This is a genomic window from Bifidobacterium sp. N4G05 (genome assembly GCF_002742445.1).
Taxonomy (GTDB): Bacteria; Actinomycetota; Actinomycetes; order Actinomycetales; family Bifidobacteriaceae; genus Bifidobacterium; species Bifidobacterium hominis.
Genome location: NZ_NJNQ01000006.1, coordinates 1 through 115,343, shown reverse-complemented (window position 1 = coordinate 115,343; position 115,343 = coordinate 1). Strand labels below are relative to the sequence as shown.

General features: G+C 57.5%; 81 protein-coding genes, 5 tRNA genes and 1 pseudogene (1 of these 87 running past the window's edge). 51 read left to right on the top strand and 36 right to left on the bottom strand.

The genetic code is table 11. The features are described from left to right. The 4 genes in view from yidC to rpmH are tightly spaced (at most 26 nt apart) and all read right to left on the bottom strand, a layout consistent with a single transcriptional unit that may run on beyond the window. A protein-coding gene (gene yidC / locus CE153_RS07405) for a membrane protein insertase YidC (protein WP_099595730.1) crosses the window boundary here: on the bottom strand, nucleotides 1-104 show its 5' portion. Its footprint begins 916 nt before the window's first position; only the first 104 of its 1,020 coding nucleotides appear in the window; its start codon is at nucleotides 102-104; its stop codon lies off the left edge, out of view. Continuing rightward, complete coding sequence (gene yidD / locus CE153_RS07400; RefSeq protein WP_099595747.1) at nucleotides 104-397, bottom strand: membrane protein insertion efficiency factor YidD; 294 nt, start codon at nucleotides 395-397, stop codon at nucleotides 104-106. The genes yidC and yidD overlap by 1 nt, the downstream gene beginning before the upstream one ends. Nucleotides 398-423: 26 nt before the next feature. Then, the gene (gene rnpA / locus CE153_RS07395; RefSeq protein ID WP_099595729.1) at nucleotides 424-786 is read right to left on the bottom strand and encodes a ribonuclease P protein component; all 363 of its coding nucleotides are present in this window, start codon (nucleotides 784-786) and stop codon (nucleotides 424-426) included. A gap of 17 nt (nucleotides 787-803) precedes the next feature. After that, entirely contained in the window at nucleotides 804-938 is a 135-nt protein-coding gene (rpmH, locus tag CE153_RS07390; protein WP_003807168.1) for a 50S ribosomal protein L34, read from the bottom strand. Nucleotides 939-1,256: 318 nt separating this feature from the next. Here rpmH and dnaA point away from each other — a divergent pair, with 318 nt between their 5' ends. From dnaA to CE153_RS07355, 7 genes are all read left to right on the top strand, one after another. Next, the gene (dnaA, locus tag CE153_RS07385) at nucleotides 1,257-2,732 is read left to right on the top strand and encodes a chromosomal replication initiator protein DnaA (protein WP_099571583.1); all 1,476 of its coding nucleotides are present in this window, start codon (nucleotides 1,257-1,259) and stop codon (nucleotides 2,730-2,732) included. 556 nt (nucleotides 2,733-3,288) lie between these two features. Next, complete coding sequence (gene dnaN, locus CE153_RS07380) at nucleotides 3,289-4,413, top strand: DNA polymerase III subunit beta (protein ID WP_099595728.1); 1,125 nt, start codon at nucleotides 3,289-3,291, stop codon at nucleotides 4,411-4,413. A 165-nt stretch (nucleotides 4,414-4,578) separates the two neighbouring features. Continuing rightward, nucleotides 4,579-5,781 carry a DNA replication/repair protein RecF gene (gene recF / locus CE153_RS07375; protein WP_099595727.1) on the top strand — a complete coding sequence of 401 codons (1,203 nt, stop codon included), beginning with the start codon at nucleotides 4,579-4,581 and terminating at the stop codon, nucleotides 5,779-5,781. Continuing rightward, nucleotides 5,781-6,266 carry a DUF721 domain-containing protein gene (locus CE153_RS07370; protein WP_099595726.1) on the top strand — a complete coding sequence of 162 codons (486 nt, stop codon included), beginning with the start codon at nucleotides 5,781-5,783 and terminating at the stop codon, nucleotides 6,264-6,266. Before recF ends, CE153_RS07370 begins: the two co-directional genes overlap by 1 nt. Before the next feature lie 270 nt (nucleotides 6,267-6,536). Further along, the gene (gene gyrB / locus CE153_RS07365) at nucleotides 6,537-8,654 is read left to right on the top strand and encodes a DNA topoisomerase (ATP-hydrolyzing) subunit B (RefSeq protein ID WP_236824500.1); all 2,118 of its coding nucleotides are present in this window, start codon (nucleotides 6,537-6,539) and stop codon (nucleotides 8,652-8,654) included. Nucleotides 8,655-8,707: 53 nt separating this feature from the next. Beyond that, complete coding sequence (gene gyrA / locus CE153_RS07360) at nucleotides 8,708-11,413, top strand: DNA gyrase subunit A (protein WP_099595725.1); 2,706 nt, start codon at nucleotides 8,708-8,710, stop codon at nucleotides 11,411-11,413. Between the two features lie 75 nt (nucleotides 11,414-11,488). Further along, nucleotides 11,489-12,028: a DUF3566 domain-containing protein gene (locus CE153_RS07355; protein ID WP_099595724.1), complete on the top strand. Its 540-nt coding sequence runs from the start codon at nucleotides 11,489-11,491 to the stop codon at nucleotides 12,026-12,028. A gap of 500 nt (nucleotides 12,029-12,528) precedes the next feature. On the opposite strand, the gene gdhA is transcribed toward CE153_RS07355, so the two are convergent. Next, a complete protein-coding gene (gdhA, locus tag CE153_RS07350) occupies nucleotides 12,529-13,875 on the bottom strand; it encodes an NADP-specific glutamate dehydrogenase (RefSeq protein ID WP_099595723.1) in 1,347 nt (448 codons plus the stop codon). Nucleotides 13,876-14,115: 240 nt separating this feature from the next. Here gdhA and CE153_RS07345 point away from each other — a divergent pair, with 240 nt between their 5' ends. Next, entirely contained in the window at nucleotides 14,116-14,619 is a 504-nt protein-coding gene (locus tag CE153_RS07345) for an MscL family protein (RefSeq protein WP_099595722.1), read from the top strand. A gap of 420 nt (nucleotides 14,620-15,039) precedes the next feature. Here the strand turns inward: CE153_RS07345 and CE153_RS07340 are convergent. The 3 genes from CE153_RS07340 to CE153_RS07330 form a co-directional block, all read right to left on the bottom strand. Next, nucleotides 15,040-15,112: transfer RNA gene (locus tag CE153_RS07340), tRNA-Ala, on the bottom strand. 1 nt (nucleotide 15,113) lies between these two features. Next, a tRNA-Ala gene (locus CE153_RS07335) sits at nucleotides 15,114-15,186 on the bottom strand. A gap of 39 nt (nucleotides 15,187-15,225) precedes the next feature. Beyond that, nucleotides 15,226-15,299 (bottom strand) — tRNA-Ile (locus CE153_RS07330). Nucleotides 15,300-15,401: 102 nt separating this feature from the next. Here CE153_RS07330 and CE153_RS07325 point away from each other — a divergent pair. Then, on the top strand, nucleotides 15,402-16,151 hold the full coding sequence (locus CE153_RS07325; protein ID WP_411436377.1) for a M48 family metallopeptidase: 750 nt from the start codon (nucleotides 15,402-15,404) through the stop codon (nucleotides 16,149-16,151). A 319-nt stretch (nucleotides 16,152-16,470) separates the two neighbouring features. Then, entirely contained in the window at nucleotides 16,471-17,454 is a 984-nt protein-coding gene (locus CE153_RS07320) for an L-lactate dehydrogenase (protein WP_099595720.1), read from the top strand. Nucleotides 17,455-17,635: 181 nt separating this feature from the next. Here CE153_RS07320 and CE153_RS07315 read toward each other — a convergent pair whose 3' ends face one another. Then, nucleotides 17,636-18,967, bottom strand: a complete 1,332-nt coding sequence (locus tag CE153_RS07315; RefSeq protein ID WP_099595719.1) for a hemolysin family protein — start codon at nucleotides 18,965-18,967, stop codon at nucleotides 17,636-17,638. Between the two features lie 385 nt (nucleotides 18,968-19,352). Here CE153_RS07315 and CE153_RS07310 point away from each other — a divergent pair, with 385 nt between their 5' ends. Then, nucleotides 19,353-20,675, top strand: a complete 1,323-nt coding sequence (locus CE153_RS07310) for an ATP-binding protein (RefSeq protein ID WP_180753443.1) — start codon at nucleotides 19,353-19,355, stop codon at nucleotides 20,673-20,675. A gap of 13 nt (nucleotides 20,676-20,688) precedes the next feature. Here the strand turns inward: CE153_RS07310 and CE153_RS07305 are convergent, their stop codons facing one another. Together CE153_RS07305 and CE153_RS07300 are read right to left on the bottom strand one after the other, a co-directional pair. Next, nucleotides 20,689-21,384 (bottom strand): carbonic anhydrase, encoded by a 696-nt coding sequence (locus CE153_RS07305; RefSeq protein WP_099595717.1) that lies wholly within the window; start codon nucleotides 21,382-21,384, stop codon nucleotides 20,689-20,691. Nucleotides 21,385-21,736: 352 nt separating this feature from the next. Then, nucleotides 21,737-24,493, bottom strand: a complete 2,757-nt coding sequence (locus CE153_RS07300; RefSeq protein WP_099595716.1) for a phosphoenolpyruvate carboxylase — start codon at nucleotides 24,491-24,493, stop codon at nucleotides 21,737-21,739. A gap of 361 nt (nucleotides 24,494-24,854) precedes the next feature. On the opposite strand from CE153_RS07300, the gene CE153_RS07295 reads away from it, so the two are divergent. Then, a complete protein-coding gene (locus tag CE153_RS07295; protein WP_236824354.1) occupies nucleotides 24,855-26,591 on the top strand; it encodes a threonine/serine ThrE exporter family protein in 1,737 nt (578 codons plus the stop codon). Between the two features lie 309 nt (nucleotides 26,592-26,900). Beyond that, nucleotides 26,901-28,529, top strand: a complete 1,629-nt coding sequence (locus CE153_RS07290; protein ID WP_099595715.1) for a sodium/proline symporter — start codon at nucleotides 26,901-26,903, stop codon at nucleotides 28,527-28,529. Nucleotides 28,530-28,649: 120 nt separating this feature from the next. Here CE153_RS07290 and trpS read toward each other — a convergent pair whose 3' ends face one another. Then, entirely contained in the window at nucleotides 28,650-29,750 is a 1,101-nt protein-coding gene (gene trpS, locus CE153_RS07285) for a tryptophan--tRNA ligase (protein ID WP_065446534.1), read from the bottom strand. Nucleotides 29,751-29,877: 127 nt separating this feature from the next. Between trpS and CE153_RS07280 the strand changes: the two genes are divergently transcribed. Next, nucleotides 29,878-30,258: a DUF3073 domain-containing protein gene (locus CE153_RS07280; RefSeq protein WP_099595714.1), complete on the top strand. Its 381-nt coding sequence runs from the start codon at nucleotides 29,878-29,880 to the stop codon at nucleotides 30,256-30,258. A gap of 111 nt (nucleotides 30,259-30,369) precedes the next feature. Here CE153_RS07280 and CE153_RS07275 read toward each other — a convergent pair whose 3' ends face one another. Then, nucleotides 30,370-30,807, bottom strand: coding sequence for a sterol carrier family protein (locus tag CE153_RS07275; RefSeq protein ID WP_099595713.1), 438 nt, complete (start codon nucleotides 30,805-30,807; stop codon nucleotides 30,370-30,372). 355 nt (nucleotides 30,808-31,162) lie between these two features. Between CE153_RS07275 and CE153_RS07270 the strand changes: the two genes are divergently transcribed. Further along, entirely contained in the window at nucleotides 31,163-33,607 is a 2,445-nt protein-coding gene (locus tag CE153_RS07270; protein WP_099595712.1) for a glycogen/starch/alpha-glucan phosphorylase, read from the top strand. A gap of 117 nt (nucleotides 33,608-33,724) precedes the next feature. Here CE153_RS07270 and CE153_RS07265 read toward each other — a convergent pair whose 3' ends face one another. Then, nucleotides 33,725-33,952, bottom strand: a complete 228-nt coding sequence (locus tag CE153_RS07265; RefSeq protein ID WP_080788031.1) for a hypothetical protein — start codon at nucleotides 33,950-33,952, stop codon at nucleotides 33,725-33,727. A 186-nt stretch (nucleotides 33,953-34,138) separates the two neighbouring features. On the opposite strand from CE153_RS07265, the gene CE153_RS07260 reads away from it, so the two are divergent. Both CE153_RS07260 and CE153_RS07255 read left to right on the top strand, forming a co-directional pair. Continuing rightward, nucleotides 34,139-34,933, top strand: coding sequence for a rhomboid family intramembrane serine protease (locus tag CE153_RS07260; RefSeq protein ID WP_099595711.1), 795 nt, complete (start codon nucleotides 34,139-34,141; stop codon nucleotides 34,931-34,933). A 377-nt stretch (nucleotides 34,934-35,310) separates the two neighbouring features. Continuing rightward, entirely contained in the window at nucleotides 35,311-36,711 is a 1,401-nt protein-coding gene (locus tag CE153_RS07255) for a class I SAM-dependent methyltransferase (RefSeq protein ID WP_099595710.1), read from the top strand. A gap of 265 nt (nucleotides 36,712-36,976) precedes the next feature. Here the strand turns inward: CE153_RS07255 and crgA are convergent, their stop codons facing one another. Continuing rightward, on the bottom strand, nucleotides 36,977-37,489 hold the full coding sequence (gene crgA, locus CE153_RS07250; RefSeq protein WP_180753442.1) for a cell division protein CrgA: 513 nt from the start codon (nucleotides 37,487-37,489) through the stop codon (nucleotides 36,977-36,979). A gap of 90 nt (nucleotides 37,490-37,579) precedes the next feature. Between crgA and CE153_RS07245 the strand changes: the two genes are divergently transcribed. The 3 genes from CE153_RS07245 (at nucleotide 37,580) to CE153_RS07235 (ending at nucleotide 40,311) form a co-directional block, all read left to right on the top strand. Then, nucleotides 37,580-38,347: a DUF881 domain-containing protein gene (locus CE153_RS07245; protein ID WP_099595708.1), complete on the top strand. Its 768-nt coding sequence runs from the start codon at nucleotides 37,580-37,582 to the stop codon at nucleotides 38,345-38,347. Between the two features lie 39 nt (nucleotides 38,348-38,386). Continuing rightward, nucleotides 38,387-39,478 carry a class E sortase gene (locus CE153_RS07240; RefSeq protein ID WP_099595707.1) on the top strand — a complete coding sequence of 364 codons (1,092 nt, stop codon included), beginning with the start codon at nucleotides 38,387-38,389 and terminating at the stop codon, nucleotides 39,476-39,478. 188 nt (nucleotides 39,479-39,666) lie between these two features. Continuing rightward, the gene (locus CE153_RS07235) at nucleotides 39,667-40,311 is read left to right on the top strand and encodes an anthranilate synthase component II (RefSeq protein WP_039196538.1); all 645 of its coding nucleotides are present in this window, start codon (nucleotides 39,667-39,669) and stop codon (nucleotides 40,309-40,311) included. Nucleotides 40,312-40,522: 211 nt separating this feature from the next. On the opposite strand, the gene pknB is transcribed toward CE153_RS07235, so the two are convergent. From pknB to CE153_RS07200, 7 genes are read right to left on the bottom strand one after another with little or no spacing between them, the layout of a single operon-like run. Continuing rightward, nucleotides 40,523-42,619 carry a Stk1 family PASTA domain-containing Ser/Thr kinase gene (pknB, locus tag CE153_RS07230; protein WP_039196540.1) on the bottom strand — a complete coding sequence of 699 codons (2,097 nt, stop codon included), beginning with the start codon at nucleotides 42,617-42,619 and terminating at the stop codon, nucleotides 40,523-40,525. Then, nucleotides 42,616-43,560, bottom strand: a complete 945-nt coding sequence (locus CE153_RS07225; protein WP_039196543.1) for a serine/threonine-protein kinase — start codon at nucleotides 43,558-43,560, stop codon at nucleotides 42,616-42,618. Before CE153_RS07225 ends, pknB begins: the two co-directional genes overlap by 4 nt. Beyond that, a complete protein-coding gene (locus tag CE153_RS07220) occupies nucleotides 43,557-45,023 on the bottom strand; it encodes a peptidoglycan D,D-transpeptidase FtsI family protein (RefSeq protein ID WP_039196544.1) in 1,467 nt (488 codons plus the stop codon). The genes CE153_RS07225 and CE153_RS07220 overlap by 4 nt, the downstream gene beginning before the upstream one ends. Continuing rightward, a complete protein-coding gene (locus tag CE153_RS07215; protein ID WP_099595706.1) occupies nucleotides 45,020-46,657 on the bottom strand; it encodes an FtsW/RodA/SpoVE family cell cycle protein in 1,638 nt (545 codons plus the stop codon). Before CE153_RS07215 ends, CE153_RS07220 begins: the two co-directional genes overlap by 4 nt. Continuing rightward, the gene (locus CE153_RS07210; protein WP_099595745.1) at nucleotides 46,654-48,270 is read right to left on the bottom strand and encodes a PP2C family protein-serine/threonine phosphatase; all 1,617 of its coding nucleotides are present in this window, start codon (nucleotides 48,268-48,270) and stop codon (nucleotides 46,654-46,656) included. Before CE153_RS07210 ends, CE153_RS07215 begins: the two co-directional genes overlap by 4 nt. A gap of 5 nt (nucleotides 48,271-48,275) precedes the next feature. Next, nucleotides 48,276-48,791, bottom strand: a complete 516-nt coding sequence (locus tag CE153_RS07205; protein ID WP_099595705.1) for an FHA domain-containing protein FhaB/FipA — start codon at nucleotides 48,789-48,791, stop codon at nucleotides 48,276-48,278. 27 nt (nucleotides 48,792-48,818) lie between these two features. After that, nucleotides 48,819-49,526 carry an FhaA domain-containing protein gene (locus CE153_RS07200; protein ID WP_099595704.1) on the bottom strand — a complete coding sequence of 236 codons (708 nt, stop codon included), beginning with the start codon at nucleotides 49,524-49,526 and terminating at the stop codon, nucleotides 48,819-48,821. A 213-nt stretch (nucleotides 49,527-49,739) separates the two neighbouring features. On the opposite strand from CE153_RS07200, the gene CE153_RS07195 reads away from it, so the two are divergent. Next, on the top strand, nucleotides 49,740-52,157 hold the full coding sequence (locus tag CE153_RS07195; protein WP_099595703.1) for a prolyl oligopeptidase family serine peptidase: 2,418 nt from the start codon (nucleotides 49,740-49,742) through the stop codon (nucleotides 52,155-52,157). A 296-nt stretch (nucleotides 52,158-52,453) separates the two neighbouring features. On the opposite strand, the gene CE153_RS07190 is transcribed toward CE153_RS07195, so the two are convergent. Continuing rightward, nucleotides 52,454-53,686, bottom strand: coding sequence for an ATP-binding protein (locus CE153_RS07190; RefSeq protein ID WP_236824499.1), 1,233 nt, complete (start codon nucleotides 53,684-53,686; stop codon nucleotides 52,454-52,456). 34 nt (nucleotides 53,687-53,720) lie between these two features. Beyond that, nucleotides 53,721-54,377: a response regulator transcription factor gene (locus tag CE153_RS07185; RefSeq protein WP_099595701.1), complete on the bottom strand. Its 657-nt coding sequence runs from the start codon at nucleotides 54,375-54,377 to the stop codon at nucleotides 53,721-53,723. A 313-nt stretch (nucleotides 54,378-54,690) separates the two neighbouring features. Here CE153_RS07185 and CE153_RS07180 point away from each other — a divergent pair, with 313 nt between their 5' ends. Further along, nucleotides 54,691-55,761 carry an alpha/beta fold hydrolase gene (locus CE153_RS07180; protein ID WP_180753441.1) on the top strand — a complete coding sequence of 357 codons (1,071 nt, stop codon included), beginning with the start codon at nucleotides 54,691-54,693 and terminating at the stop codon, nucleotides 55,759-55,761. Between the two features lie 98 nt (nucleotides 55,762-55,859). Further along, nucleotides 55,860-56,843, top strand: coding sequence for a DMT family transporter (locus tag CE153_RS07175; protein ID WP_099595699.1), 984 nt, complete (start codon nucleotides 55,860-55,862; stop codon nucleotides 56,841-56,843). Between the two features lie 267 nt (nucleotides 56,844-57,110). On the opposite strand, the pseudogene CE153_RS07170 reads toward CE153_RS07175, so the two are convergent. The 3 genes and pseudogenes from CE153_RS07170 to tgt all read right to left on the bottom strand — a co-directional run. After that, a pseudogene (locus CE153_RS07170) lies at nucleotides 57,111-57,254 on the bottom strand (NAD(P)-dependent oxidoreductase); the annotation flags it as partial. A gap of 145 nt (nucleotides 57,255-57,399) precedes the next feature. Beyond that, nucleotides 57,400-57,485: transfer RNA gene (locus tag CE153_RS07165), tRNA-Leu, on the bottom strand. A 465-nt stretch (nucleotides 57,486-57,950) separates the two neighbouring features. Next, nucleotides 57,951-59,318 (bottom strand): tRNA guanosine(34) transglycosylase Tgt, encoded by a 1,368-nt coding sequence (gene tgt, locus CE153_RS07160; RefSeq protein ID WP_180753440.1) that lies wholly within the window; start codon nucleotides 59,316-59,318, stop codon nucleotides 57,951-57,953. Between the two features lie 274 nt (nucleotides 59,319-59,592). Between tgt and CE153_RS07155 the strand changes: the two genes are divergently transcribed. Together CE153_RS07155 and CE153_RS07150 are read left to right on the top strand one after the other, a co-directional pair. Then, nucleotides 59,593-61,596 carry a S1C family serine protease gene (locus tag CE153_RS07155; RefSeq protein ID WP_099595698.1) on the top strand — a complete coding sequence of 668 codons (2,004 nt, stop codon included), beginning with the start codon at nucleotides 59,593-59,595 and terminating at the stop codon, nucleotides 61,594-61,596. A gap of 378 nt (nucleotides 61,597-61,974) precedes the next feature. Further along, nucleotides 61,975-64,560: an HAD-IC family P-type ATPase gene (locus CE153_RS07150; protein ID WP_099595697.1), complete on the top strand. Its 2,586-nt coding sequence runs from the start codon at nucleotides 61,975-61,977 to the stop codon at nucleotides 64,558-64,560. Between the two features lie 41 nt (nucleotides 64,561-64,601). Here the strand turns inward: CE153_RS07150 and CE153_RS07145 are convergent, their stop codons facing one another. Continuing rightward, entirely contained in the window at nucleotides 64,602-65,612 is a 1,011-nt protein-coding gene (locus CE153_RS07145) for an asparaginase (RefSeq protein WP_099595696.1), read from the bottom strand. Between the two features lie 220 nt (nucleotides 65,613-65,832). Then, nucleotides 65,833-67,332, bottom strand: a complete 1,500-nt coding sequence (locus CE153_RS07140) for an amino acid permease (RefSeq protein ID WP_099595695.1) — start codon at nucleotides 67,330-67,332, stop codon at nucleotides 65,833-65,835. 484 nt (nucleotides 67,333-67,816) lie between these two features. On the opposite strand from CE153_RS07140, the gene CE153_RS07130 reads away from it, so the two are divergent. The 5 genes from CE153_RS07130 (at nucleotide 67,817) to CE153_RS07110 (ending at nucleotide 73,802) form a co-directional block, all read left to right on the top strand. Then, nucleotides 67,817-69,286, top strand: a complete 1,470-nt coding sequence (locus CE153_RS07130) for an FAD-dependent oxidoreductase (protein WP_099595693.1) — start codon at nucleotides 67,817-67,819, stop codon at nucleotides 69,284-69,286. 243 nt (nucleotides 69,287-69,529) lie between these two features. Continuing rightward, complete coding sequence (gene htpX, locus CE153_RS07125) at nucleotides 69,530-70,612, top strand: zinc metalloprotease HtpX (protein ID WP_099595692.1); 1,083 nt, start codon at nucleotides 69,530-69,532, stop codon at nucleotides 70,610-70,612. Between the two features lie 308 nt (nucleotides 70,613-70,920). Then, nucleotides 70,921-70,994, top strand: a tRNA-Gly gene (locus CE153_RS07120). Between the two features lie 437 nt (nucleotides 70,995-71,431). After that, the gene (gene yddG, locus CE153_RS07115) at nucleotides 71,432-72,313 is read left to right on the top strand and encodes an aromatic amino acid DMT transporter YddG (protein ID WP_236824503.1); all 882 of its coding nucleotides are present in this window, start codon (nucleotides 71,432-71,434) and stop codon (nucleotides 72,311-72,313) included. Nucleotides 72,314-72,683: 370 nt separating this feature from the next. Then, the gene (locus tag CE153_RS07110; protein WP_236824497.1) at nucleotides 72,684-73,802 is read left to right on the top strand and encodes a hypothetical protein; all 1,119 of its coding nucleotides are present in this window, start codon (nucleotides 72,684-72,686) and stop codon (nucleotides 73,800-73,802) included. A gap of 306 nt (nucleotides 73,803-74,108) precedes the next feature. Here the strand turns inward: CE153_RS07110 and fbaA are convergent, their stop codons facing one another. Next, the gene (gene fbaA / locus CE153_RS07105; RefSeq protein WP_099595690.1) at nucleotides 74,109-75,197 is read right to left on the bottom strand and encodes a class II fructose-bisphosphate aldolase; all 1,089 of its coding nucleotides are present in this window, start codon (nucleotides 75,195-75,197) and stop codon (nucleotides 74,109-74,111) included. A 242-nt stretch (nucleotides 75,198-75,439) separates the two neighbouring features. Here fbaA and CE153_RS07100 point away from each other — a divergent pair, with 242 nt between their 5' ends. The 10 genes from CE153_RS07100 to ilvC (CE153_RS07060) all read left to right on the top strand — a co-directional run bounded on the left by CE153_RS07100 (nucleotide 75,440) and on the right by ilvC (CE153_RS07060) (nucleotide 89,253). Then, a complete protein-coding gene (locus CE153_RS07100; protein ID WP_099595689.1) occupies nucleotides 75,440-76,726 on the top strand; it encodes an adenylosuccinate synthase in 1,287 nt (428 codons plus the stop codon). 210 nt (nucleotides 76,727-76,936) lie between these two features. Beyond that, entirely contained in the window at nucleotides 76,937-78,511 is a 1,575-nt protein-coding gene (locus CE153_RS07095) for a ClC family H(+)/Cl(-) exchange transporter (RefSeq protein ID WP_099595688.1), read from the top strand. Nucleotides 78,512-78,895: 384 nt separating this feature from the next. Further along, nucleotides 78,896-80,038, top strand: coding sequence for a fluoride efflux transporter FluC (locus CE153_RS07090; protein WP_099595687.1), 1,143 nt, complete (start codon nucleotides 78,896-78,898; stop codon nucleotides 80,036-80,038). Further along, the gene (locus CE153_RS07085) at nucleotides 80,038-80,430 is read left to right on the top strand and encodes a fluoride efflux transporter FluC (RefSeq protein ID WP_099595686.1); all 393 of its coding nucleotides are present in this window, start codon (nucleotides 80,038-80,040) and stop codon (nucleotides 80,428-80,430) included. The genes CE153_RS07090 and CE153_RS07085 overlap by 1 nt, the downstream gene beginning before the upstream one ends. Before the next feature lie 538 nt (nucleotides 80,431-80,968). Further along, complete coding sequence (locus tag CE153_RS07080) at nucleotides 80,969-82,054, top strand: LacI family DNA-binding transcriptional regulator (protein ID WP_099595685.1); 1,086 nt, start codon at nucleotides 80,969-80,971, stop codon at nucleotides 82,052-82,054. 389 nt (nucleotides 82,055-82,443) lie between these two features. Next, the gene (gene gtfA, locus CE153_RS07075) at nucleotides 82,444-83,958 is read left to right on the top strand and encodes a sucrose phosphorylase (protein ID WP_099595684.1); all 1,515 of its coding nucleotides are present in this window, start codon (nucleotides 82,444-82,446) and stop codon (nucleotides 83,956-83,958) included. A 157-nt stretch (nucleotides 83,959-84,115) separates the two neighbouring features. Next, nucleotides 84,116-84,253, top strand: a complete 138-nt coding sequence (locus CE153_RS08880; RefSeq protein ID WP_180753450.1) for a hypothetical protein — start codon at nucleotides 84,116-84,118, stop codon at nucleotides 84,251-84,253. Between the two features lie 256 nt (nucleotides 84,254-84,509). Next, nucleotides 84,510-86,111 carry an MFS transporter gene (locus CE153_RS07070; protein ID WP_099595683.1) on the top strand — a complete coding sequence of 534 codons (1,602 nt, stop codon included), beginning with the start codon at nucleotides 84,510-84,512 and terminating at the stop codon, nucleotides 86,109-86,111. 450 nt (nucleotides 86,112-86,561) lie between these two features. After that, complete coding sequence (locus CE153_RS07065) at nucleotides 86,562-87,911, top strand: MFS transporter (RefSeq protein WP_099595682.1); 1,350 nt, start codon at nucleotides 86,562-86,564, stop codon at nucleotides 87,909-87,911. Nucleotides 87,912-88,200: 289 nt separating this feature from the next. Next, entirely contained in the window at nucleotides 88,201-89,253 is a 1,053-nt protein-coding gene (ilvC, locus tag CE153_RS07060; protein ID WP_099595681.1) for a ketol-acid reductoisomerase, read from the top strand. A 459-nt stretch (nucleotides 89,254-89,712) separates the two neighbouring features. Here ilvC (CE153_RS07060) and ilvC (CE153_RS07055) read toward each other — a convergent pair whose 3' ends face one another. Further along, nucleotides 89,713-90,753 carry a ketol-acid reductoisomerase gene (ilvC, locus tag CE153_RS07055; RefSeq protein ID WP_099595680.1) on the bottom strand — a complete coding sequence of 347 codons (1,041 nt, stop codon included), beginning with the start codon at nucleotides 90,751-90,753 and terminating at the stop codon, nucleotides 89,713-89,715. A gap of 275 nt (nucleotides 90,754-91,028) precedes the next feature. Here ilvC (CE153_RS07055) and CE153_RS07050 point away from each other — a divergent pair, with 275 nt between their 5' ends. After that, the gene (locus CE153_RS07050; protein ID WP_099595679.1) at nucleotides 91,029-92,849 is read left to right on the top strand and encodes a sialate O-acetylesterase; all 1,821 of its coding nucleotides are present in this window, start codon (nucleotides 91,029-91,031) and stop codon (nucleotides 92,847-92,849) included. A 149-nt stretch (nucleotides 92,850-92,998) separates the two neighbouring features. On the opposite strand, the gene CE153_RS07045 is transcribed toward CE153_RS07050, so the two are convergent. Next, entirely contained in the window at nucleotides 92,999-94,165 is a 1,167-nt protein-coding gene (locus tag CE153_RS07045; protein ID WP_099595678.1) for a GDSL-type esterase/lipase family protein, read from the bottom strand. 124 nt (nucleotides 94,166-94,289) lie between these two features. Here CE153_RS07045 and CE153_RS07040 point away from each other — a divergent pair, with 124 nt between their 5' ends. From CE153_RS07040 to CE153_RS07015, 6 genes are all read left to right on the top strand, one after another. Then, a complete protein-coding gene (locus tag CE153_RS07040; RefSeq protein ID WP_099595677.1) occupies nucleotides 94,290-95,660 on the top strand; it encodes a GH1 family beta-glucosidase in 1,371 nt (456 codons plus the stop codon). A gap of 473 nt (nucleotides 95,661-96,133) precedes the next feature. Beyond that, the gene (locus tag CE153_RS07035; protein ID WP_099595676.1) at nucleotides 96,134-97,510 is read left to right on the top strand and encodes an ABC transporter substrate-binding protein; all 1,377 of its coding nucleotides are present in this window, start codon (nucleotides 96,134-96,136) and stop codon (nucleotides 97,508-97,510) included. A gap of 141 nt (nucleotides 97,511-97,651) precedes the next feature. Next, the gene (locus tag CE153_RS07030) at nucleotides 97,652-98,701 is read left to right on the top strand and encodes a carbohydrate ABC transporter permease (RefSeq protein WP_051871986.1); all 1,050 of its coding nucleotides are present in this window, start codon (nucleotides 97,652-97,654) and stop codon (nucleotides 98,699-98,701) included. Continuing rightward, nucleotides 98,701-99,594: a carbohydrate ABC transporter permease gene (locus CE153_RS07025; RefSeq protein WP_099595742.1), complete on the top strand. Its 894-nt coding sequence runs from the start codon at nucleotides 98,701-98,703 to the stop codon at nucleotides 99,592-99,594. Before CE153_RS07030 ends, CE153_RS07025 begins: the two co-directional genes overlap by 1 nt. Nucleotides 99,595-99,699: 105 nt before the next feature. After that, nucleotides 99,700-102,414, top strand: a complete 2,715-nt coding sequence (locus CE153_RS07020) for a glycoside hydrolase family 2 protein (protein ID WP_099595675.1) — start codon at nucleotides 99,700-99,702, stop codon at nucleotides 102,412-102,414. Between the two features lie 231 nt (nucleotides 102,415-102,645). Beyond that, nucleotides 102,646-103,680, top strand: coding sequence for a LacI family DNA-binding transcriptional regulator (locus CE153_RS07015; RefSeq protein WP_099595674.1), 1,035 nt, complete (start codon nucleotides 102,646-102,648; stop codon nucleotides 103,678-103,680). Nucleotides 103,681-103,824: 144 nt separating this feature from the next. Here CE153_RS07015 and CE153_RS07010 read toward each other — a convergent pair whose 3' ends face one another. Both CE153_RS07010 and CE153_RS07005 read right to left on the bottom strand, forming a co-directional pair. Next, nucleotides 103,825-104,445 (bottom strand): YesL family protein, encoded by a 621-nt coding sequence (locus CE153_RS07010; protein ID WP_038443826.1) that lies wholly within the window; start codon nucleotides 104,443-104,445, stop codon nucleotides 103,825-103,827. A 53-nt stretch (nucleotides 104,446-104,498) separates the two neighbouring features. Next, entirely contained in the window at nucleotides 104,499-105,320 is an 822-nt protein-coding gene (locus CE153_RS07005) for a hypothetical protein (RefSeq protein WP_099595673.1), read from the bottom strand. A gap of 111 nt (nucleotides 105,321-105,431) precedes the next feature. Between CE153_RS07005 and CE153_RS07000 the strand changes: the two genes are divergently transcribed. The 3 genes from CE153_RS07000 to CE153_RS06990 all read left to right on the top strand — a co-directional run bounded on the left by CE153_RS07000 (nucleotide 105,432) and on the right by CE153_RS06990 (nucleotide 108,493). Then, nucleotides 105,432-105,650 (top strand): hypothetical protein, encoded by a 219-nt coding sequence (locus CE153_RS07000; RefSeq protein ID WP_042989714.1) that lies wholly within the window; start codon nucleotides 105,432-105,434, stop codon nucleotides 105,648-105,650. Beyond that, on the top strand, nucleotides 105,650-106,954 hold the full coding sequence (locus CE153_RS06995) for a glycoside hydrolase family 26 protein (RefSeq protein ID WP_236824496.1): 1,305 nt from the start codon (nucleotides 105,650-105,652) through the stop codon (nucleotides 106,952-106,954). The genes CE153_RS07000 and CE153_RS06995 overlap by 1 nt, the downstream gene beginning before the upstream one ends. Before the next feature lie 297 nt (nucleotides 106,955-107,251). After that, the gene (locus CE153_RS06990; protein WP_099595671.1) at nucleotides 107,252-108,493 is read left to right on the top strand and encodes an AGE family epimerase/isomerase; all 1,242 of its coding nucleotides are present in this window, start codon (nucleotides 107,252-107,254) and stop codon (nucleotides 108,491-108,493) included. Between the two features lie 191 nt (nucleotides 108,494-108,684). On the opposite strand, the gene CE153_RS06985 is transcribed toward CE153_RS06990, so the two are convergent. Beyond that, the gene (locus CE153_RS06985) at nucleotides 108,685-110,187 is read right to left on the bottom strand and encodes an amino acid permease (RefSeq protein WP_099595670.1); all 1,503 of its coding nucleotides are present in this window, start codon (nucleotides 110,185-110,187) and stop codon (nucleotides 108,685-108,687) included. A 263-nt stretch (nucleotides 110,188-110,450) separates the two neighbouring features. Here CE153_RS06985 and CE153_RS06980 point away from each other — a divergent pair, with 263 nt between their 5' ends. Further along, nucleotides 110,451-113,618 carry an FtsX-like permease family protein gene (locus CE153_RS06980; protein WP_099595669.1) on the top strand — a complete coding sequence of 1,056 codons (3,168 nt, stop codon included), beginning with the start codon at nucleotides 110,451-110,453 and terminating at the stop codon, nucleotides 113,616-113,618. A gap of 120 nt (nucleotides 113,619-113,738) precedes the next feature. Here the strand turns inward: CE153_RS06980 and CE153_RS06975 are convergent, their stop codons facing one another. Then, nucleotides 113,739-115,235, bottom strand: coding sequence for a cation:proton antiporter (locus tag CE153_RS06975; protein ID WP_099595668.1), 1,497 nt, complete (start codon nucleotides 115,233-115,235; stop codon nucleotides 113,739-113,741). Between the last annotated feature and the right edge of the window lie 108 nt (nucleotides 115,236-115,343).

Here is a 115,343-nt window from a genome sequence, read left to right as displayed (position 1 = left end):
AACAGGGACATGATCTGAGTCATGAGCCACTCAACAGGGTACAGGAGCTTGTAAAGCCAGCCCCAGAAACCGCTATCGAGGAGGAATTGAGTTTGATTACCCATTACAGGCCATTCTCCTTATCGTTTACGGCCAGAGGTGTGAGTCGAGGCTCCTCATGTGCCTTCGACCACGAAAATCTATAAAAAATGGAATAGAGCTGCGGAACATCATCAATTCCGCCTCGGCTCCACGGCCTGCAACGCAGAATGCGCAATAATGCAAGAAGACCGCCCTTCAGGCAGCCAAATCTATCAATCGCCTGAATCGCATAATTGGAACAACTTGGATAATATCTGCAGCAGGGTGCGGTATTTGCGGAAATATGACGTTGGTACCAGCGAATGGCGCGAATCATCCAATTTCCGTCACGACCGGCGTTCATTACTGACGCACGGCCTTACGATTCACCGCTTCAAAACATGCTACGATCTGCTGTTCCAACGATAGAAAATCAGCATGTGCAGCACTTGGCTTTGCACGCAACACGATATCGCAGGATTCAGGTAAGGCAGATTCGTACTTTCGTGCAAGCACGCGGAAACGACGTTTAACGGCATTACGCGTTACTGCGTTGCCGACAGCCTTGGAAACGGCCAAACCGACACGTCGGCCCCGCTTCGTCGCAGAATCGTCAATAATGGCATCGTCGTGCATCAAATAATGCACGACGATGTCTTCTCGCGATACCCTACGACGGCGTTTGAGCACCGCGACAAAATCGCGATGGCTTTTCAGCCGTTCCACCGCTCTATGCCGTTAAATCAGGCAGCGAGGGACTTGCGGCCCTTGGCGCGGCGACGGTTAATCAGAGCGCGGCCTGCGCGGGTGCGCATGCGCTGACGGAAACCGTGCTTCATGTGGCGACGGCGGTTGTTCGGCTGGAATGTCCTCTTCATAATTAATGCTCCCGGTGTTTTTAGCCATGCCAAGGCACGGCTCCTCATGAGTCAAGCTCTACCAAATTACTCTGACCCCTGAACAGAGTAACTGCCTCCGCTAATTCCTTCACATTTTCATGGGGACTCTCCCCACAAAACAATCCACAAAAAACGTTGGTATATCGCCAAACTCCCCACAAAAGTTATCCACAAACTACATCACTGTTATTCACAATTCAATTATTTCAACACGCTTACCGGTGGATAACTCGGGGAAAAGAGAGTACAAATAAACAGTTGCACTACTGGTAGAAGTCTGTCGAGAAAGGGGAATCCGTGGCCGATACGACAACCGATCCTCTCGATCAGGCTCGCGGAGTATGGTCCGACGCGCTGGCGTTGCTGCACCAGAATCCCGCGCTTTCCGTACGTGACAAAAGCTGGCTGGAAAATGTTTTTCCGGAAGGCATGTGGGGTCCCACCATCGTGTTGTGCGTGCCCAGCGCGGCCGCGCAGCAGACGTTGCAGAACGAATTGAGCCAACCCTTGCTGAAGGCGTTGCGCGAGGCCGCCGAACAGGATATTTTCCCCGCATTCAAGATCGTAGAAAAGAAGGAACCCGCCCAGCCGGCCGTAGAGGAATACCCCCATTTTACCCCCGCGCCTCATGTTGAGGAAACCACGCAGGGCCAGCTTCCCATTCCGGTCGTCATGCCTCCGGAACGCCCCAACACCTTCCAACGAGGCCAGAACAGGCCTTTGCTGGATCCTAAGACCCACCTGAACAAAAACGCCACCTTCGACACCTTCGTTCCTGGCGATTCCAACCGTTTCGCGCGCACCGTCGCATTGGCCGTCGCGGAAGGTTCCGGCCATGATTTCAACCCGCTGTGTATCTATGGCGGCTCCGGCCTGGGCAAAACCCACTTGCTGAACGCCATCGGCAACTACGCGCTGGTCAAGGATCCCTCACTGAAGGTCCGTTATGTGACCAGCGAGGAATTCACCAACGAATTCATCGAAGCATTGGGCGACACCAACCAGAATTCCGGCCAAATCAAGGAATTCAACCGTCGCTACCGTGAAGTCGACGTGCTGCTGATCGACGATATTCAATTCCTCAGCGGCAAGGACGCGACACTTGAACAGTTCTTCCATACGTTCAATACCCTGCACCAGGCGAACAAGCGCATTGTGATCGCATCCGATGTGCCTCCGAAGGATCTGCAGGGCTTCAACGAACGCCTGATCTCCCGCTTCGAATCCGGCCTGACCGTTGACGTCAAGCCGCCGGATCTGGAGACGCGAATCGCCATTCTGCGCATGATCGCCCATGGGTCCAACGTTCAGGACGACGTGCTCAACCTTATTGCGGAACGTTTCACCGAGAACATCCGCGAGCTGGAAGGCGCACTGAACCGCGTGACTGCCATGGCTTCCCTGAGCGGACAGCCGGTGACTCGCGCGCTGGCGGAGCATACTCTGCAGGACTTCTTCGCGACCGATGTGGAAATCAAGCCCACCGACATCATCACCCAGGTGGCGAAATACTTCTACATCACGTTCGATGACATCGTCGGCCGTTCTCGCACGAAGAAAATCGCGCTGGCCCGCCAGATCGCCATGTATTTGGTGCGTGAACTCACCAGCATGAGTCTGAACGACATCGGCCAGGTGTTTGGAGGCAAGGACCACACCACGGTGATGCACGCCTACACCCGTATCAGCGATGAAATGCAGGAAAAGCAGGAAATCTACAACTATGTGACGGAGTTGACGCTGCAGCTCAAGCAGCGTTCCGGCGAGAAATAGCGTTTTTCCGCGACCTCGCGCGTTTACGTGTGTTTTTGGACGCCTCAAAAACGATTTTGGCGTTTTCCGCCTTTTTAGGCGCATTTCAGGCTCTAAGTATGAATATTAGTAAAACCTTTACCAGCTACTTTACCGACCGGGCTGACACGCCGGGCTGTGGAAGATTTTTATTGAAGTTATCCACATAGTTATACACAAATTAGGGATTTCTCGGTGGAAAAGCCGTTGGAAACGCAAAAATTGGCGGTGGATGAGTTGTGGACTATACACAGGCTTTTGTGGATAACTTTTTCGAATCTCCGACCCTGTGGATAACCCATTGATTTGTCCACACTCCATTCAAAAGTTATCCACAGGGAGTGAGGTGCATTGAGCCCTTGCAAAATGTGGGATCCGTGCACTTACCCACATTATCCACAGGCCTTATTATGACGAATATAGATTGTTATAAGAAAATCATCATCGTCACCATAAGTGGGGAATTCCCCACGCTTCGTCAAAACTCTGACAGCTCGCTAAAATGACTTATGGACCGAATGAAACGAGGAAATTAGCCATGAAAGTTGAAGTCAATTCCCAAGCGCTGGCCGACGCAGTAGCCTGGACCACCCGCGTGATCGACGCTCGTCCTGCATCCCCCATTTTGGCAGGCGTCCGTTTGGAGGCCATCGACGGCACTCTCCAGCTTTCCGCCTTCAATTACGCCATTTCCGCCCGCCACCACATTGAAGCAGGCATCGATGAAGCCGGATCCGTTTTGGTGCTCGGCAAGCTGCTGGCGGATATCACCAAGTCGCTTCCTGCTGCGAAAACCTATCTTTCCACCGATGGATCGACCATGACCATCACCTCCGGCAAGTCCACTTTCACCATGCAGCTCATGCCAGATGCCGAATATCCGGATCTTCCGGTAATTCCGGCCAAACTGGGCCAAGTGGACGCGCAAACCTTTACCCAGGCCGTCACCCAGGCGTCCGTTGCCGTTTCCCGCGAGGAGAATCGCCCCGTACTCACCGGCATCCGCGTGCAGTTCCAAGGCGACAAGGTGATCATGAGCTCCACCGACCGTTTCCGTCTGTCTCGTTCGAGCTTTACGTGGACGCCGGAAAACCCGGACACAAACACCACCGCACTCGTTCGCGGCGCACTGCTGCGCGACGTGGCACGCTCTCTGGATGAGCACCAGAACATCGTTGTGGACTTCGACACGGAGAATCCGTCGCTGCTGGGCTTCGAGAACGCCGGACGCTTGTCTACCTCGCAGCTGATCGACGGCGAATTCCCCGCGGTCGACCGCCTGTATGCCGACGAATACCCGATTCATGCGGTCATCAACAAGCAGGATCTCATTAGTGCCATCAAGCGCGTCTCTCTCGTCGCCGAGCGCAACGCACCGATCCGCATGGCCTTCACCAGCCAGGAACTCACGTTGACCGCAGGAACCGCGGACGAAGCCCAAGCCAAGGAAATCCTCGACATCGACATGGATGGAGAAGACATCACCGTGGCCTTCAACCCGACCTACCTGATCGAAGGCCTGAGCGCCATTGCGGAACCGTTCGTGCGCATGAAGATGACCACCGCTGTCAAGCCTGTGGAATTCAACGGCCAGCAGGAGTCGGATTCCGAGGAATCCATGGACTACCGTTACCTGCTTGTGCCCATGCGTTTCAACAGCTAAACATAAACCGCTCCGCACAAAACGTGGGTGCATCGCAAAAATAGGGCTGAACATGGCTATTACTGCCGGTTCAGCCCGTTTATATGAATATTGCATAAGCAATCATATTCGTAAATAATTGCGATTGTCCACGTAAGAAATTTGCTTTATTCTCAAGGATTGTGAATGTATATTTCCCGCCTAGCGCTCGACCACTACCGTTCTTGGGAACATTGCGTGCTCGACTTCGAACCGGGAATCAACATTCTGCAAGGAGCCAACGGACTCGGCAAAACCAATATTGTGGAAGCCGTCGAAGTGCTTTCCACAGGATCAAGCCATCGCACGTCATCATCATTGCCGCTAATCGAAAAAGGGTGCGCTTCGGCCACCATCCGAGCCAATGTGGAAGATGACGAAACGCAACACACCTACGAAGCGACCATCGTGGCGCGAGGTGCGAATCGGGCGCGAATCGATGGCGGAAAATCGCAATACATGCGCGATCTCATCGGGCGCACGCCCTCCGTTTCCTTTACCCCCGAAGATCAGCGTTTGGTAGCAGGCGACCCAGCAACCCGACGCAACTTCATCAACCAGGCCGCTTCCCTGCTACTCCCCCACTACGCGCAGCTGCTGCAACAATTCACACACGTGGCGAAACAACGCACGGCACTGCTCAAACAACTCGGCGACGGCACGAATACCGATCTGCAATACAGCCAGCAGACGGTTTTAAGCGGGTTGGAAATCTGGACAGGACAATTCATCGATCTCGGCATGAGATTGACACGGGAACGCAACGATGTAATCACACGCTTAGGGGAGCCTTTCGCGCGAATCTACGCATCTTTGGCAGGCGACGGTGAGCGGGCGGCGCTCGCATACGAGCCATCCTTCGACGAAGTGATGCTGTTCGACGATCCGGGCGCGGAAATCAGCCGTCATTTCCAACGCATCTACCCGGGAGAAGTGGCACGCGGGCAGAATCTGATCGGCCCGCATCGCGATGATCTGACCTTGCTGCTTAACGACATGCCCGCCCGTGAATTCGCGTCCAACGGCGAGATGTGGACCATGGCTTTGGCGTTGAAAATGGCGCTATATGAAGCGGTTTCCGCACAATTCGAAAGCAAGCCGATCGTGATTCTCGACGATGTGTTCGCACAGCTTGACGAATCCCGCCGTGGGCAGATCCTCGATTTTGCGATGCGGCAGGATCAAGTGCTGATCACCGTCGCCGCGGCAAGCGACATTCCGCAAACGGACGCCGTGCACGCGCATGTGATTGACGTGGCCGCGTTGCGTCGGCAATTGCAAGATGGCGGCGATAACGATTTGGTGGCGATGATGGCGCAGCTTGCGGCAGGAAGGGAGGGTGACCGCTGATGCCTAACCCTCCAATCTGCGAAACATTGCATCTCGACCAACGCAAGTTGCCCGCCGAAGTGTTCGAACGCATCAGCAAACGCGCCGGACGTTACAAGGAACGTGAGGAACGTGCGCGGCAGGCATGGGAGAATTTCGGCAAACCCGGACGCGACCCGCAGACGGTCGGCAATATCTTCAACGTGATCGCAACGCAAGGTTCGTGGACGCCGCATTTGAAAATCGCGCAGATGCAGAATCATTGGGATCAGGTGGTCGGTGAAGAAAACGCGCGCCACTCCTACCCCGTCGACCTGCGCGACGGCATTCTGACGATCCGATGCGACAGCCCCGCATGGACCACCACCATGACGTACATGATTCCGCTGCTGACCGACACCATTCGCAGGAGACTCGAGGGGCTGACCATCAACGAAGTGCGCGTCACTGGCCCCCAGCAACAGGGATTCAGCCGAGGGCGAATGACCAGAAGGACCCGATATTAGCGAAATATCACGTGATATTGGTGTGATAGTTGGTTTGCGATCAGCCATTCGTCGAATATGTCCCGGAGATGACCTTTGCGAGGGTTGGAAGATACTTTTCCGAACGTAAAAGACAGGGGTAAACGGCTGAATTTCAAGGATAAATGCCTCTGGCGTGCTGTCCCCCTGCATGAGTAGAATATCAAGCAGTGTATGTAAACGCCTAGAAGGGGCCTTTATTTGCGTTCTAGGTGGTATCACCTGCGTGAATGACCCTCATTGGCGGGAAAAATGCAGGAAGGAATCTCTGTGGTAGACCTTGATGCGGATTCGCTGAACGAATCAGCTGAAAACACGCAGGAAGATCGGAACCAAAACGATCAGCTCGAAGATGCGCAGCTCGACGACACTTTGGCTCCGGAGCATTACGACGCGTCCGATCTGAGAGTGTTGGAAGGCCTTGAGGCGGTGCGAATCCGCCCGGGTATGTACATCGGCTCCACCGGCCCCCGTGGCCTGCACCACCTAGTGTATGAAATCGTCGACAACTCCGTCGACGAGGCGCTGGCGGGCTATGCCTCGCATATCGAAGTGACGATTCTGCCGGACGGCGGCGTGCGCGTGGTCGATGACGGACGAGGCATTCCGGTCGACGAAGTGCCGGGCGAAGGTGTTTCCGGTGTGGAAACCGTGATGACCAAGCTGCACGCAGGCGGCAAGTTCGGTGGCGGCGGCTACGCGGTCTCCGGCGGTCTGCACGGCGTGGGTATTTCCGTGGTGAACGCGTTGTCGACCCGCGTCGACATCGAAGTGCGCCGCCAGGGCTTCCACTGGACCCAGACCTACATCGACCAGAAGCCGACCTCACGTTTGGTTAAGGGTGAACCGATGGGTGAAGACGAGTCCACCGGCACTTCCGTGACCTTCTGGGCCGACGGCGCGATCTTCGAAACCACCACCTACGATTTCGAAACCCTGCGCAACCGCTTCCAGCAGATGGCGTTCCTCAACAAGGGTCTGAAGCTGTCCCTAACCGATCTGCGCGAGCCTGACCAGGCAGGAGACGAAGTCGCAGGTGACGGTGACGACAATGCCGAACCGAAGCATCAGGCAGTCACCTACCAGTACAACGACGGCATCAAGGATTACGTCGATTACTTGGTGAAATCCCGCAAGGCAACCCCGGTCGAACCGGATGTCATCGATTTCGAAGCGGAAGATCTGAAAATCGGCATTTCCGCGGAAATCGCCATGCAGTGGACCACCGCATACTCCGAAGCGGTGCACACCTTCGCCAACACCATCTCAACCACCGAAGGCGGCACCCACGAAGAAGGCTTCCGTGCGGCTCTGACTTCGCTCGTCAATCGTTACGCACGTGAAAAGAACATCCTCAAAGACAAGGACGAGAACCTTTCCGGCGACGACGTGCGCGAAGGCCTGACCGCAGTGGTGTCGGTGAAGCTCACCACCCCGCAATTCGAAGGCCAGACCAAGACCAAGCTCGGCAATTCCGAAGCGAAAACCTTCGTACAGCGCGTGATGACCGACAAGCTCGGCGACTGGTTCGATGCGCATCCCAGCGAAGCCAAGAACATCATCCAGAAGGCCATTGAAGCCTCCCGTGCGCGTCTTGCAGCCAAGAAGGCACGTGAGAATACCCGCCGTAAGTCAATCTTCGAATCCGCGGGCATGCCAGACAAACTGAAGGATTGCCAGTCCAACAATCCTGAAGAGTGCGAACTGTTCATCGTGGAGGGTGACTCCGCAGGCGGCTCCGCAATTCAGGGACGCAACCCGATCACGCAGGCCATTCTGCCGCTGCGAGGCAAAATCCTCAACACTGAGCGTGCAAGTCTTGACCGCATGATGAAGTCCGAAACCATCGAATCGCTGATCACTGCGGTCGGCGGCGGTTACGGCGAGGATTTCGACCTGAACAAAGTCCGCTACCACAAGGTCATCATCATGGCCGATGCCGATGTGGACGGCGCGCATATCGCAACCCTGAATCTGACGCTGTTCTTCCGTTACATGCGCCCGATGATCACCGCCGGTTACGTGTATGTGGCCATGCCGCCGCTGTACCGACTCAAGTGGACCAAGGGTGCGCACGACTTCGTTTATACCGACGCCGAACGCGACCGCGTGCTCGCCGAAGGCAAGGCTTCCGGCCGTCAGCTGCCGAAGGGAGAGGGCATCCAGCGTTACAAGGGTCTGGGTGAAATGAGCTACCAGGAACTGTGGGAAACCACCATGGATCCTGACCACCGCATTCTGAAGCAGGTGCAGATCGAAGACGCGGCCGCAGCCGACGAAACCTTCTCCATGCTCATGGGCGACGAAGTCGAACCTCGCCGCCTATTCATCCAGCGCAACGCACGCAACGTCAGCTGGATCGACGCGTAGGAATTTCAAGGACTTCAGGCAAGGTTTCATAAGGATTTAGAAGGACTTAGAAGTTGGCAGACGAAAACAACAGCAACGAAGACGGCCAGTTCGTGCCTGACGGCTCCATGGAGCCGTTGAGCCCGCAGGAGGCCGACAACACCGATTACGGCCTGATGGTGGGCGAACGTATCCAGAAGAAGGATCTGCAGCAGGAAATGCGCGATTCCTACCTGGCATACGCCATGTCCGTGATCGTGGACCGTGCGCTCCCGGACGTGCGCGACGGCATGAAGCCTGTGCATCGCCGTGTGATCTACGCGATGTACGACGGCGGCTACCGTCCCGACCGCGGTTACTCCAAGTGCGCCCGCGTGGTCGGCGAGGTCATGGGTAAGTACCATCCGCACGGCGATTCCGCGATCTACGACACGTTGGTGCGTATGGCACAGTCGTGGTCGATGCGTTACACGCTGGTCGACGGCCAAGGCAACTTCGGCTCCCCCGGCGACGATCCAGCCGCAGCAATGCGTTACACCGAATGCCGTATGGCTCCGCTCGCCATGGAAATGGTGCGCGACATCGACAAAGACACCGTCGATTTCCTGCCGAACTACGATGGCAAGACACAGGAGCCGACCGTGCTTCCGGCACGATTCCCGAACCTGTTGTGCAATGGTTCGTCTGGCATTGCCGTGGGTATGGCCACCAACATTCCTCCGCACAACATGCGCGAAGTGGCCGAAGGTGTGCATTGGGCGCTTGACCACCCGGACGCAAGCCGCGAAGAGCTGCTCGAAAACCTGATCCGCATCATCAAAGGGCCGGACTTCCCTACTGGCGCAACGATTCTCGGACACAAGGGCATCGAACAGGCCTACCGTACCGGCCGTGGTTTGATCACCATGCGCGCGGTGGTGAACACCGAAGAGATCAAGGGCCGTATGTGCCTCGTGATCACCGAACTGCCGTATCAGGTGAACCCGGACCGACTGGTCGTTTCCATCCGCGAAGCGGTGCGTGACGGCAAGATCCAAGGCATCGCAGACATGCGTGACGAAACCTCCGGCCGTACCGGACAGCGTCTCGTGCTCGTGCTCAAGCGCGATGCCGTGCCGAAGGTTGTGCTCAACAACCTGTACAAGCATTCCCAGCTGCAACAGACCTTCGGCGCCAACATGCTGGCATTGGTCGATGGCGTGCCACGCACGCTGTCTCTGGACGCGTTCATCCGCCATTGGGTGGGCCACCAGCTGGAAGTCATCGCACGCCGTACCGCCTACCTCAAGCGTGAGGCAGAAGAGCGCGACCATATTCTGCAGGGCTATCTGAAGGCCCTCGATATGATCGACGAGGTCATCGCGCTTATTCGTGCGTCCGAATCCGCGGAAGTCGCACGTACGGGCCTTATGGACCTGCTGGACGTGGACGAAGTGCAGGCCGACGCCATTCTGGCCATGCAGCTGCGCCGACTGGCCGCATTGGAACGCCAGAAGATTCTTGACGAACACAACGAGCTGATGCGTCGTATCGCCGACTACAACGACATTCTTGCCAAGCCGGAGCGTCAACGCAAAATCGTGGGCGACGAGCTTGACGAAATCGTGTCCAAGTATGGCGACGAACGTCGAACCAAGATCCTGCCATACTCCGGTGAAATGAACGTCGAAGATCTGATTGCGGAAGAAAACGTGGTCGTGACCGTCACCCACTCCGGTTTCATCAAGCGCACCAAGGCCGACGAATACCGTGCGCAGCACCGTGGTGGCAAGGGCATCAAGGGAGCCAAGCTGCGTGAGGACGACGTGGTCGACCACTTCTTCCTGACAAGCACTCACAACTGGCTGCTGTTCTTCACCAACAAGGGACGCGTGTACCGTTTGAAGGCTTACGAGCTGCCGGAGGGATCGCGCGATTCCAAGGGACAGCATGTGGCCAACCTGCTGCAGTTCGGCCCTGACGAGACGATCCAGACCGTGCTGTCGATTCCGAACTACGAAGTGGCCAAGTACTTGGTGCTCGCCACTCGTTCCGGCAAGGTCAAGAAGACCGCGCTCGCCGAATACGATTCCCCGCGTCAGGGCGGCCTGATCGCAGTGCGTCTCATGGCCGACGAAAACGGCGAGAACGCCGACGAGCTGATCGGTGCCGCACTGTGCAATGCTGAGGATGACATCATTCTCGTGTCGAAGCTGGGCATGAGCCTGAAGTTCCAGGCCAACGACGAGCAACTACGCCCGATGGGACGCCAGACTGCCGGCGTGCAGGGTATGAAGTTCCGCGAAGGCGACGAACTGCTGGCCATGGACGTGGTCTGGGGCGATTCCGACAAGGATCTGTTCGTGGTCACCAACGAAGGCTTCGCCAAGCGTACCGCCATCAGCGAATACCGCCTGCAGGGCCGTAATGGCTTTGGTGTCAAGGCCGTGCAGCTCGCCGAAGGCCGTGGTTCCCTCGTGGGCGCGGTGATCGTTGAGGAAGATGACCAGATCATGGCCATCATGAAGTCCGGCAAGGTCATCCGTTCCAACGTCGACGAGGTCAAGCGCACTGGACGTACCACTCAGGGCGTGACGTTCGCTAAGCCTGACAAGAACGACGAGATCATCTCCATCGCGCGTAACGAGGAAAAGGACGATGATGAATCCGCGGAAAACGCTAAAAATGCAACCGTGGACGCAACTGTGAACGAGGGTACTGCACAATCGTCTGAATCTGCAGTTGAAGCCCCTGCTGAAACCAACGCCGAATCCGGCGATGGCGAGAATGTAGAGGCCTGATCGAAGCACGGACAATCGTCTGTGAAAACTGGTAGCCTCAGCTAAGAACTGGGCACAATCTTGCAAGGAGCAACGATGAGCGAGAACAACGAAGGACAGCAAATGCCGGAGGATGGGCATGCACCGCGCGTGGCACGTTCCGCTTCCAGTCAGCCGCTGATTGGTGAGGATCAGGTTCAGGCACATGAGGGTGCCTCCTCCCCCGCTTCCGGCGGCGTGAAGGTTCGTGAGAAGCGTCGTGGCGGTACTCCGCGCGCACGCCGTATGAGCCTGTCTCTGACGCGTATCGACGCATGGTCGGCCGCTAAGGTGGCGTTCATGCTTTCCATCGCGGGAGGAATTATTCAGATCGTTGCGGCAGCTATTCTGTGGGGCATGCTGAACGTGGTTGGCGTGTTCGACCAGGTTACGCAGATCGTGTCTTCCACGGGCTTGGATGCCGGCGGATTTGACTTGACGGACGTGTTCTCGTTGAGCACCGTTCTGAGTGCCGTCACCATCTTCTCCATTGTGGAAGTGGTGCTGATCACCGTGCTCGTGGTGATTCTCACGCTGCTGTACAACGTGGTGAGCACCCTCGTCGGCGGTATTCACGTCACGCTTGGAGATGATTAATAGCTCTGCGGGCTGTTAACAGCAGCGAGCGGCGATAGTGAGTTCAAGCGCAACAAGGCGGTCTGTATCGTGATTCCAATCACGGCACAGACCGCCTTCGTATTTGCCAAATCAACCCATATCTGCCCTATCTATGGCAGATTTCGTCCTCTGACCGGTGACATCTCGCTTATATATGGCAGGTCAACTTGCGAAAAAGCCAGTTCGGGGGTATGTTTTGGGTCGTTTTGCCTACCAAGGCTGCCATATATAGGCGAAATATCACCGTACGAACTCTCAAATCTGCCATATATAAGCGAGATAGCGGAGCTGTATGAGAGGAAGTTGCGGTGATAGCTGAAACTATCATGTTTTTTGAGTGGTTGTTTCAGATATGATTGAAACTAGATTGGGTGCGCTGAAATACGTGTTGAAATACGAAAAGAGGGTCTGCCTGGAATAAACCAGACAGACCCTCAATTTCTTCCCGATAATCAGCCGTATTGGCTAAATCGACTAGATCACAGCACGCCCTGGGCGACCATCGCGTTGGCGACCTTGACGAAGCCGGCCGCGTTGGCGCCGAGCATCAGATCACCCTCGTGGCCGTATTCCTTGGCGGCTTCCAAGGAGTTGGCAACAATGTTCTCCATGATGGACTTGAGCTTGCTGTCAACCTCTTCGAAGGTCCAGGAAAGGCGGTAGGAGTTCTGGCTCATCTCAAGGCCGGAAACTGCCACGCCGCCCGCGTTCGCGGCCTTAGCGGGGCCGTAGAGCACGTTGTTGGACTGGTAGACGGCGATTGCCTCCGGAGTGGACGGCATGTTGGCGCCTTCGCACACCACGGTGCAGCCGTTGGAGATAAGGGCCTTGGCGGACTCCTCGTCGATCTCGTTCTGGGTGGCGCACGGCAGGGCGATGTCGCACGGAACGGTCCACACGCCCTTGCAGCCCTCGTGGTACTCGGAGCCCGGCACGCGCTCTGCATATTCCTTGATGCGGCCGCGATGGCCCAGCTTGATGTCCTTGACCACGTCAAGCTGAATGCCGTTCGGATCGTAGACGTAGCCGTTGGAATCGGAGGCGGTCACAACCTTCGCGCCGAGGGCCTGAGCCTTCTCGGTGGCGAAGATGGCCACGTTGCCGGAGCCGGAAATGACCACGGTTTTGCCTTCAAAAGAGTCATTGCGCAGCACGCGCATTGCCTCGGCGGTGTAGTAGCACAGGCCGTAACCGGTGGCCTCAGTGCGAGCCAGGGAGCCGCCGAATTCGAGGCCCTTGCCGGTGAGCACGCCGGAATACTCGTCGCGGATGCGCTTGTACTGGCCGAACAGGTAGCCGATCTCGCGGCCGCCCACGTTGATGTCGCCGGCCGGAACGTCGGTGAACTGGCCGATATGACGGCACAGTTCCGTCATGAAGGCCTGGCAGAAACGCATGACTTCGGCATCGGACTTGCCCTTCGGGTCGAAGTCGGAGCCGCCCTTTCCGCCGCCCATCGGCAGGCTGGTCAGGGAGTTCTTCAGAATCTGCTCAAAGCCGAGGAACTTGATGACGCCCTCGTTTACGCTCGGATGGAAACGCAGGCCGCCCTTGTACGGGCCGATAGCGGAGTTGAACTGGACGCGGTAACCACGGTTGACCTGCACCTTGCCCTCATCGTCGGTCCATGCGACGCGGAACTTCACCACGCGCTCCGGTTCGACAATGCGCTCGAGCACACCCGCCTTCTCATATTCCGGATGCTTCGCGACCACCGGTTCGAGGCTTTCGAAAACCTCGCGAACGGCCTGCAGGAATTCCGGCTGGTCGCCGTCGCGCTTCTCTACCTGCGCGTACACGCGCTTGACGTACTCATCAGTGAGCATATTCTTCCCCTTCGGGATAGTTAGGTTATCAATAGACGGCCTCATTCTATGTGCACGAATAAGGGCAGCACAAGACCTTGTTCAGGATTTGGAGACGCTTTTGGCGAGCGTTGGTTCCGGACTTGCTTCTTTTTACGGATTGCCATGCCTTGTGTTGACTATAGGATGGAAATGCGGAAAACGTGGGAGAGAGTACGTCCGTAACAGCATCTCGTAATCTCACATACTGGGAGAATCATCATGATTGAAGGATTCAAGAAATTCATTGCACGCGGCAACATGATCGACATGGCGGTCGGTGTCGTCATGGGCGGTGCCGTCACCACGGTGGTTAATTCGATCGTCAACAACGTGATTAATCCGTTCATCGCCATGATTTTCGGCAAACCGAATATGGATGGTCTGCTGGCAATTACATTCAATAATGCGACGGTTTCGTTTGGCGCAGTACTTGGCGCGATATTGAATTTCCTGATTATCGCGGCGGCCGTGTATTTCTGCATTCTCGTGCCGATCAACAAATTCCGTGATGTGACCGAGGCGTTGCTCGCCAAAACCAAGCTTTCGGAAGAACGGAGCAAAGCCGAGGAGGAAGCCGCCAAAGAGCCGGAAATCTCCACCGAAGAGCAAACGATCCTGCTGTTGCAGCAAATCCGCGACGAACTTGCCAAGCAGAATGCACAGGATGCACAGAACGTGCCGAACGATTCTGGCACGGTTGCCGGCGCGGACGTAGTGCGGTAGTCATCGTAAGCAATCGGAAGTATTGTCAGCAATCGTAATAATCAATAATCCGAGGCCGTTTCAAGCGGTGACGCAAGTCCCGTCTGAGACGGCCTTTTGCAATGGTCTTTCAGCGGGGTAATTCTTCCATGCGCTGGAATAATACGGACTCTGGAAGGTGCCTCAGCGGGTCATTTGTTCCAGTGACTGGGGGAATCTGGACTGTGGGATGTCTGATTGCGTCTAGTTTTCTCCAGTGACTGGAGGTTTTGGGATGCTGGGAGGCTTGTTGGCGGGAGGATTCTTCCACTCGGTGGAGGTTTTTGGACTGTGAGGTGCTTGGCTGCGTCCGGTTTTCTCCAGCGGGTGGAGGAATTGGGATGCGGGTTTGGATTTTGGTATGAAAAAAGGGCTTCCGGAAATCACCGGAAACCCTGTCTGTGGAGCTAAGGGGATTCGAACCCCTGACCCTCTCCATGCCATGGAGATGCGCTACCAGCTGCGCCATAGCCCCGTGGAGCTAGCCGGGTTCGAACCGGCGACCCTCTGCTTGCAAAGCAGATGCGCTACCAGCTGCGCTATAGCCCCATAGTTGAAAAAAAGCGGCCGCGCCGCTCTTAATCACTGTGGGCCCGGGAGGACTTGAACCTCCGACCTCATCCTTATCAGGGATGCGCTCTAACCACCTGAGCTACGGGCCCGTTCCTGCTGCACTGTTAAGCACAACGAATTGAAATAATACGCGAGTTTCAAAGAAAGTCAACACAAGGTGCGTCTTCGGCGTGTCGTGACATAATGTAGGTATGACGTACAACCGGCGTAACAACAGCGGGGGAGCGCGCAGCCGCACGCTATCCGAAGAAACCACGCAAATCGCTGGAATGACGGTGACCATCGTGCGTAAAGCCATCAAAAACATGTACCTGCGCATCAAACCGCCGAACGCGCAAATCGTCATCTCCGCACCTTCTCGCATGTCGCAAGCGGCAATCGCACGATTCGTGACGGAATGCAAACCATGGATCGAACGCGCGCGACGTACCATGCTGCAAGCCAAGGATGAACAGATCCGTCAAAGCAATTTCAATGGTTTGGACGGTGTGAATGGTTCGAATGGTCCGGAAAATCTGAATGGTCTGAAAAATTCAGGCGGCGTGGGCGATCGAAACAATCCAGACGATCCCAATAGCTTGAATAATCCGCGCGCTTTCGTGTGGAACGACGCAGCGAAGGAACGGGCCGTACGGGCCATCAATGCGCAACTGCCGGCGCTGCTTGCGAAATGGTCGCCGATTATCGGTCGCGAGCCAACGCATGTCACACTGCGCATCATGACGTCGAGGTGGGGATCGTGCACGCCGAAAACTGGCCGCATCCGACTCAACCTGCAACTCGGTCTTATGGACCCCAGATTCCTGGAATACGTGCTTGTGCATGAAATGACGCACCTGTGGGAAAATGGGCACGGAGAGGGCTTTCAGCGGCGTATGAGCGCATATTTGCCGCAATGGAGGCAAGTGCGGCGGGAGCTGAACCGTCATGTTGTGTTGTGATGCTCGCGATGCTGTTGCGTTCGCCGTCATGCTGCCATGCTGCGATGAGTTTGCGTAGGGCGATGTTGTTGCGTTGCCTGTGATGTTGAAATACTTGCGATATCGCGCCGTTGCCGTCACATTGCGCAGATTGCCATGACTTGTCACGGCTTGCGAATGTTTGATAACGACGTATAGGTGATTCGTATAGCTTTTTGTGTCCATAAGATGTTCAAAATGCTGAACATCCGCGATTTGCAAGCCTACAATCATGTCAGCTGAAACGTTTGCATGCGAACAGTCATGCAGAAAGATCGAACAAGTGAGGAAGGGACCGGCCATGGCTGTATTGAGAAAAGTCGGCATTATCGGAATCGGACACGTGGGTGCGCATGTTGCAAATGCCGTGCTTTCCGCAGGACTGGCCGAAGAACTGAAACTGTGCGACATCAACGATCAAAAGGTAGTCAGCGAATGTCAGGATTTAAGCGATGCGTTGAGTTTCTACCCGCATAATTGCGTGATCGGCAACTACGGCACGCAATACGAGCAGCTAGCCGACTGCGACGTGGTAATCAACGCTGCCGGCGACGTGAAAACCAGTGCCAAAAATCGTGACGGCGAACTGTTCGTCACCACCGACATTGCACGCACCTGGATCTCCCGACTGTTCAACGCAGGCTTCCACGGTGTGATCATCACCATCTCAAATCCGTGCGATGTGGTCGCAACCGCAATCTGGCACATCACCGGCTATGATCCGCGCAAAATCATCGGCACCGGAACCGCGTTGGATTCCGCACGACTGCGCAACGCCATTGCGAAACGCGTCAACGTGGACCAGAAATCAATCTGCGCATACATGCTGGGGGAGCATGGCAATTCGCAGTTCGCCTACTGGTCGAACGTAAACATCGCAGGCAAGCCGCTCACTCAACTCGCGCAAGACAATCCGCAACGATTCACTCTTGACGAGGAGGAAACTGAGCAGGACGCCTGCCGAGGCGGATACCGCGTGTATGCCGGCAAAGAGTGCACGGAATACGCCATTGCAGCCACCGCGGCACGCCTTACGCAAGCCGTGCTCTGCGACGAACACTATGCGACCGCCTGCTCCACGCTGCTTACCGGCGAACAAGGCGAAAGCGGCAATTATGCAAGCCTGCCGTGCATCATCGGCGCGAACGGCGTCGAAGAAGTACTCAATCCCACACTCACCGAAAGCGAACAGGCCAAATTCCACGCGTCCTGCGAGCATATCCGCGCCAATATCGCGCAACTTGCATGGTGGGACGACGAATGTCATTCCACACTGCGTAGCTGAATCTGTGATTAAATCTGCGGCTGAATCTGTAGTAAATCGACAGATTTAATAACGTGACAAACGTAATAGACAGACTTGCGATTACTGATGTTGATATTGAACATATGAAAAATCAGCATTCACATAATCGCAAGCCTGTTTTTATTTCGATTTATCTCAATTTATTTCGATTAATTTCAGATTATTTTGCAGTCTTTGCGGATTTCGCAGTATCGTCATCAACCGTATGCTTGCGAATTTCCAGCATTTCGATACGACGGCCGTCCACTTGCGTGACAGTCATGTCGTAACCGTCGTCGGAAGACAGCACATCGCCGACTTCGCCCATCTTGCCAGTGTGCGCCAGAAAATAGCCGGCAACCGTCTCGTACGGGCCGTCCTCAAGCTCGATACCGGTCAAATCAGCGAAATCCTCAATCGTCATACCACCTTCGATAGTGGCGACGCCATTGACGAACGCAGTACGTTCCGTGCGTTCGCCGCCTTTCTCCTCCGGCAGATCGTATTCGTCACGAATATCGCCGACCAGCTCCTCCGTCATATCCTCCAACGTGACGATGCCGTCGGTACCGCCATATTCGTCGATGACCACCGCCAGATGAATGCCGCGCTTTCGTAGCAATTCAAGGCTTGGCAGCAGCTTCGACGTGCCCGGCAGCGAAATGCCCTCGCGCGTCACGTCGGCAACCGTCCGTGCTTTGGGGTCGCGGATGTCAAGCAGATCGCGCACGTGCACAAAGCCGAGCACATCGTCGAAATCCTTGCCGGTCACCGGATAACGAGAGTATGGCATTCCGCGTACGTACGCGGCCGCCTCCTCGATTGGCATGGCACCATCCAGAAACACCACGTCGGCGCGCGGGCGCATCACTTCCGCCACAATCGTTTCGGACGCGTCGAACACGTCGTCGAGGATCGTGCGTTCGTCTTTGCTCAAGTTCGTATTGGTGTTGACGAGTACGCGCAGCTCCTCGTCGGACACTTCGCTGTCGGTCTCGTTCGGATCAAAACCAAGCATGCGCACAATAATGTTCGTATTCTTGCCGATCAGCCAAATAATCGGCTTGCACACCTTCGCAAACACGTGAATCGCGGGCACCACGGCACGCGCGATCTGCTCGTTGCGCTGCATGGCGATACGCTTCGGCACCAACTCCGAAATCACAATCGAACAGTATGAAATGATCAACGTCAGCACAATGGTTGTTAGGGGAGCGGCCACGCTCGTCGGCACGCCCCAACTTTCGACGATCGGCACAATGTATGGCGAAATCGACGATTCGCCGAACGATGCGGAAAGAAAACCGCTCAACGTCACGCCGATCTGCACGGTCGACAGAAACGTGTTCGGATCGCGTGCGATTTGTGCGACGCGCTTGCCGCGGGCATCCTCCTGTTCCATTTGGTCGATCTGCGATCCGCGCAGACTGACCAACGCCAGTTCGGTGCCGGCGAACACGGAACCGAGCAGCAGGAAGATGAAGATCAGGAGGATATTCAAACCGAGTGACATGGTTCCAATCTAAAGCAACGGCATGTCAAAACAGCGCGACGCAACGGACTTGGAAGCTGTCTTTTCCGGAAAAACGTCAGAAGCTCAATACTCCGACTTTTCCGGTGTCGAGCTGGTAGCGTGCTCCGGTGATCATCAGCCGGTCCTTGTCGGTATTCGGTTGCTCCTAGTCCAGTGGGGCAACATGACGTCGATATGATGTTGATATGGAGATTATGTATGTGTAAACTTTTAATTTCCCCTAGAAAATGTAGCTTAAGCTGGTGATTATCCCCTAGAAAATGGTATTTTTGTTTAAAACGACTATTCCTGTCAATTCGCCATTCCGACAGCAAATGGTGTATTGGGAAAGTTGATCGAGCGAGGTGCATCTATGAAACGTTGGATGATGAAACGGCTTATCGCATGGAAGAACGATGCGCATCGCAAGCCTTTGATTCTGGACGGTGCCCGACAGACCGGTAAGAGCTGGTTGGTTAAAGAGCTCGGACGCACTCAGTTTGAATCGATGGCGTATGTCTCACTGGAGAACAATGAGGCTATGGATCAACTTTTTTCCGGTTCTCTGCGTCCTGAACGGTTGATTGCAGGTATCGCTTTGGCTTCGCGAACGCGCATTGAACCCGGGAAGACTTTGATTGTGCTTGATGAGGTGCAGGCGATTCCCAGAGCCGTCGAGGCGTTGAAATATTTCGCAGAGGAAGCTTGCGAATACGCGCTGATCGCAACCGGATCATCGTTGGGCATCACCGTGCATCCAGGCACTTCCTATCCCGTGGGGAAGGTGGATCGCTACCGTCTATATCCGATGAATTTTCTGGAATTTCTGGACGCCGTTGGCTGCCATAATCTTACGGAAATCATCGAAAACGCGGATCTGGACATGATGTCGGTATTCCACGAGCAGCTCATGGAATGGCTGAAATACTACATGGTGGTAGGTGGCATGCCGGAAGCCGTCGAGATTTTCGCCGATACATATCCTGGTGCTGATTTCAATCGGATAATGCAGGTGCAGGAAGACATCCTGCAGGGCTATCGCGGTGATTTTTCGAAGTATGCCGATGCGATGCCGAGGGGATTTTCCTTGCGCCTTGCACAGGTTTGGGATTCAATTCCCTCCCAGCTTGCGCGTGAGAATAAGAAGTTTCTTTATGGTGCGGTGCGTTCCGGTGGACGTGGCAAAGATTTTGAATTAGCGATTCAGCGGTTGCTTGATTCATCGATCGCATTGAAGGTCGCGCGGGTCACCGCTCCGGAATATCCGCTCAAATCATTCGATGATGTCGATGCGTTCAAGCTTTATACGTCCGATGTCGGTTTGTTGCGTACCATGAATGGCGCGAGTCCGGAGAGTATTTTGGATGGCGATTCGGTATTTGGTTCAGCGAAAGGCGCTTTTGCCGAGCAATTGGTATGTCAGGAACTTGTTTCGTATGGATTTGAGCCCCGCTATTGGACGAATGCCAATTCGACGAACGAACTTGATTTTCTTGCGCAGAACGATCGGTATGTTATACCGATTGAAGTGAAGGCCGGCATCAATCTTCACGCGAAAAGTCTGAAGGCCGCCATCAAACGATTCGGCTTTGAGCATGCTGTGCGGTTCTCGCCGTTGCCTCCACGCAAGGATGGTGACATACAGGATCTACCGTTGTATGCGGTGGCTGTGCTTGCACGTACAACGGCAGATCGACGTCTGTCATGAATCGTATAGAAAATCAGAAGCTCAATACTTCGACTTTTCCGGTGTCGAGCTGGTAGCGTGCTCCGGTGATCATCAGCCGATCCTCCGCCAGCGCGCGCTGAATCACCTCGGACTGCTCCACCAGTTGCTCGATGGTGCGTGCGATGTGCACGCGCTCGAAATCCTCCGTCGATTCCAGCTCCGACTCGTGCGCCTGCCAAATCGAAAAACCGACGGTGCGCAGCATCAGCGATTTCGCGTTCAGAATACGTTCGTCAAGGTCGGCAACGCTGTCAGCGGCCATCAGCGAATCCTCCGCGTCGGCGGTCAACTCGTGCAACAACGCCTCGTATTCCTTGCATGCCTGCTTGATCGCGCCGCAATTCTGATGGCCGAGCACCACCAAAAGGCGCACGCCGAGCACATCCACCGCGTATTCCAAAGAGGCGATCACGGCATCGTCTATGACCTGCCCTGCCGTGCGCACGGTGAACAGATCGCCGATGCCTGCGTCGAAAATAATATCGGGGCTGACACGTGCATCAGAGCAGCTCAATACCGCCGCATCCGGCTCATGCGTGTCGATAACCGCCTTGCGTGCTTCCGCACTGCGGTTCGGATGTTCCAGCTTGCCTTCCGTGAATCTACGGTTGCCCGCCAACATGCGGCTCCACACGCCGTTCGCCGTGCCCTCCACGTCGTTCTGGTTCACAAATGTTTCGTCCGTCATTGATTCCACCTCTTTGTCATTTCATCACAGGCTATGGTTCATCATAAACGGTGTTTCTGAAGTTGTTTCGATTGAATCGCCATCTAAGGCAGGGGCTGAGGACGTTTTCTTGGGGATAATCACGCAGCTATTCCTTGGCTCTGACGGTATCGTGCCGGACTCATCCAACCGAGCGACTGCCCCGGATTCTAAATAGACGTGCAACGCCTTGTCTAGGTTTGGAAGTGTTCAGTTTCTAATTTAAGAAGGCGTTGCGCTTACAAGTTGAATCCGGGAACGCGAGCGGGGAGGCCCGCGCCGTTTATTGGCACGGAACCTCCCCGCTCGCTTTTGTCAGGCGGTCAGCCGAAAATCAGCCGGTGTTCTGCAGGCCTGCTGCGACACCCGACACGGTGCACAGGATCAGGTAGGTGTAGTTCGCCTTCTGTCCGTGCGTGAGCTCTTCCTTGTCCACGCGCTTACGCAGCGAACGCAGGGCGAGCACCTGGGTGACAGACAGTGCGTCCACATACGGCGAGCGTATGCGGATGGCCTGGCCGAGCACATGGCGGTGCTGCAACGGCCATTCGTCGCCGACGATCTTGAGCACCCATTCGCGGGTGAGCTCCATCTCGTCGAGCACCTTCTTGTTGAGATCCTCACGGTCGCCGAGTGCCAAGTACATCTTGGCGATACGCTCGTCGGTCTTAGCCAACGACATCTCGATATTGTCGATGAACGTCGAGAACAGCGGCCAATCCTCATACGCCTGACGTAGGGTGGCGAGATCGCCGAACGCCTCGCAGGCGGATCCGAGGCCATACCATGCGGCGAGGTTGATGCGTGCCTGAGCCCAAGAGAAGATCCACGGAATGGTACGCAGATCGTCCAAGGACTTGGCGCCGAGACCACGCTTTGCAGGTCGGGAACCGATCGGCAGCAGACCGATTTCGGTCAGCGGCGTGACGGTGGAGAACCACGGTGCGAAATCCGGAGTATTCAGCAGATCCAGGAAGCGATTGTGTGCGACTTCGTCGAGCTTGCTTGCCATGTCGGCATACTTCTCGGTCATGTCGGTGTTACGCTTCTCCACGCTCGGAGCGGATTGCAGCAGCGTTGCGGCCGCCACGGATTCTACGTGGCGGATGGCTAGAATTGGGTTGCCGTAACGTGCGAAGATGACTTCGCCCTGTTCGGTGAGCTTGAAACGGCACTTCACGGAGCCGACCGGCTGCGCGAGCACGGCACGATTGGCCGGGCCGCCGCCACGGCCAACGGCGCCGCCGCGGCCATGGAACAGGGTCAAGTCGATATCGTGCGATTCGGCCCACTTGGCGATGCGCTCCTGTGCGGAATGCAGTGCCAGAGTTGCAGACGTCGGGCCGGCATCCTTCGAGGAATCGGAGTAGCCGAGCATGACCTCAAGCTTGCCGCCGGTGGCCTTCAGACGAGCCTGCACTTCAGGAATCTTGATCATTTCCTCAAGCACGTCCACCGAATTCTGCAAATCCTCAAGCTGTTCGAACAGCGGGATTACGTCGATGGTCGGCACATCCTCGGGGCGTGCGAACGACAGACGGTTCAGTTCGTACACGTCCTTGATGTTCTGGGCGCTCTTGGTGAAGGAGATGATGTAACGGCGGGCGGCCTTGATGCCATTGCGCTTCTGGATGGAACCGAGCGCGCGGAAGGTGTCGAGCACCTCGTGGGTCATCGGCTGCAGCTCGCCACGCTCACCGTGCAGGCCATGCTCGCGGATGTCCTCCAGAGCACGGGAATGCACGACGGAATGCTGACGGAACTCCATCTCGACCATGTGGAAGCCGAAGGTCTCGGCCTGCCAGATGAGGTCCTGCAGCGGGCCGTACGCGGAACGCTTGGCGTTGGCATCGGCGAGGGAACGCTGCACGATCTTCAGATCGGCGATGAAATCCTCGCAGGAATGGTACATCAGGTCGACATCGCGGTCGATGGTGGCGCGAAGACGATCGGCCATAACCAGCATGACTGCGCGGTGCAGTTCCTTGGTGGAGATCAGAGCTGCCTTGTCGGTAAGGCGTTCGCTCATCTCCTTCTGACGATTCCACAGGCTCTTGAGCTCGGCGCTCGGCGGCGTCGTGGTGGATTCCATGGTCAGGTTCTTGCCGATATGGCGGGTCTCGATCTCGAGCGCTCCCAGCACATGATCGCTGAACTTGCGAGCCACCTGACGGCTCACCTTGGCGGTGACGTTCGGGTTTCCGTCGCGGTCGGAACCGATCCAGCTGCCCGGATGGAAGAACGCGGGGCACACCGGCGGCACCAGGCCGGCCTTGTCTCCGAGGATCCAATCATCGAAACGGCGATAGACCTGCGGAATGGTGTAGAACAACGTGTTGTCGAAAATGTCGAGGATGGTATCCGCTTCCTCAACCGGTGTCGGCTTCTTCAGTGCGATCGGGGAGGTGCGGAACAGCGCGTCGATCTCGTTGAAGAGACGACGGGAGTTTTCCTTCTTGTCCGAGCCGCCAAGCAGCTTATGCGCTTCGAGCAGCTGGGAGATACGGCGAATCTTGCCTTCCACGGCCTTACGGCGGGCTTCGGTCGGATGCGCGGTGAACACCGGGTGGAACTCGAGCTGGTCGAGCAGTTCCTTTGCCTTGGCCGGACCGAGCTCGTTGATGAGCTGGTGGTAGGCGCAAGTCATTTCGTTGACTGGATCGACGGGCGCGGTGTCCTCAACCTTGGATTCGCGCTGATGCAGCACGGAAACGCGATAGTTCTCCTCGCACAGATTGGCGAGATGGAAGTAGGTCGTGAATGCGCGGGCCAGCAGCTGTGAGTCTTCAACATTCATCTTGTCGATGGTGTTGACCGCGTTCTGCAGGTCGTCCTGCTCGGAATTGGTATCAGTCAGAATGCCGGCGAAGCGTTCGGCGCTGGCATTCAGTGCGTATTCGCGCACCTCATCGAATGTCGCCAGCAGCTTTTCGTCGAATTCGCCGAGGACCTCGCGAAGAATCTGCAGACACAGATCCATTTCTTCTTTGAGGGATGCGGGAAGATCGCGCTCTTCGGGACCCTTGGTTCCCGTGCCGGACGAGACGATAGCTGCGTCCGCAGGCGTGATCTGTTGATTATTATCTGCCATCAGATCTCCTTCTCCGAACCATCGGGTTGCCCGGTCTGTTGGTCCTTCGCGGCACCTCCGCGATTGTTTTGGCCATCTGTTGCGAGCCCACAGCCCTAAGTTCGGTCGGTAATGCACAACCATTGTATGCGCGGCAAATCGACAGTTTGGTTACGGAAATACCGAAAATGTCCGCATCGTGGTCCAGTGGTGTCCACAAGGTGAAATCGACGGAAATTTCGAAAATCCTCCGACCAGCCCACACGTTAGACCTGAACTTGTGAGCGCACAATACGAACATGAACATGAGACGAATTTCGAAAGCGCGGAAAAAAGCGCTTCGGCCGTCAGCAAATTCCATACACACTCCATTCCGCTCGATATGGAAGATATTGAACGGGATTGGGACAAGCCGGTTGCTGAAGCGGGAATCGCAGCAAAAGCCAGCGTGATCGTACGCGTCGGCATGCTCGATCTCGGCGCGGGCACCGGAAGTTTCCGTGTCCGCGAAATGATGCACCGCATCGCCTACCCGCTCGGCGTGCACGTACGCGCCGACGTGAACCTCACCGACATCGAAGCCTCCTGCACCGACGGCAAAGACCGCATCACCGAAGTCATCGACCTGCCAACCACCGGCGTCAATACGGAACGCATTTGGCTGCTCGAACACTTCGCTGACTGGTTCAACGTGAACCTCGGCAAAGGATCGATGTACCACAGCCAATCCGACGTGTCAGAAGGGCTTATGCAGCATCTCGACAAGCGTGATGCGTCGCAGGTGTCGGCCGACCTGTCGAAGCGTCTTCGCGAACGTCAGAAAGCCGAACAGAATCAGGAGGGATCCGACGATCCCGTGCTTGACGCGCTTGAAATGGTGACGGAGCGCGCCGAAGCGACCGATACCACCGCGCAGCCGTTGCACTTGCGTGACATTGAAGCGGCAAGCGAGCATAATCGCGGTGAACGTGAAGCTGAACGTGAAACCAAGCGTGAAACCGCCAGCGCGGCCAACGTTACGTCAAGCGAATCGACCACGAAAAAAGCGCGCAAAAATCGCAATCATAAGCCGCCAAAAGGCCAATACGCCGAACATTTCGACCATGTCGGCAAAGAAGCGGACCAATCGCAAGGCATCACCGTTCGTCAAGCGCACGAACGACTCAACATGATCGAACGGCGCAAGCCCCTGTATTCGCCGGCATTTGCAGGATTCGCCTCGGCCTGCGCCTGTGCATCCTTCGTGTTCCTGCTTGGCGGCGGCCCCTTCGACATGATCGGCGCGTTCATTGGCGCGGGACTTGGCCACTGGCTGCGCCGCCGCCTGTTCGCCCACCATCTCAACCAGTTCTTTGTGACGTTCGTATGCGTGGCCGTCGCGGCACTCGCCTGCACGGGCACCCTGCGATTGATTGGTATTTTCGAGCCCGTCGCATTGCAGCATGACACGGCTTACATCGGTGCCATGCTGTTTGTGATTCCTGGATTCCCGTTGATTACGGGCGGACTTGATATGGCGAAGATTGATTTTCCGTCAGGTATTCAGCGCGTTGCGTACGTGTTGTGCATTATTTTGATGGCGACGCTCGCAGGGTGGATGGTCGCTTCGATCGTGCATTTGAATCCGGAAGGATTCGAGCCGTTGGGACTCAATCCGGTTGTCAATTGCCTGTTGCGTTTCGTGTTCGCATTCATCGGCGTCTGGGGCTTCTCCACTATGTTCAATTCTCCGCAGCGCATGTGTCTTGTGGCCGCCACTATTGGCGCCATTACCGACACCTTGCGCTTGGAAATCGTTGACATGGGAGTTCCCGCCGAAGCCGGCGCATTCATCGGCGCACTGCTCGCAGGCCTGCTCGCCTCCGCATGGCGTTCCGCGGTTCATCGCAGCTGGCTCGCCCCACATCTCGGCTACCCGCGCATCTGCCTGACCGTGCCGTCCATTGTGATCATGGTTCCCGGTTTGTACATGTATCAAGCCATGTTCCACCTCGGCCAATTCGACACCTTGAACGCCCTCGACTGGGCTTTCCGCGCCTTCATGGTGATTATCTGCCTGCCGATCGGCCTAGCCATGGCCCGCGTTATCACCGATAAGTCTTGGAGATACGACATCTGAAAATCTGGCAATGGAGCGTTATCTGCGTTGTTTCTTAGTCGACGTACCTTCGTACGCCTTCCTTCGGTACGCCTTGGTACCGCACGCATTGCCAAATTTTCCCTAGAATCCAGAACGGTGCATAACAACTCGCAGAATTTCGGAATTTGGGCGAGTAAATGAGATAAATGCGATTGTTGCAATGTCCGACCGGTACATTGGGACAATCGCATATTTTTCAGAAGAGATTCGAAAGAAATTCGTTTCGACAGAGATTTGAAGAAAGAGATTCGAAAGAAATTCGGCTAGAAATCTAAGAAGAGAGAATTCATGGTTACCAAAGATTTTTGGGTGCTGCTGGCGATGGTCATCTATTTTGTGGCCATGCTCACCATCGGCTTCATCTACTCCAAGCGGTCCAATTCCTCCACCCGTCAGTATTTCGCGGGCGGTCGTGGCGTTGGTCCGTGGCTGACGGCTTTAAGTGCCGAAGCCTCCGATATGAGCGGCTGGCTGCTCATGGGTCTGCCGGGCGTCGCCTACTTCACCGGTGCCGCCGACCCGCTGTGGACGGCCCTCGGCCTGGCTCTCGGCACCTACCTCAATTGGAAGCTCGTCGCACGGCGTTTGCGCCGCTACTCCGTGGTGGCAGGTGACGCGATTACCATTCCGGACTTCTTCTCCAAACGATTCCATGACAAACGCAACATCGTCTCCACCATCGCGGCGTTGATCATCCTCGTATTTTTCTGCGTGTATGTCGGCAGCTGCTTCGTGACGGTCGGCAAACTTTTCTCGACCCTGTTCGGCTGGGACTACCACCTGACCATGGTGATCGGTGCGGCCATCGTGTTCGCCTACACCTTGATCGGCGGCTATCTTTCCGTGGTCGTGACCGACTTCATCCAAGGCTTGCTCATGTTCTTCGCGCTGGCCGTGGTGTTCATCGGTTCCGTGGCGTCCGTCGGCGGCGTCGACAACACCGTCGCCTTCCTCAAAGGCATTCCAGGATTCCTTGACGGCACGCAAATGGCCACGCCAATCCTGAACGATGCCGGCGAGCAGATCATCAAAGCCGGTCAGGCCATGTTCGGCGCTCCTACCGAATACGGCGTGATCACCATGATTTCCATGCTTGCGTGGGGCCTTGGCTATTTCGGTATGCCGCAGGTGCTCGTGCGATTCCTGTCGATCCGCAGTTCCGAAGAGATCAAAAAGTCCCGTATCATCGCAACCACATGGTGTGTGGTGTCGCTTGCATGCGGCGTGTGCATTGGCTTGGTCGGCCGTGCGATGATGCCGACGCAGTTCGTCACGCAGTCCGCTGCGGAGAACATTTTCATTGTGGTTTCGCAGGCGCTGCTGCCAAGCTTCATGTGCGGCATCGTGGTATCGGGCATTTTCGCCGCGTCCATGAGTTCGTCTTCATCGTATCTGATTATCGGTGCTTCCGCGGTTGGTGAGAATATTTTCCGCGGATTGCTCTACCGCAAGGCTACTGATCGTCAGGTGATGATGGTTGCCCGCATCACACTGCTGGTTATGTTCGTTTTCGGCATTGTGGTTGCATTCGATCAGAATTCGTCGATTTTCCAAGTTGTTTCGTATGCGTGGGCTGGTTTGGGCGCTTCATTCGGTCCGCTGATGCTGTGTTCGCTGTATTGGCGTCGTACCAATAAATTCGGTGCGATTGCAGGCATGCTTTCCGGTACTGCGACCGTGCTGATTTGGCATAATTTCATCAAGCCGCTTGGTGGTGTCTTCGCTATTTACGAGCTGCTTCCGGCGTTCATCATCTCACTGTTGTTCATTGTGGTGGTGTCGTTGTTGACTCCGGCTCCCGATGCTGAAGTGTTGCACGAGTTCGATCATTATCTTGATGATCCCGATGATCGCAAGGTGGATGACGATTTGGTTGCAGCGGAAATCGCTTCCGGCGAAAAGCGCGCGCAAATCTAATCAAACATAATGTGGCACATGCCACTCAAACGCAACAAAGGCCGGATTGCACAATACGCAATCCGGCCTTTGTCGATGCTGAAACGCTGTTTAAAGCATGATTATGGCGTTTCTGGAGCTTTAGTAGCGCATGCCCATGGCATCGCGGACTTGCTCCAAGGTTTCGTTGGCGATGGCGTTGGCCTTCTTGTTGCCTTCGGCGAGCACATCGCGCACGTAATCCATATCCTTGGCGAGTTCCTCGCGGCGGGCACGATGCGGCTCAAGGAAGCTATTCACCGATTCGATCACATACGCCTTCAGCGCGCCTGCACCGGAATCGCCGATCTCCTCGGCGATCTCCTTCGGATCACGACCGGTGACCAAACCGGCGGTCGTCAGCAGTGCGGAAACCTGCGGACGTGCGATCGGATCGAACGTGATGCGACGCTCGGAATCGGTCGGACTCTTCTTGATGAGCTTGGCGGTCTCCTGCGCGGTGGCGCCCAACATGATGGAATTGCCGTACGACTTGCTCATCTTGCGGCCATCCAAGCCTGGAATCTCCGGCGCTTCAGACAGAATCGCAGCCGGCTCGGGGAACACCGGATGCTTCTTGGCGTAACGTTCGTTGAAACGACGCGCGATGGTGCGCGTGATCTCGACATGCGGCAGGTTATCCTTGCCGATCGGCACCACATTGGCCTTGCAGAACAGAATGTCGCATGCCTGATGCACCGGATAAGTCAGCAGCAGGCCGGTCAGCGCATGGCCGGAAGCTTCCATTTCCGACTTCACCGTAGGATTGCGATGCAGCTCGGCCTCAGTCACCAACGACAGGAACGGCAGCATCAGCTGGTTCTCCGCAGGAACGGCGGAATGCGTAAAAATCATGGTCTTTTCCGGATCGATGCCGGCAGCCATGTAATCAAGCACCAAATTGAGCACATTGTCTTCGATATGCTCGGTCGTGTCACGATCGGTGATCACCTGATAATCGGCGATGATGATATTCGAATTCACGCCACGATTCTGCATGGCGACGCGCTCGCGAATCGAACCAAAATAATGGCCGAGATGCAGACGTCCGGTCGGACGGTCGCCGGTAAGCATGGTGAACTTGCCCGGATTCTGTTCGATTGCGGCGAGCGTTGCGTCGGAACGCTTCTTCGCTGCGAGGAAGCTCGCGCTCATTTCATTGCCGACAGCGGTGATCTGCTGCTCCTGGGTTTCGTCCGTCATACGTGTCCTTTTCTTAAGAAAATCAGCGATTTTATCGTAAAAGTCTGAGCCGACAACGAAATATGGCATAACAAGTGGTACTCTCTTGTTTGATGAATTGATAGCACAGTAATCCTCAGGGGGTCAGATGGGCCGCGGACGTCAGAAAGCCAAACAGCAGAAAATAGCCCGAAAGCTCAAGTACCTGACCACCGACACCGACTACGATGAGCTCGCCAAGGAGCTCGGCGCCCAGGAGCCTGGTTCGGGTTCTTTCGATCCTTTCGCCGATGTCGAAGCAAAATATTCTCACGATGCGGACGCTGAAGATGAGATTTCTGAAGATGCTCAGGAGTCCGCGCAGACCGACGCCGAGGATGACCTCGACGAGTATGCGAAGTGGGCCGCAGAGGCGGCGGCGAAGGCCACGAGCGGAGAGTTCCCGGCAACCAAGTCCGCCGCACCGAAACCACACAAGCCCATCCCGATGCCGATGCCCAGCGCGCTGAAGCCGAAGAAGCAGGACTAATCGGCATATCAGGTACTTTGTGAAACCGCGATGCGGATATGCCTGCTGGGTGTATCCACATCGCGGTTTTGCTATGCGTTTTTGCGCCTGTGACGGTCTTCTCGCAGCCCGTCACACCAACGGCAGCAAGCTACTCAAATCGTCGCGTTCGCCAACGGCCGTGATGCGTCCCGCCTCCTTCTCCTCAGCCCAGCTGGTAATGCCCGTGGCGAGTCTCATCCACACGTCCGGTTCCAGTTCGATCACATCCGGCGGCGTGAGATTATGCGGATCGGATGCCGGTCCGTCGAGAATCTTGATGGCACCCCACGGTGCGACACGCACTTCCACGCCCTCTCCGGGCGCTTTTTTCTCCAGCAGATGCAGCGAGTAGCGCACCGCCATCGCCCACAGCTGGCGTGGCAATCGTGGAGAGAATTCCAGACGGAAATCGCGTGCCGCGTCGGTATTTGCGGGAATACCGTCGGCGATCATGCGATGAGACGTTTGCAGCCATTGCGCAAATGCGTCATGTCCCTTATGCAGATCTTGTTCTCGAATAACAGCCATACGTGTTATTTTGTCGCTTGCAAGCGACTATGATGGGGTGTTGCAGACAGCGTAGTCACAACTGAATAGGGGTGTGAAGAGAGGAAAAATATTTGCGATTGCTGACAGCGTTCTCAATTTTGTTGCATGTCGTTTGCATGTTGTTCACAACGTTTTGGCAGCCGGTTTGCATCATTTTTGCAAACGAATGCTGACCTGTAATCGCTTGAAATTTCGTCTTTTTTCTGATTATGTAGTATGCTATGTATGAGAACGTATGCATGATGTTACTTAGTGTTCATGTAGCCGCTAATGCAAGGACGCTGGAGCAAGGCATAATGTTTCTGGAGAGTAATCCGTCAAAGGGAGTCGATTAATGACTGAAATTACCGCACCGAAGTCCGCGATTACCGCGGAGCAGTTCGCAGATGAGATCCGCGAGCAGCTGAAGTACACCCAGGGCGTCACCGTCGAACAGGCCAAGCCGGCCGACGTGTATGTCGCCGCGTCCGCCGCGGTGCGACGCCACCTCATGGATTCCTGGTTCAAGACCCAGGCTGACATGGTCAATGGCAACACCAAGGCAGTCGGCTACCTGTCCGCAGAATTCCTAATGGGTAAGCAGCTGCGCAACGCTCTGCTCAACGCCGGTCTGACCGAGCAGTTCAATGCCGCGGTCAAGGAACTCGGCTTCTCCGTGCAGGACGTCGTCAACGCCGAGCACGAGCCAGGCCTCGGCAACGGTGGTCTCGGCCGTCTGGCCGCCTGCTTCATCGATTCGCTCGCTTCGCTGGGCGTGCCGGCATTCGGTTATGGCATCCAGTACAAGTACGGCATCTTCGAGCAGAAGTTCGACGAAAACGGCAAGCAGATCGAAACCCCGGACTACTGGCTGACCAACGAAGAGCCATGGGGCCACATCGACTACAACCGCGACCAGAAGGTCTCCTTCGGCGGCGAAGTCGTCGAAGAGAACGGCAAGAAGGTTTGGAAGCCGGCTTGGTCCGTGCGTGCAGTCCCGGTCGACTACATGGTTCCGGGCTATGCTTCCGGCCGTGTGAACACCCTTCGCCTGTGGACCGCCAAGAGCTACGACGAGTTCGACCTGCTCACCTTCAACAAGTCCGAGTACCTTGATGCCGTCAAGCCGCAGGTCGAAGCGGAAAACATCTCCAAGATCCTGTATCCGGAGGATTCCACCCCGCAGGGCAAGGCGTTGCGTCTCGAGCAGCAGTACTTCTTCGTGTCCGCCTCCATCCATGACGCCATCCGCGTCTTCTACCCGGGCCAGGACAAGCCGGATCTGACCACCTTCGCAGACAAGATCACCTTCCAGCTTAACGACACCCACCCGGTCATCGGCATCCCGGAGCTCATGCGCGTCCTCATGGACGAGTACGGCTACGATTGGGATACCGCCTGGACTGTCACCAACAAGACCTTCAACTACACCTGCCACACCCTGCTTCCGGAAGCCTTGGAAGTGTGGCCGTCCAAGCTCATCGGCGAACTTCTGCCGCGTCACCTCGAAATCATCGAGAAGATCCAGGACCAGTTCGCAGCCGAGCTCAAGACCAAGGGCGTCGACGAAGCCACCATCAAGGACATGGCCATCTACACCGGCGACTCCGTGCGCATGGCCTATCTGGCCACCTACGGCGGCTCCCACGTCAACGGCGTTGCCGAGCTGCACTCCCAGCTGCTCAAGGACGTCACCCTGAAGAACTTCTCCGACGTGTATCCCGACAAGTTCACCAACGTGACCAACGGCGTGACCCCTCGCCGCTTCGTCAAGCTCGCCAACCCGCGCCTGTCCGACCTCATCACCGAAGGCCTCGGCACCGACAAGTGGGTGAGCGACCTCGAACTGCTCAAAGGCCTCGAACCGCTTGCCGCAGACGACGAATTCGTCAAGAAGTTCGCTGCCGTCAAGCAGGCCAACAAGGTTGACTTCGCCAACTACGCCAAGCGCGAATACGGCTTCGACATCGACCCGAACACCATGATCAACACCATGGTCAAGCGTCTGCACGAATACAAGCGTCAGGCACTGAAGATCCTCGCCGTGATCGCACGTTACGCCGACATCAAGTCCGGCAAGATCTCTGCAGACGACGTCATGCCGCGTACCATCGTGTTCGGTGCTAAGGCCGCTCCGGGCTACTATCTGGCCAAGCAGACCATCCAGCTGATCAACAACGTCGCCCGCGTCATCAACAACGACCCGGACGTCAAGGGCAAGCTGAACGTCTACTTCCCGTGGAACTACAACATTCGCCTCGCACAGCACCTCATCCCGGCCACCGACCTTGACGAGCAGATCTCCCAGGCCGGCAAGGAAGCCTCCGGTACCGGCAACATGAAGTTCGCTCTCAACGGTGCCATGACCGTCGGCACCCTCGACGGTGCCAACGTCGAAATCCGTGAGCGCGTCGGCGCTGAGAACTTCTTCCTCTTCGGCATGACCGTCGACGAGGTGGACGCCCTCTACGCCGAAGGCTACGAGCCGAAGAAGTACTACGAGGCCGATCCGCGCCTCAAGGCCGCCATCGACATGGTCGCAGACGGCACCTTCTCCAACGGCGACAAGACCGTGTACGAAGACCTCGTCCACGATTGGCTCACCAAGGACTGGTTCATGACCCTCGCCGACTTCGGTGCCTACACCGCCATCCAGTCGGAAATCGAGGCTCTCTACGCCCAGCCGCTCGAATGGAACCGCAAGGCCCTCATCAACGTGGCGAACTCGGGCTACTTCAGCTCCGATCGTTCGATGGAGGATTACCTCGAGCGCATCTGGAAGACGGGTCCGCTCGCCTGATAGCGCTAGATAAGGCGTGATGACGAAGGGACGATTCTTTGGAATCGTCCCTTTTTGTGTCTAAATAACAAAAAGCCCTGCGCGAAAGGGCGGCAGGGCTTTGAAAAGAAGTAGGAATCAGGCGGCTTCGGGAGCGGCAGCGGCCTCAGTGTCGGCTTCCTTGGCTTCTTCGGCATCCTTGGTCAGACCAAGATCGACAGGAGACGAGCTGTTCTCCCACGGCTCCTCCCATGGATCGTAATCCGGATTCTGCTGCTTGTACACATACAGACCGATGACACCGGCAAGCAAAGCTCCGAAGAGCAGTGCGAAGAACTTCCAACCGTTAGAAGACTTGTTCTCCATGACGGCTCCTTTCCCAAATATCGGCGAACATTGGCTGACCTGCTCGTTCAAGCCAACTCTGTTCACTATATTAATTCCTTGAATGTGTTGATTGGGTGGATTTACGCGCCGAGGATTCACAAGAATGCAATCATTTGCAATGATTTCGCGGATTCGCGGATTCGCACGTTCCAGTAGGGTTGAAACATGGCTTATCAACGTTTCAGTCTGTTTCCCGATTCCCCGTCGTTCAAAGACCTCTTCTCTGCACGTTCCATGAGGTACCGCTGGCGCAACGGCGATCCCGTGATCACCGTCGCGATCATGGTGATATGCGTCGCGGTCTGGATTGTCGAAACACTATTGAAAATCGCCTGGCCGGCCAGCTACAACTCGTTCGTCGGCGCAGGCGTATTCATGCCCGCGCTGGCGACCCACCGCCCATGGACCTTCATTACGTCAATGTTCCTGCACCAGCCGGCCTCCCTATGGCACATTCTCTTCAACATGCTGACTTTGTGGTGCGTCGGGCCCGTATTGGAACGCATGATGGGGCATCTGCCATACCTCGCGCTATATGTGCTGTCAGGACTCGGCGGAGGTGCCGGCATGATGGTCTGGGCACTGTTTTCGCAAGACGGTTGGGTAACATCTTCATACGGCGCTTCCGGTGCGCTATTTGGCCTGTTCGCGGCCATTCTGGTGGTATACCAGCGCATTGGTATCGATATTCGATCCATGATGATCTGGATGCTCATCAACTTCCTGATGCCGATCATCACGCCGAACATCGCATGGCAGGCGCATGTTGGCGGATTCATCATCGGAGGCGTGTTCGCTTGGCTGCTGGTTTCGGGCCTGCATGCGTTGCGCGGCAAAAGCCTGCAGCAGCGCACGCTGATTTACGGCGCAATCATGTTGGTCGTGATTATTGCGATTGTCGTCGTATGCAATATGGGTAATCCATTTCGCGTAAACCCCCTTCTTGGTATGTTCTTCTAGTCGGTAGGTAGAAAAAACGTATTCGGGGAAATTGCGGATATGCAGTTATCCACATTTGTGGATAACCTTGTGGATAAGTGAGGGTTGAACTGTGGGTAAGCCGGGGATAACTCGGTGCATTATCCACAGAGATATTCACAAAACGGCGAATTCCCCGGCTTTTCAACGGTGGAAAATGTGGATAAACCGTCTGTGCATGGCGAAAAAATGGGGAAAAATGCCGTTCTATATCTTGTGGATGGCCGCAAGGCTGTCCACAAGATATAGACGCTATCCACATTCGTCCACAATAATCCACGACTTATCCACATATTGCGAAACTAAAAAATCCCCATAATAGATGACGAATCAACAAAACGAAATCAGGTGCGTCACCAATGACAATCATGAATGACAAGACGCGCGAATTCGTGGCGATGCATCGCGACGAGGACGTGCGCGAACTGGCGTTGAAAGCCAAGCGCGTAGACGGACTCGATTTGCCGTTGGCGCTCGACCAGATCGCCGGATGGCAGATCGCAAGCAAAAAACTGCCGCAATGGGCCTCCTGCGAGGGAATCGTATACCCTCCGCACATTTCCATGGAGCAGTGCTCCTCACAGTTCACCGCCCAATACAAGTCCGAAATCACACAAACCCTGCTCGTACCATCCGCAACCGTGTACGCCAGAGTGTCCGATTCTGCCGAATCGGACATGCAAACGGCAAAAAGTGCGCTCCACTTGTCCGATTCTGCCGAATCGGACACTCAAGAGGCTAAAGCGGGCTTACGGATGTCCGATTCTGGAGAATCGGACACATTGGTGGCGAAGAGGGCTATGGTGGATCTGACGGGCGGGTTCGGGGTGGACTTCTCGTATCTGGCGCGCGGATTCAGCCAAGCCACTTATGTGGAACGGCAACGGCACCTGTGCGAACTGGCCGAACACAATATGGCCGCGCTGGGGCTTGACCAGGCTCGCATCGTGTGCGGCGACGGTGTGGAATACCTCAGTCAGATGGATCCGGTGGACTTTATCTACCTTGATCCGGCCCGTCGCGACGAGCATGGCTCGCGCACTTACGCCATCGAAGATTGCACACCGAATGTGCTCGAATTGCGCGACCTGCTGCTCGCCAAATCGCGCTTCACGTTGGTCAAACTCTCGCCGATGCTTGACTGGCGCAAAGCAGTCGTCGATTTCGACGGGGCCGTACGCGAAGTGCATATCGTGGCCACCGGCAACGAATGCAAGGAACTGCTGCTGGTACTGGGACGGCCGGCGCAGGCGAATGCGCGCGACAGCGTGGATGGTGCGGGTTCGTACCGGCGTCTTGCGCCGCACGTGTTCTGCGTGAACGACGATCAGCGGATCGACTATGATTCCGCCAAATATACGCAAGGCCTGCGCATTGGCGGCAAACCGCTGCCGGATGCGAAAAGGTACTTGTATGAGCCGAATGCGTCGATTATGAAGGCCGGCTGTTTCGATCTGGTCGAAGAACGATTCGGTGTGACGCAGATTGGTCCGAGCAGCCATTTGTTCGTGTCGGAACAGCAGATAGCCGATTTTCCGGGACGAGGATTTGCGATTGAAGCAGTCGGAAGCATGAATAAAAAAGATACAAAACGATTGCTGAATGGTATGAAACAAGCGAATATCGCGGTACGTAATTTCCCGCTTACGGCACCGCAGTTACGCAAGAAATTGAAGCTTGCCGACGGTGGAACGGTCTACCTGTTTGGTACCACCATGCAAGGTGGCGGTCATGTGCTGCTGCGCACGTCGAAAATCTGAACGAGCAAACCGGAAATTGAGAAAAAGCACGAGACAAGTGATAGGCGAGTCGCAGAAATAGCAAGACGATTGCGAAAGATGATAGTGTCCGAAAGATTACGCAATCTCACCGAAAGCACGACAAGTGCGAAAAATTACGAAAAGCTTGCGAAAGGATCGTAAAAAGGGTATGCGAAAAGGGCGTCTGACTGTACGAAGAAGTGCAGACGCCCTCGCTTCAAACGTGCTACTGAGGCTGCCTAAACAGTAAACGCGAAACGGTGGGTCAGCGCCACCACATGGTCATGATGAATCCGATCATGATGATCGAGAACGCGATGGCCAGATTCCATGCGCCGATGTTCGGAATCGGGTAGTCAGAGGTTAGGTAGTAGACCACGGCCCAAATCAGGCCGATGACCATCAGCGTGCAGAACAGAGGCACAAACCAGCGTGGATTGGACTTGGTGCCCTTGATGGTCTCCTCCACGCGGCGGGTGTTTTCCGCCTGACGGTTCATCATGCGCTGCATCTGCGGGGTCAGAGCATCCTTGTCGACAGTGGCGTTCAGCACCGCTTCGACGCGGTCCATCGGAATGTCGAGATCGTCATCGTCGTCGGAATCAGTGGAAGCGGATTCGACGGTGGTTTCCTCAGCGGCATCCTGAACGGTTTCGTTGCCCTCTTCAACGGCAGCGGTGTCACCCGTGGACTGCAGATCGTTCTGATCGTCCGCGGTGGTTTCGTGCAGCTCTTCGTCAGCCATCAGCATAGTCTCCTTTAATAGGCTAAAAGTCATAATAGTGGGTAGACTCGAAAGCGGCGAACTTACAGCGTAAAAACTGTTCTCAATCACAGCGAATGCTTAACAGGAATCAGGAAGGTCCGCATGGCGAAGCACACCGGAAAGCACGCCGCGAAACGGTCGAAAGTGGCCGGAGCGGTGGCATTCCTCGTGCTCATGTTCTCCGGATTCCTACTCGCCACGAACCTGCGCGTGAACCGTTCCGTCGTGGTGTCCAACGATACCGCCGAACTCGTGGAACAACGCGTGAAAAAAGTCAACTCCCTGCAGACGGAAGTCGACGCGCTCAGCTCCCGCGTGAACGATCTGAGCAAAACACTGAGCAGCCAGGACGACACCGACTTGAAAGACAGCGAAAGCGCAGGCAACGGCACCCTGCTGCCCGCGGTGGAAGGCCCCGGACTCGTGGTTACGCTCGACGACTCGCCGCTCTGGGAAAACATGGTCGACTCCAGCGGGTCGACATCCAACATCAACGATTACGTGGTGCACCAGCAAGACATCGAAGCCGTAGTGAACGCGTTGTGGGCGGGCGGCGCGGAATCCATGATGATCATGGACCAGCGCGTGCTCTTCAACTCCGCGGTGCGCTGCTCCGGCAACGTGTTGCTCCTGCAGGGCAAAAAGTATTCGCCGCCATTCACCATTTCCGCGATCGGGCCGGTCGATAATATGAAAAAAGCGCTCGACAGTTCGCAGGACGTGACCATATACCGGCAGTACGTCAGCGCGTTCGGCTTGGGCTGGCAGGTCGACGAAAAAGAAAAACTGCATTTCGACGCGACCGACGCGCTGCAACAGCCGCTGCAATACGCACAGGCGATGAACAAGGAAACGGGCGAAACACAGTAATCACAAGATGTGCAGGAATCGCAAGAGGGGAAGTAAACGATGAAGCACGTGGCACGCAAACAACGTCGCAAAAGCGTGGTCTGGACGATACTCGGCATACTCGCCGAACTCATGCTGACCGCAGCGGCCATCTGCGCGCTTTACATCGCATGGCAAATGTGGTGGACGGGCGTGCAAGCCGAACACAACCAAATCGAAACGCGTCAATCCGTATCATGGTCCGACCCGGGCCAATCCGACAACGTCACCATCGCGCAGGCGCAGGAAGGTGACCCGCCAACGCAACCGCAAAGCGCGCAGGAAGGCGAACTGATCGCCCAAGTCTACATTCCGCGATTCGGCAGCCAATGGCAACGCAACCTCGTTGAAGGAACCTCCCTCACCGAACTCAACAAACACGGACTCGGCCACTACAAAGACTCGCAAATGCCCGGCCAAATCGGCAACTTCGCCTTCGCAGGCCACCGCAACGGCTACGGACAGCCCCTCGGCGATGTCGACAAACTGCAGGAAGGCGACCCGATCATCATCCGCACGCAGGATTACTGGTACGTGTACCACTACACGAGCCACGAAATCGTGCTGCCGACCGACGTCGAAGTGGTCGCCGCCAACCCCGAAAATCCCGGCGCGACACCGACCAAACGCATGCTGACCATGACCACGTGCGAGCCGAAATACTCCACGCCGACGCACCGCTGGATCAGCTACGCGGAATTCTCATACTGGGCGAAAGTATCCGACGGCATTCCCCAGGAGCTCGCATCCACCGACTCCAACGGCAAAGTCAAATTCGTCAACAACGAAAAATCGTCGATCGTCGCATCCGTCAGCTCGCTTGAACCGTGGATTTTCGGCGCACTCGCCGCATACGTGATCATCTTCCTTTCCGCGCTCGCGGCATGGCGTTGGCCGTACCTCGCCGACGTGCGTGCGGGACGTCGTGAAAAGCCGGAATTCAGCCTGTACGGAGGATTGATGCGATTGCAGCCGGGCGTGCTTCCGATTCGACTCGTGCTGATGGCGTTGCTGATTTTCGCGGCGGCCGCATCATGCTTTGAATGGCTGTTCCCATGGGCCGCGACGAATATTCCGGCATTGCGAGAAATGTCGAATTACACGGCCGTATAAGGCGTTTTTTGCAGTTGCTGCGGTTGCTGCGTGAGACGCACGTCATGTCATGACATGTTGCGTACGTAGACTGCTGTTCAAACGCAAGTATTCGCACAACGCAAGCATTCGGAATATTCGAGAGATTTGAAGCATTCGAACGATTCGAAATATTTGGATGCTGGCATTCCAACGTCGATAGGAGCATGATGACCGATTCCGCACGCATTCTGGTCGTGGATAATTACGATTCGTTCGTGTACACGATCGTCGGATATTTGAAGACGTTGGGTGCCACGGTGACGGTGGTGCGCAATGATGCGATCGACCCGGGCGAGGACGGTGTGATCGACGAATATGACGGCGTGCTGATCTCCCCAGGGCCTGGCGCTCCGGCGGAATCCGGCGCCAGCGAAGGCATGATTCGTCTGTGCGCGGAGCAATCCAAGCCCATGTTCGGCGTTTGCTTGGGCATGCAGGCACTGGCCGAAGTGTTCGGCGCCACCGTAAGCCATGCGCCGACCATCATGCATGGCAAAACCAGTCTGGTGGAGCATATCGACGACGAGATCTTCGAAGGAGTGGCCAATCCGATGGTCGCCACTCGCTACCATTCGCTGGCAGTGGAGCCTGATTCCGTGCCGGAAGAGCTGGTAGTGACCGCGTGGACGCAGAGCGACCACATCGTGCAGGGCATCAAGCACCGCAGCAAGCCGATGTATGCGGTGCAGTTCCACCCCGAATCCGTGATGACGCAAGACGGCTACCGATTGCTTGCGAACTGGCTGAAGGTGTGCGGGCAGGAGAACGCGGTGGAGCGTTCCGCCGGATTGCAGCCGAAGGTCGCGGCCTGAAGGCACGAAAACACGTGAAAATGCGGAAACACGCGAAACGTAAGGACTATAGGGAATCACGAAATACGTGAACCACGCGAAAATCTTGGGAACGAATCTCGGAAAAACGTGAGTTTCGTAAAACGCAATCGTAAGCATGAAGGCCCGGCTGGGGATTTCCAGTCGGGCCTTCATTGTGAATTATGGCGGCTATCGCGGTTGTGACGATCGATCAGTTGCCTTCGCCGGGAGGGGTGCTGTTGCCGCCGTTGTTGCCGTTGTTGTTATTGCCGCTATTGCTGTTGTTGCCTCCGCCGTTGCCTGCATTATCGGTGCTGGAGGATTTGGTGGTCAACGTGATCGTGGCTCCGCTATCGGACTGGGTACCGGCGGTTGGAGACATGCCCGTGACGGTGCCATCCTCCGGACCGGAAACCGTGACCTGGAAGCCGTAGCTTTCCAGCAGGCTCTTGGCATTCGCATAGCTCATGCCGACCACGCTGGGCACGCTGATCTGCTGCTTGCCGGTGGACACCCAAATCGTGACCGCGGTACCAGCCTCAACCGTGCTTCCGACACCCGGATCGACGCGGGTCACAGCGCCGGAAGCGATGGAATCGGAATACTCGTTTTCGATGGTGATTTGCGTCAGACCGGCCTGCTTGAGCTGCTCAATGGCCGAATCCTTCGGCTGTCCTATCAGATTGTCGGGAATCTTGGTCATGCCGGACGAAATGTACAGCGTGATGATCGTGCCCTTGGTTTGCTTCGAATTGGCGGCAGGATCGGTGCTTACCACCTTGTCTTTTTCGATGGATGCGTTGTCTACCGTGCGTACGTTGCCCACTTTGAAACCGGCGGCCTCAAGAATGGACTTCGCATCGTCCTGGCTCTTGTTCGACACATCCGGCACCGCGACCGACTGTGGGCCGGTGGAGAACCATACGGAAACCGTGGAGCCCTTGGCGACCTTCTTGCCGCCCCTTGGATTCTGCTTGGTGATTGTGCCCTTCGGCTTGCTCGAATCGGAATCCTCGCGGGCATCGAGCTTCAGGCCTTTGGCTGTGAGCTGCTCTTCGACGCGCGCCTTGGATATATTCGCCGTGGCGGTGAAATCAGGTACTTCCACCATGTCGGCTGTGGAGTCGCTCTTGTTCAGCATGAAGAACACGCCCAGAATGACCAGCAAAGCCACCAGACCGCCCACGACGGAGCCGATGATGATCTGCTTCTTCTTGCGTGCCTTCGCGGCCTCCGCACGCTGTTCCGCACGGGTTTTCGTGGCAACGCCGTTCTGCGGGTTCGGTACGGCCTCAAACTGGCCTGTGACGGGATTGAACGCCTGCGTTGCGGCCGTTTCACCGGCAGGGGTCATGGCCACGGTATTCGCGGTCATTTCGGCCTGCTTGCGTGCCTTCATATTGGTCAGATCGGTCAACGGATTGAATGCGGCCGCCATCGGCACACCGCCGTTCATGAACGTCAGCAGATCGTTCTTGAATTCGGAAGCCGTGGCGTAACGGTTCTGACGATCCTTCGCCATCGCTTTCGCGCAAATCGAATCCCACATCTTCGGCAATCCTGGAACAACCGAACTTGGGGGAGTGGCGACCTCTGAAACATGCTGATAGGCGATTGCCACTGCGGAATCGCCGGTAAACGGCGGCCTTCCAGTAAGCATTTCATACAGCACGCAACCTGCGGAATACAGGTCGGAACGCATGTCGACGCTTTCGCCGCGCGCCTGCTCGGGAGACAGGTACTGCGCGGTGCCGACCACGCCCTGCGACTGCGTCATCGTGGCTGCGGAATCGTCGAGCGCGCGGGCGATGCCGAAGTCCATGACCTTGACCACGCCCTGCTCGGAAATCATGATGTTGCCGGGCTTGATGTCACGGTGGATGATGCCCATGCGGTGCGAATACTCGAGCGCGTTGAGCACACCCATCATCACCTGTTCGGCGTCGCGCTGGCTCAAAGCGCCGTTCACTTTGAGAATGTCGCGCAAGGTCTGGCCCTTGACATACTCCATCACCAGATACGGCAGATGCTCGGTCTGGCCGGTTTCGGTGGTGACGACTTCCTCACCCGAATCGTAGATGTTCACGATGTTGGGATTGTTCATTTGCGCCACGGAATGGGCTTCGCGACGGAAACGTTCAAGGAAGATCTTGTCGTTGGCGAAGTCGGCGCGCATGATCTTGACCGCGACGGTACGCCCAAGACGCGTATCGAGCGCCACGTGCACTTCGGCCATGCCGCCACGGCCGACCAGTTGGCCGAGCTGGTAACGTTCACCAGCCAAAGAGGTAGGCATGTTGATGTTCATCCCTGTTCCTTCCCATCAGTACTCAAGAAGATATGAGGTCTGCTGACCACGCGGCGCGGAAGCCTTCCACCTGCAGGCACCACCATCGTGTCAGCCAATTGTGTCTGCTGGTCGAGCAGACGGCGTTCGATGCGGGACAATGTGCGCGACACCGTCAACGCGTCCTTCGGACGGTCAAGGGGATCCTTGGCCAGCATCGACATGACAAATTCACGCAGCTGTACATCGACGGAGTCAGGCAGCGGCGGAACCGGATTGTTGACATGGGCTGCGGCGATGTCAACCGGCGTGGCGCCAGTGAATGGACGATGTCCGCACAGGCCCTCGTAGGCAACGACGCCAAGCGAATAGATATCGGATTGAGGCGTGGCATGTTGACCCTGCGCCTGTTCCGGGGAAATGTACTGCGCGGTGCCCACCACCATGCCATCCTGCGTGATCTGCTCCTGATTGGTGGAGTAGGAGACGCCGAAATCAGTGATCTTCACCTCGCCGGAATCGGACACCATGATGTTCGCCGGCTTCACGTCGCGGTGGATCACGCCATGCGAATGGGCGACGAACAGGCCACGCGCGGTCTGGATGAGAATCGGCAGCAAGCGGGTCGGCTCCATCGGGCCGTTCTGCTCGTGGAACAGGTCGGCCAACGACTTGCTGGGCACATACTCCATAATGAGGAAGCCGATGCCGTCATGCTCGTAGTATTCGAACAAAGCAGCGATGTTCGGGTGTGCAAGATTGGCGGAATTATGCGCTTCTGCGCGCAAACGAAGCAGTTTGGCCTCCTGCGTGACCCCTAAATCGCCACGCAATGCCTTGATGGCCACCGGGCGGCCCAACTGGATGTCGTAGCCTTTCCACACTTCGCCCATGCCACCTTGGGCCAGACGGGCGTCCAACCTGTAGCGTCGGTGGATGAGCTGTCCTTCAATCAGTTTCACTCTGCCAGCGCCTCCTGCATCATCGCTTTCATAATCGGTCCTGCGGCGAACGAGCCGTACAAGTCCACGTTGTGTACCACCACGGCAACGGCGATCTTCGGATCGTCCGCAGGGGCGAATCCTATCACCCAGCCGTCGATGGACGTGTTGCCGTCGCCGATCTGCGCGGTACCGGTTTTCGCTGCCACCTGCACGCCGTCAATGGCCAGATTTGGGTTTTCCTTGGGGACCACGGCTTCCATCATCTGCGTGAGCTTGCCCGCGGTGTCCGAACTGAATGCGCGGCTCATGACCTGCGGCTTGGTCTGTGAGATGACCGACAAGTCGGAGGAACGCACGCGATCCACCAGCGTCGGCTGCATGACCTTGCCACCGTTCGCCACTGCGGCGGCCACCAGCGCGTTCTGTAGCGGGGTCACCACGGTGTCTCCCTGGCCGATGGACGCCAAGGCGAGCTTGTCGTCGGCTGCATCGGTTGGGAACTTCGACGCCACGCTCATCCACGGTGTGCCCGTGGACTCGGAACCATCGATGGCGATAGGACTGTCGAAACCAAGCTTTTCGGCCATGGATGAGACCTTGTCGTCCCCCAAAGCCACTCCCAGCTGGGCGAATGCGGTGTTCGACGAATACGCCATCGCGTCTTCCAACGTGATCTTGCCATCCGAACCGTCGGCCTGCGACACCGCGTTCGGCAGCTGCGTGGCCGTTCCCGGAAGCGTGTAGCTCGATCCGGCAGGAATCTCAGTGTCGGTCTGATATTCGCCCGTTTCCAACGCAGCGGCCGCCACCACCGTCTTGAACGTGGATCCCGGAGGATACAGCTGCGAGGTGGCGCGGTTGAGCATCAGGTTCGACTCGTTTTGCGAGAGAGTGGAATAGTTGCTGTTCGCCTCGGACGTGTCATGGCTTGCCAGCTGGTTTGGATCGTAGCTTGGCGTGCTCACCATGGCGAGAACACGGCCGGTCTTCACCTCGATGGCCACGGCTGCGCCGTCATTGTTGGCAAGGCCGTTGTAGGCGGCCTGCTGGATCTTCGGGTCGATGGACGTTTCGATGGTTGCGCCCTTGTTCTCTTGGCCGGTGAACAGCGATTTGAACCGTTGCCACATCAGTTGGTCGGATTGGCCCGACAGCAGTGAGCTGCGCGAGGCTTCGATACCGCTCCAGCCGCGCTGGCTGATGGAGAAAAATCCGGTGACTGGCGCATACAGCTCGCCGGCCGCATAGGAGCGCTGATACGAGAACGCGTCGTTCGACGGGTCGGATTTGGCGATGACGGAGCCGTCCGACGCAAGAATCGAGCCACGCGGAGCACCATACTCGTGGTAGAGGGCGCGGGTGTTGCGCGGATCGCCGTTGAGCTGGTTCGCGCGGATCGCCGTGATGATCGTGGTGGACATGCCCAGGATGACGAACAGCGCCACCACGATGGTGAACAGTTGGCGGAGTGATTTATTCATGCTTGGCTCCCCTCTGACGTGTTGCCCGATGGGCTCGGTGTGCTCGGCATGTCAGATGCGCCGAACACATTCGATGGGGGAGCAGGGGGTGTGATTGGCATGCCTGCGACCGGCATTTCCGCGGAAATGATTTCCGTTGCTTGCGATTGCTGCATGGCGGCCGGTACGGCGACTTGCGGAACGTCTTGCGTGGCTGCTTGCGAAACAGCTTGCGAAACAGCTTGCGATTGTGCATCGGATTGTGCAGAGGCGACGCTTCTGCTGGCGCGGCTCTGCTTGCGGGCGCGCAGCGCCTGCATCGCCTCGTATTGGAACGTGTCGCTATCGATATCGGATTCGGGTTTGTTCGCCGAGTTGGAAATCACCACTAAGAGTGCTGCCAACATGTAATTCGCTATGAGTGAGGATCCGCCGGCGGCCATGTACGGAAGAGTCAAACCCGTAAGTGGTATGACTAACGTGATGCCTCCCACCACAGTGAACACCTGGAAGGCCATGGTGAACACGAGGCCCGATGCGAGAAGCTTGCCGAACCCATCCTTGATTTTCATCGCAGTGATCATCCCGGCGGCGATGATGAGCAAATAGAGCATCAGAATGGCCATCAGGCCGGTGAGGCCCAGCTCTTCGCCAAGTGCCGCGTAGATGTAGTCGGAGTTGGCGATCGGAGTGAGCGACGGGTGACCTTGCCCAAGGCCGGTGCCCATCAAGCCGCCTGATGCCAGGCCGAAAATACCCGTGACGAGCTGGTATGAGCCGCCATACTCCTTGTTGTACTGTGCCGAGTCGAACGGATGCAGCCAGGCGTCAACACGGGCGCCGACATGGCTGAAAATGTTGGCCGCCGCGAACGCGCCCACGGCGAACGCGATGAAACCAATCACAATCCAACTGGTACGCCCCGTGGCCACATACAGCATGGAAACGAACATGGCGAAGAACATGAGCGACGTGCCCAAATCGTGCTGCACGACCAGCACGCCCATCGACACGACCCACACCACGATGATCGGCCCCAGATCCTTGATGCGCGGCAACTGCAGGCCCAACACCTTCTTGCCGCCGACGGCCAGCTGGTCGCGGTGGTCATATAGATAGGAGGCGAAGAAGAATGCGAGGAACAGCTTCGCGAATTCGCTTGGCTGGAACGATCCCAAACCAGGAATCTTCACCCAAATACGGGCGCCATACTGTTCGGAACCGACCACCGGAAGCATCGGCGACAGCAGTAACACCAAACCGATCACCATGCTGACGTACGAGAACCGCCGCAGCACACGGTAATCCTTCATGAAAATCACCAGCAGATTCGCCAAAACCAGCGCGATCGACAGCCAAAGCAACTGTTTGAACGCGACAGACGTGTTCAAATCCTGATCGATGCGGGCGATCATCATGACGCCGGTGCCCGTCAGCACCATCACGCAGCACATGATCGCCTGGTTGGCGTACGGCTGGAACCGCAGCAGCAATCCCCAGGAAGTCAGGAACAATGCGCCGATGAATGCGAGCATCCACAGGTAATTATGCGGAAAACCGCCGGTGGTGCGTTCGAACATCTGGAAGAACGCGACGCCGCAAATCAGCATGCTGAATAAGAGCAGGCCGAATTGTCTCAGACGGGTTGCCATCATGACTGGTCACCGCCTGACTTGTCTGACGAAGCGTTGCCCGAATTACCTGATTTGCTTGACGATTTGTCGGAAGCCGTATCAGAGGATTTGCTTGACGACGTGCTATCGGATCCGCTGTTCGTCTTGTCTTGCTTCTTCTGCGCTTCGTCGTCCTGCTGCTGTTTCAGCTGCTTTTTGATCAGGCGCGTATGCGTTTTCGCCTCGCCGTACGTGTCGAAGGAAATGCCCTGCGCGAGCTGCTCCTGCCAACTTGGCGGCAGTTCGCTCGTCTTCATATTGGTGTCGGTGATGGCATGCGACAGCTGGAAGCCGAACAGGCTGGTCGGCACGCCTTGGAAAATCGACACTTCGCCGTTATTGTCGCCGATATAGTACTTGGTTTGGCTCCAGCTGTAGGTTGCGAAAGCGCCGCCCGCCAGCCCCAGCAGTATCACGATGGTGACGATGATGGTGATCACGCGGTTGCGTTTGGTGCGTGACCGCTTCGTCTTGCGCTGCTCGATATGCTCGTTGCGGATGGCTTTGGCGACTTCCGGATCGTTTGGATCGGCGGAAATACGGCCATCATCCTTTTGCACGACGGGGATTTCGCCGGTATCGGGATTGATACGGTCGCCGTTTTCCTCGCGTATCGTGGAGGGCTGTGCCACGCGCTGTTCCGGAGGATTGTCGTTTTCGTCGGGATTCTTGCCGTTGCGCAATGCCGCCGCACGAGCCGCCGGCGACTTCTTGCCTTCGCGCAGTGCGGGCGCGGATGCGACCGGCTCGTTGATGATGTCGGCGATCGGTTCGAGGCTTGCGCTGGCCGCGCCGCCGATCAGCGGCGTCTGATGTGGCATGTCGAACGCATCCGCGTCGAGGGCGAGCGTCGCGTCGGCGATGACCGCGGTGACGTTGTCGGTGCTGCCGGCACGAAGCGCCATCGAAACTAGCTGTTGAGCGCATTCTTCCTGATCGGAGCAGGTGGATAGCACCTCCTGCAACGTGGAATCCTCAAGCACGCCGCACAAGCCGTCGGAGCATAGCAGCCAACGGTCGGACGGATGCGCCTTGCGCACGGCGATGTCCGGGCGCGAATCGATATCGAAATCGCCCAAAACCCGCATTACGACGTTGCGCTGCGGGTGATTGCGCGCCTCGGACTCGCTGATGCGGCCGGTATCGATCAGATGCTGCACATAGCTGTGGTCGGTCGTCATGCGGATCAAACGGCCGTCATGCAGTAGATACGCGCGGGAATCGCCGATATGTGCCAAAACCCAATATCCCGCAACCAACGCGACGGAAGTGACGGTGGTGCCCATGCCCGCGAGACGACGTTCGCGCTTCGCCTTGCCGACGATCGCGTCATGCGCGGCCATAACCGAGGTTTTCATCATGTGGGCAATAATCTGGACATCGCCTTGTACATTGTCTTGTTCGATGTGGGCCAGCGAACGGATGGCGATGGTAGAGGCGGTGTCACCTCCCGCATGGCCTCCCATGCCGTCGCAGATGGCGATCAGATGCTCGCCCGCGAACGCGGAATCCTGGTTGTTGGAACGTACGGTACCCACGTCGGAAACGACGGTGGAATACATGAACAGCGGTTGTGAAGCAGGAGAAGTCGGCAAACGGGTCACCTCAATTCGAAGGTGGTTGCGCCAATGCGTACGGGAACGCGCGATCCAAGGATCATCGGCGCGTTCAGACGCTGCTGGTTGACCACAGTGCCGTTGGTAGAACCCAGATCTTCGACGGCCCATTTGCCGGTGACGGGATCCGTGTAGACGCGCGCATGGTGGGACGAGACGAATTCGTCATCCAAAACCACGGTGTTCGACGCAGAACGGCCAAGCGTGATGGTGTTGCCGGTCAGAGGGACGGAACTGCCGGCAAGAGGACCATCGATGATGACCAGCAAGGTGGGCTTGGCGTTTGACGCGGCGCTGGCCACCGGCGCGAGGGCGGCCACGGGCGCTGGCGCTTCAACGGCCTTGCGCGCGCGACGCTCCTTACGGCGATGAGCCCGCGACTTGCGCGGGCTGAGCGTTTCCACATCCCTGTACAGCGAACGTACCGTACAGGCCACGAAGATCCAAAGCAGTACGAGGAAGCCGTACTTGAGGATCGCGAAAGTAAGTTCAGTGAGCATAGAGGCAACTCCCGAGGTTGGGGTTGGTTACTCCTGATCCTGCGAAGATGCCCAATACAGGATTCGGGTGCGGCCGATGGTGATGGTGTTGCCGTCGAGCAGCGTGGCCGCCTCGACATGGTGGCCTTCGACATACATGCCATTGGTAGAGCCCAGATCGCGCGCGATGACGGTGCTGCCGTTATCGGTGATGTCGATCTCCATATGGCGGCGGGAGATGCCCGGATCGTCGATCACGATGTCGCAGTCAGAGCCGCGGCCGATGATGGTCTTGCTTTCCGTGAGCAGATACTGGTGCTCGCCGATCTCCAGCATCGGGCAATCCTCGGTCTGTGCCTCGGTGGTGACGGGCACGGTGTTACCCTGCACGGATTCGCTCGTCAGCTTGAAGTTGCTCTTGGTCAAGTCGAGTTCTTCTTCGAAGATCACCACGACCGGGCCTACGAACGCGTAATGCTGGTCCTTCGCATACTGAGTGAGGTTGTCGGCCAGCTCGTTGGCCAGCGCTTCGGCACCCCAATCGACGATGTTATTGAAATCCGGCGTGCTGAGCTTAAAACGGTACTCGTTCGGCGCCACGGTGCGGTCGCGCGTGACGGGCATGGCCTCTTTGTCAATCTCACGTTCCAGTGCGCTGGAAAGGTCGACGGGCTGCAGGTCCTTGGACCCGAACTTGGCAAAAACCCCGTTGACGGCGCCTTCCACGCTCTTCTCAAATCGGTCGAGAACACTCATGCTTGTCCCTTTCTATCCTCACCCATCCTACGCGGTAGAGTGCCGAGCGCCAATTCATAAGCCTGTTAATTGCAAAAATTTCATGCAATATTTCGGTCTTTATACCATCTAGGGGGTATATGGTTCTGGGTTTGTCTCCATAATCTCGATTCCCACGCTGTGCGATGGATGTCTGTGGAAAAGGGAGATATGGAATGGTGATAGGTTGGGAATATGACAGATGCGATTCGACAGTTTCCCCGTAAAAAAGCACGTACTTTGCGATTCTCCTGCGGTGCGCCACGTTCGGCCCGCGCGATTGCAGATGGCTCTCGCGTGCTGTTCCTGCGTTCCGATGGTCCGGAAGATACCGTCACCTCGCTGTGGATGAGCGCGATCGACGAAAACGGCCACGCCAGCGAAACGCTGCTCGCCGATCCACGCACGCTGCTCGCCGATGCCGACGCCGAAGACGTTCCCGCTGAAGAACGGGCGCGTCGCGAACGTGCGCGCGAAGGCGGTTCCGGAATCGTCGGCTATTCCACCGACGCAAGCGGCAACCGCGTGACCTTCACCATCAACGGACAACTGTTCCTCACCGATATTTCGGCGGGCGTGACGCGAACTATCGAAATCGATGAAGACGAACTCAAGCCGGTACTGAACCCGCGCATCAGCCCCGACGGACATCATGTGATGTACACCACCGGAACATATCTGGTCGATGTGGATCTCGCCGACGATGAAGAAATCGGAGACGCGATTTCGGTAGTCGCTTCAATCCCGCAAAACGGCGAATGGAAGATCGGATTGGCGGAATTCGCCGCAGGCGAGGAAATGGACCGCTACGACGGATTCTGGTGGTCCCCGGACTCCAAATATGTGCTGTTCGAAACCTACGACGAATCCCCCGAACCAATCTGGCATCTGTCGGACCCCGCGAATCCAACCAATCCGGCGCAAGCCAACCGCTATCCGCAAGCGTTGACCGCCAATGCCGATGTGCACCTGACCCTGCTGGAACTCGGCTTTGACAGCGATAACTGCTGCTACGGGGCAATCGCCAACGAAGTGGTTTGGGATCGCGAATCCTACGAATATCTGGCCGTCGTCAGCTGGACGGACGGGCATGAGCCAGTCATTCTCGTGCAAGACCGACTCCAACAGCACGACCAGGTGCTCGCCATCCACGTGGGCGAGCCAATCGCCACCATGCGAGACGCGGAAAACGGCTTCACCGACGACAACGGAGACGAGGTCGAAACCTTCTCCATCGCCATCCCCGAATACGCCGAAGGCGAACGTCCGGGCAGCACGCGCGTGCTTGAAGAACACAGCAACGACTACTGGATAGACCTGATCCACGGCACCCCCGCATTCACGCCGAACGGACGCCTGATCTGCGCGATGAACGACATGGACGCCAACACGAACCGCCTCACCGTCGACGGCGTGCCCTTCACGCCAGCCGGACTGCAGGTGCGCGAAGTGCTCGACGTGACCGACGACGACGTGCTCTGCGTAGTGCAGCGCACCCCTGAACTGTTGCCTGACGACAGCCTGCCATTCCTCTGGCAGTCCAACGCCGCCGAACACGACGCCCGCAGCTTCGACGTGGTGTCAATCCGCTATGACGGCACATGGGAGCCCCTCACCTACACGCCCGGCCAGTGGACCATGTCCCGCGCAGGAAACGGCTGCGTGGTGACCGGACGTGGCATGGACGACGCGACCGTGCAAATGCAGCATTGCATGAACGTCGCCACAACCGACGGCAACGGCACCGACATGACGTCAATGGTGGTCGCACCAATCGAAAACCATGCCGAAACCCCCGGATTCACGCCGAACGTACACTTCACCCGACTCGGCGAACGCGGGCTGTACACGGCGATCGTGATGCCTTCAGCCGGCAGCGAATACGCGCACGCAACCACCCTGCCGGTACTTATGAAGCCTTACGGAGGTCCAGGATTCCAGCAAGTCGTCGAAAGCCAATCCTTCTACTGGGATGCGCAATGGTGGGCCGACCAAGGCTACATCGTGGTCACCGCCGACGGACGCGGCACCACCGGACGCGGGCCGAAATGGGACCGTGCCATCTACGAAACCATGAAATCCGTGACGCTCGAAGACCAAGTAGACGCCGTACGTGCGCTGCCGGAAGCGTTGGCAATACTGGCTGCGCAAGAAAACAAGAAATCCTCGGAAACCACCATCCCGCAACCCGACCTCAATCGCGTTGCCATGATCGGCTGGTCGTATGGCGGATTCCTTTCCGCGCTCGCCGTGTTGGAAGCGCCGGAAACGTTCGCTGCGGCCTGCGCGGGTGCACCTCCGACCGACTGGACGCTGTACGACACGCATTACACCGAGCGTTACCTCGGCCTCGACCCGGCCGTGTACGAACGTAACAGCATCATCGCCGACGCGCCGCAACTCGATCGACCGCTCATGATCATCCATGGATTCGCCGACGACAATGTGACGATCGCGCACAGCCTGCGTTTGAGCCAAGCGCTGATGGCTGCCGGACGCAAGCACACGTTCCTGCCGTTGACCGGCATCACGCACATGACCAACGATGAGACGGTCGCCGAAAATCTGCTGATCCTGCAGCGCGATTTCCTCGCGGAAGCATTGGAGCGGTAGTGCTGCTCCGATAGCGCTGTAATGATAACTGCAAAAGCACAAGCAAAAGCAACGAACAAAAGCAAAACGCGTTCCCCTGCGACTTCCGGACTGCCAAGCATCCGAGCGTCGTGGGCGAACGCGTTCCCTTCTCGATTGCCAACATAAAACAGGCGAAAACGACTTCGCAAGCGAGGGGGTACCACATTTGTGTACCCCTCTCTCAATTTGGGCTTGAGAAAGCCGAAAATCGTAGAAAATAAGCAAATATAAAGCAAGAGCAAACGAATAGCGTCAGATCTGCAATGCAGATGCGATCAAACCTGTACTTGTTCAAGCAAACCGGGCGAATCGTCGATGACAGTCACCGGAATGTATGCGAACAACGTCCAACTGCCGTCTTGCACAGACGTGGTGAGCGTGCCCTCATGTGATTCAAGCTGCTTCTTGAATGAAGCGAGACCGTGGCCTCCCGGCAGCTCATTATTGAGCTCGTCAGCTCCAGCCATGTCCTCTTTCATGGGATTGATTTGCGTGATTTCGATGGCATTCGGCCGGAGCATCACCGAAAGATCGATCTTGCTTCCCGGAGCGGCATGGCGTGCGATATTCGCATAGATTTCGCGTAGCAGATTATTGGCAAGTTCGGCGATTGCCTGAGATGCGCTCGGCTTGCCACCCGCGCAGTGCTGAATGGACGTGATATTGAAGCCAAGCTTGCGCAAGCGACGATCGCCGTCATCCAGTGTTGCTCGCAGCAGATTGGCCAACGCTTCGCCGTCGGCGTCGCCGGGGAGAGTGGTGGCGTCCATATTCAATTCGTCGATGACGCGATGCACGTTCGTCAATGCGGAAAGAATATATTCGTTGATTTGACGCCAGTCTTCGGCATCGGCTGTTGCGGTTGCCGTAGTTGTGGTTGCGTTGGCAGGGTCAGCAGCGACGCCAGGACTGCTAGAGTTGCCACCGATATGCCGTTGCGCTACAAACGTCGCCGCTGACAAATCGCCCGTCACCGCATCGTGAATGGCATCGGCAATGCGTGCGCGGCTTTCCAATTCCTGCAGACGATTCTTGTTCTGCGCCGCTTCGAAGCTTTTCTGCGTTGTTTTTTCGCTCCAACTCAACGCCCGACCAAGCAGTAGCACCATGGCATACATGCTGACCATGGCGACGGGGTTGGTATTTGGGCCAGGGGGGTCAATCAGCAGAATGTTAACAACGTAATATGTGAGTAACGTTGCCACGATAATGGCATTAGTGCTGTATGCGAGCATGCCATAGGCGTAAAGCTGCGCGGGAAGAGAATTTCCCAAATGCGCGTAGGGAGTAAACAGATCGCCTATGGAGGCAATCACGAGAATCGCCACCGATGTACTTTTCAGAAACAGCGGAGACGGTACGAGCGCCGTAACCAGCATCGCAACCCATATCACGCCAAATATGTCGGTAGGAGGCTCGTAGCAAACGCCGTATATGGTCCATGCAAGCACGATCAGCATAATGGCGAAACGGATTGGATGCCACAGGTTCGGATGCTGCGTGCGCATACGGTTGCGCCACGCAATGTACTGAGTTGCGGGTTTAGAGCGCATTGGACCTTACCCACAGTGCCACTGCCTGACGCGAGGTCTTGCAGTTAAGTTTTCTTAAAATACTTTGCATATGTTTGCGGATGGTGGCTTCGGAAATCCCCAAATGCTCGGCGATGTCCCGGTCAAGCATGCCCTCCGCGCACAAGGAAATAATCTGCTCCTCACGAACGGTAAGCGCGGGAGTGGTATCAGCCTCCCTGCTGATACGCAGATTGGCCAACGCAGGCGGCTCAAATCCCTCCATCACCTCGCCATTGCACATACGCATAATAATCTGCGCCAACTGGTCGGCATTCTCCTTACCAACCAACCCTTGCGCACCAGCCTCAACCAGCTTGTCCCGATAACTATTGATGGAAAAACTGGTTGCACCGAGAATCGGCATGCGCTGGCCCATCAAACGCAACCGACGACACGTGGCGGGGCCTTGCAATCCCTCCATCGACATATCGAGAATCAATAAGCTGACATGGCCGTTCGCATCCTGGCAGCGCTCTATGGCCTCACCGCCTGAAGTCGCCGTCCACACCACATACGCGGTCGGCACTTTGCTGGCAATGACGGCACTGAGCGAATCCAGCGCTCGCGGATCATTGTCGACCAGCGCGATGCGATGAATCTTAGGATGCTTTTCCGACGTGGTCATTATGCGATCACTTTCCTTTCCCACACAGCCATTGCAGCCATGTTGGGCAGTTGGAATCTTTGGCAGCGGAGATATCACCGTTGTTGTCAACGGGAGTTGCTGCCGCGTGCGCATACGTTGGTGTGCCGGTGAGAGACAGCGTTACTACCATCAGCAGTGAAACGAACTTCATACCTCCATAGTATGCGAGGATGGCGCGCGGGGGTGACGATTCGGTTGTTCCGGTACGCCGTTGATGCGCTGACGCATCGTTATACAGCGCACATGCTTGTGCTTGGTTTTGTCTTGGCTTTGTTCGCCTAAGATGGAATTTATGACTATCACGCTCATCGATGAGGCGCGTTACGACGCCGAAATGGACGAAACGGTACTGCCTGCGCTGCGTAACTGCATGACGGAAGGCTGGATGGAACCTGCCACCGTTGATTGGGACGGCAATATGCTGCCTAAGCTGGAGCATCCTGGACGGTTACATTACTACTGCTACGACGCGCACAAATTCGACGCATTACGTGAAGACGGCGCATCGGGCGTATTCCGCGGTGCGGTGGTGATTTCGCACGGATTCACCGAATTCGGTCGCAAATACAGCGAAATGGTGTGGTACTTCCTACTGGCCGGCTACTCCGTATGCGTGTTCGAACATCGCGGGCATGGCCATTCCACGCACGACATGAGCAACCCGAGCTTGGTGTGGATCGACGATTGGCGCCGGTATGTGGCCGATTTCGCCACATTCGCGCAGACCGTGGGACGTGAGACGGCCGGTGATGGCCCGATGTACTTGTACTGCCATTCCATGGGCGGCGGCATCGGCGCGGCTGTGCTGGAACGCTACCCGTCGCTGTTCGACAAGGCGGTCCTGTCCGCGCCGATGATCGCGCCGGTGGTTGGCATGCCAACGTGGATCGCGCGCATTGTGGTCGGCGTAATCTGCGGGCTTGGCTTCGGCAAATCACGCGTGTTCGGGCATGCCGATTTTGACGGCAATCTCAATCTCGACGATTACCACGGGGCTTCCGAAGCGCGCATCCGCTGGTTCCACAAGCAGCGCTTGGCCGACAAATCATGCCAGACCAACGCGGCCACGTTCGATTGGGCAAACCAGGCGATGGCGCTTTCCCGAGCCGTGCTCAAACCCGATATGTGTGGAGCTATCGAATCCCCGGTATTGCTGTTTCAAGCCGGACGCGACGTGTGGGTGCTCAACGGACCACAAGATGACTTCGTCGAACGCGTGAGCGAAGGCGGCGGCTTCATCGAAAAAGTGCGATACAGCCAGTCATTGCACGAAATTTTCTCCATGCCAAATGCCGTGTTCGGACCATATCTCGACAAAATCCTCGATTTTTTGGCGGCGTCGAACGCAAGCTTGGCGGAATAAATCTGTTTTGCATAACTGACGTTTAGTATGCGCACTGTGTGCGTTACAATCGCCGTGAATTTGCCGTGAAAGCCGTGGAGAGAGAGCGAGGATAGGCCGTGGCAAAGCAAACGTCGGGACAGACGTCGCAATCGCAGAAAACTTCCGAATCGCAAAAAACCGCGAAAAAAACCGCGAAAAAAACGGAACATGTGCTGGAGCAGACGCCGAAAAGTCTACTCATCGGCACTGGCATGACACTGCTGGGCGGTGCCATGTGGGGTATGAACAGCACCGTGGCCAAACTGCTGATGCGTGACTACCAGCTGGATCCGATCTGGCTTTCCTGCGTACGCGCGCTATTCGCCAGCCTGATCTTCCTGGTCGGATCGGCCATCACCACACCGCAGAAACTCGCCGGAGCGGTCAAAGACGTCAAATCGTATCCGAAATATTTGGTCACCACACTGATCTGCGTGCTTCTGGTGCAGGTCTCCTACCTGATGACCATCGACTGGACGAACTCCGGAACCGCCACCGTATTGCAGACGCTCAACCTGATCTTCGTGCTCGCCTGGGTATGCCTGCGCGGCAAACGACTGCCCCTCAAGCGTGAATTGGTCGGCGTGCTCCTGGCGTTCGCAGGCACGTTCCTCATCGCCACTGGTGGCAACTTCGCCTCGCTGTCGCTGCCATGGCAGGGGCTCGCATGGGGGCTGGTTGACGCGGTGAGCACCGCGGCCATGTCCATCCTGCCGGTCATGCTCATGCTCAAATGGGGCAACATGACCATCAACGGCATCACATTCCTCATGTCCGGACTCATATTGTGCCCGTTCGCGCAACCGTGGGCGAACATTCCCGCACTGGACGCGCGAGGTATGCTCCTGCTGCTCTACGCCATCGTATGCGGCACATTCCTCGCGTTCTGGCTCTACATGGCAGGCGTGATGCGCGTCGGAGCGGTGCGTGCCACCATGCTCGGCACCAGCGAACCGGTCATGGCCACCGTCACCGCAGTGGCATGGGCCGACGAAACGTTCACCTTCACCGACCTGACCGGCTTCGCCATGATCATCATCATGGTCTTCCTCGTGCGCTAACCATTCTCCACAAACTGTCCGATTCTGCAGAATCGGACAACCAGAACGTAAAACCCATACCTTAGTTGTCTGATTCACCAGAAACGGACAACTAAACGGGTAAAATTGCGCCACAGTTGTCCTTTTCTGGAGAATCGGACAACTGTAGAGTGTTTGGCCTAGTCTGAATGTCCGTTTCTCCAGAATCGGACATTCAGGGCATAAAAAATGTGCCGTGGATGACCGATTCTGCAGAATCAGACATGCACGGCACAAGAGAAGGAAGTACTACTTGGCGTACACGGAGATGCGCTCGCCCACGTGCGCGGCCTGCTCGGCCTCATCCACCACGGCGATCGCGTAATCCGCGTAGCTGATGTAGCTCTGCCCGGCGGCATTGACGGTGAACTCCTCACCGGCGAGTCCGTACTCCGTGCAATCCGCCGAAACAACCAATGACAGATGAAAGGGATTCGGCATCCTGGAGCATTCCTGCCGGAAATGTTGGGAGCCGCTGAGCCCTACTGCCACTTGGGAAACGAAAAGGCCGGAACCTTTCGGCTCCGGCCTTTCATCATGGTGCGAGCGGGGGGAGTTGAACCCCCACGAGCATACACTCACTGCCACCTGAAGACAGCGCGTCTACCATTCCGCCACGCTCGCAGACAGTGAGTTAATCTACACCAAAACCCACACAACCTCAAATCGGCGTGTCGCGCCGCCATTTTCCGTAGGAAAATTCAAGCGGCGCGACGCGAGGAGGGAGGAAGCTCTGGGAGCTTCCGTACGACGGAGCCATCCTTAAATTCCGCCATTTTCCGTAGGAAAATTCAAGCGGCGCGACACGGCTCGTCCGATTCTGACGTTTCGGACATTCGACGAATGTTTTAGGGCGCTTGCTTGTCCGATTCTCCAGAATCGGACAACCGGGAGGGGCGGTATGGGCATTAGATGTCTGATTCTGGAGAAACGGACACATGGGGTGGTGGATGGGGTGAGACGGATGGGTGTATGCATGACATGCGCGGAACACATGAAAAAAGACGCCGACGGGTCTGTTCGTCGGCGCCTTGGAACGCGGAAGTGTGGCTCAGCATTCGTTTGGGCGGAAAGCCCACGTGAAATGCATTAGCCGCGGGAACCGTTGGCGTAGAAGCGGGCCAAGGCTTCGTCGCGGAATTCGTCGAAATAGCCGCCGTCGATCGACGCGCGAATGTCGTCCAGCAGCTTCACGAAGAAATGCTCGTTGTGGATCGTCGCCAATGTGAAACCGTTGAATTCGCGGGCACGCAACGCATGATCCACGTAAGCGCGCGAATAATGCGTGCATGTGTAGCAATCGCAGCCCTCTTCAAGTGGTCCAAAATCATGCTTGAATTGCGCGCGCTTGATGTTGTAACGTCCGTCGCGCGTGAAAATCGCGCCATTTCGGCCACAACGCGCCGGTGCGACGCAATCGAACGTATCTCCGCCATTCTCGACACATGCGAAAATATCGTCGACCGCGGCGATGCCGAGCACGTGGCGCGGTCGGCTTTCCGGCATCGCATCGCAAATCCAAGCGCAAGTGTCGCCGATAATGCGTTTTTCGATCGCACCGCCGATACCGACGCCGTCGAAGTCCAACGAAGCGATCTGTTCGGCCGCATGCCTGCGCAAATCCTCATAATTCGCGCCCTGCACCACGCCATACAGTGCCTGATACGGCTTGCCGACGCGCTCTTCGGTAAGCCTCTTATGCTCGGCAACGCAACGCTGCGCCCAACGGTAGGTGCGTTCCACGGAACGCTCCTGGTAGCCGCGCGTGTTCATCAGTGTAGTCAGCTCGTCGAACGCGAACATGATGTCGGCGCCGATCTTATGCTGGATTCCCATTGAAATTTCGGCGGAAAAACGGTGCAGTGAGCCGTTGAGCGGCGATTTGAACGTTACGCCGTCCTCGTCTACGAACGCGAGACGCTCCTTGCCTTCGGCGATCACGTCGTCTGATTTCATGCCGGTCACGTCCATGGCGAGGGTTTTCTTGAAGCCCGCGCCGAGCGAAAGCACTTGGAAACCGCCGGAATCGGTGAAGGTCGGACCGTTCCAGTTCATAAATTTGGCAAGGCCGCCGGCTTCGTCGAGCACTTGCTCGCCGGGGCGTTCATACAGGTGAAACGCGTTGGACAGCAGGCATTGCGCGCCGAGGTCCTTCATGGTTTCGGGCAGTACGGCTTTCATCGCGGCCTGCGTGGCCACGGGCACGAACGCCGGAGTGTGAATATCGCCGTGGGGGGTATGAATGGTGCCGGTGCGGCCGTATCGTGCGCCGCCGCGTCCCTTGCCGTCGGCCGCGTCGGGAAGGCGGGTTTTTTGCTCGAAATAGAAGGCGTCGCGGCGGCCCGGCTTGCCTGGTTCCGCTCCACGCGGATGTTCGATGAGATTTTCGGACACTGCGGCTGCCGCGTTTTGCGTGTCTTGCGCTGTGTCGGTAGATGATTCGGTAAGGCTTGTCATGCGGAATATTTTATGCGATAGCGGCGATTCTTGAAAGTGCTGCAAAGAATGCGATCGGTGAAATGAAAACAAGGAAGATGTGGAAAGTGCGATGAAGGTGCCGATAGTATTTTGGTGCGATTTTCAGATTCAATGGTGATGTTGAACGTATTTGGTTGCTACTTTCAACAAACATTCAGGAAACTTCCAGAGCGAGTATCTTTACTCGTAGATAGCAGTTCGAGCGGCACGATTGCTGATTTGTGAAATGCCGCGAGACGAATAAGGAGCGAAAATGGCTGAAGAGAACGACCAGAACGCCGTGCAGCCGCAGAATGACGAACAGCAGACCGTGCCGATGCCGCCGGTTGATGCGGAACAGACGCAAACTTACGCAGGCGAGCCGTATGCCGCAGAGTCGGCCACCGAACCGATTGACGTGCAGGGCGGTATTGAGGATCAGCCGACGGCCGCCATGCCTGTTGCGAACGATGACGCTTCGGCGGAATCCGCGGCTGCGGCGGGCGATACTCCGGATTATGCTTCCGCAGTGGGCGAGCGTACCGTGGTTGGCGGTTCCGCGCAGGATGCGCCGTCTCAGCAGTACCGTCCGGCACCGGAATATGGTGCGTACGGTCCCGTGCCGACGCAGCCGGCTAATGGCGCCGCAGCCGCGAACGGTACGGCGAGTGACGCGCCGAACATGCCTCCGCAGCCGCAATATGGCACATACGGGCAGGCTCCGCAGCAGCCGCAGCGGCCTCGCAATCCTTTCTTCGGAAATCCGTATGTGGGTGGAAATCAGCAGAACGATCAGCAGAACACGCAATCGAATAACGGCAATCCGTTCATGAAGCCCACGGCGCAAGCCGGTGCCAACGTGCCACCGGCCGGGCCGAATAATCTGAATAACGGTAATCCGTTTGGGAATCCGAATAACGGTAATCCGTTCGGTGCCCCGCAGCAGAATGGCGCTGCAGCCAAGCCGAAGTCCGCTTCCGGCGTGACCGGGCATGTGATGACCGGCGTGGTGGCGGCGCTTGTTTCCGCGGTCCTCTGCCTCGGCGTCGGCTACGTGGCAATCACCAATGGATGGGTGACCGTACCCACCTCCAGCTCACTGACCAACGTGAAGTCCAACACGTCCGGATCCGGTTCGGCTAAAGCCAAATCCGGCGAGGCCGCGGACTGGAGTGCGGTGGCGAAGGAAGTGTCCGATTCTGTGGTGTCCATTGACGTGGCAACCAGCGACGGCAGCGCCAAAGGCTCCGGCGCAATCATTAGCGACAAAGGCTACATCGTCACCAACAACCATGTGATTTCCGGTGCGAAGCAGATTCAAGTGACGCTCGCCAACGGCACCATCTACTCAGCGCAAATCGTCGGCACCGACACCACCACCGATCTGGCCGTAATCAAACTCGACAATCCTCCGAGCAATCTGAAAGCCGCAGAATTTGCCGATTCCGACAATCTTGCCGTGGGTGAATCCGTGATGGCCATCGGCAATCCGCTCGGCTACGATGACACCGCAACCGTCGGCATCGTTTCCGCGCTCAACCGCCCGGTGACCGTGTCCGATGACAACAACAACGACATCGTCACCAACGCCGTGCAGATTGACGCGGCCGTCAACCCAGGTAATTCCGGCGGTCCGACCTTCAATGCGGCCGGCCAGGTGATTGGCATCAACTCATCCATCGCATCCACCACAACGTCTTCCGGCACAGCCGGATCCATCGGCATCGGCTTCGCCATTCCGTCGAACCTGGTAAAGCGCGTGGCCAACGAAATCATCGACAACGGCACCGTGCAGCATGTGGCGCTCGGCGTCACCATCAAGAGCTCCACGGTCGAGGCGGACGGCGTGACCCGCGGTTGCACGCAGGTGCAGTCCGTGGTCGACAACAGCCCGGCAGCCAAGGCCGGAGTGAAGGCCGGCGACTCCATCGTGGCGTTCAACGGCAAGGCGGTGAACAACAACTATTCGCTGCTCGGCTACGTGCGCGCCTCCGCCATGAACGACAAGGTGACATTGACGGTCGTGCGCGACGGCAACACCATGGAGCTTGACGTGACGCTCGACCAGGAGGAATCCCAGACGAACTCCTCCAACAACCGGAACCAGCAGAACAACGGCAATGATGGCCAGAGCCAGAACGGCAATGGCAACGGTTACGGTAACGGTAACGACGGTAACGGCGGTAATAGCGGCAACGGAAATGGACAGAGCGACGGCAATGGTAGCAACGGCTACGGTGACGGAGGCGGCCTGTTCGACCCGTTCGGTCTGTGGTAAAGCGCGACAGACCGCCGCGGTTGGCCGTGGATGGTTGCGGTCGGCTACGGCGGGCTGCAATACAGGTGGCGACCACCCGATAGGCTGACGGCGAAGACGTAACTGGAGTTGCTTAATCGCAAGAACGTCTTGTGAACGTCATCGCGAGAACGGTAAAACCGCGGAAAACCAACGAAAACCAATAAAAGTTAAAAGCAGAAGCAGGACTGTGCGAACAATCATACAGTCCTGCTTTTCTATTTTTTTGGCAATTACGACACGAAAATCGCAAATGTTTGCTACGCTGGAAATATCTTTTTACGCCGTGTATCGATGGCTCGCGCGGGCGAGGCGCCGATGGGTTAACAAGGCGTCCGATACGAGCGTAAGGAGATTCTCATGCGTAGAATCATCGATATTTGCTGGCGACTGTGCAAGCAGGTTCCGTTACTGCCGATCACCATTCTGGCCGCGATTCCGTTGACATTGCTGGGGGAGTGGAGGCCATGGGGCGAGGCCGCGTGGGCTTCTCACGATTTGCATGCTGGCTTCGGTTGGCTGAACGCGTTTAATCCGGGTGTTGGGCAGTGGATAGTGATCGCGCTGGTCGCTTACACGATTGTGGTGACGGTGCGTGGCATGATCGACGATCTACGGAACGGCCATGTTGGCGTCGATCTGCTGGCGGTCGTTGCGATTGCGTCGACGGTTGCAGTGCAGGAATATTGGGCCGCTTGGGCCGTGGTGCTGATGATCTCATCCGGCGAGGCGATCGAGGAATTCGCGCAGTCGAAGGCCGAAAGCAACCTGACCGCGCTGATTGACGCGGCACCCCGAACCGCGCACGTGGTTGCGCTGCCGGGAGTGCGCGGGCATGTGCATGCTACGGGCAGCGAGCATACGGCCGACGTGACAGCCGACGGATTCCGTGCCGTCAGAATGTCCGATTCTGCAGAAACGGACAACCAAGACGGTGAAAAGCATGCTTATGTGTCCGAATCTCCAGAATCGGACAAAAATGGTGGCGAAGTGAGACTGCACATGTCCGATTCTGCAGAATCGGACACAAAAGGTGCTTCGCAAACGTATGATGCGGCTGGAGAGCGCTTCGAAACGGTCCCCGTCGATCAGGTGCGGCTTGGCGACGTGATTCTGGTGCTGCCTGGCGAAACGGTGCCTGTCGACGGCGAGCTGCTGTCGGGTGTGGCCACGCTGGACCTAAGCAACATCAACGGCGAGCCTGTGCCGCGTGAAGTGTATGCGGGCGCTCGCGTGATGTCTGGCGCAGTCAATGGCTCGACCACGTTGACCATGCGTGCCACGCAACTTGCGCAGGATTCGCAGTATCAGAAGATTCTCGAGCTGGTTTCGTCGGCGCAGGAGTCGCGCCCCGCTGTCGTGAAGACCGCGGATATGCTTGCAGTGCCGTTTACCGTGCTTTCGCTTGCGATTGCTGGGATTGCATGGGCGGTTTCCGGACTGCCGCTGCGATTTGCACAGGTGCTGGTTCTCGCCACTCCTTGCCCGCTGCTGATTGCCGCGCCGGTTGCGTATGTAGCTGGAACAGGGCGCCTTGCCAAAGCGGGAATCCTGATTAAAGCACAGGACGTGTTGGAAAATCTAGGCCGCGTATCGCATATTTTCTTCGATAAAACCGGCACGCTTACCGTCAAGCAACCGCAGGTCGTGCGCGTGGAGAAACCGTTCGGAACGAGTTCGCCGTTCAATGAAGACCATATTCTCATGATGGCCGGTGTGGTGGAAAGTTACTCGGTGCATATTCTGTCGAAAGGCATTGCGGCGGCCGGGCGCAAGGCTATGGACGACTTGTATGCGCGATATGCGTCGGGGCAGCGGTTATGCGCTGAGCGTGATTTGCCTGGGCATGGGCGCGACTATCCGGTGGTGAAGAACATTGTGGAGGATTCAGGTAAAGGTGTTTCCGGCGAAGTGAACGGGCACCGGGTGCGTGTGGGGCGTTTTGCGTATGCGACGGCCGACGAATCCGGATTCATGCCGGTGTTGCATATGCCGAATGCAACGTATCACGTGTCCGATTCTCCAGAATCGGACAACCAGACGGGTGAAATGTACGCAAGGATGTCCGATTCTCCAGAAACGGACATCCAAAGGACTGAAATGCGTGCGTATGTGTCCGATTCTCCAGAATCGGACACTCTTGGAACGCGAGGTGGAGTGTCTGGCGAGGGACGGTCTACGGTTGTAGCCCCATCCGTGTCCGTCGCAGCCGCGCAGACTGCATCCGCCCGCAAGCCTGAAACCGTCGGCTCGCTGTTTGCCCCGCTCGCGCCTGACGAAATGGCCGCATACGTGGCGATCGACGGCAAACTGGCCGCCCGCATCGTGCTTCGCGACGTGCCCCGTGCGAATACGAAACGTTCCTTGGCCCGTCTGCATGAGCTCGGCATCAAGGAACTGTCCATGCTTACCGGCGACAAGGCCGCATCCGCCCGCATCATCGCAAACGAGGTCGGTATCGATGACGTGCAATCCGAGCTGTTCCCTGAAGATAAGGTTGCCGCTGTTAAGAACGCCACCGAGTCCACGCATCAAAACCAGTCCATGCCCGCCCGCATCATGCGGCGTATAACTGGCAAATCCAGGAATCGCCAAGTTACCATGATGGTCGGCGACGGCGTCAACGATGCCCCTGTACTTGCAGTTGCCGACATCGGCATGGCCATGACCGACGGCACGTCCACCGCAGCTTCCGAATCCGCGCAAGTGGTCATCATGAATGATGACATCGCCTCTGTGCCGCGTGCCATCGCCATCGCACGCCGTACGAAAAACGTGATGCTTCAGGCGGTGTTGATCGGTCTCGGCCTCGCCATCATCGGCATGGTTGCAGCCGCATTCAACCTGATTCCCGTGGTTGTTGGCGCATTCATGCAGGAGGTGATCGACGTGGTCAGCATTCTGTGGGCGCTCACCGTGCTTTTCGATCGCGGCGAATCCGCGTGATTGCGGGGAGTGGTGTCATGCGCGGCGCTTTGGGGAAGCGTTTACAACGAGCTTGGCGAGATTTCTCCAGCGATCGATACGCGCATCCACTTGCCAAAGTCGGCTCCGGTCACGCCTTGCGACAGCAGGAACATGATTTTCGCATACGCGGCTTCCAGCGTCATATCACCGGATCCGATCGCGCCGGCGCGAGCGATCGCATCGCCCGTCTCGTAATGGCCGAGCAGCACTTCCGCCTGCTGACATTGCGATGCAATCACGACGGGAACATCGTCATGTAGCACGTCGGCAATTACGTCGGTCAGTCCAGGCTCGTCGCTCGGCACATTGCCGACGCCGTACGCGCGCAACAATACCGCTTCCGGACGCGGTGTAAGCATCGCTTCCAATCGCGCTGCGGAAATGCCGGGCGCCATATCAATCACGGCAACATCATGACGGGAGTAAGGTTGAGGTGACGTCCAGCCGTAACCGGTCGAAGCGGCGTCACCCGCATACCAATGCCATGGCGTGCCCGTACGAGCCAGTGGTCCGACGGAAGGCGCCGAAAATCCTTCAAACGCCCAACTCGACGACTTGCTCACGCGATTGCCGGCAAACAGGTGATGTCCAAAAAACAGTCCCACACCGTGGAATCGTCCGCTCATCGCGGCGTTCAGCGCGCCCGTGACATTCGCAGTGGCATCCGATTCGATTTTGCCGAGCGGATGTTGCGAGCCCGTGAAAATCACCGGCTTGCCGAAATCGGCCAATGCGTACGAAAGCGCGGCGCTCGAATAGCTCATCGTGTCGGTGCCATGCAGCACCACGAACGCGTCGGCATCATCGTGATGCGCACGCAAGTCATCAACCATCGTCTGCCAATTGTCGGGCGTCGCGTTCGATGAGTCGATCAGCGGATCAAGTTCGGTGAACGTGAACAGGCTTGCGTCCATGTGCGCGTCCTCCAGCAGGCGGAACAGCCATCCGCGAGTGTCGGCGCCCGGAATCAGACCGTTCGGAGAGTCGATCATGCCGATGGTACCGCCGGTATATGTGATGTGAATGCGCATTGCCACCTTCTTACGATTGCTTGGTACTTGATAAGTACTTGCTTGCGATTGCGGGATGAGTGAATTCCGATATTCCGGATTCCTGCATCCCGCGATTGTGCGACTACTTGCGATTGTACGTGCGTCTGCCGCGCTCATTGCGTGCGATTACTGCAGACGCACATTGTATTCATCTGGATTCAGCAATATCTGGTTGAATCCAGATGGCTTGCGATTTCGACTACTTGCCCGGCACTTCCGTGGTTTCAAGCACGTCAGGCACGTCGTTGCCGTTGTCGTCGAGCATTTCGTCCATCAGATCGCCGTTGATGCGGCCACGCATGTAGAACCAGCCTGCAACCATGGCGATGACCACCACTACGAACATGGCGAGCGTCCAACGGCCGGCGGCGCTGGTGAGATTCGACAGCACGACAACCGCGAAGAAGATAAGCGAAATGTAATTCGTGTATGGAGCGCCCGGCATGTGGTAGTCGGGGCGAATCTCCTCACCGGTCTTCACCTTCTTCAAGAACGCAAGATGTGTGACGAGAATAGCCGCCCATGTTCCGGCAATGCCGATGCCGGCCAGATTCATGACGATCTCAAACGCGTCGGCAGGAAGTACCGCATTCATCACCACGCCGATTAGGCCAAGAGCAGACGTGATGATAATGCCGCCATACGGCACATGATGCTTGTTCATGCGCGCGGCGAACCTCGGACCCGAGCCGGCCACAGCCAGTGAGCGCAGCGTACGGCCTGTGGAATACAAACCAGCGTTCAGGGAGGAAAGCGCCGCGGTGAGCACCACAACCTGAATCACATCTCCGGCATGCGGAATGCCAATGCCGGAGAAGAACGTGACGAACGGAGATTCGTTCGACGAGTAAGCGGTGTATGGCAGCACCAGCGCCATAAGCACCACGGAACCCACGTAAAACACGAAAATACGGATGATCATCGAATTAATGGCCTTCGGCAGCACCTTTTCGGCGTCCTTCGCCTCACCTGCAGCCACGCCAACCATTTCGGTACCGCCGAACGCGAACACTACACCGAGGGTCAGTGCGAACACTGGAGCGATACCATTCGGGAACAGGCCGCCATTGTCGGTGATGTTCGCGACACCGGCATGCGCATCGCCAACCGGAGCGCCCGTGACAATCGCCCAAATCGCAATGACCATGAACGAGATGATCGTAGCCACCTTGATAGCAGCGAACCAGAATTCCGCCTCACCGAACATCTTCACGCTCAGCAGATTCAACACGAACACCAACGCCAACGCGCACAAGGCAATCAGCCATTGAGGCACCCCCTGGAACGCCTTCCAATAGTGGAAATATACGGCGACGGCGGTGATGTCAGCCATAACCGTGACTGACCAGTCCAGGAAGAACAGCCAGCCGGTCACATACGCGCCCTTCTCGCCCAGGAATTCGCGGGCATATGAAACGAACGCGCCCGACGACGGACGGCGAATCGCAAGCTCACCCAACGCACGCACCATCAAGAACGCGAAAATGCCGCACACCGCGTATGCGATCGCAAGACCCGCGCCACCTTGCACAAGACGGCCGCCCGCACCCAAAAACAGGCCGGTGCCAATGGAACCGCCAATCGCAATCATCTGAATATGACGCGGCTTCAAATCCTTCGCATAACCAGCATCGCTTTTATCCTGCTTCTGCGCGGACGACTGCTGCGTCGCGTTTGACGATGTATTGGAGTTACTCATAGTAGTAGTTCTTTTCTCTGATTTCTTTTATTATTTTTGACTGCACGTCGCAATTTTCCGGCGGAAGCTGTTTCGTGAAAGCGGGCCGTATCACCGCCATTATCGCTACCTCTGCGTGGACGCCGCGTACATTATATGAACCGTCCGTTACCGAACGTTGATATTTTGCCCATAGTGCGTCAGCAGTCACGGTCCGTGCCTTTCGTTCGGTGCAAAGATGTCCGATTCTGGAGAAACGAACATTCAAACATGCGTTTTGTTGTCTTGCTTGTCCGTTTCTGGTGAATCGGACAAGCAGGTGCATGTTTCGGTATCCCACGTGTCCGATTCTGCAGAATCGGACATCCAAAAACAGAAAACGCTGCGAATGGGACGGGCCTAAAAATCCAAAGGGCGAAACCAGAAGAAAACAAGGCGAAGAAGTCGTAAGAAAGTGCATAAGCGCCCCTGTCGCAAATGCAGGGAATGCATTAGGCTAGAGCGCGTGACTGAAACTAATGAACTTCGTATTGCTGTAATCGGCGCCGGCCCTGCAGGCGTCTACTCCTCCGACATTTTCCTGCGCCAGTTGAAGAAGCTCGGCGAGGAGCTTGGCCTCGGTACTGCCGCGCGCATCGACCTGTTCGAAAAGCTGCCGGTGCCGTTCGGTCTGGTGCGCTACGGCGTGGCCCCCGACCACCCGTCCATCAAATTCATCGCGTCGGCACTCGAAAAGACACTCGACAACCCCGACATCCACCTGTATTGCGACGTGGAATTCGGCAAGGACGTGACCCTCGACGAGCTGCTTGAACGTTACGATGCCGTGCTGTTCGCCACCGGTGCCGTTGAGGACAAGCCACTTGGACTGCCGGGTGCCGACCTGGATGGCGTGTATGGCGCAGCCAAGTTTGTGGAATGGTACGACGGTTATCCGACCGGCGCTCGCGAATGGCCGCTTGCAGCTGAGGAAGTCGCCGTGATCGGCGGCGGCAACGTGGCCATGGATGTGGCGCGCGAACTCATGCGCAATGCCGACGATCTGAAGGAACGTACTGATATTCCAGACAATGTGTACGAGGGCATCAAGGCGAACAAGGCTCGCGTGCTGCACCTGTTTATTCGTCGCGGTGTGGCGCAAGCCAAGTTCTCCGTGCAGGAATTGCGCGAGATGGAGAAGCTGCCGGGAGTGCAGCTGATCATCAACGAAGACGATTTCGATTTGGATGAAGACACGATTGAAGAGGCCGGCAAAGACAAGCTGACCCGTCAGATGGTCGAAGAGCTGTTCACGATTCGTGAGATGGCGGAAGACATGGAAGATGACGGTGACGTGGATTACGAGGGTAATCCGGCTGATCGCAAGTATTATGTGCACTTCAATTCCGCGCCGGTCGAAGTGTTGGGTGAGGACGGCAAGGTCGTTGGCATTCGCGTGGAGAAGACCGAAACGTCGGCTGACGGCAAGATGAGCCGCACCGGCGAGTTTGAAGAGTATCCGGTGCAGGCCGTGTACCATGCGATCGGCTACAAGCCGGCCACCGCGCCGGGCATCGCGTACGACGAGCGTCACGCGCATCTGGCGAACGCGAACGGTGACGGACGCATCACCGTTGCTGCTGAGGCTGGAGCTGATGGTGCGGATGCTGCGGTTGAGGTGCGTGAGCGTCTGTATGCGACCGGTTGGGCGAAGCGCGGTCCGGTTGGTTTGATCGGTTCCACCAAGTCCGACGCGTTGCTGATCGTGACCAACATGCTGGAAGATCTGTCGAAGGCTGCCGAGGGTGGTCGTGTGGCCGCTGATCGTGATCCGGAGTCCATCGACCGACTGCTGGAGTCGCGCGGTGTCAAGCCGATCGACTTTGCCGGTTGGAAGAAGATTGACGCGTTCGAACGCGCTGAGGGTGCGAAGGAAGGTCGCGAGCACAAGAAGGTCATCGATCCGGAGCAGATGCGCGCCCTGGCTCACGCCTAAGGCGGGTGTTTGGAGTCCGGTCCGATAGGTTTCAGGCTTTTTCATGCGTCTTGGGTGTCCGATTCTGGTGAATCGGACACCCAAGACGCTTTTTTATCCCGTACTTGTCCGTTTCTGGTGAATCGGACATCCGGGGAGAAGCTGAGTATGCGAACTTCCGCAACTGCCCCCTAGTCCTTTCCGCAGTCCAGTCTCCAGCACATATCCAGCAAAAACTCAGGCTCCGTTTCTACGCTAGTGACCATGAACGGCAAATTGCGGGTGCATGGCCATTGCAATGGCTTGAAGACAACGCTGTTATTCGCGTTGATGTGGGGCGTCATCATGCTCATTTGGTGGGCGACCGGTGGCGACCAGCGTACGCTTGGTATCTACATTCTCATCGGACTTGGCTCAACGTTCGCATCCTACTGGTTTTCCGACAAACTTGCGATTGCATCCATGCATGCGCAGGAAGTCAGCGAGCAGGAAGCGCCGGTACTGTACAAAATTGTGCGCGAACTGTCGGCGAAGGCGGGCAAGCCGATGCCGCGTATTTATATCGCCCCAACCATGAGCCCCAATGCGTTCGCAACGGGACGCAATGAACGTCATGCGGCGGTCTGCTGCACGCAGGGTATTCTGCAGATGCTGAACGAACGCGAGATTCGCGGCGTACTTGGGCACGAGCTTATGCACGTGTACAATCACGATATTCTGACGTCTGCGATCGCGTCCGCAATGGCGACGGTCATTTCGTATCTTGGCTATTCGCTCATGTATTTCGGTGGTGGCAATTCGCGCGATGATCGTAATGACTCGTCTTCTAATGGTCTTGGATTGCTGGGCGTGTTGTTGAGCACGATTCTTGCGCCGATTGCCGCTTCGCTTATTCAGATGGCGATTTCGCGTACGCGAGAATATGATGCTGACGAAGATGGTTCCATGCTTACGGAAGATCCGGAGGCGCTCGCATCCGCATTGAATAAGATTTCGAACGGCGCTGAGGCGATGCCGATGCAGAAGACTGCCGGTACGCAGTCGGTTGCTGCGATGATGATTGCGAATCCGTTCTCTGCGGAAGGTTTTTCTCGCCTGTTTTCCACGCATCCGGCGACTGAGGATCGTATTGCCCGGTTGATGCAGATGAGTCAGGAGATGAAGGCGCAGGGCGTGCAGTCCGGCTATTTGGCTGGCGGTTATGCGACGAGCGGGTATGCTTCGGCGGATATTCGTCGGCAGAATGGGGGTATCTCTGGTGCCGGTGCCGGTTCGGGGGTATACTCTGGCGGGGGTTATTCACGAGATTATTCGCAGAATCCCGTGCAAGGCGGGTATGGTCGCTGATCGATGTGCGATTGCAATGTGCGCGTTGCGCAAGTCATGTGTGATTGCATAGGATTCTGCTGATTCTGTTACGAATTGTAGCTGTTTCCTGTGGTTTTCCGTGGTTTTCCGTGGTTGTTTCCTGTTGTGATGTATTGCATGAATATTCTGATATCAGCTGACAAGTGACATTAATGCTGTTGTGGCTGTTGCGTGTTGATTGATGTGCGATTTGGCAAATGGGTGACGGTATCGAATATCGGTCGACGGTCATGAATGCTGCGAATGCATGCTAGACTAAATGATTGTGTCCAAAAGGCACGCTTTTTGCGGATGTAGTTCATCGGTAGAACGAAAGCTTCCCAAGCTTTAGAGGCGGGTTCGACTCCCGTCATCCGCTCCAAACGCTTCAACGGCGAGGCTATAAATCATATTTGTTTCAACGTTTTGGATTATGCCGTTTGCTGATCAACTGCAGGGGGCGGTTAAACGTTGTCATGGTGTTGCCACTGTGCCGATGTGATGCCGCTATCGCCGAATATTCCACTCGTACGACGTCTACGGCTCTTCAGCCGTACTTTAGTTGTCCGATTCTGGTGAATCAGACACACAATACGTGTGTGCCGTGGTTTGCATGTCCGATTCTGGAGAAACGGACACATAAGGTGTCGTACGCAGGCCATACATGTCCGTTTCTCCAGAATCGGACATGTATGACGTGGATGCAGTAACGTGAGACTTGTGAGTACGAACGAGAAGAACCCTGAATTCCATCCGCAGCTTGCGAATCCGGAATCTCCCGAGCGTGGCAATGCCTACAGTCCGCTCAAAGGCCATGCGATCGCACATAGCGGCACGGTTATCGGCCTTCTTGCGATTGTGCTTTGGGGTTTCATGGCCGGACTCGTCCGTCTGGTTTCCGAATCGTTCGGCGCAACGCTCGGGTCCGCGCTTATCTACACGGTTGGCGGAATTCTGCTACTGGTCGTGCGTAAACCGACGCCAATCCGTCGCGCGCCGCGCAAATATCTCATCATCTGCGGAATCATGTTCGTTGCATACGAGGCGTCAATCTCACTATCGATCGGGCTCGCATCGACAGCTGCACAATCCGTTGAGGTCAGTTTGGTCAATTATTTATGGCCGACATTGCTTGTACTGATGACCGCGGCCGTCTCACATAAACGAGGTGCGGTCTGGAAGGCGCTTCCTAGTGCAATCGTTGCGACCATTGGCGTCGCAATGGCGGTAGGGGGTGAAAGTCTTAACGTTCATGAAGCGTTGCGTAACATTTCCAGCAACCCCCTTCCGTATGCTTTGGCTTTCGCTGGGGCTTTCATTTGGGCAATTTACGCGACGGTGACGCCGAAAATGTCCGACGGATACGACGGCACGACGATTTTCTTCTGCTGTGTCGCTGTTGTGTTATGGTTGATTCACTTCACTTCGGGGGAAGGCCTGCCTGCGACTGCGCCCGGGATTGGTGGTTATGTTGCGTTGGCTGCTTGTGCCGCATCTATTGCGGGAGGATATGCCTGTTGGGGATATGGCATGTTGCACGGAAGCATGGAGACGCTGGCGATTGGGTCGTATGCGACGCCGTTGTTCTCCACGGCTTCTAGCACGGTTCTGTTGGGCGTGGCGCTTGGAATGCCGTTTTGGATTGGTGTTGCGTTGGTGATTAGTGGATCGCTGATTAACCTGTGGTTTGCGAAACGCTAGATGAAGAGTCGGATGCGCTGTCCGTGGAGGTGGTGCATGCTCTCATGTTTGTCCGATTCTGGAGAATCGGACAAACATGATAAAAACGGTGGCGGTTGTTTGGCTGATTCTGGAGAATCGGACAAGTGGACCGGATGCGTGGACGTTTGACTGTCCGTTTCTCCAGAATCGGACAACTAAGCGGCATAATATGCGAGACGCATTGCCCCCGACACGCCGACCCTGTGGATAACTCACGTCCTCCGACCACAACCCCGGTTTTGACTGGCGCATTCCACGAAACATCCTTTATCGTGTGCGCATGAATACTCAACAGAACCAACAGAACCGGCAAAATCAGCACAATGCGAAGTCAAAAAAGAACTCGCCTGTGGCAGTGACCGGCGAATCGTATCGTCCGTCAGGCAAACCTGCGAACGGCCCTCCGCCTTCGGAACACGCCTCGCACAAGCGCCCGCGACGCGTCCCGCGTAAGCAATCCTCGCAAACTCAAACGCAGCAACGGATCGATGCCATGCTTGACCAAGCCTACAAGCATCGTCGTTTGGCGGTACCAAAGCAACCGAAAGACCGCCGCGCGTTCCAACGTCGCACACGCGCGGGAGAAATTGTTATGCCCCACAAAGGCATGTATATCAATGCGCAAAAGTGGGAATCCCTGTCTTACTCGGAACGCATCATATGGACGAATCGCACCGTATGCCACGAACACCCCGATTGGGTGCTATGCGGGCCGTCGGCGGCCGGCGCTCTCGGCTTCACCACTACCATCAAACTGCAACGGTACGTGCACATCGCGGTCGCGAACCGTTCCAAAGCGGGACGGCATGGCTACGCGATCGCCCACTATTACAAGGATTTTCCGTCGACGACCATTGTGGACGACATGCGCGTGACTTCGGGAATCGAAACCATGGCCGATTGCGCGCGCATGCTCGACATGGAAAACGCGATGTCAACGTGCTGCACAGCCCTACGCCAAACCGGCATGCCAAAAGAACGATTCCAGGATTACGTCAATCGCAAGAAAAGGATCGGCGGCATCATCCGAGCGCGGTATATCGCCGAACATGTCGAACCAGCTTGCGAAAACGGGGGTGAGGCTGTCGCGCTCGCCACCATGCTGGAATTAGGATTTGCGCAGCCGCAAATGCAAGTCAGTTTCGCTAGTCCGTTGGATGGTCGCGACATTCGCGCGGATTATCTGTGGACTCGTGATGACGGCAGTATTGTTGTTGGCGAGTTGGATGGCCGGCAGAAGTATATTGATCCGTCCATGTTGAATAATGGCGATGCGGTTGACGCGATTTTGCGTGAAAAGGACCGTGAGACGGAGTTGAATATGCTGCGGATTAGTGTCGTGCGATTCCAGATGGAACATGTGCGTGACCGCGAGCAGTTGCGCAAGCGTTTGGCTGCGGCGGAGGTGCCTCGGGATGCGCATGCTTATTCGTCGCCGTTCAAAGGTTTCGTATGCAAGACGTATTGATTTGTATGCATGCTTGTATGCGTGTGATGTGGGATTCTGCAGTGTGATTTCGTTGCGAAAGGTTATTTGATTTGACGGCGCGGTATGCGCTTTTTCGCATGTCCGGAATTGGATGGCGTATGGTTTTGGGCACGGTTGCCCTAAATCCGCTGGCTCTGCCGTTAGCATGTCCGATTCTGGAGAATCGGACAACTAGAACATAGGAGAGGACGCCTGGTCGTCTGATTCTGGAGAATCGGACATGCTAAAGGTGAGGGCTTCCTATGCTCGGTGATTATGAGGTACCAGCCATCCGTCCTACCTCAGCTACTTCAGCGCGCGCCCTGCGGAGCCTAGCTGCTTGCACGCTTCGACTACGCGTTGGGCCATCGCCGTTTCGGCTTCACGCCCCCAAGAGCGCGGATCGTACAGCTTCTTATTGCCGACTTCGCCGTCAATCTTCAAAACCGCATCATAATTACGGAACATATGCCCGGCAATCGCACGCGAGAACGCGTACTGCGTATCCGTGTCGATGTTCATCTTGACCACGCCGTAACTGACCGCTTCTGCAATCTCAGCAGGCGACGATCCGGAACCGCCATGGAATACCAGTGGGAACGGCTTGCCTTCTGGCATATCCGGCAGGGCGCACGACGCGACGTGCGCGGAATCGACGCTTCCCAATCGCCCGTCATGCGCGGCGTTCCACACTTCCGTCTGAATATCGTGCAGTAGACGCGGACGCAACTGCACCACGCCAGGCTTGTATGCGCCATGCACATTGCCGAACGTGAACGCGGCCATGTAGCGGCCATGCTCGCCCAATCCCAGTCGTTCCGCCACGCGCACGCCGTCGGCCGGAGTGGAATACAGTTTTTCGTTGATTTCCGCAGAATGTCCGTCTTCCTCGCCGCCGACCGCACCAATCTCGATTTCGAGCACGGTATGCGCCTTTACCGACTTTTCCAACAGTTCTTCGGCGATGTCGAGGTTTTCTTCGAGTGGTACCGTCGAGCCGTCCCACATGTGCGACTGGAACGTCGGATCTTCGCCGCGGCGCACTTGCTCAGCCTCGTGCGCGAGCAGTGGGCGCACCCATTCGTCCAAGTATTGTTTGGCGCAATGGTCGGTGTGTAGCGCCACGGTAATGTTTGGATATTGTGCGGCCACTTCATGTGCAAACGCGGCAAATGCCAGCGATCCGACTACGCGGTCGTTCACGCTTTGCCCCGAAAAGTAGGCGGATCCGCCTACGGACACCTGAATGATGCCGTCGGATTCCGCTTCGGCAAAGCCCTGCAATGCGGCGTTGAGGGTTTGCGTGCTGGTCACGTTGATCGCGGGATACGCATATCCGCCGCGATGGGCTGCGTCTAGCATTTCGGCATAGCGTTCAGGAGTTGCGATAGTCATGGTTCCATTATGAGGCGGTTTCGTGACAGGAATGTTGTTTCGGAGTCCGAGTGGTGTTGCTAGGGCTGATGGTTGTCGTTGGCTTTGTGTTGTTATCTGTTGCCCTTGTTTGTCCGATTCTGGAGAAACGGACACATGACGGCTGAAAAAAGGGGCTTCTGTGACCGCTGCGGCCCCTCAACAGTAGAGGGCTCAGGGTACGCTGTCTTCGGCGGAATAAGGCGACAGCGTGGAGGTGCGTTATGCCGGGTATCGTGTTGATTGGCGCTCAGTGGGGCGACGAAGGTAAGGGCAAGGCGACCGATCTTATCGGCACCAAGGTTGACTATGTTGCGCGCTTCAATGGCGGCAACAATGCGGGTCATACCGTGGTCGTTGGTGACGAATCGTATGCGCTGCACCTGCTGCCCTCCGGCATCATCAGCCCGACCGCGACTCCGGTTATCGGCAACGGTGTTGTTGTCGATCCTGAAGTGCTTTTCGAAGAGATCGACGGCTTGGAAAGCCGCGGTGTGGACTGCTCCCGACTGCTGGTGAGTGAGGGTGCGCACATTATTGCGCCGTATCATCGTGTGCTTGATAAGGTGACGGAACGTTTCCTCGGTAAGCACAAGATCGGTACCACCGGTCGCGGCATTGGACCTGCGTATGCCGACAAGATTAATCGCGTGGGCATCCGCGTGCATGACCTGTTCAATGCGGAGCATTTGCACGACAAGGTTGAAGCAAGCCTGCATCAGAAGAATCAGATGCTGGTGAAGCTGTACAATCGTCGTCCGATTGATGTGAACGAAACCACGGATGAGCTGCTTCGTCTTGGTGAGCGTCTGAAGCCGTATGTCGCCAACACTTCGCTGGTGCTGAACAAGGCGCTTGACGAGGGCAAGACCGTGCTGTTCGAGGGTGGTCAGGCGACCATGCTTGATGTGGATCATGGTACGTATCCGTTTGTGACTTCGTCGAATCCGACTGCTGGCGGCGCGTGTACTGGCACTGGCGTTGGTCCGACCAAGATCAGCCGTGTGATTGGTGTTTCTAAGGCGTATGTGACTCGCGTTGGCGAGGGTCCGTTCCCGACAGAGCTGTTTGGCGAGGATGGCGATTGGCTGCGTGCGCAGGGTCATGAATATGGCGTGACTACGGGTCGTCCGCGTCGTTGCGGCTGGTTCGATGCGGTGGTGAACCGTTATGCGGCTCAGGTCAACGGTTTGACGGATATTGTGCTCACTAAGCTTGACGTGCTCACCGGTTTGAAGGAGATTCCGCTGTGCGTCGCTTACGATGTGAACGGTGAGCGTCGTGACGATATGCCGACTGATCAGGCTGAATTTGCTGTAGCGAAGCCGATTTACGAGAGTATGCCAGGCTGGTCAGAGGATATTTCTCAGATTCATGATTTCAATGATTTGCCGAAGACCTGCCAAGATTATGTGAAGCGTCTTGAAGAGCTGTCTGGTTGCCGTATTTCTGTGATTGGTACGGGTCCGCAGCGTGACCACATTATTCAGATCAACTCGCTGGTCGACTGATTGATGATCTGATGGGTGACGCCAGATGATGTTGCTGCCCATCAGATGTGTGCCGGTGGGCTTTGCGCCTGCCGGCATTTTTGTTGTCGTACGTGTGCTGTCCAAATTTGTCCGATTCTCCAGAATCGGACGTCCGGAACGTAGGAGAAGTGCAATAGCTGTCCGATTCTCCAGAATCGGACACGCGAGGTATGCAGATAGGAGAACCAAATGCCTCAGTCTCCCTCTATCAACCCGCTGATCCCACGCTTCAACCAGCTGAAGTGGAAAATGGCGGGTGCTGGCGTTCTTGTTGGCCTTGTTTCTGGCCTGCTGGTGGTTCTCTATCGTCTCGGCATCGAACAGGCCACTGCCGCGGCCCGCTGGATATACGCGCAAATCCGTGAAACTCCGTGGCTGCTGGCGCCGTGGTTCGTCGCAGCCGTCGCAGCGTCCGCCCTTATTGCGTGGATGATTGCAAAAGAGCCGATGGCATCTGGCAGCGGCATTCCGCAGACGAATGGTGTGGTGATTTGCGGCTTGCGGATGCGTTGGCAGACGATTTTGCCGGTCCGTTTCGTCGGTGGACTTTTTGGTGCTCTGTTTGGATTGTCGTTGGGCCGTGAGGGCCCGTCGATTCAGATTGGCGCTTCGGGCGCGCAGTTCCTGTCGCATCGGTTGCGTGGTAGGCGTCGTGAGGACGTGCAGGAGCATTATTTGGTGACGGCTGGTGCCGCGGCTGGCTTATCTGCCGCATTCAGCGCTCCGCTTTCCGGCATGATGTTCGCACTGGAGGGGGTGCATCGTAGTTTTTCTCCTGCGATTCTGATGGGTGCGACGGCGGCTTCATTGACTGCCGATTGTGTGTCGAAGTACTGTTTCGGTTTGCGTCCGGTGTTGGATTTCGGTGATATCGGTCAGCTTTCGCTTGACGAATACGTATGGCTGATTCCGTTGGGTTTGATTGCTGGTTTGGTTGGTTCGATGATGAACCGGTCGCTGCTTGGTTTCCAGACGTTATATGGTCGTGTGCCGCTGCGATTCCGTCCTGTTATTGCGATCGCGCTTGCTTTGCCGGTTGGGATTTGGCTGCCTGATGTGCTCGGCGGTGGTTCGAATCTGATCAGCATGGCTGAGCATGCGAGTGCTGGCTTGGGGATGTTGTGCCTACTGTTTGTAGTGAAGGTGCTGTTCACAAGCACGAGTTTCGGATCGGGTTCTCCGGGCGGTATTTTCATGCCGATTCTTGCGGTGGGTGCGCTTGCTGGTGGTATTTGCGGTGAGATGTTGCATCAGTGGGCTGGCCTGTCTTCTGAAGTGGTTGCGATTTTTGCCGTCTGCATGATGACCGGCACGTTGGCTGCGTCGGTGAAGACTCCGATTACGTCGATTCTGCTGTCTGTTGAAATGTCTGGCACGTTGACGCATATGCTGCCAGTTGCTGCCGTTGCTTTTATTGCGTTGCTGGTTTCTGATTTGCTGCGTACGAAGCCGATTTATGGCGAGTTGCTGGAACGCTACATGCGTGCGCAGGGTGAGGATACGAGGATTCCGAGCCAGGTTGGTAGTGGCGTTATGGAATTGCCGCTGGAGATGGGGGCGATTGCGGACGGACAACGTGTGCGCGATGTCGCGTGGCCGTCGGGTTGTTTGATTATTGGCTTACGGCGCGGAGAACGTGAGATTGTGCCTCGTGGCGACACGTTGCTGCGTGCCGGCGACTATTTGGTGGTGCTGTTCAGCGGCGAGGAGGAGCGTGAGGCTCGCCCTGCGATGCGGAGGCTTTGCGACGCTCCGCTCACCTAGCCATGTGTGCACCGTAAGTGTCCGATTCTGCAGAATCGGACAACCGTAGCGTGAAAACTGTGGTTTGGATGTCCGATTCTGGAGAATCAGACATTGAATGTGTCGTAATCCTGCACTGTTTGTCCGTTTCTCCCGAATCGGTCAAGCAAAGTGTGTTTTCCGTATTCTGCTTGTACGATTCTGGTGAATCGGATGTATATGGCATGCAAAGTGGGGGCTGGATGTCCGTTTCTCCCGAATCGGACACTTTGCGTACGCGTGTAGCGTATGCGTGTAGACTCGTATACGTTAGGAAGGTGGCAACTGCGGCCAGCTCGTTGTTGCACGGCCCGTATTGCGGAACGATGTCGTCCGCAAGAGCAGAGGCCAATACAAGGGAGCGCAATGGAATCGCAAAAAAGTGAGCCTGGATTCTCGCCAAATGCGGGTGACGATCCGAATCCTGCTACGGAGTCGATCGACCTGACGGAAGTTACCCGTGTCGGCATTCGACCGTCTGGAGCGGCTGCAGCGCCGAATCCGCCGCAGATTCCACTCGCTCCGATGAAGCGTGTTCAGGCACGGTTCAATCCTTTGGCGGATGGACTGATGTATCTGGTTGTGTTTATCGGCGGCTTTGTTGGCGTTGGTTGCCGCCACGGATTGGATATGTTGCTGCCGTCGGTGAACGGCACGCCTTTTGTTGTCGGCACATTCGTTTCGAATATGCTTGCGTGTTTTCTTTTTGCGATGTTGACCGAATATATGACGACTGCATCGTGGTTGCGTCGTCGGGTTCGACAGGCGGTCAGTCGCGGTGTTGGTTTAGGTTTTCTTGGCGGATTGTCGACGATGTCGGGAGTCATGCTTGAGATGATGGAGGGGCTGCGCGAGCGTCACGTGGCCAGTGCGTTCGGCTATCTTGCAGGAAGTTTTGTCGGTGGTATTGTTGCAGCTTTGGCTGGTGTGCTGGTTATGCGGTGGCTTTTGGCTAAGGGAACGCGAAAACGTGTGCGAGACGCACTTTTTGTGTCCGATTCTCCAGAATCGGACAACCAGAGGACGAAGATACGCGCTCAGATGTCCGATTCTGGAGAATCGGACATTCTGGGTGCGGAAATGGACGCCGGCGGTGTGAAACATGTGAAGGTGGCGGATGCGGCGCATTCCGCGGCCCAGGCGGCGCTTGAGGCTGCACAGATTGCGCAACGTGCGGCACAGCAGGCGTCCCAGGCTGCGCAGTCGCCATCGTTGGCGTCGCAGGCCTCACCGATTCTGACATCGTTGGAATCGCAGACACCGGAATCGCAGACACCGGAATCGCAGACACTGGAAGCGGATACACGTATGCCGGCGTCCACTGTGCATTCCACCGTGCAACTCACAACGCAATCCACAACGTATTCCACGGCGCAATACAGTGTCCAGCCGAGCACTCAGCCAGTCGTCCCATCATCTGCGTCCGCGGATTTGCCGAGCTTCGAGCCGAAACCGGTGACTGCGGAGATCCCGATGGTGCCCGATCCGACCACGGGGGAGGTTCATTGATGATTTGGCTGATTTGCGTGTGCGGTGGCTTGGGCGCCATGGCCCGTTACGTGCTTGACGTGTCGATTCAGCGTAGTTGGAACAACTGGCGCGGTCGGAATCCTAATTTCCCTATATCCACGCTCGTCATCAACGGCATCGCATCCCTGTGCGCAGGCATCGCCATGATGTCGTACTATTCGCAATCGGTTGACATGGACACGACCATGATGTTCATCGTGGGATTCCTTGGCGGATTTTCAACGTTTTCCACTGCGATCAACGAGGTGCTTTCGCTGATCCGCACACGCAAATTCGCGCTGGCGATCGGCTACGGGGTCGCTACCGTGGCAGTGCCGTTGATATGCGTTGCGATCGGTTTCGGTATCGCGATGCTGTCCAATCCCGCGTAATTGCCGTGTTTTTCGTGCATTGTGATATTGCGATTGCGATATCGCAATCAGGTAAGGCGTCGGCTTCGTGCCGACTGCCTGATCTGACTGCCACGCAGGCGCGACGGCGTAGCGCGCACGTAAAGCGCCAGAGTGCGTAAACCGTGAAAACGTCGCAAAGTAAGCGTGGGAATCGCGGGCTTTGCGCCGCTTCTTTCGTTGTACTGTGCTGCCGTTTTCCGTGTTGTGGGCGGCATGCGAAAATCTGTATCGGTGCATATGCCGGTAATCGTCAAATGCAACCCGACAAAAATTCGATAACAAAAAACCAATAAAGTGATATTAAAAAAGAAAAGCATGTGGAAAATCGATATTGAAAATCAAGTAAAAGTGTAACCTCGTCAAACGGCATGCACGCCAAGGTGTCGAACGGGTTCGAGAGTATGTAAAATGGTTGCAATATCTCAAAAAATCGTATCTGCGACGTGCGGAAGTGCGATAAATGCGACGAAAGCTAAATAAAGTGCGAAAGGCAGCGCACGATGAGGAGGGTACGATCATGGTCGGCATGCGCGATGTGGCGAAGAAGGCCGGGGTGTCCCTGAGCACTGTCTCGCTGGTGGTGAACGGCACCGGATACGTATCCAGCGATATGCGCGACCGTGTGCGTAAGGCCATGCAAGCCCTCAATTATGTACCGAACGAGCTTGCGCGCAACCTGTACCACGATCGCACGAATCTGGTCGGCGTCATCGTGCCCACCATCCGCCACCCGTTCTTTGCAACGTTTACCGCACATCTGCAGCATGCGCTCGCCGCGCAAGGACTGCGCACTATGCTGTGCTCCACCGCGGATGAGGCGGACGGCGAAATTCAATATGTCGACATGCTGCGCAGGCACATGATGGACGGCATCGTCATGTGTGCGCACACCTCGCATCCCGGTGATTATTGGACGTCGATTCACCGTCCGATCGTCGCGTTCGACCGCGTGCTTGGAGACGGTATTTCGTCGGTCGGATCCGACCACGAGCAGGGTGGTCGGCTGATTTCGCAGATGCTGATTCGCAGCGGCGCGCGTCATGTGGTGATGATTGGCGGCCCACGAGACCAGTTCTTCGATTTGGCGGCGCGTGGTGAAGTTGGGGAGGGGTCGTTCGATTTAGGAAAGACCACGTTCCCGACGGTGCGCTACTACCTCACGTTGGAGCAGGAATTGACTGCCGCGGGCGTGAAATATGAGTATATCGAGGCTGGTGAGGTGATGGATTTCGCCGGTTATCATCGCGCGGTCGACAAGGCGCTCGACGGGGTGGCGACCGAAGGCGTCGATGCTGTGGTCAGTTCCGATATTGGTGCGGCTTTCTGCGTGCGCGAGGCGTTGGGTCGCGGAATTTCGATTCCAGGTGAGTTGCAGGTCGTCGCCTACGATGGCACATATTTGACTGATTTGGCCGGCATGAAGCTGACTGCGGTCGCGCAGGATTTCTCGGCGATTGCGCAGTCAGCCGCCGCCCATGTGGTGCAGGCGATCGCTAATGAGGAAGCGGCCGCAGCCAACGCCTCGCGCAAGAACAAGCCCAAGCCATTCGAGCCGAACGTGCTTATTCCCATCACGTTGGTGCCAGGCGATACCACGCGTTGATGATGCGCGTCTTCATGCGTGTGCCCGGTGTGTATCGCATCGATTTCAGCGGCGTTCACAACCAGCGGACGCCCGTCGATAGTCGTGCTCATCATCCGACTTGTGCATATGTGTCCGATTCTGCTGAATCGGACGTCTGAGTTCCGAAAAGTGTTCCGTGTGTCCGATTCTGCAGAATCGGACACATTGGAGTCGGACAGGCTAGCTGCATAGAACACCGCATCAAACCGGTTCGACACGCGCATTTCACTGCGCGACTGGACATTGACGTCCCTTTCGAGGTAATATCGAACCGGTTCGATACATACGTGAGTATGCAAATACGTAAACAACAAACAGGCAGATGCGCACGCAAATTGCACCCGCGCCCATGAGCCAAGGGAGGTCCCATGAAAAACAGAGTGCAACTCATCACTTACGCCGATCGTCTCGGCGATGGCACTCTTAGCTCGATGACCGACATCCTGCGCACCCGCTTCGACGGCGTGTATGACGGCGTGCATATCCTGCCGTTCTTCACTCCATTCGATGGCGCGGATGCAGGCTTCGATCCGATCGACCATACCAAGGTGGATCCGCGCCTCGGCAGCTGGGATGACGTTGCCGAACTTTCCAAGACCCACGACGTCATGGTCGACGCCATCGTCAACCACATGAGCTGGGAATCCAAGCAGTTCCAAGACGTGCTTGAAAAGGGTGAGGAATCCGAGTATTACCCGATGTTCCTGACCATGAGCTCCGTCTTTCCGGACGGCGCAACCGAAGAGGATCTGGCCGGCATCTACCGTCCGCGCCCGGGCCTGCCGTTCACCCACTACAAGTTCGCCGGCAAGACCCGCCTGGTCTGGGTCAGCTTCACTCCGCAGCAGGTTGATATTGACACCGATTCCGACAAGGGTTGGGAATATCTGATGTCGATTTTCGATCAGATGGCTGCATCTCACGTCAGCTACATTCGTCTCGACGCCGTCGGCTACGGCGCTAAGGAAGCTGGCACGAGCTGCTTCATGACTCCGAAGACGTTCAAGCTCATCTCCCGCCTGCGTGAAGAGGGTGTCAAGCGCGGCTTGGAAATCCTCATCGAAGTGCATTCCTACTACAAGAAGCAGGTTGAGATTGCATCGAAGGTCGATCGCGTCTACGATTTCGCGCTTCCGCCGCTGTTGCTGCATTCGTTGAATACCGGTCACGTTGAGCCGGTCGCGCATTGGACCGACATCCGTCCGAACAATGCCGTCACCGTACTCGATACGCATGATGGCATCGGAGTGATCGATATTGGTTCCGACCAGTTGGATCGTTCGCTCAAGGGGCTCGTGCCGGATGAGGACGTTGACAATCTCGTCAACACCATTCACGCCAACACGCACGGCGAATCGCAGGCCGCTACCGGCGCTGCCGCGTCCAATCTTGATCTGTATCAGGTCAACAGCACCTACTATTCGGCGCTAGGATGCAACGACCAGCACTACATCGCAGCCCGCGCGGTGCAGTTCTTCCTGCCAGGCGTTCCGCAGGTCTACTATGTTGGCGCGCTTGCCGGCAAGAACGACATGGAGTTGCTGCGCAAGACCAATAATGGCCGCGATATCAATCGCCATTACTATTCCACTGCTGAGATCGACGAGAATCTGCAGCGTCCGGTAGTGAAGGCGTTGAATGCGCTCGCTAAGTTCCGCAATGAGCTTGATGCATTCGACGGCACCTTTTCGTACAGCGCCGACGGTGACACGTCCATCAGCTTCACATGGAAGGGCACGACCACTCAGGCTACGCTCACGTTTGAGCCGGGCCGTGGTCTTGGTGTGGAGAACACCGCGTCCGTCGCCACGCTCGAATGGCGTGATGCCGCCGGTGAGCACCGCACGGACGATCTGATCGCCAATCCGCCGGTCGCGGCCTGACCGCGCATAAATCCATAAATCTGTAATCGTCCTTCCTGTCACCTCTCCTTCAGGAAGGACGATTCGCATTTTCGTTTTTCCGAGAAATCGTCTTATCGGGAAAACAATTTTCCCGGGAATCAGCTGAAATCCAAGCAAAAGCGGGTAAGGTGAGCGTATGCCAAAGATGTCAAAGCTCTTCGATCAAGACAACATGTTTTTCACCATCATGGGCGTGCTGTTTGATACGCAATATCAAGCAGTCGCTGCTGCCATGGCTTGTGTTCCTGTTGACGGCGGTTGTGCTGGTGATTGAGGGGAGTCACGTTGCCGCAATACTGCTGCGCATGGATATACAACTGGATTTGCCGTCGCATGTTTCTGCTGCCTGACAGGACGTATTGATATGGTTGATTCCGCCGAAAGAATCGCTCGAATGCACTGTTGCAGTGCGTCCGGGCGATTTTCATATGTACTGAATATTCGTGTGACATTTCGAAACGAGCAACGAAATAGAAGCAAGAACGAGAAGCGACAATATAAAACAAGAAAAACAGGAATAGAAACAAGAGATGACTGAAGACAATCAACATAATGCAGATGAGCAGCAGCCTCCAATGCGGCCGCAGCCGCTGCCGGGTCAGGTGTTCGTGCGCCCCGGCATCGATGACCGTCCCGATTACGAAAAAACGCTGACCGAAGAGACCAAAGCGGCCCTGAAGCGCTTGGCCGTACAGCAGAATCCGCGCGTGCCCGAGGCCTCCAACGAACGCCCGGAAGTGCAGCAGACCCGCATCAACACGGAAGGTGGCTCCCCCCTGACCGCGTTTGCTCATCTTGACGCGGCCGTGCCGAACCTCGAATCGTCGTTCCTCGACCTGCGCGACCCGATGACCGCGCCCGACGGCACCACGCCCACCAAACCGCAGGTGCATCGCCTCACCGTCGGCTTCGCGCTTGGCGCGCTGCTGTTCACCGCGCCGATGGCCGCGCTCAACTCCGTGCTCATTCCGCAGACCATCAGCCGTCTTTCCGGCACCAACCGCGTTACCGATCTGGCGCTGCTCAGCATCGTCGGCACGCTGCTGACGTTTCTGATGAATGCGTGGATTTCCGTCGGATCCGACCATTCGTACTGCCCGCTGGGCCGCCGTACCCCGTGGATCATCGCCGGCACGGTGCTGACTGCCACGTCGGTGGCGATTCTTTCCGCATGCGATTTCATGCCGTTGGTCATCGTGTTCTGGCTGTTCGCGCTGATCGGATATGCGATGGTGTCGATGCCGCTGGCAGCAGCTTTCGGTGAGCGCGTGCCCGACAAGTTCCGTGATCGTGCGGACGCGTGGCGTGGCGTTGGTCAGGCGTTCGGCCAGGTGTTCGGCATTATCGCGGCCGTTTCGCTTACGTGGGCCGCTGACGATTCCGGTTGGGATGGCACCACGCGTTTCGCCATGATGGTGTTTGCGTTGTGCCTGGTGGTGGCTGGTGTGGCTACATTGCTGGTGTTGCCGTTTGAGGGTTCCAGCAGCTATTTGCCTCGGGAGGATGTGAAGAAGGGCGATTATTTTTCGCAGTATCGCCCGCCGAAGGGCGCTCCGAAGTTCTTCATTGCGTTTGCCGCGCGCATGTTTGCCATCGCAGCCACTTCCGGCATTGCGATTTACCAGTGGTATCTTGCGCAGGATGGCTTGGGTGATGTTTCGCAGGTCGCCATGTTTGGTTTGTCCGGAGCGGCTGCGGTTATGTCGGTGATGGCCGTTGCCGCATTCGTCGGATCGCTGTTGGCTGCGCTTCTGCTTGGTCGTATCGCCCGCGCTTTCAAGGATTCCCGTATTCCCGCGATTGCCGCCTGCCTGTTGTTTGTGGTTGCTGTAGTATTTCCGTTGACGCCGATCGATAGAGCGATGGCAGTCGCGTTGTATGCGCTGTTTGCAGGTTTCGCGTATGTGGTGTACGACGGCGTGAGCCAAGGGTTGAATCTTGCGACGTTGCCGGATGTGCGTTCCGTTGGTCGTTCGTTGGCCGCGTTCAGTTTGGCGAATACGTTCGGTTCGTTGATTGGCGCTGTCGTTTGCGCGATTGCGATTGCGGTGACTGGCGAATATCTGCTGATTTTCGCTGTTGCCGCCGGTTGCATGGCTGTTGCGGGCGTGCTGACGTTGCTGCTGAAATGATTTGGATGATCTGAGATAATCCGAAAAACGAATATCAAATTCAAAATTGCGCGTCCACATAGTGAACCTTTAGTAGAAAGGGTATGTGGACGCGCTTATCTTTACGGCTTAGTTCGAGCGGATCGCCCGCCGAATACAAGACTTTGCGAAAGGAGGTTCGCCACGATGAACGGAATGGTTGCACGCGCATTGCTGTCCGCACGAATTATTATTCCGCTTTCGTTGGCGGACTGATTCGAGCAATGCAGCTTCAATCCCTCGCCAACGGAGGCAGGGTTTGAGGCGCGCAAAACACACACGTTGATGGCCCTGCATACTGCGGGGCCTTTTTGTTGCCGCCCACAAGGCGTAAGGCAACGAAATGAAGACTGCAACAAGAGAACAGAAGAAGACGTTATCGGCGCATGCTGGGAGCCGGTAGCACATGACAGACGTAACAGGAGTAATCCAATGAGTGCAGTCGAAGCAGCCGCTGGTAAAGCGCAGGCAATGGTGCGCGATTCGGTGAAAACCGTGATCGCCGCTTCCATGGTCGGCACCGCCATCGAGTTCTACGACTTTTACGCATACGGCACCGCCGCTGCGAACTATTTCCCGAAGGTGTTCTTCGGAGACACCACCAATCCGACCGTCGCGCTGCTAGCCAGCCTGCTGACCTTCGCCATCGCGTTCATCGCACGTCCGCTCGGATCCTTGGTGTTCGGCCATTTCGGCGACCGCATGGGCCGCAAGACCACACTGGTGGTTTCGCTGTTGACCATGGGTGTCGCCACGTTCCTGATCGGCTGCCTGCCAACCTACAACCAGTGGGGCATTGTGGCTGTCGCCGCGCTGTGCCTGTGCCGTTTCGTGCAGGGCATCGGTTTGGGCGGCGAATGGTCGGGTGCCGCTTTGGTAGCCACCGAGAACGCTCCGGAAGACAAGCGTGCGCTGTATGGCTCCTTCCCGGAATTGGGCGCCCCGATCGGTTTCTTCCTGTCGAACGGCACCTACTTCCTGTTGGAAACGTTCAACGATAACGATGCGATGCTGGCATGGGGTTGGCGTGTGCCGTTCCTGCTGTCCGCAGTGCTGGTGATCGTCGGTCTTGTGGTGCGCGTGCAGATGGAGGAGACTCCGATCTTCCGCATGGCCCAGGAACAGAAGAAGGTCGTCAAGTCCCCGCTGACCGAAGTGTTCAAGAAGAGCTGGAAGGAAGTCATCCAAGCCACGTTCTTGGTGGCCGTCACCTACACGCTGTTCTACACGCTGGCAACCTGGTCCCTCGCTTGGGGCACCAAGACTATCGAACAGGGCGGCGGTAATCTTGGTTTCACCAATCGTGAATACCTGCTCATGCTGATGCTCGCCATCTGCGTGTTCGCCGCGTTCATTGTCATTTCCTGCGTGAACGCCGATAAATTTGGCCGCAAGCGCGTGATCGTCATCTCGTCCTGCTGCCTCGTGGCATTCGCGCTGCTCTTCCCGTTCCTGCTTGATCCGTCGGTCGTCGGCCAGCGTAACTTCGCCGCCAACCTGCTGTTCCTGTGCATCGGCTTCGCGTTGATGGGCACCGCATTCGGTCCGATCGGCGCGTTCCTGCCGGAGCTGTTCGACGCCAACGTGCGTTATTCCGGCTCCGGCATCGGCTACAACCTGGCCGCCATCGTCGGCGCGGCATTCGTGCCGACCATCGCCACTTGGCTGTCCCACCACTGGGGTGTGCACTCCGTCGGTCTGTACCTCGGCGTGATGGCCGTGTGCTGCCTTGTTGCGGTGCTGAGCTGCAAGGAAACCAAGGACGTCGATTTCGCCAAGTGATGTCCGTGAGGGCTTCGGGCGGTGCTCGGGTGGAATCGCCCGAAGCCCTCACAAAAAGCGTTTGACGCAAAACATAACCACTATGTGAACGTCAGCAACCAATATAAAGAAAACGGGACTAGAACAGTTCCGCAGGAGAGGCGGTGTGATTCCTCGGACACAATCCGGGGGGAGTAACATCCTAGGAATCACAAGCCGTTGCAACAACCGAACAAGTAACAGAAATCGAAAGATTTTTCGGGAAAAGTACGATCCCGAAGCGATAGAAAAAATAAAAGGAGCGCCAATCATGGCAGCAACTATCTGGTACGAAAAGGACGCCGATCTGTCTGTGTTCGAAGGCAAGAAGGTGGCCATCCTCGGTTACGGTTCCCAGGGTCACGCTCATGCGCTGAACCTGCGCGATTCCGGTGTGGACGTCGTCGTTGGTCTGCGTCCGACCTCCAAGTCCGTGGATTACGCCAAGGAGCAGGGCCTGGAAGTCAAGCCGGTCGGCGAGGCCGTTGCCGAAGCCGACGTGGTCATGATCCTGCTGCCTGACCAGTACCAGGCCAAGGTGTACAAGGAAGAGGTTGAGCCGAACCTGAAGCCGGGTGCTGCTCTGGCTTTCGCCCACGGTTTCAACATCCACTACGGCTACATCAAGCCGTCCGAGGACCACCCGATCTTCATGGTCGCTCCGAAGGGCCCGGGCCACATCGTTCGTCGTGAGTATGCAGCCGGCCGTGGTGTTCCGGTCGTCGTGGCCGTGGAGCAGGATCCGGATGGCAAGACCTGGCCGCTGTGCCTGGCTTACGCCAAGGCTCTGGGCGCTCTGCGTGCAGGCGCCATCAAGACCACCTTCACCGAGGAGACCGAGACCGATCTGTTCGGCGAGCAGGACGTGCTCATGGGTGGCATCAACCACTTGTGCGACTTGGGCTTCGACGTGCTGACCGAGGCTGGCTACCAGCCGGAGATCGCCTACTTCGAAGTGTTCCACGAGCTGAAGATGCTGGTTGATCTGGCCAACGAAGGCGGCCTGAACAAGGCTCGCTGGTCCTGCTCTGACACCGCCCAGTACGGCGATTACACCTCCACCGTCATCACCGAAGAGACCAAGAAGCGCATGCAGTACCAGCTCAAGCGCATTCAGGATGGCTCCTTCGCCAAGGAGTTCATGGATGATCAGGCCGCTGGCGCTCCGAAGTTCAAGGAGCTGCAGGAAGAGTACAGCCACCCGCACCTGGAGACCGTTGGCCCGAAGCTGCGTGCCATGTTCTCCTGGAACAACCAGGTGGACGCCGATGCCGATATGGCCGAGTCCTTCAACGGCAAGATCGCCCGTACCCAGGTTCAGTGATTTCGCCTGATTTCGAGCTGAGAGCCGGAATCTGAAGTATTAAGACCGTCGCCCGATTCGTTCGGACGGCGGTCTTTTGCGTTGTGTTGGCTCCTTTTGCCGCGCTGACAGGTGTTCGGCGCGATGAATCGGGTTTTTCGTGTATGGGGGTATGATTTCTTCTGGTTTCTGTCGATTCGGTACCCCCCTTTCCTGTGTTGGCTGGTGATTGGTGGTGAGGATCGCATTTTTTCGAGTACGGGGTTATTCGTTGGAACCGTGGTTCTGGAATCTCGGAACCTTGAAACCTCAAAACCGTGAAATCCTCTGAAAATAGAGGAAGACCGACACCCACAAACGGGCGACGGCCTTCCATTGGTAATTGAGGCTTGCGATCCGGTCCATCGGGACCAATTGACCGGATTCCGATGGACCGAGGCCGCTTGATCGGAATCCCGATCAAGCGAAGCCCTAAGTCACTCAGCCGCGGGCGATCTTGCCGGTGAAGGTGGCCATGTCGGCGTCATCATCCTTGCCGTTGTTCCAGGAGAACATGGCGCGCAGCTTCGGGCCGACGGTCTCGATGCGGACGTTGCCGTACTCTTCCTGCAGGGCCTTGAACTTCGGAGCGCCAGCGTCCTGATCCTCGATGAACTCCTTGGCGAAGGAGCCGTCCTGGATGCGCTGCAGGTGGTACTGCATGCGCTCACGTACGTGCTCATCGATGCAGGTATTGGTGTAGTCGCCATACTGGGCGGTGTCGGAGCAGGACCAGCGGGCCTTGTTCAGACCACCCTCGTTCATGAGGTCGACGAGCATCTTCAACTCGTGGCAGACCTCGAAGTAGGCGATTTCAGGCTGGTAACCGGCATCGGTGAGGACTTCGAATCCCATTTCAACGAGCTTGTTCACGCCGCCCATGAGCACGTTCTGCTCGCCGAACAGATCGGTCTCGGTCTCTTCGGTGAAAGTGGTCTTGATGGCACCTGCGCGCAGGGCGCCCAGAGCCTTGGCGTAAGCCAGGGTGATGTCCCAAGCGTCGCCGCGCGGATCCTGTTCGACAGCCACGACGACCGGGACGCCACGGCCGTTGGCGTACTCACGACGCACGATGTGGCCCGGGCCCTTCGGGGCGACCATGAAGACCGGGTGGTCCTCGGTCGGCTTGATGTAGCCGTAGTGGATGTTGAAGCCATGAGCGAAGGCGACAGCAGCTCCCGGCTTGATGTTCGGCTCAATATCGTTGGCCCAGATGGTGCGCTGATACTGATCCGGAGCCAGAATCATGATGATGTCGGCTTCAGCGGCGGCTTCCGGAACGGACTTGACTTCCAGACCCTGCTCCTTGGCGTGCTCGACAGACTTGGAGGTCGGGCGCAGGCCGACGACGACGTCGACGCCGGAATCGCGCAGGTTCAGCGCATGGGCGTGGCCCTGGGAACCGTAACCGATGATGGCAACCTTCTTGCCTTCGAGGACCGAGAGATCGCCGTCGTTCTCATACCAGATTTGTGCAGCCATTGTACTTGGCACTCCTTTTTGTGTAGTGGGGTGAACGCTTGGAAAGCGTTCGGGTTTCTACCATTCGCAGATGAAATTCGTGGTTTCGTGCATGGATTTTGTCCTGCAAACTGCGGTCTATCCTACCGGAGGCGGTGCCTTGACACGTATCCAGTCCACAAAGTGAGCCGCGAAACCGTAAAAAATCCACTGCTCACTGGATGATGGATTCGCGTATCCTCGGCCGGGAATGGCATAGGATAGGCATGTCGTAATTTCTAGTAGGAAGAGATGCCATGGTTGCTGCGACTGGTCCCGCGCCGGGATCTGAACTGACTGCGGAAGCCGATGAGGTCGAGGAACGTAGCTCGGCCGGTGTGTTGCATGTGGCGGCGATTTTCGCCTCGCATATGGTATTGCAGCGCAACAAGCCCAACGCCGTGTTCGGTGCGTTGGATGCCGATTGCGCAGGTATGGAAGTCGTCGCGCAGATTCGCGATTTCGACGGGTCGATGGTCGCGCAGGCCCACGCGTACGCTTCGAAGGATCTCAAGGACGGTCTTTCGCCGTGGCGCGTGATGCTTCCCGCGCAGCCGGAGGGCGGTCCGTACACGCTCCGCGTCACCGCGGGCAACGATTTCCTCGAATTCGAGGACGTGCTGATCGGCGAGGTGTGGCTTGCCGGCGGCCAAAGCAATATGGAACTTGAGCTGCGCAACAGCGAGAACGCCGAAGCGGCCCTTGAGAATTGCGCCGATCCGCTGCTGCGTTTCTACAACGTGCCGAAAACCGGCGTCATCAACCGCAATGCGGAGAACGCGGCGAGCTGGCAGGAATCATCGCCGGAAAACAGCGGTGTGATGAGCGCCGTCGCCTATTATTTCGCGCACAAGCTGCGCTCCGAACTCGACCCCGATCTGCCGATCGGCATCGTGGACTGCTATATCGGCGGCACGTCGATCACGTGCTGGATGAGCGAGGACGCGTTGAATTCCAGCGAGGCAGGACGTGGCTATCTCACCCGGTACGAGCGTGCGATCGCCGGCAAGACGCAGGAGCAGTTCAAGCTGGAAACCGACGAATGGCAGACGAGATTCGATGCTTGGAACGCGAATATCGCGGCCGCCAAGGAGGCCGATCCCGACGTGACGTGGGATACGCTGAACGAACAGTACGGCGCATGCCCGTGGCCGCCGCCGGTCACGCCGACGTCGCAGTACCGTCCGACCGGACCGTTCCGCGCCATGCTGGAACGCATCGCGCCATACTCGCTGGCTGGTTTCCTGTGGTACCAAGGCGAGGAGGACGAACCGTATTGTGGGTCCTACCGTGAGCTGCTGGGCATGCTGATCGGCGAGTGGCGCGCCATCTGGAGCGAGAACCTGCCGTTCCTCATCGTGCAGCTTCCGCAATGGATCGACAAGAAGGTGGACGAGACCGAAGGCGATCCGATGCTGTGGCCGGTGCTGCGCGAGGCCCAATGGGACGCGGCGCAGTCCATCGACAACGTGTACGTCATCTGCACCATCGATTGTGGCGAGTACGACAACATCCATCCCGTCGACAAGCGCACTCCGGGCGAACGGCTCGCCGATTGCGCGTTGAGGCAGGTTTACGGCATGTCCCGCATTCCCGTGTACGGGCCGACGGTGTTGGGCTTCCGTTGCGATCCGAACGGCCGCGTACGGCTGTTCTTCCGTTACGCGCACGGCCTGCATTTCGACGGCACCACGCCCGGCAGCAGGAATCAGGGCTCCGATGCGGAGCCGCCTTCGCTGGTGCGTTCGCCGGAGAGCTCCGGTTTCGAGCTTGCGGGCGCGGACGGCGTGTTCCATCCGGTCACCGCGGCGATTTTCGTGGATTGCGATATCGACGACCTCGTCAATTCCAAGGTGAACGTGGTCGATTACAACGCCACCGAATTCGGCATTCCCGTCAACAGCCGCAGCATCGGCACGATCACGCTGGCATGTCCGGATGTGCCGGAACCGATGTCGATGCGGTACGCATGGTGCAGCTGGGGGCCGGCTCCGCTGTTCAACAGCGATGGATTGCCCGCCCAGCCGTTCCGGCTTGATCTGACGGATCACACGGCGTCGAATGACGACGGTGAGTGATGCCGTGGCGTGACGCCACCAGGTGATGATAACCGAGTGACGATATGGAAAACCGGCCGTCCCTTCGATTCGAGGGGCGGCCGGTTTCGCTATGGGGTTGTTGTGGTTGTTGGAGTCGTTCCGAGGCCGCTATGAGGGCCGCCTCGAGGTCACTTCCACAGATCGGGGCCGAAGGACTCCAGATACGCGGTCAGCTCGTCGGCCATTTCCTGCTGTTCCGCCACGCGCGGATGGCCGGGTGTGGCCGCCGCGTTGCGCGAGTACAGGAAGTGCTGTACGCGGTCGTCGCCTTCGTCGTTGACCGTATGGCACACCTCGTCGATCGCGCGATCCCAGGACGGGTCGTGGATGAGCACGGTGGTGGCGAGCACGATCAGCGCATGCGGATATTTTCCGCGCAGCGCGTGCACGAAATCGACGTACCGGGCCCGCCAATGCGTGGCTTCCTCGCCGTCATAGTCGTCCGCCATGAAATCGCGGGGATGCGCATCGTTCTGACCCAGCGCGACCACGACGACATGCGGCGTGTATTGCGCGAAATCCCAAGGGGACGTGCCGCCCAGCTGCGTGTTGTAGACGGATTTGTCCCAGATGCTTTCCATGCCGATGTAGTCCGGCGCGTGGAACCAGCCGATGCCGTCCAGCAGGGTCGTGCCGCCCTGCGAGACCAAGTGCGCCTGCGCGCCGAGATTGCGTGCGGTGATGGCGGCGTACGAATACCAAGCGTTGCTGTACGGGCTCAGATCCACCTCCGGATCGGCCTGTCCCACGTAGCAGGCCGCTTCGCAGCGCTCGCCGCACGTTACGGAATCGCCGTACACTTCGATGCGGCGCTCCGGCAGCGGCGTCGCCGTCGGCATGAGCTTCGCTCTCTCGTCCAGCAGAATGCCATACACGTCAAAACGATTGTTGCCTTCGTCCTGCCGTTTGAAGATCGTCACTTCATGTTCGATGTTCGGCAGATCGGCGGCGATTGCCACGTCGACCGGATGGCGCGGTCCGTCGTCCTGCTGTCCGGTCGGTTCCACGCGGCTTGGATAGCCGTTTTCCATGCTGATGCCGTCATGCGCGCCGTCGATGGGCACGCGCGCCTTGACCTGCATGCCGTCGATGATGGCGCCGAGATACGCGTCGCCGTACCCCCAATGGTTGACGAGGCGCACGCCGATGCTGGTGCCGGTGCAACGGAACGATACCTGCGTGTAGGGGAACGCCCAGGTCTGATGGTCGGCGGGGGTGCGGTCGATGCGCCCCATGAACCGAAGGTCCGGATTGGTGATTGGAATGAATCGCGATGCTTGGGTGGTGGTGTTCATGGCCCTTCCTTGGAACGAATCGATGGTGTCTCCCGCTCCGCGGAACGGGGCGTGTCGTTTGCAAACAGTCTATGACATCGGTTAACCTCCTCAATATCTTAACCGCTTCAGTAAAGGACACGCAATGACGCTAACTTTTCCACAAGATTTCACATTCGGCACGGCCACAGCGGCCTATCAGATCGAAGGCGCGGTGACCGAGGATGGCCGTTGCCCCTCCATCTGGGACACCTTCAGCCATACGCCGGGAGCCACCCTCGCCGGCGACACCGGCGATGTGGCCACCGATTCCTACCATCGTTGGCGCGAGGACCTCGCGCTGCTCAAGGACCTCGGCGTGGACGCCTACCGCTTCTCGATCGCCGTGCCCCGCATCATATCGACGCCTGATGGCGTGCCCAACGAAAAAGGCCTCGACTTCTACGAAGGCGTCGTGGACGCCCTGCTGGAGGCCGGCATCAAGCCGGTCGTGACGCTGTACCACTGGGATTTGCCGCAATACCTCGGCGACGAGGGCGGCTGGCTGAACCGCAGAACCGCCTATGCGCTCGCCGACTACGCGGGTATCGTGGCCAAGCGCCTCGGCGACCGCGTCGACACCTGGACCACGCTGAACGAGCCGTGGTGTTCGTCCTACCTGAGCTACGGAGCCAAGGAGCACGCGCCGGGCCTGGGCCTCGGCCCCGGCGCCTTCCCGGCGGTCCACCACCTGAATCTGGCGCATGGTCTGATGACGCAGGCCGTCCGCGCCGAAGTGGGGGACAAGGCCAAGTGTTCGGTCACGTTGAATCTGCAGTTCAACCGTGGCGACGCCGACGCCTGCCATCGCCTCGACCTGATCTCCAACCGCGCTTTCCTCGACCCGATGCTGCGCGGCCGTTACCCGGACGAACTGTTCTCCATCACCAAGGGCATCTGCGACTGGGACTTCATCCAGTCCGGAGACCTCGAGCTCATCCACCAGCCGATCGACGTGTTGGGCATCAACTACTATTCCACCAACCGGGTGGCCATGTCCGACCGTCCGCAGTTCCCGCAAAGCACCGAGGCGTCCACCGCCCCTGGAGCGTCCGACGTGGACTGGCTGCCCACCGAGGGCCCGCACACCGACATGGGCTGGAACATCGATCCGGACGGCCTGCATGACCTGCTGGTGCGCGTGCACGACAACTATCCGGAGGTCGATCTGGTGGTCACCGAGAACGGCATGGCCTGCAAGGACCAGCTGACGGTGAACGAGGACGGCACGAAATCGGTGCATGATCCGGACCGCATCGACTATCTCAAGCGTCATTTCGCCGCGGCGAAGCGCGCCATCGACGAAGGCGTGCCGCTGACCGGCTATTTCGTGTGGTCGCTGCTTGACAATTTCGAATGGTATTTCGGCTATGCCAAGCGATTCGGCATCACATACGTCGACTACGCCACGCAGGAGCGCATCCCGAAGGACAGCTTCATGTGGTACCGCGATTTCCTGGCTTCCCGCAAGGGCTGAGCGTCCGGCGATCGCCGTCGCGCGTTGTTCCATGAACGGCGTGCCGCGTCCATTCATGGCGTGGCACGCCGTTTTCGTTGCGATTCCGCCGTTTTTCGCTGCTGCAGGATTTTGCATACGTATGCTTAAGCGCTTAACGACACTCCGGTAAAAAAATTTACATTAACCCTCTTAACGTGAACGGTCGCGGGTTGTGGGGGATGGACATCAAACCGCTTCGATGTATTGAAACGATTGGTGTTTTCTGTATTTGAAGCGGGTTGACCATAGGGTTGCGACGGCACTGCGGCTGTGCGGCGAGGGCGCGGAGCGCAACTTAAGCGCTTGACAAACTTAAGGGGTTCATTTATGGTATAACTACCAGTTCATCAAAGGCAGGCATAGAGGCCTGAGATGAAAAGGCATCACCAATGGAGCATCGGTGCCGAGACTCCGGAAGTGATGGACAAGGATTCACAAGGAAGGATCGGAAGATGAATCTCAAGAAGATCGTCGCAGCCGGCATCGCGGCTGTCTGCGCGGTGAGCATGGCGGCCTGCGGTGGCAGCGGCAGTGGCTCCTCCAAGGTCACCGACATACAGTACAAGGACATCAAGCTTGGTCAGACCGGCAAGGACATCAAGGCCAATCTGAAGCTGTTCAGCCATCGTACCGATATGCTCAAGAACGACTATCCGGGAACGACCTGGAAGCAGTACATCGCCGAATTCAACAAGACCTATCCAAACATCAAGGTCACCGTCGAAGCCAACAGCGACTATGCCAACAGCGCCATGACCCGTCTGCAGGGCGGTGACTGGGGCGACATCATGATGATTCCGGCGGTCGACAGGGCCGAACTGCAGAACTACTTCATCTCCTACGGCTCCCTCGGAGACATGAACAAGGAGATCAAGTACGCTGTCAACCAGTCCTACCAGAAGAAGGTCTACGGCGTGGCTTCGGTCGGCAACGCCTCCGGCATCGTCTACAACAAGAGGATCTTCAAGGAGGCCGGCATCGACAAGCTGCCGACCACCCCGAAGGAATTCATCTCCGACCTGAAGGCCATCAAGGAGAAGACCAAGGCCACTCCGCTGTACACCAACTACGCGGCTGGTTGGACCATGGGCGCCTGGGACGCGTACATCGGCGGCACGGCCACCGGCGATCCCAACTACATGAACAACGTCTTCACCCACACCAAGAACCCGTTCAAGGATCCGGGTGACGGCACCCACGCCTACAACGTCTACAAGATCCTGTATGACGCCGTGGCCGATGGCCTGACCGAGGACGATTACTCCACCACCGATTGGGAAACTTCCAAGAACAAGCTGAACAGCGGCGACATCGCCACCATGGTGCTCGGCTCCTGGGCGGTCTCCCAGATCCAGTCCGCAGGCGACAACGCCAAGGACGTCGGCTACATGCCGTTCCCGATCTCCGTCAAGGGCAAGCAGTACGCCACCTCCGCTTCTGACTACGCGTACGGCATCAACAAGAACTCCTCCACCACCAACCAGGAAGCGGCCATGATCTTCGTCAAGTGGCTGACCGAGAAGTCCAACTACGCCTACAACGAAGGCGGCGTCTCGATCGCGGCCGACGACGACAAGCTGCCGGACCTCTACTCCGACTTCAAGAACGTCAAGCTCATCGCCGACGAACCGGCTCCTGACGGCGAGGAGGATCTGTTCAACGACCTCAACTCCGATTCCGAACTCAACATCAACAGCGGCGGCGACTCCCGTGTCCAGAGCATCGTCGAGCACGCGGCCAACAAAGACGAGTCCTACAACGACCTCGTCAAGGAGTGGAACCAGAAGTGGAACGACGCCCTTGATTCCGAAGGCGTCGACACCAAGTGATTCCGGAACGCCAGGCGTGACGGCGTGAAGTCGCGCATCCATCACTGAGGACTTCGGCTCGTTCTCGGCGGAACCAAGCCGAAGTCCTCTTCCATCGCAATTTTTCGTTAGGCAGAGAAGCAACCCAAAGAGGGGGATATCATGACTGCAGCAGCAGTGGAACCGACCGAGAAGGCCGAGATTCCATTCAACAAGCAGCCCCGAGATTGGCGTAAGGCGGGCGTCATCGTCGCCTTTTCCGCGATTCCGGTCGCACTGCTCGTAATCTTCACTTACTGGCCGTTCGGATCCATGATCGGCTACTCGTTCTACAAGATGAAGTACATCGGCCCGCGCCAATTCGTCGGCCTCCAGAACTACATCGACGTCTTCACCCGTCCCGACACGCTTTCCTCCCTGAAGCTGAGCCTCTACTACATGGTCGGCGCGCTGATCCAGGTGGCGCTGGCGCTGTATCTGTCCACCATGCTGGCGTTCAAGGTCCGTGGCGGCAGCGCGTTCAAGGCCATCTACTTCTTCCCGTATCTGATCAACGGCATCGCGGTCGGCTTCATCTTCAAGTTCTTCTACACCCGCGGATACGTGTTCGACACCGTGCTCCAATGGTGCGGATTCCAACTCGACAACCTGCCATACTGGCTGAAAGACCAAAGCGTTAACAACTGGTCTCTGGTGGGCGCCTCCGTCTGGCGTTATCTCGGCCAGAACGTGATCCTGTTCATCGGCGCCATGATGTCGATCGATTCGACGCTGTACGAGGCGGCCGAAATCGACGGCGCCAACAAGTGGCAGCAGTTCAAGCACATCATCCTGCCGGGCATCAAGACCATCCTGGTGCTGAACGTCATCCTTTCGATCACCGGCTCGCTGTCCGCCTTCGAAGGCCCGTACGTCATCACCTCCGGCGCCAACGGCACCGCCACCTACTTCGTGCGCATGGACCGTCTCGCCCACACCAGCCAGAAGGTCGGCTTGGCATCCGCCATGGCAATCGTCCTGCTGATCATCATCCTCATCTGCGCGCTGTTGCAGAACCTGTTCTTCAAGTACGTGTTCAAGGATGCCGATGACGGCGTGGAGAAGGCAAGGAAGCAGGCGGCCAAGATCGAGCGCCAGCGCGCCCGCATGGCCAGGAAGAACGCTTCGGTCTTCAAGAACGGACCGAGCAACAAGGAAAAGGCGGTGGCATGATGACTGACGCAGTCGCACTCGCTAAGGAACGTTCCGCAGCCAAGACCGCGGGCTTCTGGTACAAGTTCAAGATCGGGGTGGCCGTATTCCTCAAGTATTTCTCTCTGATCTTCGTCGCTTTCATGATGCTGCTGCCGCTGGTCAGCTGCTTCGTGACCGCAGCCAAGACGGACAAGGAATACCAGAGCACGTCCGTCATGGACATGCCGAAGAACTGGTTCAACTTCGACAACTACGTGCAGGCGTTCGTCACGTCGAACATGGCGGTCGCCTTCCGCAACTCCATCATCGTGGTGGTGGTGGTCCTGGTGGTCACCACGATCATCGGCACCATGCTGGCCTACGTGCTGAGCCGCTTCCAGTTCCCCGGCAACGGCCTGATTCGTGGCATGTTCGCCCTTGCGGCACTGCTTCCGGGCATCGCCATGCAAGTCGCGCTGTACAAGATGATGGTCAACTTCCACGCCGTCAACACGATGTGGGGCTACATTGTGATGATGTGCGGCACCGACGTGATCTCCATCTACGTGTTCATCCAGTTCTTCGAGAACATCTCGACCTCCCTGGATGAGGCCGCCATCATGGACGGCGCCTCCTACTTCACCGTCTACTACAAGATCCTGCTGCCGCTGCTGAAGCCGGCGATCGTGACCTGCGCCATCCTGAAGGGCGTCGGTGTGTACAACGAGTACTACGCCGCCAACCTTTACCTGCAGGACGCGAATCTGAAGACCATCGCCATCGCGCTGTACTCCTTCACCGGCCCGATGGGCAGCAAGTACAACCTGATCTGCGCCGGCGTGATCATCACGCTGCTGCCGATGCTGATCCTGTTCCTGATCTTCCAGAAGCAGATCTACAGCGGCATCGCAGCCGGCTCCGTGAAGGAATAAAAAACGTAACCTCCAACTTCCTTTTTCCACAACCAAGGGCCGCGCCAAGATTCATATCGCGGTGCGGCCCTTTCCTTTCCAGAACATTTGTTAGAAGGATTCACTATGTCTCACATCCCCAGCACGTTTGCTCCTCTGAACGAGGGTTGGACGTTGACCGCCGTCAACCCGGAAGCCGCTCCCGAGGCACTGCGCGCGACGCTCGCCGCGGGCATTCCGGCCACTGTGCCGGGAGAGGCCACGCTTGACCTGCTCAACGCCGGTCTGATCGACGACCCGTTCGACGGCGACAACGAGAACAAGCAGCAGTGGATCGGCGATGTCGATTGGCGATTCACCTGCCGTTTCGATTGGCAGGATGACGGCTCCGACCGTCACGACCTGGTGGCCTACGGCCTCGACACCATCGCCGACATCGCATTGAACGGCCGCCCGGTCGCCTCCACCCGCAACTTCCACCGTTCCTACCGTTGGGATGTGCGCGGTCTGCTCAGAGACGGCGCCAACGAACTGACCGTCACCTTCACATCCCCCGTGTGTGAATCCGACCACATGGAACAGGCCCGTGGCTACTATCCGCACACCGAACACCACGCCTTCAACCAGATCCGCAAGCCGAGCTATTCCTTCGGCTGGGATTGGGGCATCGACGTGGCCAACGCCGGCATCTGGCGCGAGATCGGCATCGACTCCTGGTCCGGCGTACGCATCGCATCCGTCCGTCCGCTGGTCGACGTCACCGCCGACGGCACCGGACTGCTCAACGTGCACGTCGAAATCGAACGCGCCGGCAAAGGACGCGTCATGTCCCCGTACGATTCCCATCTGGTCCGTCAGGCCGTGCCGGTGCACGCCGAAATCTCCGGCTTCGGCACGAATCTGTCCGTCGATGGCGTCGTGGCCGAAGGCCGCAACGAGGCCGTGCTGACGATCGCCGTGCCGGAAGCGAAGCTGTGGTGGCCCGTCGGCTACGGCGACCAACCGTTGTACGATGTCGACGTCACCGCCGGTGATGCCAAGGAAGCGTTCTGGAACGGCCATGTCGGCTTCCGTACCGTGCATGTGGACACCCGTGCCGACAACATCGGCCGTCCGTTCCAGATCTACGTCAACGACGTGCCGGTGCACGCGCACGGCTACAACTGGATTCCCGACGACGCCTTCATCTCCCGTGTCTCCCAGCGCGACTACGAGCGCGGCATCCGCGATCTTGTGGAATCCAACTCCAATATGGTGCGCGCCTGGGGCGGCGGCATCTACGAGTCCGACGAGTTCTACGACCTGTGCGACGAGTACGGCATCATGGTGTGGCAGGACTTCATGCTGGCCTGCGCCGCCTATCCGGAGGACGCCGAAACCAAGGCCGAAGTCGAGGCCGAGGCCCGCGAGCACATCACCCGCCTGTCCGAACATGCCAGCCTCATCGTGTGGAACGGCTCCAACGAGAACTACGTGGCCTACTCCGAGTGGGGCGGTTACAAGCAGGCCCTGCGCGACGACGACCGCAAGCCGAACGCATACGGATACGGCGAGAAGCCGTGGGGCGACTACTACTATTCCGAACTGTTCCCGTCCCTGTTGGCCGAACTCGATCCGGGCCGCTCCGCCTACCTGCCGAGCTCCCCGATGAGCTTCACCAAGTTCACGGGCGCCAACCTCGACACCGACGGCACCATGCACATCTGGGATGCTTGGAACCGCGCCGACTACACCGTGTACGCGCAGTACACCCCGCGCTTCGCCGACGAATTCGGCTACCAGGCTCCGCCGGCATGGAGCACCCTCACCGGTGCCGTGCACGACGGCAAGCTGGAACCGTTCGGCAAGCAGATGCTGGTGCATCAGAAGGCCTCCGGCGGCAACTACAAACTGGCGCGCGGCATGCGCTCGCACATCACCCCCGGCCACCTCGACGACGTGAGTTTCGGCGGCGTGGTCAACGGCAAGCCGTCCGACGGCGAGCACAGCTGGCTGATCCCCACCGACAACTGGGCCGATATCGAGGACTGGCACTGGGCATGCCAGCTGCAGCAGGCGCAGGCCATGCGCTTCGGCGTGGAGCACATGCGCTCCCTCGAGCCGGTGAACGCCGGCGCGCTGATTTGGCAGCTGAACGACGACTGGCCGGTCGTCTCCTGGGCCGCGGTCGATTTCAACGGACACCGCAAGCCGGTCTGGTATGCGTCCCGCGACTTCTTCGCGCCGCACCTGGCCACCATCCAGCCGCGTGTCTCCGAGGAATACCGTGAGACCCACAGCTGGGAAGGCGTGAAGACCGCCAACGACCACTTCGAGCTGATCGTGCTCAACGACACTCGCAAGGCGTGGAAGGGCTCCTGGAAGGTCGAGCGCGTGAACCTGTCCGGCGAGGTGCTCGCTTCCCAAAGCTTCGATGACGTCGAGCTAGGCGCGGTTTCCCATATCGGACTGCCGCTCAACGAGGACATCGTCTCCTATGGGGACGCCGGCAATGAGCTGGTCGTGGCCACCCCGTCCGACAACGCCTTCGCCCGCGTGGTCTTCAACCCGGCCGAGATCATCGACCAGAAGCTCGCCGCTCCCGCCGACGCGTTCGAAACCTCCGCCAAGGCCGTTGAAGGCGGCGTGGAGCTTACGGTTACCGCCAGAAGCTACGTGCGCGACCTGTTCTGCATGGTCGACAAGGTCGATGCCAAGGCGTCCGTCACCGAAGGCATGGTCTCCCTGCTGGCCGGCGAGAGCGTCACGCTGCACATCGCCACCGACGCGGTCTCCGATCCGGCCGCGTTCGCAGCGGCCAACGTGCTGCGCAGTGCCAACGATCTCAAACGCGAGTGGTGACGTCTTGGCCGCTGTCCGGGGAATGCCCTCCGGAACGATGGATGAGGAGGGCATTCCGCTGAACATTTCAGCATGACGGTTCCGCTTAAGTGAAAAATTAAGTGAAGGCGCCGCCGACCCTACGAAGCAAAGTGCCGTAAGCACTGGCTTCCTGCGGGGGTTGGTGGCGCCTTTGCTGTATGATGTAGGTGAACCGTTTAAGTTCGATTTCAGCAAAGAGAAGGTGCGGGTATGCCAGTTCAAAAAAGCAAGGTGACGATTTTCGATGTCGCCAAGGCGTCAGGCGTTTCCAGCAGCGCCGTCTCGTATGCCCTCAACGGCAAACCCGGAGTCTCCGAGGGAACCCGTGCCAAGGTGCTGCAGGTGGCCCATGAATTGGGCTGGAAGCCGAACGGCGCGGCCCAGGCGCTGGCCAAGGCGAAGACGCAGCGCATCGGCTTGGTGCTGGATTACGATCCCGAGCTGCTGTCCGTCGAATCTTTCATGATGGAGCTGATCTCCGGCTTGGGTGCCGAGCTGGAAAAGCATGATTATTCCATTCTGGTCCGTATGGCCGTCGGCGAGGACGCCAAACTGGTGATCATCAAGGATTGGATCGCCACCGGCAACGTCGATGGACTGCTGCTGGTCAACGTGGAGCTTGGCGACCCGTGCGTCTCCCTGCTTGAGAAGAACCCGGATGTGCCGGTCCTTGCGATTTCCGACGCTTCCGTGGCCGGCAACCTGCCGAGCCTGTCCAGCGCCGACGCCGACGCTGTGCGTCAGGCGGTGCAGTATCTGTATGACCTCGGCCATCGGCATATCGCGCGTGTGGGCGGTCCTGAGGCGTTGGCCCACTCGTATATCCGTGACGCCGCGTTCTCCGACGTGGCCGCCGAATTGGGCATACGGTACCGCTGCCTGCATACCGACTACACGCCTGAATCCGGACGTGAGGCCACCAATCGCCTGCTGGGTTTCGGAGAGCGTCCGACCGCCATCATCTACGACAATGACGTGATGGCGTTGGCCGGTCTTGGCGTGGCCAACGTGAAAGGCATCGCCGTGCCTGACGAATTGTCGCTCATGTCTTGGGACGATTCCTTCATGTGCACCGCGGCCTATCCGAATCTGACGGCCATGGGCCGCAACGTGGTGGACACCGGCAAGACGGCCGCACGGCTGATGCTCAGGCTCATCGACGGTGAGAAGGTCGGCCATATCATGGAGGAGCCGTACGAGCTGCGTGCGCGCGAATCCACTGGTCCCGCTCCCGCTGGGCGATGAACGCGTGGTGATTGCGCGTTGATCGCGCGATGGCGTGGAACCATGAAGCGAAAACGCCGCATGGCCATATGGCCGTGCGGCGTTTTCGTGTGTTTTCGCGTTGCGTGAAGGATTTTGGGCGGATTCGCGGGATTCGGACGGAATCTAGTCGAGCGAGAAGGTCTTGCGGATCAGATTCATCTGCACCCAGAAGCTGGCTCCGGCGCCGACGAATATCCACAGCAGCGGCACCAGCATCAGCGTCTGCTCCGGCGCGATCAGCACCACGATGATCGGCCAGATGTTCAGCAGAAGCGCGGCGAAGGCGATATGTGGCTTGCCCAGGGCGAGCCGGGCGGATTGCGTGAGCTGCTCGCCGACGCTCAGCTTGCTGCGGCCGGTCAAAGGCAGCACGAAAGCTAGCGCCGAGCCGACGACCGCGATGACCACGATGGTTACGCCATAAAGGACGGCTACGGTGTCGGTGGATTGTCTCGACAGGTACCACAGGTCGAACAGCGCCAATCCGCAGAACGCGGCGATTACCGCCGTCAGGGCAAGCGTGGTCGGGAAGCGGCGCTTGAAAGCCGCCCAGAAGCTGCGGAAGATGCCCTTGCAGGAGCCGCTTTGCAGTTCGCGCGCCACTTCGCAGGCCGCCGCGGTCGAAGCGCCGACCGTCACAACGGGAATGGAGCAGATGGTCCAGGCGATGCTGATCATCGCCATATCGCCGACGGTGCTCATGAAGTCGTTGAATGGATTGTCCTGACTGAAAATGCTGGCCATGGTCTCCTCCGTGGGTGGTTTTTGTGGTGCTGTGCAGGCGGTTGCCGGAACCGCTATGCGCTGAGATAGTCGATGAGCCGTTGCGCGGTTGTGGGATTCGGCGATTCCCGCACGATGCCGATGAGTGCGTTGGACTTGGCTGATTTCAGCCGGTTCCACTGCCGGAAGTCGGTCATCGAAAGACCGAACGGCTCGGCCTTGCCTTTGCCGCCGCCTTCGAAATCGGGATCGTCGGAATCCTTGAAGCCCTTCATCGTGACGAAATCGCCGGAAAGCAACGTGCGCTGCCGCTTGGTCAGCGACGAATCGAGATTGGTCAGATAGCCGTAGCCGGACAGCTGCTTGAAGGTCTTCGGCGTGGCCACGATCGCGTCTATCTCATGATTGGCGATCATGGTCTGCAGCTTGCTGATGCCGTTCTCGTCGTTGGAAAAATAGGTGTCGACGAGCACTCCGCCCTTGCGGCCTTCCGGCAGGTCCAGCCGTTTCGCGACCTGCGACTGCAGGCTTGCTGCCCCCTGCTGGCCGACGGCATCGTCGAACACCGCCACGTACAGTTTCGGCCCTGGTGCGGGTGCGAGGATCTGCATGGCGATGTATACGACCACGCAGACGATGGCCGCGATAACCACGGTGCGTGCCAGCAACTGGTCGCGGAAGTACTTCCATTTGCGGTTCCATGGCAGTTTCCGCAGTGTTTGGATGCGTGATTGGCCTTGGTATTCGTTGGCCGAGGAGAGTGTGTCGATGGCTTCGGCCTGCCGGCTGTCGATTTCGCCGCCTTTGTATGGTGTGGACGATTCCATGCCTGCTTCCGCCTCCCTGCGTCGCTGCGATGCCTCGTTGCTGCGGTGCCTGTGATGGCTTGCCGCCATTTGCTCCACTTAAGCGCTTAATATATACTGGTTTTCCGTAAAAGTCAATTGCGCTCATGGCGAGGTCGAGTCCTTTGCCGTGGTAACCGCTTGAAACAGCCCAAGGAGACAATGATGTTTGATCAGGGACCACATGTCGTGCTGCGCCGCGATGGCGTCTGCGTCGTGCTGAAGACGCCGGAAAACGAGATGCCGCAAGTCGAATATTGGGGCCGTGATTTCGGCATTTCCGGCGATGAGACCAGTCTGGCCCAGCTGGATGCGATGACGCTGAAGGTCACGCCGCTGCGTCCTATGCAGACCGTGATCCTTGAATTCGAGGCGCTGTGATGGGCGGGGAAACGATGGGCGGGGAAAACTTGCGGTCCGTCGATCCGCAGCCGGTCGACCCGCACCTGAACACGCTGACCCGTACGTTGTTCCGATCCTTGCACCAGGCAAGCGGCAAATTCGCCATGTTCGGCCACCAGAACGAAACCAGCAACGTGATCGGTCCGAACACCGATTCCGACGTACACGCGGTCACCGGCACCTACCCCGCGCTGTGGGGCAGCGACCTGAGCGGCGTGGAACGCGACGAAACCACCAATATCGACGGCTTCTCCATGGGCGACGTCCGCGACGAACTGCTGCGCGCCTACACCATGGGCGCGGTGACGACCATGAGCTGGCATTCCGCCAATCCGATCACCTTCGGCGGGTACGGGCACAATATGGCGCCCGGTTCCGTGGCGGCTGTGCTGCCCGGCGGCGCACGGCACGGGCAGTTCCTCGAATGGCTGGACCGCGTGGCCTCGTTCCTGGACTCGGTGGTGGACGGCGTCAGCGGCGAATCCGTGCCGATCGTATTCCGCCCGTTCCACGAGCACACCGGCGACTGGTTCTGGTGGTGCACCGGGTCACCCGCGCAACCCACCGACACCACGCCGGAACAATTCGTCGCCCTGTGGCGCATGACCGTGGACTACCTGCGCGACTCGTGCGGCCTACACAACGTGCTCTACGCCTACTCGCCCGACCGTAGCCGTATCGACATGAGCTCGGAAAGCACATGCGAGGCCGGGTATCTCTACGCCTACCCGGGCGATGACTATGTGGACGTACTCGGATTCGACGACTACTGGGACATCGCGCCCGCCGACGTCGAGGCAGAGCGGCCGCGTGAACGGCACGACGATCTGATCACCATGCTGACGGTGGTCGGGCGGCTCGCCCGTGAACGCGGCAAGATCGCCGCCGCCACCGAAGTGGGCTCGCCTGGCGAATTCGCGTCGCGGTACGTGATGAGCGCGGAAGACGAAGCCGCGCTGGCCGGCGCCGGCGCTTGTGCCAGTGCCGCGGATGATGGTTGCGCTGCCCATGGCGAATCGAATGCTGTCGGCTCCGGAACAGCCCAGACAGCTGCGCCGTCCGAATCCGATTCGCCGTGGACGCGCTACCTGCTCACCGCCGCGCTCGCCAACAGCGATACGCGTCGGGTGCTGTGGTACATGCCGTGGCGCAACGATCCGGGCGCCGCTGGAACCGGCGCATACGGCACTCCGGTGGAGGGGTCGCGTTATGCGGCTGATTTCCGCCGTTTCACCAAGCATCCTTTCATCCGTATGGCCAATACCCTTCCGCCGCTGTACTGATTCCCGGATTCCCGCGGCCATCCGCGCCGGTTGAGACGGCAATCGTCGTCGATGCCGGAGGCGCGGATGAAGGACTTGACGGCGCGGATGGCGTGTCCCACTTGCAGCTTAAGCGCTTAATCACTACAGTAGGGCACAGCGGCGAGGGAATATGACGAAGTTTCCCGAGCGCATAACCGAACAAGGTGCGAACGCAAGGGGCGCATGCACATGCGGCGCGTCGCTCATCGGCGCGCCGGAACGTGCGTTGCGTGAAAACCAAGTGCGCGATCGCAGGAAATCAGGAAAGGATTTGACATGGCTGTCGAAGACAAAAAATATCAGCTGGGAACGGCGGAAAACAAGGCGTTCCTCGACGCGGCCCGCGACAATCTGCTGAACTTCGGCACGAAGTTCCCGGCTCCCGACGGCAGCTCCTACTGGCTGGGCGACGACGGCACCCCATGGAAGGACCGCAATCGCGCCACTTGGATCACCTGCCGCATGACCCACGTGTACTGCCTGGGCGCATTCGTCGGTTTCCCGGGTGCCGAGGAGCTGGTCGACGCCGGTCTGAAGGGTCTCAAGGGCGCGCTGCATGACGACGTCAACGATGGCTGGTATCCGGAAATCACCCCCGAAGGCGGCTACACGCCCACCAAGCAGTGCTATGCGCACGCTTTCGTGCTGCTGGCCTCATCGTCCGCGACCCTGCTCGGTCGCCCCGGTGCCGCCGAACTGCTCGACCATGCCGAAAAGGTCTTCCTCGACAAGTTCTGGGACGACGAGACCGGCCTGTCCGTCGACACGTGGAACACCGAATTCACCGAACTCGACCCGTACCGCGGCCTCAACGCCAACATGCATTCCGTCGAGGCGTTCCTCGCCGTGGCCGACGTGACCGGCGACGAGACCTGGCGCAAGCGCGCGGGCCGCATCATCGAGCACGTGCTCGGCTGGGCGAAGGCCAACAACTGGCGCATCCCCGAACACTTCCATTCCGACTGGTCGCTCGACCTCGAATGCAACCGCGAGAAGCCGGACGACCAGTTCAAGCCGTACGGCGCGACTCCGGGCCACGGCATCGAATGGGCCCGCCTGATCACCCAGTGGGCCACCAGCACCTATCCGTCCGATCCGGCGGCCGCGGCCCCGTACATCGACGCCGCGGAGCATCTGTTCAACCGTGCGGTCGAGGATGCGTGGAACGCGGACGGTGCGCCCGGCCTCGTATACACCACCGACTGGGACGGCAAGCCCGTCGTGCACGACCGTATGCATTGGACGCTGGCCGAGGGCATCAACACGTCCTCCACGCTCGCCCGCGTGACCGGCAAGGAATCGTACGCCAAGTGGTATGCGACGTTCCTCGAGTACGCGGACAGCACGGTGATGGATCACGTCAACGGATCCTGGTTCCACCAGCTCGACCGCACCAACCAGCCGATCGGCACCGTGTGGCCGGGCAAGTCCGACCTGTACCACGCGACGCAGTCCATGATGATTCCGCTGCGCGACCCGAGTCTGTCCATCGCACCGGCGGCCAAGAAGCAGGGCTGAGCCTCCATCAGCCGGCGTGAAAAACGGCCTTCCTGTCCGTATGTTGTCACCGCGGATCGATTGATCCGGTGATTTCCATACGGACGGGAAGGCCGTTTTATGTTGCTTATGGACGCTTCCCGCGTGGGGCTTGTCGTTCCTTTTGCCGTTCCTTTAAGGAATCGTGTAAGGAAGTGCGTAAGGAAGCGCGGTCATTCGGCGTCCGCGGCGGACGCGTCCGCCTGCTTGCGGCCGACCTGTGTGATCTGATAGGCGGCGAACAGCACGACCAGCCAAATCACGCCGGCGACCACGGCGATGCGATAGCTTGCGGAGAAGCACATCAGCACCACGACCAGCAGCATGAACGCGATCACCACATACGGCGTCACCTTGGCGAACGGCAGCTTGAAAGCGAGCTTGTCAAGTGCTTCCTGGCCCTTCAATCCCTTCAAATCATTCGGACCGTCGCCGGCGGCGACAACGCGACGGAACTTAATTTCCGTAATCATGATCATGATCCAATTGATCGCAGCGGCGATCGTGGCGATCGACATCAAATAATTGAATGCGAAATCAGGCCACACGAACACCACGACCACGGCGATCGCAATAATGATGGCCGACGTGATCACACCCCCGACCGGAACGCCGCGCTTGTTCAGACGGCCCAGATACGAGGGCGCATTGCCCTGCTTCGCCAACGAATACAGCATGCGCGAGTTCGCGTACAGGCCGGAGTTGTACACGCTCATCACGGCGGTCAGACACACGAAATTCAGAATGCCGGCGGCCGCGTGCACGCCCACCGAGTCGAAAATCTGCACGAACGGGCTAGAATTGCCGTCGATCGTACTCCACGGGACCACGGCCATGATCACGCCGAGCGCGCAGATGTAGAAGACGAGAATACGCCAGATGATGCCGTTCGTGGCCTTCGGAATGGTGGTGCGCGGATTCTCGGTTTCGCCGGCGGTGATGCCGATGAGTTCGGTGCCGCCGAAGCTGAACATCACCACGACAAGCGCCATCAGCAGGCCGGTCCACGTGCCGTCCGCATTGCGAGACATCAGGCCGTGCGGCAGGAATCCGCCGTCCACGGTGAACCAGTTGGCGAAGCTCGCGCGAATGCCCGACGCGGTCGGCACGTTGGCGATCACGACATACAGGCCGCCGAGAATCATGGCCAGCACGGCCACGATCTTGATGATGGCGAACCAGAATTCGAATTCGCCGAACTTGTTCACGCCCATAAGATTCAGCGCCGCGATGGCCACCAGGAACACCGCCGCCGACACCCACTTCGGAATGTTCGGGAACCAGTAATTCACGAACGAGCCAACCACGGCCAACTCCACCATGGCCACGAGCACGTAGTTGAACCAGTAATTCCAGCCGGAAATAAAGCCGGCTCTCTTCGACCAGTACTGCGTGGCGTAATAGCTGAACGCGCCCGACTTCGGATCCTCGACCGCCATTTCGGACAGGGCGCGCACGATCAGGAAAATCGCCAGACCGCCGATCAGATAGGCGAGCAGAATGGCCGGACCCGCCAGCTGAATCGATTCGCTGGAACCATAGAACAGGCCGGTGCCGATCGCACCACCCAATGCGATCAATTGAATATGACGATTCTTCAAAGACTTGCGCAGCGTCGGCGGAACCGGCACATCGTCGGTTTCGCGCGGTTTCTTCGCAACGGTTGCGTCGCTCATGAATGCTTCCTCTTCTTGGGTGCCTCGGCAATATTCGGCAATATTCGGCAAATTCAGCAAAAGTTTGGCGATCTTGTGATATTGCGTTCGGCAGTAGTGGTAGGTGACGCGCCTATGGTTTTTGGCATGGCACGCCTTCCCCGATTGTAGCTGTAGCGCGTGGATTCGGTTTCGTAGTGTTCAATAGTTCGATAGTCCAATAAAATGAGGGTTTTGAGAGCAATGGTTGATGCTGCTTGAACGCTGCGGGGCTGGAGGTCGTCATGGCATTCGTCAAAGACATGGTGCGTATGTGGTTGCATGCGTGGAAGCGATTCGTCTCCATCGCCATGATCACATTGCTGGGCGTTGCCGTGCTTACCGGCATTTACGCGGGATGCCGAGACGCTTTTCTCGCGACGGATCGTTTTTTCGACACCCAAGGATTGCACGATATTCAGGTGTTGTCGACGGCCGGATTGACTGACGACGATATTGCCGCGCTCCGTAAGGTTTCCGGTGTTGCGAAAGTGCAGGGCGAACGTTCGCAAACCGTGACGGTCGATCTGAACGGCAAAAAAACCGTGACCATGCAGGAGATCGGCACGAACGGCATCGACCAGCCGTATCTGCAAAGTGGCCGTATGCCTGAAAAGTCCGGCGAGATTGCGGTGACGCGCAAATTTATCAAGGATTCCGGATATAAAAAGGGCGACCATATTACGGTGACGCCCCAGGATTCGGCGTCTTCTGCGTCTTCCGTGTCCGATTCTGCAGAATCGGACAACCAAACGGGCGAAAACGGGTCCCAGATGTCCGATTCTGGAGAATCGGACACGCAGGATGGCAAAAGTGCCGCACGGGTGACCGATTCTGGCGAATCGGACAACCAGACACCGAGCTTCCCTACCGAACTGACCATTGTGGGCGTGGTACTTGACCCGCAGGATCTCACCAATCCAGACGGCTATTCGGGTACGAACGCGTTCCGTTCCTCCGCTACCAGCGACTACACGTTCTTTGCGCCGTCCGACGGTGTGACCGGCAGCATGTACACGGCCGTCACCATTCTCGTGAAAGACGCCGCCGACAAGGACTCGTTCAGTGACGCCTATGACGACACCGTCAGCGAAGTGGCTGACCGTATCGACGGGAAGGTACGCAAGAATCGCCAGCAAGCACGCCATCAGGAACTACTCGACGCCGGAACCAAACAAATCGACGAGGCGAAAGCGCAAGCCGACAAACAGTTCGCCGCAGCGCAACAGCAGATCGACAGCAATCGCAGTCAACTCAACCAGCAAATCGACCAAATCGTCAATATGCAGGCGGGCGCGGCTGCAGGATCCCTCGACGAAACAACCCGTGAAACACTACGTGAAACGGTAATTGCCTCAAGCCCGCAATTAGCGGAAGCCAAAGCGCAACTCGACCAGGCGCAATCGAAATTGGACCAGCAGAAAAAAGACACCGAACAGACACTGCAATCCAAGCAAAAAGAGCTGGAAGACAGCATTCCGCAAGTGCGCTGGTATGTGCAGGACCGGTCGCAAATCGGCGGATTCAGCTCGCTAAAATCCGATCTGGAATCCATCCAATCGCTGGGCAACGCATTCCCGATCGTGTTCCTGCTCGTGGCCGTGATGATGAGTCTGACCGCCATGACGCGCATGGTCGAAGAGGATCGCGGGTTGATCGGCACGTACACAGGGCTCGGCTACGGGCGTCTTGCGGTCGCCTCACGATACCTGCTGTTCGCGCTGTTCTCCTGCTTGATCGGCGGTGGATTCGGCCTGATCGCAGGCTTCCTTGGCATTCCAGCGTTCCTGCTTGTCGTATTGCGAGGCCTGTATGTGATGCCGGACGTACGCTTGGAATACGACTGGCTGTACGGAACGGCCGGAGTCGCGCTGTTCGTGGTCGGCGTGCTTGCCGCAACCGTGTATGCGTGCGCGCAGGAAATGCGACAGAAGCCGGCCAGTCTCATGCGTCCGAAAGCGCCGCGTGCAGGATCGCGCATTCTACTGGAGCGTATCAAGCCGTTGTGGAATCGCATGAGCTTCCTCGGCAAAGTCACGGCGCGCAACATTTTCCGCTTCAAATCGCGTCTGATCATGACGGTCGGCGGTGTGGCCGGCTGCACCGCGCTGATTGTGTGCGGACTTGCGATCAACGACACCGTTGCCGCATTGGGTGCGAAACAGTATCAGGACGTGTATCAGTACGATTTGATGGTGGTCGCGAACGATGATGACGCTGATGCGATGCGGCAGAAAGTCGCTTCGGATGGTCGCGTCACGTCGAGCATGGACGTGCGCGTTGAATCGGGTGATTTGACCGGCGATTCGGGGAGCGAAAGCATTCAGCTGGTTGCCGTGCCCGACAGTGAACGCAGCGAGTTCGGCAAGATGGTCGCGTTGCAGCCGGTGCGCTCCAGTTGGGTGGATGGTGCGAAGTCGTTGTTCAGCGGGAAGTCTAGAACGTCTTCCTCTGCGTCTTCGTTGTCCGATTCTGGAGAATCGGACAACCAGAGCGGTAAAAACGGGTCCCAGATGTCCGATTCTGGAGAATCGGACGCGAATGGTACTTCCGACACGAAGGGCACGGTAAGACTGGGCGACGACGGCGTGATCGTATCGCAGTCCGCGGCAAGCGCAATGGGCGTCAACGCGGGCGACACAGTGACGCTGACCAACGGCAGCGAAGTTCAGGCCGACGCATATGTAAGCGCAGTGACCCGCAGCGTGATCGGGTCGGACGTGTACATCAGCGAAACCTACTATCACCAGCTGTTCGACACTGCTGCATCCGGCACGTCTTCCGCATCTTCCGCGTCCGATTCTGGAGAATCAGACAACAAAAACGGCAAATCCGGTACCTCGAATGGCGAATCGTCAAACGACCGGCAACTGGTGTGGAACGCTATGTACGCAAATCTCAAGGAATCGAGCGAATCCCAGGCCGCATACGCGGAAAAGCTGGAAGACGATGACGCGGTCATGAAAGCCGTGAGCTGCGCGCACATGGCGGAAAGCTTCAAATTCGACCTGATGGGCGCGGTGGTCGCGCTGATAGTGGCGCTCGCGGGCGGGCTTGCGCTGGTGGTGCTGTTCACGCTCGCCAATACCAACGTGTCAGAACGTGAACGCGAGATGGCCACACTTAAGGTGCTTGGCTTCTTCGACAAGGAAGTGCATCATTACGTGAATCGCGAAATGATGGTGCTCACCATGATGGGCGTGGTGTTGGGCTTGCCGCTCGGACGTTTCGTCGGCGGATTGCTGACGGCCGCGTTGAACATGCCCGCACTGTATTTCGAAGTGGAATGCAAGCCGTTGAGCTATGTGATCGCGGCTGTCGCGACCATGGCGTTCGCGCTACTCGTGCAGCTGCTCGTCAACCCTGTACTTGACCGTATCGACCCGATCAGTTCTCTCAAGTCCGTCGAATAGTCGCATGCATGGTTGTCCGTTTCTGCAGAATCGGACAAGTAATGCGTCGAAAGTGCCCTGTGGTTGTCCGATTCACCAGAATCGGACACTTAGAGTGCCGGAAAAGCTCGGATTCGCGTCTCAGTTCTTCGGATAACGGTAGTTGTGTGGCAGTTGCGTGGTGAGCTGCGGGTCCAGGCCGAGTTCCTTCAACTGCCGGTCGATTTCGCGGCGCGCACGTTTTACAAGTTCGGCTCGATATTCATCGCCATGTCCGGCGTTGTCATGTGCCGCATCGCCATGTCCCATCGTTCCCATCGCTTCTAGTGTGTCCAACGTTTCCGCCAAACGCTTAAGCCGGTCCTGATGGTGCAGCAGCGCACGTACCTGCGCATGTTCGCGTACGATCGTCCGCCAATCGGATGGCGTGTGCGCAATCTCCCGAACCGCGGTGACCGGATGCACGTCGGCCACCTGATATGTGATCGAGCCAAGCAGCGGCATCAGGAACACTGTAATCGCGCCGGCTGCGACCAGTGTTGACGCGGTGTCGCTTTGCATGGTGCCGACCTTCACCGCCAGTGACGTGACAGCGACGATGATTGGCAGCGCGGTCGTGCAATACAGCGCTACGGTGACGCGGTGATGCGATGACAGCGGATTCTCGCGTTTGTCGAGCGATAGTGCAACGTATACGGGCACCGCGCGAATCAGCATGAGCATTACGATGAACGCGACGAGCAGCGCGGGTCGGCCTGCCACGGCGCGCACGTTGATCGCGGCGCCTGACACCACGAAGAACACAGGAATAAGGAAGCCATAGCCGACGCCTTCCAGTTTCATTTCCAGCGACTTGCTGCCGTCGGGAATGATGTAGCGCAGGATGAAGCCTGCGGCGAACGCGCCGAGTACCGCGTCAAGTTCGAACAGTGCAGAAATGGTGACAAGGAAGATGAGCAGGAATGTGGTCAGTCGCATGAGCGTTTGCGATGACGTGTTCGCATTGTCCGTAAGGAAACGGTACAGGCGATGGCCGGTTTTCAGTGCTTTCGTGGGTAGCATTGCGCACAGTAGGCAGATGGCAAGGAACGCGCCGAGCACGAGCATGGTCTGCCAGCCGGTTCGGGTGGATAGCAGGATGGCCATGGCAAGGATTGGGCCAAGTTCGCCCCACGTTCCGTACGAGATGATGGCGTCGCCGATAGGGGTGCCTTCGAGGTTACGTTCCTTGAGAATCGGCATGAGTGTGCCGAGAGCGGTGGTGGTAAGTGCTATTACCGTGGCGATGCCGTCGATGCCCTGCTTTGCGAAGAATGGAAGAAGGGTCACGACGAGTCCGGCGAGCCCCAAGGTGATGATCCATGTGACAAGGCCGACTTTGCCTTGATGCCCGGCGAGTCGTTTCGGGTCGATTTCATAGCCGGCGAGCAGGAATAGGAACGCCATGCCGAGTTCGCTCAAGAGTTTCACAGCGTCGTTCACCTCGATTACGCCCAGTCCGTACGGACCGAGTGCGGCTCCGGTGACGAGCAGCAGCACGGTTTGTGGAATGAACCTTCCCGGAATCAACTGCGCCACAATCGGGCTGACAGCTGCCACCGCCATGATGATAGTCAATGAAACGAGCTCTTGCGTCATGTTTCTAGCCTAGTGAGTCTGCATGACGGTGTTCAAGGACGTGATACCCCATGATGTGCCAAAGGGCACTCTGGGACAAGGTTAAGTTTTTGCAAATTTTATGGGGGG

Coding starts and splice junctions, on each gene's coding strand:
- CE153_RS07215 (WP_099595706.1), bottom strand. CDS start 46,657: ATGATGGCAACCCGTCTGAGACAATTCGGCCTGCTCTTATTCAGCATG.
- CE153_RS07050 (WP_099595679.1), top strand. CDS start 91,029: ATGGTTGCTGCGACTGGTCCCGCGCCGGGATCTGAACTGACTGCGGAA.
- ilvC (WP_099595680.1), bottom strand. CDS start 90,753: ATGGCTGCACAAATCTGGTATGAGAACGACGGCGATCTCTCGGTCCTC.
- CE153_RS07320 (WP_099595720.1), top strand. CDS start 16,471: ATGGCTGTATTGAGAAAAGTCGGCATTATCGGAATCGGACACGTGGGT.
- CE153_RS06980 (WP_099595669.1), top strand. CDS start 110,451: ATGGCATTCGTCAAAGACATGGTGCGTATGTGGTTGCATGCGTGGAAG.
- CE153_RS07275 (WP_099595713.1), bottom strand. CDS start 30,807: ATGGCTGTTATTCGAGAACAAGATCTGCATAAGGGACATGACGCATTT.
- crgA (WP_180753442.1), bottom strand. CDS start 37,489: ATGACTTTTAGCCTATTAAAGGAGACTATGCTGATGGCTGACGAAGAG.
- gyrB (WP_236824500.1), top strand. CDS start 6,537: ATGCAGGAAGGAATCTCTGTGGTAGACCTTGATGCGGATTCGCTGAAC.
- CE153_RS06995 (WP_236824496.1), top strand. CDS start 105,650: ATGGGCGGGGAAACGATGGGCGGGGAAAACTTGCGGTCCGTCGATCCG.
- CE153_RS07185 (WP_099595701.1), bottom strand. CDS start 54,377: ATGACCACGTCGGAAAAGCATCCTAAGATTCATCGCATCGCGCTGGTC.
- CE153_RS07080 (WP_099595685.1), top strand. CDS start 80,969: ATGGTCGGCATGCGCGATGTGGCGAAGAAGGCCGGGGTGTCCCTGAGC.
- htpX (WP_099595692.1), top strand. CDS start 69,530: ATGAACGGCAAATTGCGGGTGCATGGCCATTGCAATGGCTTGAAGACA.
- CE153_RS07150 (WP_099595697.1), top strand. CDS start 61,975: ATGCGTAGAATCATCGATATTTGCTGGCGACTGTGCAAGCAGGTTCCG.
- CE153_RS07020 (WP_099595675.1), top strand. CDS start 99,700: ATGTCTCACATCCCCAGCACGTTTGCTCCTCTGAACGAGGGTTGGACG.
- CE153_RS07315 (WP_099595719.1), bottom strand. CDS start 18,967: ATGTCACTCGGTTTGAATATCCTCCTGATCTTCATCTTCCTGCTGCTC.
- tgt (WP_180753440.1), bottom strand. CDS start 59,318: ATGACAAGCCTTACCGAATCATCTACCGACACAGCGCAAGACACGCAA.
- recF (WP_099595727.1), top strand. CDS start 4,579: ATGTATATTTCCCGCCTAGCGCTCGACCACTACCGTTCTTGGGAACAT.
- CE153_RS07190 (WP_236824499.1), bottom strand. CDS start 53,686: ATGCGCACGCAGCATCCGAACCTGTGGCATCCAATCCGTTTCGCCATT.
- CE153_RS07025 (WP_099595742.1), top strand. CDS start 98,701: ATGACTGACGCAGTCGCACTCGCTAAGGAACGTTCCGCAGCCAAGACC.
- rpmH (WP_003807168.1), bottom strand. CDS start 938: ATGAAGAGGACATTCCAGCCGAACAACCGCCGTCGCCACATGAAGCAC.
- CE153_RS07140 (WP_099595695.1), bottom strand. CDS start 67,332: ATGAGTAACTCCAATACATCGTCAAACGCGACGCAGCAGTCGTCCGCG.
- CE153_RS07280 (WP_099595714.1), top strand. CDS start 29,878: ATGGGCCGCGGACGTCAGAAAGCCAAACAGCAGAAAATAGCCCGAAAG.
- dnaN (WP_099595728.1), top strand. CDS start 3,289: ATGAAAGTTGAAGTCAATTCCCAAGCGCTGGCCGACGCAGTAGCCTGG.
- CE153_RS07260 (WP_099595711.1), top strand. CDS start 34,139: ATGGCTTATCAACGTTTCAGTCTGTTTCCCGATTCCCCGTCGTTCAAA.
- CE153_RS07310 (WP_180753443.1), top strand. CDS start 19,353: ATGATGAAACGGCTTATCGCATGGAAGAACGATGCGCATCGCAAGCCT.
- CE153_RS07195 (WP_099595703.1), top strand. CDS start 49,740: ATGACAGATGCGATTCGACAGTTTCCCCGTAAAAAAGCACGTACTTTG.
- CE153_RS07240 (WP_099595707.1), top strand. CDS start 38,387: ATGAAGCACGTGGCACGCAAACAACGTCGCAAAAGCGTGGTCTGGACG.
- CE153_RS07200 (WP_099595704.1), bottom strand. CDS start 49,526: ATGAGTGTTCTCGACCGATTTGAGAAGAGCGTGGAAGGCGCCGTCAAC.
- CE153_RS07355 (WP_099595724.1), top strand. CDS start 11,489: ATGAGCGAGAACAACGAAGGACAGCAAATGCCGGAGGATGGGCATGCA.
- fbaA (WP_099595690.1), bottom strand. CDS start 75,197: ATGACTATCGCAACTCCTGAACGCTATGCCGAAATGCTAGACGCAGCC.
- CE153_RS07035 (WP_099595676.1), top strand. CDS start 96,134: ATGAATCTCAAGAAGATCGTCGCAGCCGGCATCGCGGCTGTCTGCGCG.
- CE153_RS06985 (WP_099595670.1), bottom strand. CDS start 110,187: ATGAGCGACGCAACCGTTGCGAAGAAACCGCGCGAAACCGACGATGTG.
- CE153_RS06990 (WP_099595671.1), top strand. CDS start 107,252: ATGGCTGTCGAAGACAAAAAATATCAGCTGGGAACGGCGGAAAACAAG.
- CE153_RS07095 (WP_099595688.1), top strand. CDS start 76,937: ATGCCTCAGTCTCCCTCTATCAACCCGCTGATCCCACGCTTCAACCAG.
- CE153_RS07255 (WP_099595710.1), top strand. CDS start 35,311: ATGACAATCATGAATGACAAGACGCGCGAATTCGTGGCGATGCATCGC.
- CE153_RS07065 (WP_099595682.1), top strand. CDS start 86,562: ATGAGTGCAGTCGAAGCAGCCGCTGGTAAAGCGCAGGCAATGGTGCGC.
- CE153_RS07180 (WP_180753441.1), top strand. CDS start 54,691: ATGACTATCACGCTCATCGATGAGGCGCGTTACGACGCCGAAATGGAC.
- CE153_RS07220 (WP_039196544.1), bottom strand. CDS start 45,023: ATGAATAAATCACTCCGCCAACTGTTCACCATCGTGGTGGCGCTGTTC.
- CE153_RS07015 (WP_099595674.1), top strand. CDS start 102,646: ATGCCAGTTCAAAAAAGCAAGGTGACGATTTTCGATGTCGCCAAGGCG.
- CE153_RS07145 (WP_099595696.1), bottom strand. CDS start 65,612: ATGCGCATTCACATCACATATACCGGCGGTACCATCGGCATGATCGAC.
- yidD (WP_099595747.1), bottom strand. CDS start 397: ATGATTCGCGCCATTCGCTGGTACCAACGTCATATTTCCGCAAATACC.
- CE153_RS07070 (WP_099595683.1), top strand. CDS start 84,510: ATGACTGAAGACAATCAACATAATGCAGATGAGCAGCAGCCTCCAATG.
- CE153_RS07295 (WP_236824354.1), top strand. CDS start 24,855: ATGGAAGATATTGAACGGGATTGGGACAAGCCGGTTGCTGAAGCGGGA.
- CE153_RS07370 (WP_099595726.1), top strand. CDS start 5,781: ATGCCTAACCCTCCAATCTGCGAAACATTGCATCTCGACCAACGCAAG.
- CE153_RS07345 (WP_099595722.1), top strand. CDS start 14,116: ATGATTGAAGGATTCAAGAAATTCATTGCACGCGGCAACATGATCGAC.
- trpS (WP_065446534.1), bottom strand. CDS start 29,750: ATGACGGACGAAACCCAGGAGCAGCAGATCACCGCTGTCGGCAATGAA.
- CE153_RS07265 (WP_080788031.1), bottom strand. CDS start 33,952: ATGGAGAACAAGTCTTCTAACGGTTGGAAGTTCTTCGCACTGCTCTTC.
- CE153_RS07085 (WP_099595686.1), top strand. CDS start 80,038: ATGATTTGGCTGATTTGCGTGTGCGGTGGCTTGGGCGCCATGGCCCGT.
- CE153_RS07090 (WP_099595687.1), top strand. CDS start 78,896: ATGGAATCGCAAAAAAGTGAGCCTGGATTCTCGCCAAATGCGGGTGAC.
- CE153_RS07325 (WP_411436377.1), top strand. CDS start 15,402: ATGACGTACAACCGGCGTAACAACAGCGGGGGAGCGCGCAGCCGCACG.
- CE153_RS07290 (WP_099595715.1), top strand. CDS start 26,901: ATGGTTACCAAAGATTTTTGGGTGCTGCTGGCGATGGTCATCTATTTT.
- CE153_RS07270 (WP_099595712.1), top strand. CDS start 31,163: ATGACTGAAATTACCGCACCGAAGTCCGCGATTACCGCGGAGCAGTTC.
- gtfA (WP_099595684.1), top strand. CDS start 82,444: ATGAAAAACAGAGTGCAACTCATCACTTACGCCGATCGTCTCGGCGAT.
- CE153_RS07155 (WP_099595698.1), top strand. CDS start 59,593: ATGGCTGAAGAGAACGACCAGAACGCCGTGCAGCCGCAGAATGACGAA.
- CE153_RS07100 (WP_099595689.1), top strand. CDS start 75,440: ATGCCGGGTATCGTGTTGATTGGCGCTCAGTGGGGCGACGAAGGTAAG.
- CE153_RS07245 (WP_099595708.1), top strand. CDS start 37,580: ATGGCGAAGCACACCGGAAAGCACGCCGCGAAACGGTCGAAAGTGGCC.
- ilvC (WP_099595681.1), top strand. CDS start 88,201: ATGGCAGCAACTATCTGGTACGAAAAGGACGCCGATCTGTCTGTGTTC.
- CE153_RS07000 (WP_042989714.1), top strand. CDS start 105,432: ATGATGTTTGATCAGGGACCACATGTCGTGCTGCGCCGCGATGGCGTC.
- CE153_RS07010 (WP_038443826.1), bottom strand. CDS start 104,445: ATGGCCAGCATTTTCAGTCAGGACAATCCATTCAACGACTTCATGAGC.
- CE153_RS07205 (WP_099595705.1), bottom strand. CDS start 48,791: ATGCTCACTGAACTTACTTTCGCGATCCTCAAGTACGGCTTCCTCGTA.
- CE153_RS07305 (WP_099595717.1), bottom strand. CDS start 21,384: ATGACGGACGAAACATTTGTGAACCAGAACGACGTGGAGGGCACGGCG.
- CE153_RS08880 (WP_180753450.1), top strand. CDS start 84,116: ATGCCAAAGATGTCAAAGCTCTTCGATCAAGACAACATGTTTTTCACC.
- CE153_RS07005 (WP_099595673.1), bottom strand. CDS start 105,320: ATGGCGGCAAGCCATCACAGGCACCGCAGCAACGAGGCATCGCAGCGA.
- CE153_RS07235 (WP_039196538.1), top strand. CDS start 39,667: ATGACCGATTCCGCACGCATTCTGGTCGTGGATAATTACGATTCGTTC.
- CE153_RS07030 (WP_051871986.1), top strand. CDS start 97,652: ATGACTGCAGCAGCAGTGGAACCGACCGAGAAGGCCGAGATTCCATTC.
- CE153_RS07040 (WP_099595677.1), top strand. CDS start 94,290: ATGACGCTAACTTTTCCACAAGATTTCACATTCGGCACGGCCACAGCG.
- CE153_RS07045 (WP_099595678.1), bottom strand. CDS start 94,165: ATGAACACCACCACCCAAGCATCGCGATTCATTCCAATCACCAATCCG.
- CE153_RS06975 (WP_099595668.1), bottom strand. CDS start 115,235: ATGACGCAAGAGCTCGTTTCATTGACTATCATCATGGCGGTGGCAGCT.
- CE153_RS07300 (WP_099595716.1), bottom strand. CDS start 24,493: ATGGCAGATAATAATCAACAGATCACGCCTGCGGACGCAGCTATCGTC.
- gdhA (WP_099595723.1), bottom strand. CDS start 13,875: ATGCTCACTGATGAGTACGTCAAGCGCGTGTACGCGCAGGTAGAGAAG.
- pknB (WP_039196540.1), bottom strand. CDS start 42,619: ATGAACATCAACATGCCTACCTCTTTGGCTGGTGAACGTTACCAGCTC.